Consider the following 115,343-nt stretch of genomic DNA (forward strand, 5'->3'; position numbering starts at 1 on the left):
CCGGCTGCAGACCGGCCAGGCGATCCGCGAGCAGCATGGCCATACCACCACCTGGATCCAGAACCAGCCACCCGACGCGGTGGTCTTTCCCACCTCGACCGCCGAAGTGTCCGAGATCGTGAAAACCTGCGCCGAACACAAGGTGGCGGTCATTCCCTTCGGCACCGGCACCTCGCTCGAGGGGCACGTGAACGCGCCCGCCGGTGGCATCTCGGTCGACCTGATGCAGATGAACAATATCCTCGCTGTGCATGCCGGCGATCTGGATTGCGTGGTTCAACCCGGCGTCACCCGCGAACAGCTCAACACCCATCTGCGCGATCAGGGCCTGTTCTTCCCCATCGACCCCGGTGCCAATGCCTCGCTGGGTGGCATGGCCTCGACCCGCGCCAGCGGTACCAATGCGGTGCGCTATGGCACGATGAAGGACAATGTTCTGGCGCTAGAAGTGGTGATGCCCGATGGCGAGGTGATCCGCACCGCGCAACGGGCCAAGAAGACCTCGGCCGGTTATGACCTGACCCGCCTGATGATCGGCGCCGAGGGTACGCTGGGCATCATCACCGAAATCACCCTGAAACTGCAGGGCATCCCCGAGGCGATCTCGGCAGCGCGCTGCTCCTTCCCGACGGTCGATGCCGCCTGTCAGGCGGTGATGACCACGATCCAGTTCGGCATCCCGGTGGCGCGGATGGAACTGCTGGACGTGATCGCGGTGCAGGCGGTCAACGCCTATTCCAAGCTCGACCTGCCGGAAACGCCGCTCTTGCTGCTGGAGTTCCACGGGTCCGAGGCGGGTGTCGCCGAACAGGCCGAACTCTTCGGCAGCATCGCCGAAGAAAACGAAGGCAGCGGTTTCGCCTGGACCACCTCGACCGAGGAGCGCAACCGGCTCTGGAAGGCGCGGCACGAATTCTACTGGGCTTCGCTGCAACTGCGCCCGGGCTGCTCGGCGCTGGCCACGGATGTCTGTGTTCCGATCTCGCGGCTGGCGGAATGCGTCAATGCCGCCACCGCCAAGGCCGAGGAGCTGGGCCTGTTCGCACCGCTGGTAGGCCATGTGGGCGACGGCAATTTCCACATCTCACCGCTCATCGACAAGGACGATCCGGCCGAGGTCGCCACGACCGAGGCGTTCACCGCCTGGCTGGCCGAACTTGCCATTTCCATGGATGGCACCTGCACCGGGGAACACGGGATCGGTCAGGGCAAGCGCGCCTACCTGAGCCGCGAACTGGGCCAGACCCCGCGCTACATGGCGGCGATCAAGGCCGCGCTCGATCCACTTGGCATCATGAACCCGGGAAAGATCCTCTGACGGGCGCGGGGACGCCGACAGAGATTTTTCGTCGAAAAATCTCGCCTCTGGCGAGCGTACCCTGAAAAACCTGAAGGGCGGGACCCGCGAAACCGTGCGCCATACCGAGCGAGGTCGGTTTTGCACGCTTTTGCGTCGGATGGACTTGGCTTGTGCGAAGGGGCTTCGGCATAAACCATCCCAAAGAGACTCAACCCGGAGAGCGGTCCCATGAAAACCCAAGTCAAAGCACTGGTCGTCGGCGGCGGTGCCGTTGGCACCTCGATCGCCTACCATCTGGCCAAGGCGGGCTGGAACGATGTCATGCTGATCGAGCGGGACGAGCTGACCTCCGGCTCGACCTGGCACGCGGCGGGTCTGCTGCCGCTGTTCAACATGTCCTATGCAACCACCCATATCCACCAGTACTCGGTCGATTTCTACAAGACCCTGGAAGAGGAAACCGGCCTGAATGCCGGTTTCGCCGTGGTCGGCAACCTGCGCATGGCGCAAACGCAGGATCGTATGGACGAGTATATGCTCTATGCCTCGACCGCCGAGACCTGCGGCGTGAAATACGAATGGCTGACCCCGGACCAGATCAAGGAACGCTGGCCGCTGATCGAGACCTCGGACCTCAAGGGCGCGATCTATCACACCGAGGACGGCTATATTAACCCCGCCGACGTGACCCAGGCGATGGCCAAGGGTGCACGCCAACGCGGCGTGGATATCGTGCGCAAGATGCAGGCCGATGCCTTCCACTGGAACGGCACCCACTGGGAAGTCACCTGCACCAAGATGGTGGAAAAGGGCGGCAACCTGGTGCCCTCCGACGAACAGGTTGTGATCACCGCCGAGCATGTGGTCACCGCATCGGGCAACCATGCGCAGCGCACCGCCAAGCTGCTGGGCATCAAGATGCCCGCGATCCCGGTCGAGCACACGTTCATCGTCATGGATCAGGACCCCGAGCTGGTCAAATGGCGCGAGGCGGGCAACCCGGAACACCCCGTCGTGCGCGATGCCGACAACGAATCCTATGCCCGCGAGGAACGCGGCGGCTGGATCCTGGGCATCTACGAGCACGGCGCGCCCGCGCGGTTCGAATACGGCGTGCCTGACAGTTTCCGCGCCGACCTGTTCCCGCTCGATCTGGACCGGATCGCCGATCAGTACATGGCGATGGCCGAGCGCGTGCCCTCTTGCGCCGAAAGCGGCCTCAAGGACGATTTCAACGGCCCGATCTGCTACACCCCCGATGGCAACCCGCTGGTCGGCCCGGCGCCGGGCCTGCGCAACATGTGGCTGGCCGAAGGCTTCTCCTTTGGCATCACCGCCGCGGGCGGCACCGGCTATTACCTGGCCCAGATGATGGTCGACGGCGAGGCTGAGATCGACATGGCCTCGCTCGACCCCAAGCGCTACAGTTCGAACTGGATGACCACCGAGTTCGCGGCGCGCAAGAACGAGGAATGCTATAGCCACGTCTATATCCTGCACCACCCGGATGAAGAGCGCGAGGCCTGCCGCCCGCTGCGCACCGCGCCCGCCTATGACCGGCAGAAGGCGCTTGGCGCGCAGTTCGGTTTCGTCAACGGCTGGGAACGCCCCAACTATTACGGCCCGCTCGATGCGCCCGAGAATTTCGACCATGACGCGCGCAGCTTCCGCCGTGGCGGCTGGTGGCAATATGCGGTGGAAGAGGCCAAGGCGATCCGCAACGGCGTAGGCCTGATCGACGCCACCGCCTTTACCAAGCACGTTGTCAAGGGCCCCGGCGCCACCCAGTTCCTGGATTGGTTCACCTGCAACAAGCTGCCGAAAGTGGGCCGGATCAACCTGACCTATGCGCTGACCAGCGCCGGCACCACCCGCACCGAATACACCATCGTGCGCAATGGCGAGAACAACTACTATATCGTCTCCGCCGGGGCCTGGACGGAGTATGACGCCGACTTCCTGCGCAAGGCGGCCGAGGACAAGATGGAGGAGTTCGGCTATATCGAGATCCAGGATGTCACCACCCAGTGGGGCGTCTTTGCCATCGCTGGGCCCAAATCGCGCGACGTGCTGAAAGAGGTGATCAAGGACGCCGATCCCGAAACCGCGCTGTCCAACAAGCGTTTCCCGTGGCTGTCGGCACGTCAGATCGAATTGGGCATGTGCCCCGTGAACGCGATCCGTGTGGCCTATACGGGTGAGCTGGGCTGGGAATTGCATCACCCGATCGAGATGCAGCGCTACCTGTGGGACCTGCTGCTGGCTGCCGGTGAAAAACACGGGATGAAGCTGGTTGGCGCCCGCGCCCAGAACTGGCTGCGGCAGGAGAAGAGCTATCGCGCGTTTGGCACCGAACTGGGCCGTGACGCGACCCCGCTCGAGGCCGATCTACCGCGTTTCGTGGACCTTGGCAAAGACTTCCACGGCAAGGCCGAGATGGAGGCCAAGGGCATCCGCTCGAAATGCTGCACCCTGCTGATCGACGGCCCGTCGGACGCCGATCCCTGGGGCCGTGAGGCGCTCTATACCCCCGAAGGCGCGCGCGTCGGGCGCCTGACATCGGGCGGCTATTCGGTGGCCTTCGAAAAGTCGATCGGCATGGGCTATGTGAAGCCCGAACTGGCGGTCGAAGGCACGAAGCTGAAGGTCAAGATGCTCGATCAGCTTTGGGATGCGGTCGTGACCTGCGACAGCCCCTATGACCCCAAGAACGAGACCATCCGCAAGGACGGCTGACGTCGGCCTTGAGAATGAGAGACGGCCCCGGAGCCCCGGGGCCGTTCTTGTTTCAGCCGCCCGGTTTGAAATCGGCGCTGCTGATCACGCCATCGCCGTTCTTGTCGAGCATGTCGAAGAAGGCGGCGGATTTTGCGGTGAATTCCTCGGCCGAGACCAGACCATCGCCATCTGCATCGTTGAAGGCGCGGTCCATCGCCTGATCGACCAGTGCCATCGGCCCCTTGCGGCCGCCGGCATTGGCCTCGATATCGGCGCGCCGGGTCTCGTCGAACAGGTCGTATTCGGCGGTATCCAGCGCGCCATCCTCGTTCTGATCAAACATCACGAAGATCTCGCCGCGTTTCTCGACGATCTCGGCGGCGCTGATCAGCGCGTCGCCGTCCATGTCCCAGTTTTCGATGAAATGCGCCCCGGGCGCGCCCTGGGCCAGGGCGGCGGTGCCAAGGGCACAGGCGGAAGCAAGGAGGAGAAGGCGCATCAGAGTTACTCCTGTTTGACGGCACTCACAGGTCAAACGGGCGATGCGCCCCGATCCGTCGGGCCATTTCGCCGCAGGGGGCGCTCCCGCCCGTCGGATGCGCATCAAAGATGCACCCCCTCCCGTTGGGCCGGGCGCCGCGCGGGGCGCGGCGCGGGCGCTCAGAGAGGTGCCGCCCCGCGCAGGGCCAACTGCTGCAGGATCGAGGCAAGGGCCATTGCGGCCAGCAGAATCGCGGTTTTCATCAGCGCGCTCCCAATCATGTGTTCCGGTATCACCTGAAACGGCCGGGAGGCGCTGTTCCGTCGGGTTATCCTTCGGCGGTCTCGTTCAGCTCCATGTGACCGCCACCGCGCGACAGCACCCGGCGCAGGATCGGTTCGAAGAACTCCAGCGGTTTGGTCGGGTAGTCCGGGTCAAAGGCGCATTGGTCGTACTCATGGCAGAAGTACCGCGCGTCCTCCCAATAGGGGCTGTCGCGATACTTGTCGCGCGCGTTGCGGTCGCCGCCCCAATAGTGGTTGTAGTAATAGCCCTGGAACACGCAATGATGTTGCAGGATCCAGTGACATTTCTCGCTGACATAGGGTTTCATCATCGCCGCGGCCAGTTCGCCATGATTGTAGGGCGACAGGATATCGCCCACGTCATGCACCAGCGCGGCCACCACGATCTCATCCTCGGCGCCATCGGCATGGGCGCGGGTCGCGGCCTGCAGGCAATGCTGAAAGCGGTTGATCGGATAGGGGGTCCAGGCCTCGTCCAGCGAGCGGATCGCGTCCAGTATCCGCTCGGGCAGGGCGGCGTTATAGGCCTCTTCATATTCCATCACCGCGTCCCAATCGGCCTGGGTGGCCTCTTCGAAACTGGTCCAGGTGGGTTTTTGTGATTTGTCCAGCATGCGCGCTTTCCTTGTTGCTTGTTCCAATGCTAGCGCGGCCTCACCGAACAGAAAAACGAATTGATTTGCTCAATCTGATGTAGAAACATGATCAGATGCAAATTTCCGCGCTCGAAACCTTTCTGGCTATCGCTTCTAGCGGCAGTTTTCATGCCGCCGCGCGGCACCTGAACGTGACGCAGACGACGGTCAGCGCCCGGATCAAGGCGCTGGAATCGGCCCTGGGGGCGCAGCTGTTCGAGCGGGGGCGGGGCGGTACCCGGCTGAGTGCGGCGGGGTTGCGGCTGATGCCTCATGCCGAACAGATGCTGCGCAGCTGGGATTTCGTCTCGGCCGAGATCGCCAGCGATCCCGGTGCGCGCGGTGCCTTGCGGCTGGGGGCGCAGCTGTCGCTGTGGGATGCGCTGCTGGCCGATACCGCCATCTGGCTGGAGCGTGAGCGCGGCGTGCTGCCCTTTACCCTGAACTATGACCATATGCTGGATATGGGCGATGCGGTGGCGGGTCGGCTTCTCGATCTGGCGCTGGTTCACGAACGGCCCAGCCAGCCCGGGGTCGAGGTGGTCGACCTCGCAGACGAGCGGTTGACGCTGGTGGCGGATCGCCCGCTGCGCCTGGGTCCGGACGAGATGCCGCTTTTTATCAATCTGGCCTTCTGCGCCGAATACGACCGTCAGTGGCAGCAGGTGATGCCGCCGGGCAGCCGTCAGCATATCGTTCTGGGCAATACGGCCATGGGCCTGCGCTATCTGATGCGGCGGGGCGGGGTGGGTTATTTCCCGGACGCTATGATCGCCGGCCCGCTGGCGCGGGGCCGGCTGCATGCGGTTGCGGGTGCGCCGACGATGCGGCTGGCCTGCCGCGCGATCTATTTGCGCGACAATCCGGGCTGGGCACAGATCGAGGCGGCCCTCGAAGGCGTGCGGGCGCTGCGGGACTCAGCCCGGGCCTAGCCGGTCAGATCGTCAAAGCATTCCAATGCCTTGGCCGCATACATCATCGACGGCCCGCCGCCCATCTGGATCGACATGGCCAGAACGTCGGACAATTCCGCCCGGCTGGCGCCCGCCTTGACCAGCGCCTCGACATGCAGCGAGATACAGGGCTCGCAGCGCGAGGCGATCGAGATTCCCAGTGCCACGAATTCCTTGGTCTTGAAATCCAGCGTACCGCCTTCCTTGACCGTCTTGCCCAGCGCGCCAAAGGCGCGGGCGGTGTCGGGAATGGCCCCATGCAGATTGCGCAGCCCCGCGCGGGTGGCTGCCAGCTTGTCGTTCCAGCTCATTTGAATGCCCCTACATATCTGTTCATCGGCATGTGTAGGGGCGATACGCGGAGCGGCCTTGATCTGGATCAGATGCGCGGTTTTTCGGCGATCAGAGCGAGGTTGTTGGCGGGCATTTCGACCACCTCGGCCAACTCCAGCCCGGCTTCCTGCATCCGGTCGATGATGTCGAAATCGTCCTTGTAACCGATTTCCGGGTCCTGCGCCGTCAGCGCCGCGTGGAAGCGTTCGTCGCCCTCGCTGGTCAATTCGCCCGCCCGCATGAAAGGGCCGTAGATCACCAGCCGCCCGCCCGGCGCCAGCGCTGCGGCGGCCTCGGAGATCAGGGTTGCAGCCTCCCCTTCGGAAATCAGATGGAGGAGGTTGATCAGTACCACCAGATCCTGACCCGCCCAGTCCGCGCCCCATCCGGGGCGCGTCGCGTTCAGCTCTTGCGCCGGGGCGACAGTGTCCAGGGCTTCGCAATAGGCATCGATGCTGGCGCGGCGTTGTGCGTCCACCTCGGTCGGTTGCCACTGCAGCCCGGGCAGCCGCGCGGCAAAGGCACTGACATGCTGGCCGGTGCCGCTGGCCAGTTCCAGCGCGCGGCCCTGATGCCGGGCCACCTGCGCTAGCAGGTCGCAGAGCGCGGCCATATTGCGTTCCGCCGCAGGCGCCACCATGCGTGCGCCGTCGCCCTGCGTGGCGATACTGGCAACCGAGGGCGGCGTGCGGCTCATCTGAGGCGCTCCGGCCGCAGCTGCGCCACCATCCTGGCTTCGATCTCAGGCGCGGCGCCTGTCACCAGGTCACACAGCAGTTGCGAGGCCGCAGGCGAGGTCTGGAACCCATAGCCGCCCTGACCGGCGCACCAAATGAAATCGCGCTGATCCGGGTCCGGCCCCAGCACCAGCACCCGATCGGGGGCAAAGCTGCGCAAGCCCGCCCAGTTGCTATCCATCCGGGTGACCTCCTCGGTCACCATCTCCTGATAGCGCGCCAGCCCTTCGGCCAGCACCATGTCATCGGCCCAGGCGTCCTGCGGTTCGACCGGGTCGGCATCGGCGGGGGAAATGATCAGTTTCCCCGCGTCAGGCTTGGCGTACCAACTCTCGCCGGCGCCCATCAACATCGGCCAGCCACTCAGGTCATGACCGCCCGGCGCGGGAATGCGCGCCATCGAGCGGCGGTAGGGTTGCAAACCGATCGGCGCCACCCCGGCCATCACAGCCACCTGATCGGCCCAGGCGCCCGCGGCATTGACGATGTTGCGCGCCTCGAACACCTCTCCGGCCTCGACCTGCCAGACCGCGCCGTGTGCAATGCGGCTCACCCGTTGCCGGGTCAGCACCGCGCCGCCATTGGCGCGGATCACGCGGGCGAAATCCTGCATCAGCCGGTCGGTGTCGATATCCCAGGCCTCGGCATGATAGGCGGTATAGACCACCGTTTCCGGGTTCAGGATGGGCACCATGGCGCGGGCCTCGTCCAGCGAGACCGGCGTCATCTCCATATCGACGATATCGGCCTGAAACGCCTCCGCCTGATCGGCAGCGCCCACCAGCATCAGCCCGCGCGGGGTCAGATAGCCGCCGTTGGCTGTATGGTGATACGCGGCGCTGGCCCGGTTCAGCGCGACCACCGCCGGTTTGCCATAAGCCTGCTCGAACAGCGCCGCCGAGCGGCCCGAGGCGTGGTATCCCAGCGCCTCTTCGGCCTCGAGCACCGTGACCTTGCCATGCGCCGACAGGCGGGCGCCCGCGCTCAGGCCCGCGATGCCGCCGCCGATCACCAGAAAGTCGATCATGCCTGTTCCTCGATCCTGTCCGTCGCCGGGGGCGGTGTCGGGCTGAGTGCCGTGAGCCGCGCGTAAAGCTCTGGCGGCATTTCATAGTTCATCGCCGCCAGCGAGGGCCGCAACTGTTCGGCCGAGCGGGCCGAAATGATCGGCTGCGCGCCCAGCGGGCTGGCCGCCACCCAGGCCACCGCCAGCGTCGCCGGGTCGACTCCCAACTCGGCCCCGATCCGCACCAGACCCTCGGCCGCACGTGGCATCCAGTCCAGCCCATAGCGCGCACCATAGCGGTCATCCTCGGTCAGCCGCCCTGCGCCGCCGCCGACATATTTTCCGGTCAAGAGCCCGCCGCCCAGCGGCGAATAGGCCGCCACCGCGATCCCCTGATCGGCGCACATCGGCAGGATTTCGACCTCGACCTGGCGCTTGACCAGGTTGTACATCGGCTGCAACAGGTCGATGCGCAGGTCGAACAGACCGGCCACCGCCACCGCCTTCATCACCTGCCAGGCGGCGAAATTCGACAGGCCGACATAGCGGATCTGCCCGGCATCGCGCAGCCGCGCCAGGCATTCCATCGTCTCGTTGAGGTCGGTGTCGGGATCGAACCGATGCAGATAAAGCGCATCGATCATGTCGAGCCCGAGCCGCTGGCGGCAGATATCGAACTGCGCCCGGATATTTGCTGCCCCCGCGCCCCCCAAATAGCCCACCTTGGTGGCGATCAGCAGCCGGTCGCGCTCGGCCCCGATCATACCGCCCAACAGGGTCTCGGACCTGCCGTCGGTATAGACATAAGCAGTGTCGAAATGGCTGATGCCGGCGGCGCGGCAGGCGGCGTACATGGCAGCCGATGCCGCCGCATCGGCGCGGCCGCCGAATTGCATGGTGCCAAAGGCAAAGGCGCTTGCCGGTCTACCGTCGGGGGTGGTGAGGGTCGCTGTCATGGCGCGAACCATGGCATGTGCCGAATGGGTCGAAAAGAGCGAATCCGACACACCGTCTCGTGCTTGCGCCGCAGCCCTTTGACCGCGCATAGTGATTTTGAACCACAAGCCATTTCGGGAGAGGGATTTGAGTACGAGCAACATACATCCGATGGCCTCCGAGCATCTTCCGCGCTATATCGTGGCTGCGGATGGCAGCGATTATCTGTTCACCGTCATGGCGGTGTTCACGGTAGGCCTGATCCTGCTGATCGGGGTCGGATATTTCACCCTGCATGCCCTGCCGGAACGCATGGCGCACAAGAACAATCATTCCCAGTTCCAGCTGGTGGGCATATTGGCGCTGCTGGCGCTGTTCACCCATAACAACGTGTTCTGGGTGGCCGCGGTGCTGGTAGCTGGGTTCCAGATCCCCGATCTGGCGGCCCCCTTGCGCGCCATTTCCGACGCGATACGCGGGCTTGGCAAGACCGAGGATCAGGGCAACGCGACCCCGTCCGAGCGTGCGCCGGAACCAACCCCGCATCCCGCCGCAGCGACCGAAGGGCACTGAACCATGCTGGAAACGATACTCTGCGCGCTTGTCACGCTGCTGCCCGACTACCTGTTCCGCCGATACGTCCAGGGCAAGCGGATCGGCCACGAGCTGACGCTGTTCTCGGTCTGGTACGAATTGCGCTGGGGCCTGACCAGCTGTGCCATGCTGACCCTGATGGTCATCACCACGCTGTTCTATTTCCACCCCGCGACCAATGCGGTGACCTCGTATTTCCGCACCGTGACGATCCTGCCGCAGGTGGGAGGGCGCGTCGAAGAGGTCTATGTGGAAAACAACCAACCGATCGAGGCGGGCCAGCCGATCCTGCGGCTCGAAAGCCTGTCGCAGCAGGCGGGGGTCGAGGCGGCCCATGCCGGCATCGCCCAGATCGAGGCATCGCGCAAGCTGGCGCTGACCGATCTGGCCATGGCCGACGCGGGCATCGCCCAGGCAAGGGCGGCGCTGACTCAGGCGCAAGAGGATCTGGCCCGCAACCAGACGCTCAAGGATCAGGGGTCGAGCGCGGTGCGCCTGACCGAGATCGAGCGGCTCGACAATCTGGTCAGCGAGCGCGAGGCGCTGTTGCAGGCGGCCGAGGCCGGCAAGGCGGCCGCGCAGCAGCAGATCGAGGTGCTGATCCCCGCCCAGATGGCCAGCGCCCAGGCGCAACTGGAACTGGCCAAGGCCGAACTGGGCAAGACACTGGTCGTTGCGGGGGTCGATGGCCGGATCGAACAGTTCGGACTTCAGGTTGGCGACTATGTCAGTCCGCTGTTGCGGCCTGCGGGCATACTGGTGCCGTCGCATTCGGGTCGGGGCCGGTTCCAGGCCGGGTTCAACCAGATGGCGGCGCAGGTGATCAAACCGGGCATGATCGGCGAAATCGGTTGCATGACCAAACCCTTTACCATCGTCCCGATGGTGGTGGTGGCGGTGCAGGACGTGATCCCCTCGGGGCAGATCCACCCCACCGACGTGCTGCGCGATCCGGCCAGGAACCTGATGCCGGGCAGCGTGACCGTCTACATGGAACCGCTCTACGAGGGCGGCGCGGACCTGCTGCCACCGGGCAGCGCCTGCCTCGCCAATGTTTATACCAACAATCACTACCGGCTGGCACATGACACGGATATGGGCGGTTTCGAACGCGTCTTTCTGCATGTGGTCGACACGATCGGCGTCGTACATGCCGCCGGCCTGAGATTGCGGGTGCTGTTGATGCCGGTACAGAGCCTGGTGTTCTCGGGCGGGCATTGAGTCCACGCGACAGGTGAGTGAAAGGGGCCGTTTCCGGCCCCTTTCCTATTCGGCGGCAATGGCCGACTGATCGGTGATCACCATGCTGCAGGCGCGGCAGGCGATTTCGCCGGTCTGATCGAACCAGCGGCAGCTGGCCCGGATCGGGCAGGGCGGCAGGTGATCGGCCAGCGGCACCTGCGCCTGCTCCAGATGCGACAGAACATGGTCGATCACGCCGCAGCGGCTGCCGGTCCATTGCGCACAGCCCGAGGTCGCGCAGGGGGAGGAAAAGCGCATGCGCGCCTCGGGCTTGCCATGGGCAGAGGCGGTTTCGACGAAATCGGCGTCGATGGTCATGGAACTGCGCAGATGGCGCACATGCCCGTCCGGCCCCTTGACGCCCAAGAGCTGGTTGCCCGGCGCGCAGCGCGCGCTCGGGCAGGTCCTGTCCGGGCTGGACATCGGTTTCACCCCAGGCGGGCGAGCATGCCGCCCAGCTGCTTTTCGCGCTCCAGCAGTGGGCCCAGGTCAGGATGCAGGATGATCCCGTACCATTCGCGCGGGAACTTGGTCACCCAGGGTTTCTCGAACCCGGTGCGGGCGATATGGCCCAGGACCAGCTTCTGGATGTCGCCCTGAAGCTCCATCTCGGTGCTCTTGTCCATTTCCAGATCGCCGGTATCGACAACAAATCGTGCCATGTCAGTCTCCTTGATGAAAATGCCGCCCCTGAAAATACGTGCGGGGCAGGGACAGAATACATCTGCGCGCACTCGCACCCTATGCGGGAAAACCAGACCCCATTGCACGCATGGGCGAAACTCCGCCGAAACGCTTGCGGCTGGACGACCAAGAAAATTCGTCGAATTTTCTTGGCCCGGCAGCGCGCGCCGGAATGAAAAAGGCCCCGCCGGGGCGGGGCCTTTGGTCCGATCATTCGACCTGGGATCAGTTCGGGATGTCGCCTTCGATGCCTTCGACATAGAAGTTCATGCCCGCCAGCGTGCCGTCATCGGCGGTTTCGCCCGCGGCCAGCCAGTCCGAACCGTCCTGCTTCTTCAGCGGGCCGGTGAACGCGTGATAGGATCCGTTGGCAAGCGCGTCCTTCAGCGCCAGCGCCTCGGCCTTCACATCGGCCGGAACCGCGTCCGAGATCTCGCCGATGCCCACCATGCCGGCACCGATGCCGTCCCAGGTGCTGACGCTGGTCCAGGTGCCATCCATCACCGCCTTGGTGCGGGCGATGTAATAGGGCGCCCAGTTGTCGATGATCGAGCTGACGCGCGGCATCGGGGCATATTCGCTCATGTCCGAGGCCTGGCCAAAGGTGATCACGTTACCCGCGGCCTGCGCGGCGGCCTGCGGCGCGGTCGAGTCGGTGTGCTGCAGGATCACGTCCGCACCTTGTTCTATCAGCACCTTGGCGGCGTCGGCCTCTTTCGCCGGATCGAACCAGGTATAGGCCCAGACGATCTTGAACTGCACGTCCGGGTTCACCTTGCGGGCGTGGATAAAGGCCGAGTTGATGCCCCGGATCACCTCGGGGATCGGGTACGACCCGATATAGCCCACGATGTTCGACTTGGTCATGCGCCCGGCGATGGTGCCCTGCACGGCGCGGCCTTCATAGAAACGGGCCGAATAGACCGACACGTTTTCGGCCTGCTTGTAGCCGGTGGCGTGCTCGAACTTCACCTTGGGGAATTTCTTGGCCACGTTGATCGTCGGATCCATGTAGCCGAACGAGGTGGTAAAGATCAGGTCGGCGCCTTCCAGTGCCATCTGGGTCATCACCCGCTCGGCATCCGGGCCCTCGGGTACGCTTTCGACGAACACGGTTTCGACCTTGTCGCCGAACTCCGCCTCGACGGCCTGGCGGCCCTTGTCGTGTTCATAGGTCCAGCCGCCGTCGCCGACCGGGCCGACATAGACAAAACCGACCTTGGTCTTGTCATCCGCCATGGCGCCGGTCGCCAGACCCAGCGCCATTGCGGCACTTGCGAGAAGTGAGGTGAATTTCATTTAGTGACTCCCCTTTATGGTTCGTTTGCAGTTTCGTTGTAGTTGGCCCCTCGTCAATGAGAGGCGTGGAAGCTGCGTCCAAGTGCGGCAGGCGCGCCGCTTTTGTCCGCAGAAAGGATCACAAGCACAAGGATCGTGATGAGATAGGGCGACATTGCCAGATACTCGACCGGGATGGCAACGCCCGCCGCCTGCAGGTTCAGCTGGACCACGGTAACGCCGCCAAAAAGATAGGCACCCAGCAGCGCGCGCCAGGGTTTCCAGCTGGCAAACACCACCAGTGCCAGCGCGATCCAGCCGACACCGGCGGTCATGCCCTCGGTCCACTGAGGCACCCGGATCAGGCTGATATAGGCGCCACCCAGCCCCGCGCAGGCGCCGCCGAACATGATCGCCAGGATGCGGATGCGGATCACCTTGTAGCCCAGTGCATGGGCGGCATCGTGGTTTTCGCCCACCGCGCGCAGGATCAGGCCCGCGCGGCTGTATTTCAGCACCCACCAGACCCCGGCGGTCAGCAGGATGCCAAGATAGAGGATCGGGTCATGGCTGAACAGGATCGGCCCCACCACCGGCAGATCGCTCAGCACCGGCAGGTCGAGCCGCCCCATCGCGGGCGGTTTGATCCCGACATAAGACTGGCCCATCAGCGCGCTCAGCCCAAGACCGAACAGCGTCAGCGCCAGACCGCTGGCGACCTGGTTGGCCAGCGCCACCTGGGTCATCAGTACAAAGAGCAGCGACAGGATCGCGCCCCCGATGGCGGCGGCGATGAAGCCCAGCCAGGGCGAGCCGGTCTCGACCGAGATGGCAAAGCCGCAGATGGCGCCGGTGATCATCATGCCCTCGACGCCGAGGTTCAGGACACCGGCCTTTTCCACCACCAGCTCCCCGATGGCGGCCAGCAAGAGAGGGGTTGCCGCGACCATAAGAGAGGCCACCAGCAGGACGGGATTGATTGCAGACAGGTCCATGGTTCACGCCACCTCTTTGCGAGCCGCACGGATGCGGTAATTGGTCAACAGATCCAGCGCCAGCAGGAAGAAGAGAAGCATCCCCTGGAACACCTGGATCGCGGCGGCGGGCAGGCCCAGGCTGCCCTGTGCGATCTCGCCGCCGATATAGGTCAGCGCCATCAGCCCCCCGGCCAGCAGGATGCCCACCGGATGCAGGCGGCCCAGAAAGGCCACGATGATCGCGGTAAAGCCATAGCCGACGTTGAAATCGATGCTGACCTGGCCCGAGGGGCCCGAAACCTCGAACATCCCCGCCAGCCCCGCCAGCGCGCCCGAGACGCCGAGGCAGAACAGGATCAGCCGGGCCGGTTTCACCCCAGCAAACCGCGCCGCCCGCGGCGCCTCGCCGGTCAGCCGGATGTGGAACCCGGTCATGTGCCGGTTGAGCAGCACATAGGCGAAGATCACGGCGATCAGCGCCGCCACCACGCCCCAATGCATCCCCGATCCCTCGATCAGCTCGGCATTATGCGCGCTGGCATAGGATTGCAGGTTGCGCGAGCCGGGAAAGCCGAAGCCTTCGGGGTTCTTGAGCAGGCCCAGCGACATCGAGGCCAACAGCTGTTCGGCCACATAGACCATCATCAGCGAGACCAGGATCTCGTTGGTGCCAAAGCGTACCTTGAGGAAGGCGGGCACCATGGCCCAGGCCCATCCGCCCAATGCCCCGGCAATCACCATCAGCGGAAAGACATAAAACGCCTCCATCGGGTAAAAGGCCAGCCCGACACCGGCGCCCACGATGGCGCCCATGATGTACTGCCCCTCGGCCCCGATGTTCCAGATGCCCGCGCGAAACCCCAGAGAAAGGCCAATGGCGATCAGCACCAAAGGCGCCCCTTTCACCAGCAGTTGCGGGCGGTAATAAAAGGAGTATTCGCCAAACAGCGGTTCCCAGAAAATGGTGCCGATCGCCTCGACCGGGTTCTTGCCAAGGGCCGCGAACAGCAGCCCGCCGAAAAACATGGTGGCCAGCACCGCCACCAGCGGTGTCGCCAGCGACCACGCGCGCGACGGCTGCGGCCGTTTCTCCAGAACGATCATCCGCGCGTTCCCCCCATCACGGTGTTCTTGTTGTCAGGCTGTTTCGGGTTGCGGTCAGACATGTGCCACCTCCATCCCGTGGGCGCCGCCCATCATCAGGCCGATCTCGTCCACGGTCAGCCCGGTGGTGTCGCGCGGTGCGCTCAGCCGTCCCTCGTTCAGCGCCGCGAACGTATCCGAAATCTCCATCAGCTCGTCCAGATCCTGACTGATGCAGACCACCGCCGCGCCCTTGGCCGCCAGATCCAGCAGCGCCTGCCGGATTGCCGCCGCCGCCGATGCATCCACGCCCCAGGTGGGCTGGTTCACCACCAGCACGTCAGGGTTCTGCAACACCTCGCGCCCGATGACGAATTTCTGCAGGTTGCCGCCCGAGAGCGAGCGCGCCGCGTTTTCCGGCCCCGGCGTGCGCACGTCGAATTCCTTGATGATCCGCTCGGCAAACTCGCGCGTTTCAGCCCATTTCAGGAACCCGTTGCTTTCCAGCCCCTCGCGCACCGACCCGGTGAGCAGCGCGTTTTCCGTCAGGCTCATATTCGGCGCCGCCGCATGGCCCAGCCGTTCTTCGGGCGCCGTCAAAAGACCCAACCGCCGCCGCGCCACCGGACCCAGCCGGCCCACCGGCTGGCCATCCTTCTTGACCGCGTCCGCCGCCGTCAGGATCTCGCCCGACAAGACGGCCAAGAGCTCGTCCTGCCCGTTGCCCGCAACCCCGCCGATGCCAAGAACCTCGCCCTTGCGCACCGTCATATGCACGTTCTTCAGCGAGGTGCCAAACTCGCTGGGCGAGGGCACCGACAGGCCCGAGATATCCAGCGCGATCTCGCCGAACTCGCGGCCCGACCGCTCCGGCGTCTTCAGCGCCGTGCCCACCATCATCTCGGCCATGTCGCGGGCCGAGGTCTCGGCGGGTGTGCATTCACCCACGTTCTTGCCCAGCCGCAGGATGGTCGCATGGTCGCAAAGCGTGCGGATCTCCTCCAGCTTGTGGCTGATATAGAGGATCGAGGTCCCCTCGGAGCGCAGTTTTTGCAGCGTCTGGAACAGGATCTCGACCTCTTGCGGGGTCAGCACGCTGGTCGGTTCATCCATGATCAACAGCTTGGGATCCTGCAGCAGACAGCGGATGATCTCGACCCGCTGCCGCTCGCCCGCGCTCAGGTCGCCCACCGTGCGGAACGGATCGAGCGGCAGGCCATAGGTCTCGCTCACCTCGCGGATGCGCGCGGCCAGATCGCCCATCGCGGGCGGATTCTCCATCCCCAGCGCGATGTTCTCGGCCACGTTCAGCGCATCGAACAGCGAGAAATGCTGGAACACCATGGCGATCCCATCGGCCCGCGCCGCGCGCGGCTCGGGCGGCGCATAAGGCGCGCCGCGCAGGGACATGGTGCCGCTGTCGGGCTTGACCAGCCCATAGATCATCTTGACCAGCGTCGATTTGCCCGCGCCGTTCTCGCCCAGCAGGGCATGTACCTCGCCCTCGCCAATGTCGAAACTGACGTTGTCATTGGCGACCACGCCGGGATAGGCCTTGGTCAGCCCCTTGATGCTCAGAAGTGGTGTGCTCACGCGCTCAGCTCCTTCCTTGTCGTTTCGCTATGCGCCGGGCTCAAGAGCCGGGCGGCAACGCCAATGGCGATGCTGGCGGGATGTTTGCCCAGGGCGGGATCGCCGATGGGGCAGGTGATGCGGGCGATCTGCTGCGGACCGTGGCCAAGCGCGGCCAGCCGCGACCGGAATCGCGCCCATTTGGTAGCCGAGCCAATCAGCCCCGCAAAGGCAAAATCGTGCCGCAGCAGACGGTTGCACAGTTCCAGGTCCAATTCATGCGAATAGGTCAGGATCAGGTGCTCGGCCTCTTTCGGCGCATAACCCACCAGATCGGCGGGCTGCGCCGCTGGCAGCGGCGTCACCCCGGCGGGGATGGTTTCGGGAAACCGCTCCACCCCGGTATCGACCCAGGTGATGGCGATCTCGGGCAGCGGCGACAGCACATCGACCAGCGCCCGGCCCACATGGCCCGCGCCCCAGATCCAGAGCTGCCGCGCCGGTCTTAGCACCGGCTCGACCATCCAGTCGCCGACCAGCTGTGCCTTGGGCAGCACACCCTGTCCACGCGCCTGCGCGAGCAGGCGCCTGAGCGCGAGTGGCGCGCCGGAAACCTGCAAGGTTTCCGGCCCGTTTTCCGTGCCGGAAAACGGCAGCGCTGGCCGCGCGACCACCGTGCCTTCGACCGTATCAAGCCGCGCCGCATCCCAGCTTTCCGTCAACAGCGTCACCGCTCCGCCGCAACACTGGCCCAGCTCCGGCCCCAGCGCATGCCGGCTCAGCCCCAGCCGCCCGGCGCGGGCCGCCTCTGCCGCCTGAAACTCCAGCGCGCCGCCTCCGATGGTACCGGACTGGCCGTTCTCCCAGACCAGCATCGCCGCGCCCACCTCGCGCGGGGACGATCCCCTGATCGCCGCGATCACCACCCTGGTCACTCGCCCATGCGCGGCCACCGCCGCGCGCAGCCCCTCCAGATCAAACGCCATCGCCAAGCCTCCGGATGCCTTTCCAGACCTCCTCCGCCGTCGCGGGCGCGTTCAGCGCCGGATAGGCATCGCCACAGGATGCCACGGCATCAGACAAAGCCAGCCAGGCCGAAATCCCCAGCATGAAGGGCGGCTCGCCCACGGCCTTCGACCGATAGATCGTGTCCTCGCGGTTCTGCCCGTCCCACAGCGCCACGTTGAACACCTCGGGCCGGTCCGAACAGGCCGGGATCTTGTAGGTCGAGGGCGCATGCGTCCTGAGCCGCCCGTGATCGTCCCAGACCAGCTCCTCGGTGGTCAGCCAGCCCGCGCCCTGCACGTAGCCGCCCTCGACCTGGCCGATATCCAGATCGGGGTTCAGCGAGGCGCCGGCATCATGCAGGATGTCCGCGCGCAGGATGCGGTATTCGCCGGTCAGCGTGTCCACCGCCACCTCGGTCACCGAGGCGCCATAGGCAAAGTAGTAGAACGGCCGCCCGCGCCCCTGGATGCGGTCCCACTCGATCTTGGGCGTCTTGTAGAACCCGGTCGCCGACAGGCTGATCCGCCCCTGATAGGCCAGCGCCGCCGCCTCGGCAAAGCTGTAGCGCGCCTCGCCCACCTCGACATGACCATTCCCGAACCGGACCGAGGCGACCTCCGCCTGATGCCGCTCGGCGAGATACGCCGCCATCCGGTCGCGGATGGTGTCGCAGGCGGCCTTGACCGCCATGCCGTTCAGGTCCGATCCCGACGAGGCCGCGGTGGCCGAGGTATTGGGCACCTTGGCGGTGTCGGTGGCGGTGATCTTCACCATCTCCAGCGGAATGCCGAACCGGCTTGCGGCCACCTGCGCCACCTTCTGGAACAGGCCCTGGCCCATCTCGGTGCCGCCATGATTCAAATGTACAGAGCCATCCTGATAGACATGCACCAGCGCGCCCGCCTGGTTCAGATGGGTCAGGGTAAAGGAAATCCCGAACTTCACCGGTGAAAACGCGATCCCCCGCTTGACGATCGGATTGGCCGCGTTCCACGCCGCCACCGCCGCCTTGCGCGCGGCGTAATCCGAACTGGTCAGCAGCGCTTCGGTCATCCCGTGCAGTTCGAAATCCTCGACCACCTGCCCATAGGGCGTGGTATTGGCTTCTTTCTGGTTGGAAATACTCCGGGGGATGTGGGGGGCAGCGCCCCCCACCGGCGCCGCATAGTAATTACGCTGCCTCAACTCGACCGGGTCGATCCCCAGCACATGCGCGGCATGGTCCATCACCCGCTCGATCCCGACCATCCCCTGCGGCCCGCCGAACCCGCGATAGGCGGTGGCGGATTGCGTGTTGGTCTTCAGCCGGTGGCTCTCGATCCGGGCATTGGGCAGCAGATAGGCATTGTCCGCATGCAGCATCGCCCGGTCCGCGACCGGCAGCGACAGGTCCTGCGCCCAGCCGCAGATCGCGTGATGCAAGAAGGAGACGCCCTGAATCCGCCCCTCCGCGTCGAACCCGGCGCGATAGGCGATGCGGAAGGCATGGCGCTTGCCGGTGATCACCATGTCGTCGTCGCGGTCATAGCGCATCTTGCAGGCACGCCCCGTGGCGCGCGCCGCCACGGCGCAGGCCACCGCCAGCGCGTTGCCCTGGCTCTCCTTGCCTCCGAAACCGCCGCCCATGCGGCGGGTCTCGACCCGGACGGCGTGCATCGGCACGCCAAGCGCCTCGGCCACCTTGTGCTGAATCTCGGTCGGGTGCTGGGTGGAACTGTGCACCAGCATGTCACCGCCCTCGCCGGGCAAGGCCAGCGCGGCCTGACCTTCGAGATAGAAATGTTCCTGCCCGCCCAGCTCGAATGTGCCCTCGATGACATGAGCCGCCCCGGAAATCGCCGCCTCGGCATCACCCTTTTCATAGATGCGCGGCCCGTCCTCGAACCGGCTGTTGGCCGCCAGCGCCTGTTCGATGGTCAGGATCGCGGGTTCCTCGGCATAGTCGATCCGCGCCCGCCGTACCGCCTTGCGCGCGGCCAGGTGGCTGGTCGCCACCACCACGAACAGCGGCTGACCTACGTAGTGAACGGTGCCGTCCGACAACAGCGGCTCGTCATGGGCCGAGGGCGAGACATCATTGGCAAAGGGCAGGTCATCGGCCACCATCACCCGGACCACGCCGGGTGCTTTCCGTACCGCGTCCAGATCCATCGCGGTGATCCGCCCCTTGGCAATCGTGCTCAGGCCAAAGGCCAGATGCAGCGTATCGCGCGGGGTGGGGATATCGTCGACATAGCGGGCGGTGCCGGCCACGTGCAGCGGGGCCGCGTCATGGGGCAGGGGTTTGGCGACGCTCATGCCCGTACCTCCAGCACATTGGCCAAATGGCCCTGATCCTCGGCGAAATAGCGGCTCAGCATCGCCTTGGCGGTCTCCATCCGATAGCGGGCCGAGGCGCGCATGTCCGACATCGGGGTGAAGTCCCGTTCAAACTCTGGCAGGGCCGCGTTAACAACCTGTTGCGTCCAGGGCTGGCCGATCAGCGCGGCCTCGACCGCGCTGGCACGTTTCGGGATGCCCGCCATACCGCCAAAGGCGATGCGGGCGGCGGTGACGGTGCCACCCTCGACGGTGATGTTGAAACAGCCGCAGACGGCCGAGATATCCTGATCGAAGCGCTTCGACAGCTTGTAGCATTTCAGCCGGTCGGGCTGGCGCGGGAAGCTCACCGCCTCGACAAATTCACCCGGCGCGCGGTCCTGCTTGCCGTAGTCGAGAAAGAACGCCTCGAGCGGCAGGTCGCGGCGTGTGTCACCCTTGCGCAGATGCAGGGTGGCACCCAGCGCGATCAGCGCGGGCGGGTTGTCGCCGATGGGCGAGCCATTGGCGATGTTGCCGCCGACAGTGGCGGCATTGCGCACCTGCACGCTGGCATAGCGGCGGATCATCTCGCCATAAGAGGGATGCAGGGGGGCCAGGGCGTCGCGCATCCGGTTCATGTCGACCATGGCGCCCAGGCGCACATGGGTATCGGTGATCTCGATATCTTTCAGATCGGCGCAGCCTGAGAGAAAGATCACCTTGGGCAACTCGCGCAGCTGCTTGGTCACCCAGAGGCCGACGTCGGTCGCCCCGGCGACCAGCGTGGCGTCGGGATGGGCGTCGTAAAGGGCCGCCAGTTCATTGCTTGAGGTTGGTGCGGCAGGGGGCTCTGCCCCCCGGCCTGCGGCCTCTCCCCGGAGTATTTCCGGCGATATGAAGGCACGATCGGTGGCGAGCCAGTCGGGTTTCGGCGCGTCCTCGACAGCGCGGGCGGCGCGGATGATCGGGGCGTAGCCGGTGCAGCGGCAGAGATTGCCGGCCAGCTGGGTGTCGTGATCGGTGGCGCCCTCGGCATGGCTTGCGGCCATCGACATCACAAAGCCCGGGGTGCAGAAACCGCACTGGCTGCCGTGATGGGTGACCATGGCCTGCTGCACCGGATGGGTGCCGCCCAGCCCCTCGACCGTGCGCACCGCCTTGCCGTCGAGTTGTGGCAGGAACAGGATGCAGGCGTTGAGCGCGCGGCTGCTTTCAGCATCGCTGATCATCACGGTGCAGGCACCGCAATCGCCTTCGTTGCAACCTTCCTTGGTGCCGGTCAATCCACGCGCCTCGCGCAGCCAATCGAGCAGTGTCGCGGTGGGGTCTACCCCCGCCAGCGTGACTGTCTCTCCGTTCAGAAGAAACGAGATGTCCATCCTGTGAAACCGGTCGCGTTACCCTGTTGGCCCAGGTGTGCCCGCCTTCGATGCGACGTAGAAGGGGGCCGGGCTGTTATCTGTCCTCAAGGTTAGAAACGGGAACCGCCGTCTGGCAAGAAAAACTCCATCTGCGATGCAGCAATTTTCGCCAACTTGTTTCGAAAGGGTGAGAGAATGGTCAGATTTACCCATTTGAATCATCTGTTTGCCCGAGAGACCGGGAACAGGTTTTGAAAGACCTTCATGTTTTTGCGAATAATCGCGGCGGGCTGTTTTGGGAATTGGCGGTAGTTTCCGGCCCGTCGCCCGCCCTCAAAGCAGCGAGGCCAGCCGTTGCAGGCCGATCGCGATGGCCAGCAGGCCAACCGCCACGGTAAGGGGGCGTCTGGGTAGGACCGCCGCCAGGCGACCGCCCACAAGGGCGGCCGGCACGCCACCCGCCACCAGCCCCGCGACCGGTAACAGCACCTCGTGCAGATCGCGCCCGGTGCCCCAACGGCCCAGATGGTACCCGGCCATCAGCGCCAGGAACACCGTCAGGCTGACCGCAAGCTCGGCCAGCGCCGAGGATCCGATGGCGCGGCGCGGCTCGTGCCCCGACCCGATCAGCCCGCTGGTCACCACCGGCCCCCAGCTGCCGCCGATCCCCTCGATCAGCCCGCCCGTCGCCCCCAGCACCGAGATCCGGCCAGTCGCCAGCAGGCGCGGCGCCCGTCCCGATAGCCCGCGCCACAGGATCAGCCCGCCGATCAGCAACAGGTAGCTGGCGATGATCACGGTCAGGACCGGGCGCTTCAACTCTCCCAGGATGAGCGCGCCGACAAGGCCGCCCGCCGCCCCGGACAGCGCCAGCCGCATAAACAGCGCCTTGTCGATATTGCCGTTGAGCGCATGGGACAGGCCCGCAACGATGCCGGTGGGCACCTTGGCCGCGTTGACACTGGCCGAGACCAGCGGTGGCGGCACCCCCTGCGCCAGCAGGACCGAGGCCGAGATGACGCCGAACCCCATGCCCAGGGCGCTGTCCGCAAGCTGCGCAAAGAAGCCGACAAGGGCAAAGGTGAGGAACAGGTCCAAGGGCGACTCGGGGAGTGGGGTTGAGCCTTCTCCCATCTGGCTAAGCTATGCACATAGCCCCGGCAATCGGGCTTTTCGCGGGTCGGAAAACATCCGCCGTGGCGCCTGCGAAGCGGATCGCCTATCGTCGCGCCCATGAGCAGCAATCCCCGATTCATCCACCTTCGTCTTCACACCGAATACTCCCTTCTGGAGGGGGCGGTCCGGCTAAAGAAACTGCCCGCGCTTTGCGACAAGATGGGCATGCCGGCGGTGGCGGTGACCGATACCAACAACCTGTTTGCGGCGCTGGAATTCTCGGTCGGGGCCAGCGGGGCGGGCATTCAGCCGATCATCGGCTGTCAGCTGGATCTGGCCTATGTCGCCGCGATGCCGGGCGAACGGCCCAAGCCGCCGGCGCCGCTGGTTCTGCTGGCGCAGAACGAGGCCGGGTATGAGAACCTGATGAAGCTCAACAGCTGCCTTTACGTGGACAAGGGCGGACAACTGCCACAGGTCACGCTGGAGGAACTGGAGGCGCTGGGCGACGGGCTTATCTGTCTCAGCGGCGGGCCGGACGGGCCGGTGGGACGGCTGTTGCAGGCCGGTCAGCGCCCGGCGGCCGAGGCGCTGGTGGATCGGCTGGCGGCCATCTTTGCCGATCGGTTTTATATCGAGTTGCAGCGCCATCCGGGCGAAGGTGGCGCGCCCGAGGCGGAGCGCCTGACCGAACGCGGCCATGTGGAAATGGCCTATGCCAAGGGCCTGCCGCTGGTGGCCACCAATGATGTCTATTTCCCCGAGGCCGGCATGTACGAGGCGCATGACGCGCTGATCTGTATCGCCGACGGCGCCTATGTGGACCAGGCCGAGGGCCGCCGCCGCCTGACCGCGCAGCATTACCTGAAATCGCCGCAAGAGATGGCGACCCTGTTCGCCGACCTGCCCGAGGCGATCGAGAATACGGTCGAGATCGCGCGGCGCTGTGCCTTCATGGCCTATCGGCGCGACCCGATCCTGCCGAAATTCGCCGATGACGAGGTCGTGGAACTGCGCCGTCAGGCCAACGAGGGCCTGCAGGCCCGACTGGCGGTCATCCCGCATGCGGTCAGCGCCGAGGATTACCAGAAACGGCTCGATTTCGAACTCGACATCATCGAGGGGATGGGCTTTCCCGGATACTTCCTGATCGTCGCCGACTTCATCAAATGGGCCAAGGATCATGATATTCCGGTGGGGCCGGGGCGGGGTTCGGGTGCGGGGTCGCTGGTCGCCTATGCGCTGACCATCACCGACCTTGATCCGCTGCGCTATTCGCTGCTGTTCGAACGGTTTCTCAATCCCGAACGGGTCTCGATGCCCGACTTCGACATCGACTTCTGCATGGACCGGCGCGAAGAGGTGATCCGCTACGTGCAGGAGAAATACGGCCGCGACAAGGTGGGGCAGATCATCACCTTTGGTGCGCTTTTGTCCAAGGCCGCCGTGCGCGACATCGGGCGGGTCTTGCAGATGCCCTATGGCCAGGTCGATCGTCTGTCCAAGATGATCCCGGTCGAGGGGGTCAAGCCCGTCAGTATCGAAAAGGCGCTGAAGGACGAACCGCGCCTGCGCGAAGAGGCCCGCAACGAAGAGGTGGTCGACCGGCTGCTGACCTATGGCCAGCAGGTCGAGGGGTTGCTCAGAAACGCCTCGACCCATGCCGCCGGTGTGGTGATCGGAGACCGGCCGCTGGACGCGCTGGTGCCGCTCTATCAGGATCCGCGCTCGGACATGCCGGCGACCCAGTTCAACATGAAATGGGTGGAACAGGCCGGGCTGGTCAAGTTCGACTTCCTGGGCCTGAAGACCCTGACCGTCATCCAGAACGCGATGGACCTGATCTTCAAATCGGGGCGCCCGCTGCATGTGGCCGCTGACGGGCGCCAGCTTTATGACCCCGCCGAAGGGGCCGAGAACCAGATCAACGCCATCCCGCTGGACGACGTACCGACCTACAAGCTCTACTCGGCGGCCAAGACGGTGGCGGTGTTCCAGGTGGAAAGCTCGGGCATGATGGATGCGCTCAAGCGCATGAAGCCCACTTGTATCGAGGATATCGTGGCCCTCGTGGCGCTTTATCGCCCGGGGCCGATGGAAAACATCCCGGTCTATTGCGAGGTGAAGAACGGGCTGCGCGAGATCACCTCGGTGCATCCGCTCATCGACCATATCCTCGAGGAAACGCAGGGCATCATCGTCTATCAGGAACAGGTGATGCAGATCGCGCAGGTGATGGCGGGCTACAGCCTGGGTGGCGCCGACCTGCTGCGCCGCGCCATGGGCAAGAAGATCAAGGAGGCGATGGACGCCGAGCGGCCCAAGTTCGAAACCGGCGCGGCAGAGAATGGCGTCGATGCCAAGAAGGCCTCCGAGGTGTTCGACCTGCTCGAAAAATTCGCCAACTACGGTTTCAACAAATCGCACGCCGCCGCCTATGCGGTGGTCAGCTACCAGACCGCCTGGCTGAAGGCGAACCACCCGGTGGAGTTCATGGCGGGTGTCATGAACTGCGATATCCACCTCACCGACAAGCTGGCGGTCTATTTCGAAGAGGTCCGCAAGGGGCTGGGCCTGCCCTATGTGCCGCCCTGCGTGAACCGGTCTCAGGCCACGTTCGACGTGGTTGGCGGAGAGCTTGTCTATGCGCTGGGCGCGCTCAAGAATGTGGGCGTCGAGGCGATGCGCCTGGTGGTCGAAGGCCGCCAGGGCGCTCATCCGCCGGAACCGGCGTCTTCGCGCGACGCCGCGAGGAGGCCCGACAGGGCCGAGGAGCGCCCCTTTGTGACCCTGTTCGATTTCGCCCGCCGGGTGGACCTGAAAAAGGTCGGCAAGCGCCCGCTCGAGATGATGGCGCGCGCCGGGGCCTTTGACCAGCTCGATCCCAACCGGCGTCGGGTGTTCGACAGTATCGAGGCGCTGATGGCCTATTCCGGCGCCATCTTCGAACAGAAAAGCTCCAACCAGGTCTCGCTCTTTGGCGAGGCCGGTGACGACCTGCCCGAACCGCGTCTGGCGCAGGCGCCCGACTGGCTGCCCGCCGAGCGCCTGTCAGAGGAGTTCAAGGCCATCGGCTTCTACCTCTCGGGCCATCCGCTCGACGACTATATGCCGGCGCTGAAACGCAAGGGCGTACTGACGCTGGACGAGGTCACCGAACAGGCGCGCTCCGGCCCGGTGCTGGCCAAGATGGCAGGCGTCGTCGCCGGCCGGCAGGAACGCAAATCGGCGCGCGGCAACCGCTTTGCCTTTGCCCAGATGTCCGACCCGACCGGCGCCTTCGAGGTCACGCTGTTCTCGGAGGTGCTGGAGAAAAGCCGCGAGTTCCTCGAAACCGGCTCCCACGTGGTGCTGACCGCCGAGGCGACGATGGAGGCCGATCAGCTCAAGCTCTTGGCGCGTTCGGTCGGCCCCGCCGATGCGGTGGTGGCCGAGGCCGGCGCCACCGGCCTGCGGGTGTTCATGGACAATGCCGGCGCGGTCGAGACGGTGGCCCATATCCTGGCCGAGGCGGCGCAGGCTGCGCGCAATGCGGCGCGGGGTCCGGTGCAGCTGTGCCTGATGGATCCGGGCCTGCCCGGCGAGGTCGAGATGGATCTGGGGCAGGAGTTTCCCTTGAACCCGCAGATCAAGGGCGCGCTGAAATCGCTCGACGGGGTGGTGGACGTCGAAGAGATGTGAGCGCCCTCAGACCGTGGCCCCGGCCAGCGCGGCCAGGCCACTGCGGTCCAGGCGGTCGCGAAAACCGATACAGACAAGGCCCGTCTGGTGCGGGCCTTGCGCGGGGGTGACCTCCCAGCGGCGGCCCACGGTCTGGATCAGCCACAATGCCCCTTCGATATCGCGCAGATAGCCTTTGGCGCGGATCACCCCATGGGGGCCAGTGGCCAGGTCGCGCGCCAGCCGCTCGATCGGCTGGCCACCTTCCGGGGCCAAGACCAGACTGTCAAACAGGCGGTCGGAATGGTGGGCGGGCTGGCCCGTGCCGGGGGCGGGCAGCACACCCAGCAACGCGCCGGGTGCCACCCGGCCGCGTTCAGCCGGGATGGCGATGGCGCCGGGGGCGGCCTCGGCCAGCCATTCCATCAACTCGGTTTGCACCGCATGCGCTAGCAGATCGGTCTTGTTCACCACAACGATCTCGGCATCCGAAAGCTGCCGGGTGATGGTGTCGCCGACATAATCGTCCTGTGCGCGCTGGCGCACGGTTTCGCCGTCCACCACCACCACGATCCCGTCGGATCGGATACCATCGGCCAGCAGCATGGTCGACACGATGGCACCGGGGATCGCGACGCCCGAGCTTTCCACCAGGATATGGTCGGGACGCGGCTCCATCGCCGCCAGATCGTTGAGCGCGCCGATCAGGTCGCTGCCGAAGGAACAGCAGATGCAGCCCCCCGCGATCGAGATCATGCCGTCCTCTTCGGCCTCGATCAGGTCGGCGTCGATGGGCAGGTCGCCGAATTCGTTGACCAGTACCGCCAGCCGGCGCCCCGCCGCATGGCGCAACAGGTGATTGACCAGCGTCGTCTTGCCGGCACCCAGATAGCCGCCGATGACGGTGACCGGAAGCGGCGTCATCAAAGCGCCGATGCCGGAAAGATCCGTCCGCCCTGCACCGTGCCCCAGACACCGATATCCTTGAGCGCCATCGGATCGGCCTGGGTCGGGTCACTGTCGAGCACCGCGAAATCGGCCCGCTTGCCCACCTCGATCGAGCCGACCTCGCCATCCATATGCAGGGTATAGGCGGCCCCCAGGGTGATCGCGTAAAGCGCCTCGGAAACGCTGATCCGCTCCTCTTCGCCCTGCACCCGGCCCGAGGCGGTGATCCGGTTGACCGCCGCCCAGGCGGTAAAGAGAGGCCCCAGCGGGGTGACCGGTGCATCCGAGTGAATGGCCATGGGCACGCCGGTATCCAGCGCGGTGCGGCAGGCATTCATCCGGCAGGCCCGTTCCGGTCCCACGGTCAGCCGGTAATGCTCGTCCCCCCAATAGAAATGGTGGTTGGCAAACAGGTTCACATTCATGCCCAGGCTGCGCATCTTGCGGAACTGCGCCGCGTCGGCCATCTGGCAATGCTGCAGGGTAAAGCGGTGGTCGGGGCTGGGATGCGCCTTGAGCGCGGGTTCCAGCATGTCCAGCGCCATCTGGGTGGCCTGATCGCCATTGGTATGGGTATGTACCTGCAGCCCGGCGGCCAGTGCCCTGTGATAAAGCTCGGACATCTGCTCGGGCGCGGTGTACCACAGACCGTTTGGCGCGCCGTTGTAATAACCGGGCCAGCGCAGCCGGGCGGAAAACCCCTGGATCGAACCATCGGCCACCGCCTTGATCCGCCCCAGCCGCAGGCGCTCGGTCGAGCGCGGCTTGAGCGAAACGCAATAGTCGACGATCTCTTCGGCACTCATGCCAAAGAAAACGCGCAGCGGCACGATACAGGCGGGATAGTCCTCCTCGCCGGTGACCCGCAACATCATGTCGACGCTGTCATCGGTCAGGCGGGCGGCCAGGTCGGTGCAGGTGGTCACGCCCGCCCGCACGCAGAGCTTGCCATAGTCGCGCAGGCCCCGTTCGTCGCAATCGGTCATCGCCCGGTCGAACCCCACATGGGGCCCCACCGGCGTCATCGCGTCGGGGCCGTAAAGCGGGCCAAGCGGCAGCCCGTCCTCGCCCAGCGGGATGCCGGGATGGTTCACCCCGGGTTTCATCAACCCGGCCAGTTCCAGCGCGCGGGTGTTGACGTTCATGATATGGCCCGAAGCATGCAGGATGCCGATCGGCCGGGTGGTCGAGACCTGATCCAGCTCAAGCCGGGTCACCCGGCGGTTCTCCATATAGATCGGGTCAAGCGCCCAGGCCGCCAGAGGCGTCTCGGGCCCGCTCATCTGTGCCTCGGCCTCGCGCAGCCGCGCCACCACCGCGTCTATGGATTTCAGCCCGGGCCAGACTCGGCCCTCTGGGTCCATCCGGTCGAACCACCCCACATAGACGTTGCGCCACAGTGTGCCCTCCATCGTGTGGGCATGCCCCTCGACAAAGCCGGGCATCAGAACCTTGCCGGCAAAGCGGTCATCCAGCCGGTAATCGCCCCAGCTGGCCAGTTCCTCAAGCGTGCCGATGCCCAGAATACGCCCGTCGCGCACCGCCACATGGCTGACCTCGGGACGAGAGGGCGCCATGGTGATGATTTTGCGGGCAGCATAGATGATCGTCTCGGCCATGGGGCCCTCCCTGTCTGTCGACCCAAGCTTAGGGCGCTTTCTTTCGTGGAAAAAATGGAATTAACTGGGGGCTAAGATCGGATTTTTAGGGGAAGACCATGTTGAACTTTACCCTGAAGCAGTTGCGCTATGTCGAGGCGGCGGATCGGTCTGGGTCGATCGCCAAGGCCGCCGAAGAGCTGAACATCTCGCAAAGTTCGATCACCGCCGCCATCGACGCTCTCGAAAGCGGACTGGGCTTCGACCTGTTCGTACGCACCCCGGCGCGTGGCATCCGCACCACGGCGTCGGGTCGCGACGCGCTGGGCCTGATCCGCCGGTTCATCCACCGGTCGCGCCAATTCGAAGAGGAGTTGAGCTCGCTTGGCGGGCTGACCCGGGGCACCGTGCGCATCGCCTGCTACGCCACCGCCGCGCCCTCGTTCCTGCCGCCGGTGTTGCGCGCGATCACCGAAGGCTTCCCCGATCTGTCGATCCAGCTGCTCGAAGGCAACATGGCCCGGATCATGGAGTTCCTTGACGAGGGCGAGGCCGATGTCGCCTTTACCTATTCCGAGGTGCTGAGCGAGCGCTGCGATTTCGAACCACTCTTCGATGCGCCGCCCTATGCGATGGTGCCGGTCGACGATCCGCTGGCGGGCCAGGCCAGCACCACTTTTGCGGAACTGGCCACCCGGCCGATGGTGATGCTCGACCTGCCACATACCCGCGATTATTTCGTCGGCATGTTCGAGGCGCTGGGCCTGACGCCCAACATCGCCCATTCCACCCGTTCCTCGGAAATCGTGCGGGCGCTGGTGGCGGGCGGTTTTGGCTTTTCGCTGCTCAACATCCGGCCGGTCGACTATCGCGAAAGCGAGTCGCGCTATCGCATCGTGCCGATCAGCGGCGTGCCGCACACTCCGGTTTTCGGCATCGCAACCATGGCAGGGGCCCAGCAGACCCGCATGGTACGGGCCTTTGTACAAAGCTGTATCGAGCTGAGGGATCGGGGTGTGTTCGAGGACCTTGTGGTGCGTTGCCCGCGTTAAGGTCAGCAGTCTATCCCCGGAAAAATGTGGGAATGAGGCATAATTAATCCTGTTTTTTGGTCTGAATGGGTCGGCTACGCTCGATTCCATAACAAAAGACCAACCAGGAGGACTACCCCGTGAAACATCTGTTCAAGGGCCTGATTGCCGCGACCGCCGTCGCGTCTGTTCTGGTCGGAACCACCGCAACCGCCGAGGAACCGCGCCGGGGCGGTACGCTCAAGACACAGCTTGGCAACAACCTGCGTACCCTCAATTCGGCGGTGCAATCGGGGATCGTCACCGGCTTCCCCGGTGCGCAACTCTTTGCCTCGCCGCTGCGTTATGACGACAGCTGGACGCCGCAACCCTATTTGGCCGAAAGCTGGGAGGTGTCCGCCGACGGGCTCAAGGTCACGCTCAACCTGGTCAAGAACGCGGTGTTTCACGACGGCCACCCGATCACCTCGTCCGATATCGCCTTTTCGGTCAAGGTGATCCAGGAGGCGCATCCGTTCAAATCCATGTTCGCGCCGGTCACCTCGGTCGACACGCCGGATGATCATACCGCCGTGCTCAACCTGTCCCATCCGCATCCAGGCCTGATGCTGGCCATGTCGGGACAGCTTATGTCGATCATCCCCGAGCACATCTATGGCGATGGTCAGGACTTCAAGACCCATCCCCGCAACATCGAGAATGTGGTCGGGTCCGGCCCCTTCAAGCTGGCCGAATACAAGAATGGCGAACATGTTATCCTTGAGCGGTTCGACGACTTCTTTATCGAGGGGCGCCCGTATCTGGACAAGATCGTGATGCGGATCATCACCGACAGCTCGGCCCGCGCCATCGCCTATGAGAACGGCGAGCTGGATTTCGGCGCCTTCGAAAGCGAGCCGTTGATCATCAACCGGTTGAAGAAGGTCGACCATCTGACCGTCACGCCCACCGGCTATGGCGCCATCGGCGCGCTGGACTGGCTGGCGATCAACACCACCAAGGGGCCGCTGGCCGACAAGCGGGTGCGCCAGGCGATTGCCTATGCGATCGACAAGAACTTCATCCAGAACGCGCTGATGCAGGGCACGGTGCAGGATTCCAATACCGGCATCCACCCCGACAGCCCGTTCTACAACGCCGATGTCAACGCCTATGCGCTTGACCTCGACAAGGCCAACGCCCTGCTGGACGAGGCCGGTTACCCGATGAAGGGGGACGAGCGGTTCGCGGTCACCATCGACTATGGCTGGCCCTCGGCCAAGCCGCATGTGGAATATGTGCGTGCTGCATTGAAAAAGGTGGGCATCAATGTCGAGGTCCGCGCCAGCGCCGATTTCCCGACCTGGGCCAAGCGCATGGGCACGATGGATTTCGACCTCAGCTGGGACGCCGTGTTCAACTGGGGTGACCCGTCGATCGGGGTGCATCGCACCTATCTGACCTCGAACATCGCCAAGGGCGTGTGGTCCAACACCCAAGGCTATTCCAACGCCCGGGTGGACGAGCTGTTGGACATGGCCGGCAAGGAGAACGACCCCGAGAAGCGCAAGGCGCTTTATGCCGAGTTCCAGAGCATCGTGAATGACGAGGTGCCGATCTACTTTGTCCAGACGCTGCCTTATCACACGGTCTATTCCAACAAGGTGATGAACGCGCCGGTGAACGGCATCTGGTCGACCTCGTCACCGCTCGATCAGGTCTGGCTGAAAGAGTAACGCGACCGCGACACCGACCCCGGCGGCACTGGTCCGCCGGGGCATTTCCGAACGGCGGGGTCCTCTGGTGAACTTTCTGCGCGTCACCCTGATACGTATTCTCTATGCCGCGCTTCTGCTGGTTGCGGTTCTGGTGCTGAACTTCTCGCTGATGCACGCGGCGCCGGGGGATGTGGCCGATACCATCGCCCAGGCGGCAGGCGGCATCGACGCCGAGGCGCTGGAGCAGATCCGTCGCGAGTACGGGCTGGATCAGCCGTTCCTGGTGCAGCTTGGCCGCTATATCGGCAATGTGCTGCAATTCGATCTGGGCTATTCCTATTTCTACAGTGACAAGGTCACCAACCTGATCCTCAGCCGCCTGCCGGCAACCCTGCTTCTGGTGATCTCGGCGCAACTGCTGGCGCTGGTGGTGGGGGTGGTGCTGGGCGTGTTCTCGGCCCGCAAGCCCAATGGCATCCTCAGCCATTTCGTGACCTTCCTGGCGCTGTTCGGCTATTCGGCACCGGTGTTCTGGACCGGGTTGCTGATGCTGGTGATGTTCTCGCTGATGGTGCCGCTGTTCCCGGTGGCGGGCATGCGCGATGTCACCGTCGAGGGCGGTTTCTTCGTTCAGGCGCTGGATATCGCCCATCACCTGGTCTTGCCGATGCTGACACTGGCCTCGATCTTTCTGGCGCTCTATTCGCGCCTGTCGCGTGCGGCGATGATGGAGGTGCTGGGATCGGATTATGTGCGCACCGCCAAGGCCAAGGGGCTGAGCCCGCGGCAGGTGGTCTATAAACACGCGCTGAAGAACGCGCTGTCGCCGGTGATCACGCTGGCGGGGCTGCAACTTTCGGCGGTGGTGTCGGGGGCGGTGCTGGTAGAGACCGTGTTTTCCTGGCCGGGTCTGGGCACGCTGGCCTTTCAGTCGATCCTGGCCCGCGACACGCCGCTGATCCTGGGCATCCTGTTCTTTTCGGCGCTGGTGGTGATCGTGGGTAACCTGCTGACCGATCTGGCCCTGCGCCTGGTCGATCCGCGCGTGGGGGGCAAGAGATGAGCGAACCCGTGACCCTGCCCGAAGAAGCGCCGGAACAGGCCCGCCATCCCTTTGCCGAGGCCTGGGAGATGTTCCGCCGCAACCATGCCGCGCTGGTGGCGCTGGTGCTGCTGGTGCTGATCTGCGTGCTGGCCCTGATCGGCCCGGCGCTGTATGGCCGCGACCCCTATGACATGGTCTGGGCGCCCTTCACCCGGCCCGGCGAGAACTGGGATTTCATCCTGGGCACCGATTACCTGGGCCGCGACCTGCTGGCGATGATCATCAGCGGCGCGCGGGTGTCGATCATCATCGGCCTGTCCGCCGCCTTTGTCTCGATCTTCATCGGTGTCACCGTGGGGGCGCTGGCCGGGTTCTATCGCGGCTGGGTCGAAGAGGCGCTGATGCGCTTTACCGAGTTCTTTCAGGTGCTGCCGACGCTGCTGTTCTCGATGGTGATCGTGGCGCTGTTCGGGGCCTCGCTGCCGATGATCACCTTTGCCATCGGCGTGGTCAGCTGGACCGCCGTGGCGCGCATCACCCGGGCCGAGTTCCTGCGCATCCGCGAGCTGGAATATGTCACCGCCAGCCGCGCCTCGGGGGCAAAAAACGCCAAGCTGATGTTCCGGGTGATCCTGCCAAACGCGCTGCCGCCGATCATCGTGCAATCGGCGCTGATGGTGGGATCTGCCATCCTGTTCGAGGCGGGGCTGTCCTTTCTTGGCCTGACCGATCCCAACGTGGTCAGCTGGGGCCAGATCATCGGCTCGAACCGGACCTATTTCCTGGATGCCAGCTTTACCGTCACCATTCCGGGCGTGGCGATCTTTGTCACCGTTCTGTGCATCTCGCTGGTGGGCGACGGGCTCAACGATGCGCTCAACCCGAAACTGAGGGCGCGCTGATGACCGAAGCACTGCTCAAGGTCGAAAACCTGCGGATCGAGTTGACCACCCGCGCGGGCGTGGCGCCGGTGATCGACAACCTGTCCTTTGAACTGGGGCATGGCGAGAACATCAGCTTTGTCGGCGAAAGCGGCTGCGGCAAGTCGATGACCGCGCTGGCGATCATGGGCCTCTTGCCTGAGGGGGTGGGGCGTGTCGCCTCGGGCCGCATCCTGCTTGAGGGTGAGGACCTGACCGCGGCCAGCGACAGCCGCCTGCGCGACATTCGCGGCAACGAGATCTCGATGATCTTTCAGGAGCCGATGACCTCGCTCAACCCGGTCTACACGGTGGGCGAGCAGATCGCCGAGGTGCTGCGCGCCCATCAGGGCCTGTCGGCCCGCGCTGCCCGTGACATGGCGGCCGATCTGCTGGACGCGGTGCGCATCCCCAATGCGCGGGCGCGGGCGGGGGATTACCCGTTCCAGATGTCGGGTGGGCAGCGCCAGCGGGTGATGATCGCCATGGCACTGGCCTGCCGTCCCAAGATCCTGATCGCGGACGAGCCGACCACCGCGCTGGATGTGACCGTGCAGGCGCAGATCTTCGACCTGCTGCGCGATCTGCGGCGCGATACCGGTACCTCGATCATCCTGATCACCCATGACATGGGGGCAGTGGCGGAAATGGCCGAGCGGATGATCGTCATGTATGCCGGGCGCAATGCCGAGATCGGGCCGGTGGACCAGATCATCGAGCATCCGCGCCACCCCTATACCAAGGGGCTGATTTCCTGCGTGCCCCATATCATGGCGACTTTGACCGAGGACCGCCCCGACCTGACCGAGGTGCCCGGCATCGTGCCCGGCCTGCGCGAATTCGGGCAGGATCGCTGCCTTTTTGCCTCGCGCTGCGCCTACCGGACCGAGCAATGCCTGCGCCAGCGCCCCCCGGCAATGGGGTTTGACAACGGACAGCTGGCCGATTGCTGGCATGCGGAGACGCTGTAGATGACCGACCGGCCCCTTCTCGACGTCGAAAACCTGACCGTGCGCTTTGCGGTGCGCCGTGGCGGCGTGTTTGGCCGCAAACAGTACCTTGATGCGGTCGACGGCGTCAGCTTTGCACTGGCGCGGGGCGAGACGCTGGCCATCGTGGGCGAAAGCGGCTCGGGCAAGACCACCACCGCGCTGGCGGTGGCGCGGTTGGTGGCGGCGCATTCCGGTCGAGTCGAGCTGGACGGGGCCGATATCCTGGGGCTTGAGGGCGAGGCCCTGCGTCAGGTCCGCCGCAAGGTGCAGTTCATCTTTCAGGACCCATATTCCAGCCTCAACCCGCGCCAGCGGGCCGAGGATGTGGTGCGCGAACCGCTGCAAAGCCTCACCGACATGTCGCGCGACGACCAGCAAAAGGTGATCGACGAACTGTTCGTGCAGGTCGGTTTGCGGCCCGAGCAGAAACGGCTGTTCCCTCATCAATTCTCGGGCGGACAGCGGCAACGCATCGGCATCGCCCGGGCGTTGGCCACCCGGCCCGAGCTGATCATCTGCGACGAGCCGGTTTCGGCGCTGGACGTGGCGGTACAGGCGCAGATCCTCAATCTGCTCCGGCGGCTGCAAAAGGAATTCGGGCTGACCTATCTCTTCATCAGCCACGATCTGGGCGTGGTCCAGCACATGTGCGATTCCATCGCGGTGATGTATATGGGCCGGATCGTCGAACATGGCCCCCGGCTGAGCCTGTTCAACAACCCGCTGCATCCCTATACGGCGGCGCTGCTCTCTGCGGTGCCCTCGGTCGACAAGGCGCGCCGCGCAGCGACGCGGCGCATCCTGATCCCGGGCGATCCACCCGATCCGGTGAACCTGCCGCCTGGGTGCCGGTTCGCCAATCGCTGCCCGGTGGCGCAGCCGCAATGCCGCGCCCGGGAGCCGTCGCTGCGCACGGTCTCCGGTGGCCAGCGCGTCGCCTGCCATCTGGTGGGAGAGGACGGAACTGCGCCGCTGTGACCGGGCGTACGGTCGGGGTCAGCCTGGGTCAGTAATGCGGCGGGCGTTCGTCGCCCAGGATCACGCCGCCGCTGCCCTCTTGCGATCGGTCTGCCTCGCGCTGCCACAGCATCGCGACCCGCCGGGTCAGCCGGTCGATCTCGTCCTGCTGGCGGGCTACCACATCGCTCAATTCATCCACCGTACGGGTCAGATGCGCGATCCGTTCTTCGAGATGCGTCATGGCGCTGTCCTTTCACAGTGGTGTGTCCCCTTCCCATACAGGCGCAACGTCACGCTTGCCAGCCCCGCCTCCACGGTCCGACAGTTGCGGCAGGGAGGACAGACATGAGCGTGATCATCGACAGCGCCGAGGGCGTCACCACCATCACCATCAACCGGCCAGAGGCCCGCAACGCGGTCGATCCCGACACGGCGCGCGCGCTCTATCAGGCGTTTCTGGATTTCGAGGGCGATTCCGACCAGCGCGTCGCCATTCTGACCGGGGCGGGCGGCGCCTTTTGCGCCGGCTTCGATCTGAAATCGGCCGGTTCTGGCGCGGCGGATGCCTGGATCACCTCGCTCGATCTGCCCGCGGGCTGGGACGATCCCATCAGCGACCCGCGCCCCGGCCCGATGGGCCCTTCGCGGCTGATGCTGTCGAAACCGGTGATTGCCGCGATCGAGGGTCCGGCGGTGGCGGGCGGCATGGAACTGGCCGCGTGGTGCGATCTGAGGGTGATGGCCCAGGGCGCGGTGGCGGGCGTGTTCTGCCGCCGCTGGGGCGTGCCGCTGATCGACGGCGGCACCGTGCGCCTGCCGCGCATCCTGGGGCAGGGGCGGGCCAGCGACCTGATCCTGACCGGGCGCGCCATCGCGGCGGACGAGGCGCTGGCAATGGGCTTTGCCAACCGCATCTGCCCCAAGGGGCAGGCGCTGGCCATGGCGCGGGAACTGGCACGTGAGCTCACCCGGTTTCCGCAGGCCTGCATGCTGGCCGACCACCTCTCCGCGCGCATGGCGCCCGCGGACCTGGCCGCCGCGCTCAGCCGTGAATGGCGCTCGACCGCCACATTTGCCGCCGAAGGTCGCGCCGGGGCCGCCCGCTTTGCCGCCGGCAAGGGGCGTGGCGGCGATTTTGCCGATATCTGAACGCGATCTGCGGCGGTGCTGCGCCTTGCCCCGGGCCGGGCCATGGGCTAGACCGCGCGCGGAACAACGACCGTGCGAGGACGCCCGTCATGGCCAAGCCCAAGAAAACGCCCCGCCCCAAGGCCGAGACGCCCAAGGGCTTTCGCGACTATTTCGGCGCCGAGGTGACCCAGCGCACCGAGATGCTGCGCGACATCGCCGGGGTCTATCATCGCTACGGCTTTGAGGCGCTGGAAAGCAGCGCGGTCGAGACGGTCGAGGCGCTGGGCAAGTTTCTGCCCGATGTCGATCGCCCCAATGAGGGCGTCTTTGCCTGGCAGGAATCCGAGGATGACGGCGCAGGCGACTGGATGGCGCTGCGCTATGACCTGACCGCGCCGCTTGCGCGCGTCTACGCCCAGCACCGCAACGACCTGCCGACACCTTACCGCCGCTACGCGATGGGGCCGGTCTGGCGCAACGAGAAACCCGGCCCGGGTCGATATCGCCAGTTTTATCAATGCGATGCGGATACAGTGGGCAGCGCGTCCATGGCCGCCGATGCCGAAATCTGCGCCATGCTCAGCGACACGCTGGAAACCGTCGGCATCCCGCGCGGCGACTATGTGGTGCGGGTGAACAACCGCAAGGTCCTGAATGGGGTGCTGGAGACCATGGGCCTGGCCGACGAGGGCCAGCGCGACGCCGTGCTGCGCACCATCGACAAGTTCGACAAGGTCGGTGAGGACGGTGTGCGCGAACTGCTGGGCAAAGGACGGCTCGACGCCTCGGGCGCGTTTATCGACGGCGTGGGTCTGAGCGACGATCAGGCCGGACCGGTGCTGGCTTTCCTGACCTCCAGGGGCGCGGATGCGGCCACAACCGTGGCGAACCTGCGCGCGGCGGTGGGCGCCTCGCAGATCGGGGTTCAGGGCATCGACGAGCTGGAACAGATCGGCGATCTGCTGGCCGCGGGCGGTTACGGCCCGGACCGGATCGTGATCGACCCCTCGGTCGTGCGGGGCCTGGGCTATTACACCGGGCCGGTTTACGAGGCCGAGTTGACCTTTGAAATTTTCGACGAAAAGGGCCGCAAGCGGCAGTTCGGCTCTGTCTCGGGTGGTGGGCGTTATGACGATCTGGTCAAGCGCTTCACCGGACAGGAAGTCCCGGCAACGGGTGTTTCCATCGGCGTTGACCGTCTGCTCGCCGCCCTGCGCGAGAAGGGCCGGATACGGACCGCCGAGCGCGGCCCGGTCGTGGTCACGGTGATGGATCGCGACCGCATGGCCGACTATCAGGCGATGGTGGCCGAGCTGCGCAACGCGGGCATCCGGGCCGAGGTTTATCTGGGCAACCCCAAGAATTTTGGCAACCAGCTCAAATATGCCGACAAGCGCAACTCGCCGGTTGCCGTGATCGAAGGCGGCGATGAAAGGGCCAATGGCGTGGTACAGATCAAAGACCTGATCCTGGGCGCCCAGATCGCCGCCAATGCCACGCTGGAAGAATGGAAGGAACGCCCCAGCCAATACGAGGTGGCGCGCGCCGATCTGGTGGCCAAGGTGCGCGAGATTCTGGCGGAGCAGGCGGGATGATCACCCGCGCCCGTATTCTGGAGCAGGCCGCGCGACTGCGCGCCGGTTTCGAGGCCGCAGGTGCCCAGGGGGTGGAAACGCCGATCCTGCAACCGGCCGAAACCCTTCTCGACCTTTATGGCGAGGATATCCGCGCGCGCGCCTATGTCACCTCGGACGCGCTGAGGGGCGAGCAGATGCTGCGCCCGGATTTCACCGTGCCGGTGGTGCAGAAACACATGGAACACGGCGCAGAACCCGCCCGCTATACCTATGCGGGCGAGGTGTTCCGGCGGCAAGAGCATGACCCCGACCGCGCCAATGAATATATCCAGGTGGGGTATGAGGTGTTCGACCGCACCAACCCCGCCGCCGCCGATGCCGAGGTCTTTGCCCTGATCGCCCAGGCGCTTGACGGTCTGGCGCTGCGGGCGGCCACCGGTGACATCGGCATCCTGATGGCCGCGGTCGAGGGCCTGAAAACCACCGAGCCGCGCAAGGCCGCTCTGATGCGCCATATCTGGCGTCCGCGCCGGTTCCGGGCGCTGCTTGATCGTTACGCGGGCCGTACTACGGTGCCGCCCGCGCGCGCCGCGCTGCTCGCAGAATCGGAGCCGCTCGCTGATGGCGCGCCCGAGATCGGCAAACGCAGCCGCGCCGAGGTCGAGGCCCGGATCGAGGTGCTGCGTGCGGATGCCGCCGCCGCGCCGATCTCGGATAACGAGATGGCCGGGCTGGATGCGCTGCTGTCAGTGCGCGAAACCATGCCCTATGCGCTGGAGCATCTGCGCGACATCGCGGTGGACCTGCCCCAGATCACCCCGGCGCTCGACCGGCTGGAGGCGCGCATCGCCGCTCTGCGCGCGCGCGGGATCAACGTGGACCGGCTCGATTTCGAAGCCTCCTATGGGCGGACCTCGATGGAATACTATGACGGCTTCGTCTTTGGCTTCTATGCCGAGCGGCGCCCCGATCTGCCGCCCATCGCGACCGGGGGGCGCTATGACGCGCTGACCCGGCGGCTGGGTAACGGCGCCGAGATCCCGGCGGTGGGCGGCGTGCTGCGTCCCGGCCTGATGCTGCTGCTTGCGGAGGCCGAGACATGAGCCTGAAGCTTGGGGTGCCGTCCAAGGGGCGGCTGATGGAAAAGACCTTTGCCTGGTTCGACAAGCGCGGCATCACGCTCAGCCGCACCGGGTCGGATCGCGAATATGCCGGTCGCGTCGATGGCATCGAGGGCGTGTCGCTGGTGCTGCTTTCAGCCGGGGAAATCCCGCGCGAACTGGCGGCGGGGCGCATTCATCTGGGCGTCACCGGCACCGATCTGGTGCATGAGAAACTGCCGCTCTGGGATCAGCAGCTGGAGGAACTGGCGCAGCTGGGCTTTGGCCAGGCCGACCTGATCATCGCGGTACCCGCCTGCTGGGCGGATGTGGATACGCTGGATGATCTCGACGCGGCGGCGGCGGGGTTCCGGGCGCGGCACGGGCACCGGTTGCGCATCGCCACCAAATATCACCGGCTGGTGCGCGATTTCCTGACCGATGCGGGGGTGGCCGATTACACTCTGGTCGACAGCCAGGGCGCGACCGAGGGCACCGTCAAAAACGAGACCGCCGAGGCGATCGCCGACATCACCTCGACCGGCGAGACCCTGCGCGCCAACCACCTGAAAATCCTGAGCGACGGTTTGATCCTGCGCAGTCAGGCGACGCTCTGGCGCAGCCGCACCGCGCCGCTGGAGGCCGCAGACAAGCAGGTGCTTGAGCTGTTGCTGGACCGTTTGGCGAAATAGGGGAAGGGGGCGCTGCCCCCGCCTACAAAATTCGTCGAATTTTGTAGACTCCCCCGGAGTATTTCGGGCGAAATGAAACGGTGGGGCCTCAGTGGAAATCGCGGCTGGGGAACAGGCGTTTGGCCTGCTCCCTGGGGTGCATGGCCCGGGGTTGCGGACGCGGACGGGGCGCGCTGTCGGTCTGCGGCGTGGTCTGGCCGACCGCGCTGTCCATCGGATGGCCCAGATCGGCGAGGCGGGGAGAGAGATCCTCGATCCGCTGGGCAATCAGGTGCACCACGATCCCCTCGCGTTGCAGGGTGCCGGTCACCCGCAACAGCCGCCCGCCCATCACGATGCGGCGGAACTGTTCATAGATCTTGGGCCAGACCACCACGTTGCTGACCCCGGTTTCATCCTCGAGTGTCAGAAAGATCACCCCCGAGGCGGTGCCCGGGCGCTGGCGGGTGATGACAAGGCCGCAGACGCTGACCCGGTGGGCTGCCACGCTGGCCAGCTTGTCATGCGGGGTCAGGCCGGGGATCGCGGGGCGCAGCAGCTCCATCGGGTGGGCGCGCAGGGTCAGGCGCATCGACACGTAATCCTCGACCACCTCCTCGCCCAGATGCATGGCGGGCAGGGTCACCTGCGGTTCGTGGATGATCTCGCCGTCGAGCGGATCGTTGAACAGAGGCAGCGGCGCCTGCCCCCGGATCGCCCGCACCTGCCAGAGCGCGTCGCGCCGCCCGATCCCCATATCGGCAAAGGCATCCGCCTCGGCCAGCCGTTCCAGCACCGCCGGCGTCACCCCGGCGCGCAGCCACAGCGCCTGGGGATCGGGATAGCCGTTGCCACGGGCCGCCACGATCCAGGCGGCATCCTCTTCGCGGAATCCCTTGATCTGGCGAAAGCCCAGCCGCAGGGCCAGCGCCCCGTCGGCGCGCCGTTCCAGCCGGTTGTCCCAGTCGCTGGCATTGACGCAGATCGGGCGCAGCTCAACCTGGTGGTCGCGGGCATCGCGCACGATCTGGGCCGGGGCATAAAACCCCATCGGCTGCGCGTTCAGCAGTGCGCAGGCAAAGATCGCCGGGTGATGGCATTTCAGCCAGGCCGAGACATAGGCCAGCATGGCAAAGGCCGCCGCGTGGCTTTCGGGAAAACCGTAATCGGCAAAGCCCTCGATCTGGCCGAAACAGCGTTCGGCCACCTCCTGGCTATAACCGTTGCGCCGCATGCCGGCGATGAAGGTGTCCCGATGCGCTCCGATCGTGCCCATGCGCCGGAACGAGGCAAGCGAGCGGCGCAGGTGGTCGGCCTCTTCCGCCGTATAGCCCGCGCCCACCACGGCGATTTGCAGCGCCTGTTCCTGAAACAGCGGCACGCCGAGGGTGCGCGCGGTCACCGCCGCCAATTCCGGGCCAAAGGGTTCGGCCTTTTCCAGCCCCTGACGGCGCCGGATATAGGGTTGCACCATGCCGCCCTGGATCGGGCCGGGGCGGACGATGGCGACCTCGATCACCAGATCGTAAAAGGTGCGTGGCCGCATCCGGGGCAGGAAATTCATCTGTGCGCGGCTTTCCACCTGAAACACGCCCACCGCATCGGCGGCGCAGAGCATGTCATAGGTGGCCGCGTCCTCTTGCGGCACGGTGTCGATGCTCAGATGCCGCTGCTCGTGCTCTCGCATCAGGTCAAAGGCCTTGCGGATACAGGTCAGCATGCCCAGTCCCAGCACATCGACCTTGAGGATGCCCAGCGTGTCGATATCGTCCTTGTCCCATTCGATGAGGGTGCGGTCCTCCATCGCGGCATTCTCGATCGGGGCCAGTTCGTCGAGCCGCCCGCGGGTGATGACAAAGCCGCCCACATGCTGCGACAGATGGCGGGGAAAGCCGATGATCTCGCCGATCAGGCGGATGGTCAGGGCCAGCCGCCGGTCCTCGGGGTCAAGGCCCAGCTCGCGCATCCGCTCGGGGTCGGCGCCGCCGTTGGACTGCCCCCAGATCTGGCCCGAGAGGCTGGCGGTCACGTCCTGGCTGAGGCCCATGACCTTGCCCACCTCGCGGATGGCGGCGCGCGAGCGGAAATGGATCACCGTGGCGCAGAGACCGGCGCGGTGGCGGCCGTATCTCTGGTAAATCCACTGGATCACCTCTTCGCGCCGCTCATGTTCGAAATCGACGTCGATATCCGGCGGCTCGCCCCGGTATTTCGAGATGAAGCGCTCGAAGACCATGGCGATCTGGTCGGGCGAGACATCGGTGATGCCCAGCAGATAGCACAGGATCGAGTTCGCCGCCGAGCCGCGCCCCTGGCAGAGGATGCCCTGCGAACGGGCGAACTGGACAATGTCGTGCACCGTCAGGAAATAGGCGGGAAAACCCAGTTCGGCGACCAGCTTGAGCTCCTTGGCCACCAGCTCATGCACGCGCTGGGGCGCGCCGCCTGGATAGCGGCGCACGATTCCCTCGGCGGTCAGCCGTTCCAACCGGGCCTGCGGGGTTTCGCCCTCGGCAACCTCGTCGGGATATTCATAGCTCAGCTCGCTCAGGCAGAAACTGCACCGGGCGGCGATGTCCAGCGTGCGGCGCAGCGCGGCGGGGTGGTCGCGGAACAGCCGGGCCATGTCGGCATGGCCCTTGAGGCGGCGTTCGGCATTGGGCAGGGCGCGGGTGCCGATCCGGTCGATGGTGATATGTTCGCGCATGCAGGTCAGCACATCGGCCAGCTGGCGGCGATTGGCGCGATGCATCAGCGCATCGCCCACCGCCACCATCGGGGCCGAGCTGCGCAGGGCCAGCCGGGCGCAGGCGGCCAGCCAGGCCTGATCGGACCCGTCATAGCGCGGTGCCGCGCCCAGAAACACGTGACCGGGAAAGCGGCGCTGCACTTGCTGAAGATGGGGCAGGGCCCCGTCGAGCCGCCCCTGCGGCAGCGCGATCAGGATCATGCCGGTGCAGCCCGCCAGCAGGTCGGCCAGATCGAGATGGCAATCGCCCTTTTCCGCCCGCCGTTTGCCCAGCGTCAGCAGCCGGGTCAGCCGCTGATAGGCGGCGCGGTCGCGGGGCAGGGCGATCCAGTGCAGCGGGCTGTCGCGCAGCACCAGGCGGCAGCCGGTGATCAGCCGGGGCAGGCGCGGCGCCTCGGGCCGGGCGATCGGCTGCGGATGCCCGACCTCCTGACGCGAGCAGGAATCGATCCGGTGCTGCGAGCGGATGCGGATGGCCTCGTCCGCCTCGCGCCGCAACTCCTTTAGCGCGGCATAGGCCCGCACCACCCCGGCCAGCGAGTTGCGGTCGGTGATGGCGATGGCATGCAGGCCCAGCTCGGCGGCGCGGGTGATCATCTCCTCGGGGTGCGAGGCGCCGGTGAGAAAGGTGAAATTGGTGGTGACGCAAAGCTCGGCATAGGTCATGCGAATTCCCCCTGTACGAACCAGCCCGGGTTCTGCGGCGTGTGGAACAGCCACAGCCGCCGCCCCTGCCGGGTCTCGACATGCCAATAATCGCGGACCCCGCCGCGCCAGTTCTCGTCGGGCAGCCACCATTCGGGGGCGATCCGTTCCGGCCCGGTGGCGCGCGCCGTGCTCAGCGACATGCGCCGCCAGCGGAACCGTTCGGGCGGGCGCGTGCCGGTGGCGGTGAGGGGTTCGGGCGGGAACAGCAGGATCGGGCGCGGGCGGGGCGGCGCCCAGGGTCCGCCCGGTTCCGACCAGGCCGCGGCGGCGATGGTAAAGCCGCGCTCGGGGATATGGCTGTCGACCGGCAGAAACCGCTGGATATTCTCCAGCCCGATCCGGGTGCCGATCCGGCTGATCAGGTCGTCCAGACGGTCGGCCCGGCCCGAGGAGACATGGCTGAGCTGGCGCACCGGCTGCGGCTCGACCCGGGTTGCCTCCAGCCGCATCTGGTCGATGCCATAGCCGGCGTCGACCTCGCGCACGCCGCGTTCGAACAGCGGCAGGATACGGGCGGCATCGCGCAGCGGGCGGGCCAGGCGCAGCTCGACCGTCTGCGCCTCCTGATCGACCCGGCGCAGGGTCAGGCACAGGCTGCGCGCGCCCGCCTCCTGCGCCTTGAGTCTGGCGCAAAGCTGGTCCAGCAGGCGTCCGGTGCCCGCCATCACGTCATCGAACAGGCCGATCGGCTCGGGCAGGGTCAGGCGAACCCCGTAATGGGGCGGTTCGGCCAGGGGCGAGATCTGTTCGGGCTGGCGCCCCATCGCCTGATCCAGCCGCAGCAACAGCTCGGGGCCGAAACGGCGGGTCAGCGGCGCGCGGGCGGTGCGCTCGAGCTCGCCGATCCTGCGCAGGCCCAGACGGGTCAGGCCGGTCACGGCCTCCTCGCTCAGGCGCAGGGCGGCGACGGGCAGATGTTCCAGCGCCGCCAGCGGCTGGCCGGGTTCGGTGCGCCCCTCGCCATGATGGGCCAGCGCCCAGGCCGCGCCACGCGTATCGGCCAGCCCGATTCGGGCGGCCAGACCCGCGCGCACAAGGCGCTGGCGCATGTCGGAGAGCAGCATCGCCTCGCCGCCGAACAGATGCGCCGCCCCGGTGATGTCCAGCACCAGACCGTCGCGCCCCTCGAGCCCGACCCAGGGGCAATAGCGCGTGGCCCAGCGGCGCAGCATCCGCAGGAAGCGCGCATCGCCCGCCGGATCCGCGGGCCGGGTTTGCAGGTCGGGGCAAAAGGCGCGGGCATCCGCATAGGCCATGCCGCAATGCAGCCCGGCCCGCTCCGCCCCGGTATCGAGACAATAGAGCCGGTCCGCATTGGCCTGTTTCAATGTCAGGGCAAAGGGGCCATCAACCGGGCGCGCCCGCAGGGCCCGGTCGCTTGCCAGCCGGGGAAACCAGATCGAGACGACGCGACGCCCTATTCCATCGAACATGCCAGGCCCCCAATGTTCCTGATTTGTTCTTAATAATTTCCCACCGCATCAGAGTCGAGTCCGATGGGTCGAAAACCGGGGCGCAATGCCACCGGGTTTCGGCCGCATTGCTACCCATGCCCTCGGGGATCAGGCACAATCCGGTTGTCTTGCCATCCTTGGCCGCCAGTTGCAGGCGCCTCCCGGCGGTCAGGCTCAGCGGCGCGCTCAGCTCGATCACCACCAGGGGCAGGGCGCCGTCGCGCAGGCTTTCCTCGGCCACGGCCAGGGTGTCGGTCTGGTCCCTGGTCTGGGCCAGCAGCAACCGTGCGGGGTCGAAATAATCGGCCAGTCCCAGCGGGTTGATCAGCTCGGGCCGCCAGCTTTCGCGCAGCCACAGAAGGCCGCTCACCTGCGCGGCGGCGACAGCGGCCATGGCCACGGCCAGAGGGCCACAGGCTTCGTGCACCCGACCGGGGCGCAGGGGAAAGGAGGCGTTCAGGGACGACATGGACCAAAAGTAACCGCAGGCGGGGCAGGGTTCAAATACTCTTGGCCCGGCGCCAGGGCCGGAAACGGTAAAACCGGCGCGCGGAACGCGCCGGTTTCAAGGGCAGGCGACCCAACGGGAGAGATGCCGGCCGCAGCCCCTGGTCCTAGCCGAAGACGCGGGTCAGCGCCTGATCGACCGCATCGGTGATGGCGTCGATATCCTCGGCGGTGGCGATCAGCGCCGGCGAGAAGCACAGCGTGTTGTTGCGCCCCGGGATCGAGCGGTTGGTCACCCCGATGATCACGCCCTGCGCCATGCAGTCGGCGACCACGGCCTGCGCCTGTTTCTCGCTCACCGGTTCCTTGGTCTCGCGATTTGCCACCAGCTCGGCGCCCAGGAACAGGCCCTTGCCCCGCACATCGCCGATCACGGCGTGCTTTTCCATCAGCGCGTGCAGGTTGCCCAGCATCCGCTCGCCCATGGCGGTGCAGTTGCCCAGCAGGTCCTCGTCCTCGATGATCCGCATGTTTTCCAGCGCCGCGGCGGGGCCAGCGGTGCAGCCGCCAAAGGTCGAGATATCGCGGAAGTAGTTCAGCGGATCGTCGGTGTTGTCCTTGAACAGGTCAAAGACCTCTTCGGTGGTCACCATGCAGGCGATGGCCGCATAGCCCGAGGCGACGCCCTTGGCCATGGTCACGAAGTCGGGCTTGATGCCGTATTGCTGATAGCCAAACCAGGTGCCGGTGCGGCCGATGCCACAGACGACCTCGTCGATATGCAGCAGCACATCGTATTGCTTGCAGATCTCCTGCACCCGCTCCCAATAGCCTTCGGGCGGGGTGATGACGCCGCCACCGGCGGTCACCGGCTCAAGGCACAGCGCGCCGACGGTTTCGGGGCCCTCGCGCAGGATCACCTCTTCGATCAGGTCGGCGGCGGCGCGGCCGAACTCGGCGCCCGACAGATGACCCAGCCCCAGCTCTTCCTTGCGGTATTCCATGCAATGGGGAACCTTGACGAAATCCGGCGCGAAGGGGCCGTATTGCGCGTTGCGCTCGTCCTGGCCGCCCGCCGACATCGCCGCAAGGGTCGAGCCGTGATAGTCGCGGTCGCGATAGAGGATCTTGGTCTTCTTGCCGCCGTATTTCTTGTGCGCGATCTGGCGCACCATCTTGAACGCCTTCTCGTTCGCCTCGGAACCCGAGTTGGTATAATAGACCCGGCTCATCCCCGGCATCTTGGAAATCAGCTTCTCGGCATAAAGCGCGCCGGGGATCGACCCGGCCGAGTTGGCGAAGTAGCACAGTTTCATCAACTGGTCATAAACCGCCTTGCAGATGGACTCACGACCATAGCCGACGTTGACGGTCCAGACCCCGCCCGAGACGGCGTCGAGATGCTCTTTGCCGTTCTGATCCCAGACCCGCATGCCCTTGCCTTCGACGATGATGCGGGGGTCGTTGGTCTCAAAGGGTTTGTGCTGAATCAGATGGTGCCAGATATGGGCGCGGTCGGCTTCGACCACCCGACTCAGATCGTTTTCGTTGAACGTGCCGTCCATAATGTGCCCTCTCCTGATGACTGTTAGATCGACTCCGATGTCCCAGAAAAACCGAGACGCGCGATAGAGTCCAGAGACGTCAAATTCCGGGCGTTCGATAGGGCCAGAAATTTGCGTCACATATGTCCAATTGAGTTGCCCTAGCGGCAAGCCGGGTCAAAAATCGTCTCGATAGCAATCTGAAAACTAAAGGTATTTTCAGATTTCGAGTTTTGAAATCCGCAACTTGATCTGCCCAAGACTGGGCCAGTTGTCCGAAAAATTCGTTGATCGAAAGGGGGATTTCCTTTCGGAGTAGGGACGGGCGCTCGCTTGAGAGCCCGTGAAACAGCAGAAACGGCTGAACCGTTCGTGATATTCCTCCGCCATTCCGGCGGTAGACTGGGAGAATTAGATGATGACTGCAAAAACGAAGCTTCTGGGTGCTGTGGCCGGACTGGCGCTGGCGATCGGCGCCATGCCCGCGGCGGTGGCTGCCGAGGGCGAGATCACCGTGGCCTATTTCCTCGAATGGCCGATGCCGTTCGAATATGCCAAGCAGAAGGGCACCTATGACGAGGTGCTGGGCGTCAAGGTCAACTGGGTCAGCTTCGAAAGTGGCGTGAAGATGTCGGCGGCGATGGCCTCGGGCGATGTGCACCTGTCGGTCAGCCAGGGCGTTCCGCCCTTCGTGGTTGCCACCTCGGCCGGGCAGGACCTGCAGATCCTCGATGTGGCGGTGTCTTATGCCGACAACGACAACTGCGTCGTGCGCTCGGAACTGGAGATCGACAAGGACAACGCTGGCGAGCTGGCCGGCAAGAAGGTCGCCGTGCCGCTGGGCACCGCCGCCCATTATGGCTTCCTCAAGCAGATGAACCATTTCGGCGTCGATGTGGCCAGCATGGATGTCGTCGACATGGATCCGCCCGATGGCGCCGCGGCGATTGCCCAGGGCGCGGTCGACATGTTCTGCGGCTGGGGCGGCTCGCTGCGCCGGGCACTGGAGCATGGCAACGTGCTGCTGACCGGTGACGAGAAGACCGAGCTGGGTATCCTGGTGTTCGACGTGACCTCGGGCCCGGCGGGCTGGGTCGCGGAAAACAGCGATCTGGTTGCCAAGTTCCTCAAGGTGACCGCGGATGCAAACGCCATGTGGGCGGACGAGGCAAACCGTGCCGAGATGCTGCCGCTGATCGCCAAGGACGCGGGCATGGATGAAGAGGCGACCGCCTCGACCATCGCCACCTTCAAGTTCCCGACGATCGAGCAGCAGCTGAGCGGTGGCTGGCTGGGCGGCAACGCGCAGACCTTCATGAAGGGGGTCGCCGATGTGTTCGTCGAGGCCGGCAGCATCGACAGCGCGCTGGACACCTATGAGAACGCCGTGAACACCGGGCCGCTGTCCGCGGCAGGCGGCATGTAAGCCGACCGGATGACGGGCGGCGGGGTCACCCGCCGCCTGCATTTTGCATGTTGCCGTGAACCGGCGACAAGAGACCCCTGCAAATATCTCAAACAGGAAAGGCGGGCCATGTCGGGACTGTCTATCGAAAACATATCCATGCGCTTTGACCTGCCGAACGGCAGCTCGGTGCAGGCGCTGAAAAACGTCTCTCTCCATCTCAAGGAAGGGGAGCTGATGAGCGTGCTCGGCCCGTCGGGCTGCGGCAAGACAACTCTTCTCAACATCGTCGCCGGGTTTCTGGCGCCGACCGAAGGCCATATCGCCATGAACGGCCACAAGGTGCACGGCCCCAATGCCGAACGCGGCATGGTGTTCCAGCAGGGCGCATTGTTCGAGTGGATGAATGTGCGCGACAACGTCAGCTTTGGTCCGCGCATGAAGGGACAGCGTGCGTCGCAATATGGCAGCCATGTCGACCATCTGCTGGATGTGACCGGCCTTGGCGATTTCAAGGACAAGGCGATCTACGAGCTCAGCGGTGGCATGCAGCAGCGGGTCGCGCTGGCGCGCTGCCTGGCCAATGACCCCGATGTCATCCTGATGGACGAGCCGTTGGGCGCACTGGACGCGCTGACCCGTGAAAAGATGCAAGGCCTGGTGCTGAAGCTCTGGAAAGAGACCGGCAAGACCATCATCCTGATCACCCACTCGGTCGAAGAGGCCCTGCTGCTGGGTGAACGGCTGCTGGTCATGGCGCCGCGCCCCGGACGCATCCACAAGGAATACCGCCTGCCCTATGCGGACATGGGGGTGAATGCCGACCTGCGCGAGGTCAAGAAATCCGAAGGCTATTCCCAGACGCGCGAGGAAATCCTCTCGATGATCTGGGACATGGAGGAAGAAATCATGGGACGCACGGAGGCAGCACAATGATCGGCCTGATTATCCTTGCGGTCTATGTGGCGATCTTTGTCGGGTCGTTCCTGGCCGTGCGCTTTTTCGTGCGCAAGACCACCAATGATTTTACCTCGCTCAAAACGGTGACCTTTGGCGATGAAAGCGCGGTCACCTCGAACCGGATCGCCTCGGTGGTGTCGGTTCTCACCATCTTCCTGATCTGGGGCGCGTTCACCGGGTCGAAATACGTGCCGTCCTTCCTGCACGCACCGGCGCCCTTTGTCGGTGAGACCTCGTTTGTCTACACGCTCGAGGATGCCAACGGTGCCCGCGACGATGCCACTGTTTTCGTCAAGGTGCAGGGCTTTGGCGAAAAGACCGACGATTTCGATGTCGATCCGGGGCCGGGCTTTGCCAAGAACGATGCCGTTTCGATGACCGCGTCGCGCTCGACCACCATCATCTTTGACAAGAATGATGAGACCAGTCGCAAGGAAGGCGCCAAGATCGTCGCCATCGACGGCACTCCGATTTCGATCGGCCAGTCGATCAAGACCGCCGCGGGCCAGTTCTCGCTGACCGACAAGGGCGCGATCAGCTTCCAGCCGCCCTCGGGCCTGCAGATGGAGCCGATCTGGCTGCCACCGCCCGAAGCCGTGGTCAGCCGCCTGGGCGAGATTGCGAAATCGGGCTATCGCGACAGCACCCTGTGGGAGCATCTGGGCTTCTCCCTGTTCCGTGTGATCGCCGGCTTCTTCTTTGGCGCGCTGGTCGGCATTCCGCTGGGCTATGCCATGGGGCTGAGCGACTGGTTCCGCGGCTGGTTCGACCCGATCGTCGAGTTCATGCGCCCGGTGCCGCCGCTGGCCCTGATCCCGCTGGTCATCATCTGGGCGGGGATCGGCGAGACCGGCAAGATCATCTTGTTGTTCCTCGCGGCCTTGTGGATCATGGCCATCGCCGCCCGCTCGGGTGTCTCGGGGGTCCGGATCTCGAAGGTGCATGCCGCCTATTCGCTGGGAGCCAGCAAGGCGCAGATCATGCGGTACGTGATCGTTCCGAACTCGTTGCCCGAGATCTTCACCGGTGCGCGGGTGGCGATGGGGGTCTGCTGGGGCACCGTGGTTGCCGCCGAACTGGTGGCGGCGGAAAAGGGTGCCGGGATGATGATCATGGTCGCGTCCAAGTTCCAGCTGACCGATATCGTCATCATGGGGATCATCCTGATCGGCGTGATCGGCTTTGGCATCGACATCCTGATGCGCTGGGCCGAACGGGTTCTGGTGCCCTGGAAAAGCAAGGGCTGAACTTTCCGTTGCAAGAGAAAACCGGGGCCCTGCGGGGCCCCGGTTCTTTTATTGCGGCAGACACGTGTTATTACGATCTTTCCTTGCCCGGCATGTTTGTGCCACATCTGCGCGCAAGGCACCTATCAGGGAGGACGGGACATGACCGGCAGCACTATCTATGACCAGCATCTGGACCGGACGCCGGCCAATTTCACGCCCCTCTCGCCGCTCAGCTATATCGAGCGGACCGCGGCGGTCTACCCCGACTATCCTTCCGTCGTTTATGGCGATCGTCGCTATACCTGGGCCGAAACCTATACGCGCTGCCGACGGCTGGCGAGTGCTCTGGCCGGGCGCGGCCTGGGCAAGGGCGATACCGTTTCGATCATCGCCGCCAATATCCCCGAAATGTACGAGGCGCATTTCGGCGTGCCGATGGCGGGGGCGGTGCTGAACGCGATCAACACTCGGCTGGATGCGCCCATCATCGCCTTCATCCTGTCCCATGCCGAGGCCAGGGTACTGATCGTCGACCCCGAATTTTCCGAGGTGGTGCGCGACGCCTTGGCACAGATCGACCGGCCCGACCTGTTGGTCGTGGATATCGAGGACCCAAGCTTTGCCGGCGGCGCGCCGGTGGGCACGCTGAGCTATGATGCGCTTTTGGCAGAGGGAGACCCGGATTTCGACTGGTCGCTGCCGGGGGACGAATGGGATGCCATCGCGCTCAACTATACCTCGGGCACCACGGGCAACCCCAAGGGTGTGGTCTATCACCATCGCGGCGCGGCGCTGAACGCGACCTCGAACATCCTGACCTGGGGCATGCCGCAACACGCGGTCTATCTGTGGACGCTGCCGATGTTTCACTGCAACGGCTGGTGTTTCCCCTGGACCATGGCGGCCAATGCCGGGGTATCGGTCTGCCTGCGTGCGGTGCGCGACGAGCCGATCTATCGCGCCTTCCGCGAGGAGAAGGTGACCCATTTCTGCGGCGCGCCCATCGTGCTGAACATGCTGGCCAACGCGCCCGATCACATGAAGGACTTTGACCATCAGATCAAGGTGATGACCGCAGGCGCGCCGCCGCCGGCTGCGGTGATCGAGAAGATGGAGGCGATGGGCGTCGACGTCACCCATGTCTATGGGCTGACCGAGACCTATGGCCCCTCGGTGGTCTGTGCCTGGAAAGAGGAGTGGGATGGTCGGCCCGGGGCCGAGCGCGCGGCGCTGAAGGTGCGCCAGGGGGTGCGTTATGTGGCGCTGTCGGGGCTGATGGTGGCCGATCCCGAAACGCTTGAGCCGGTGCCCGCCGATGGCGAGACGATGGGCGAGATCTTCATGCAGGGCAATATCGTCATGAAGGGCTATCTGAAGAACCCCGATGCCACCGACAGGGCGTTTCGCGGCGGCTGGTTCGCCTCGGGCGATCTGGGGGTGATGCATCCCGATGGCTATATCGCGCTCAAGGACCGGTCCAAGGATATCATTATCTCGGGGGGCGAGAACATCTCGTCGGTCGAGGTCGAGGATGTGCTCTATAAACATCCCGCAGTGATGGAGGCGGCGGTGGTGGCGCGCCCGGACGAGAAATGGGGCGAGACACCCTGCGCCTTTGTCGAGCTGAAGCCGGGGCAATCGGTGGAGGCCGCCGACCTGATCGCGCATTGCCGGGCGAACATGGCACATTTCAAGGCACCCAAGACGGTGGTGTTTGGCGAATTGCCCAAGACCTCGACCGGCAAGATACAGAAATTCCTGCTGCGCGAGCGTGCCCGCGCGCTCTGATCTGGGCGGGCACCGGAAAATTGCAAATTTTCCGGCCCGTTTTCCGTGCCGGAAAACGGCGTCGCGCGCGGTGCTGCAGGAGCGCGCTAGCGTCTGCGGTGGTGTAGGACCCGGCCCAGCGTGTTCATCAGAAGCTGCGCCGCCAGGATCGAGGTGCTGCCGCTCTGGTCGTAATCGGGCGCCACCTCGACCAGGTCGATCCCGGCGATCTCGCCACGCCGTGCCAGCCCGTCGATCAGTTCGAGCACCTCGTAATAGAGAAACCCGCCATGACTGGGCGTGCCGGTACCCGGCGCGATCGACGGGTCGAAGGCGTCGATGTCGATGGTCAGGTAATAGCGGACGCCTTCGGGGATACGCGCGAGCATCGCCGCCGTTCCCATCCGCCGTACGTGCCGCACCGACTGGATATCCGAGCCCATGGCGCGCGCCGCGTCATAGCCGTCCTTTGCGGTGGAGGAGACGTTGCGGATACCGATCTGGGTCAACCCGGTGACATGCGCCTTCTCCGCGGCGCGCCGCATCGGGTTGCCGTGGCCATAGCGCACGCCATGCCGTTCGTCGACGAAATCCAGATGCGCGTCGATCTGCACCACGTGGATCGGGTCCTGATCGTCAAAGGCGTTGATACAGGGGATGTTGATGGAATGATCACCCCCTAGCACCACCGGCAACGCCCCGGCCTGCAGGATCTTGCGGACGCCGAATTCGATATTGGCGTGGCTCTTGATCGTGTCGGTATGCACGATATCGGCATCGCCGATATCGACGATCCGCACCTTGGCGGGATCGAGATAGGTGATGTCGTCCTCGAAATCATAGGCGCCCGCATGGCCGAAGGAAAACAGGGTCGAGGCCTCGCGGATCGCACGTGGCCCCATGCGCGCGCCAGAGCGCCATTGGGCGCCGAAATCGAAGGGCGCACCCAGGATCGCGGCATCTGCGTCGATACTGTCCCAATCCTCGACATAGGGGTACTTGCCAAAGGTGCAAATGCCCACAAAGGGCAGGTTCAACCGTCCACTGTCATATCCGTGTGATGCCATGCCTGCTGCCCTCCGATCCTCGCCACATTAACGGCGCCCGGATCGTACCTGTCCAGTGGATTTCGGGCGGTGGCCGTTTTCCGGCACGGAAAACGGGCCGGAAAACATGTGTTTTCCGGCGGCTCCAGGATCAGGCGACGGGGGCGTGACGATCGGGATGCGCGGCGGAAAAGGAGGGGTGTTCGTTGCAGGCCGCCTCGACCGAAAGCAGGCGCGGCAGGTCGCTGATATCCACCTCCCAGCGGCGCGCATTGTAGATCTGGGGCATCAGGCAGATATCGGCCAGCCCGGGCGCATCGCCGCAGCAATAGGGCGATTGCTCGAACCCGGCCAGCCTCGTTTCGAAGGCTTGCAGGCCGGGGCGGATGAAATGGCGCATCCAGGCCCCCGGCATGTCCTCGGCTCCGCCACTGAGCTGGGTGGCGTGGCGGGCGACCTTCAGGTTGCAGACCGGGTGGATATCGACCGCGATCGCCTGTGCCAGCGCCTGCACCTGCGCCCGGCTTGCCGGGTCGGCGGGCACCAGCCCCAGCCCTCGGGTCTGGTCGAGATAATCGAGCATCGCCAGCGACTGGGTCAGCCGCAGGCCGTCGATGTCAAGCACCGGCACCAGCCCTTGCGGATTGCGGGCCAGATGTTCGGCTGAGCGGTGTTCGCCCTTGACCAGATCGACCGGGACAGCTGTGTAGGCGATCCCTGCGAGGTTGAGCGCAATGCGCAGCCGGTAGCTGGCGGAGGAGCGCCAATAGTCATAGAGGATCGTTTCGGTCATTGGGGCGTCTTTCCTGTCCGGGGCAGGGCGATGATAGGCGGTTGTCGTGTTGGTGTTAACCACCTTTGCGCGGGCGCGGCTCGTCAAGCCCTTGCGGGCTTTCCTCGCGTGGCTGGCCCGGCGCAAAGGCGCCGGACCAGCCCTGATCAGACGGTCTTGTTCAGCTCCTTGGCGTGCAACCAGGCGGCGTGCTGCGGCGCCTTCTTGGTGCGCGACCACTCTTCGAGCATGTCCCACTTGACCTCGTCCATGCGCTTGAGCAGCGCCTCTTCCTCCGGGTCGGGGCAGGCCAGTTCGACGCGGTGGCCATTGGGGTCGAAGAAGTAGATCGAGTGGAAGATCGAGTGATCGGTGACGCCCAGAACCTCGACGCCATTGGCCTCCAGATGCTCCTTGAACTCGATCAGCGTCTCGCGGTCCTTGACCTTGAACGCGATATGCTGGACCCAGACGGGCGTGTTCGGGTCGCGGCCCATCTCGGGCTTGGTCGGCAGTTCGAAGAAGGCCAGCACATTGCCGTTGCCTGCATCCAGGAACAGATGCATATACGGGTCCGGTTCATGGGTCGAGGGGACGTGATCCTCGGCAATCGCCAGGATGAAGTCCATGTTCAGCATCTTGCCATACCATTCGACGGTTTCCTTGGCGTCCTTGCAGCGATAGGCGACGTGGTGGATTTTCTCGATTTTCATGTTGCTCACTCCTTGAATGCGGCGGCTTTCAGCGCCTTGGACAGGACGGCGCGATCGCCGATATGGTTGGCCAGGACCAGCACGAGCCGGGCGTTGAGCGCATCGCTTTCCGCCTTGTCGAGCCCGTCATGGGCGGCCAGCAGCTCGGCATAGAAATCATCCGCGCCAGCGATGTTCGGGGTCAGTGTCAGATCGGACATGAGGCTCACTCCTTGCCGGTGGCCCGGCGGATCGCGTGCCGGAACTGGGTTTCGTCGAATGTCGCGCGGCGGGCAGCGACATGCTGGTCGGGGCGGATCAGATAGACAGCGCTGTCATTGTCGCCCAGATAGCGGCGTTTCAGCTCCATGGTCGGGTCGTCCTTGACCGAGAGCGCCAGGCGCGTGACCTCGACACCCTCTTCCTCGATGCTATCGGGGGCATCGGCGTCGATGGTCAGCAGGATGAACCTGTCGCCCAGCTTGGGCAGCAGGAACCCGTCACCCAGCGGCGCGTCGGGGCAGGGGCTGCCGGGACGGGTGCGCGCCGGGCCATCCAACAGCGCGTCGGCCGAGTTGAGCGGCGAGCCGTCATAGGTGCAGGGCACCGACAGGCGGCCCGAATTCACCAGCGGACGGGCGAATTCATACTGCTCGCTCAGGTCCAGCACCGCATCACGCAGGATACGCGACATCTCGGATTTGGGCGTGATGAAATCGGTGGAGCGCGACGAATTGAGGATATTCTCGTCGGCGCCGTGAACCCGCTCCATATCATAGCTGTCGAGCAGGCTTTCGGGTGCCTTGCCCTCCATCACCAGTTTCAGTTTCCAGATCAGGTTGTCGGTATCCTGCAGGCCCGAGTTGGCGCCGCGTGCACCGAACGGCGAAACCTGATGCGCGGCGTCGCCCGCAAACAGCACCCGGCCATGGCGGAACTTCTCCATCCGGCGGCACTGGAACGTGTAGATCGAGACCCATTCCAGCTCGAACTGCACATCCTCGCCCAGCATCGCCTTGAGCCGCGGGATCACGTTTTCGGGGCGCTTTTCACGCTCCTTGTCGATGTCCCAGCCCAGTTGCAGGTCGATGCGCCAGACATTGTCGGGCTGCTTGTGCAGCAGGGCGGATTGACCCCGGTTGAAAGGCGGGTCGAACCAGAACCAGCGCTCGGTCGGAAAACCCGCATCCATGATCACATCGGCAATCAGGAAGTTGTCCTCGAACACGCGGCCCACGAAATCGAGCCCCAGCATCGAACGTACCGGCGATCCGGCGCCATCGCAGGCGATCAGCCAGTCGGCCTCGACGGTGTACGAGCCTTCGGGCGTCTCGACCTCCAGCTTGACATGGTCGGGATGGGTGCCGATCGCCTCGACCTTGTTGCGGCCCCGGATTTCGATGGGGGCACCGGTCTCCTGCAATTCGCGGACCCGGTTCACCAGGTATTCCTCGAAATAGTACTGTTGCAGGTTGATGAAGGCGGGGCGCTGGTGGCCGCCTTCTGGCAGCAGGTTGAAGTCATAGACCTGCCGGTCGTCGAAGAAGACCTTGCCCAGGTTCCATTCGACCCCCTTGTCGACCATCGGCTGCCCGCAGCCGAGCCGGTCGAGGATCTCCAGCGGGCGCTTGGCATAGCAGACAGCTCGGCTGCCGAAACTGACCTTGTCATTATCGTCCAGCACCACGACCTCGATCCCCTGCTGGGCAAGGTCGATGGCGGCGGCCAGCCCGATGGGGCCGGCGCCGATCACGATCACCTTGTGGCGCACGGGGCTGGAGGCGTCCTGATCGGGACTGCGCGCATAGGCGTAGAGTGGGACTTCGAAGATTTTGTTCATGGGTCTCTCCTCCCAGGTCTGGGCGCACCCGGTGGGCCGAGGGCGCAAGTCTCCTGTCCTCTGCCGGGCATCCGCCAGAGGTCTTGTCTCATGGTCTCATCAGTTGACCCGGCGCGACACGATCTGGATCAATGTCGACCGGGCCGGGGGCTCATCCGCCCTGGCGGGCGTCTTCGCTGCGAAGAGACCCCGCAAGGGGTCGATGAGCGTCCCCTTCGGGTCAGCCTTGCAGGGCCTCCCACATTTCCAGGTCACGCTGCGCCGTCCAGATACGCGGCGTGTCGATGCCGCGCGCCTCGTCATAGGCGCGCGCCACGTTGAACGGCAGGCAGTGTTCGTAGATCGCGTAATCGGCAAACTTTGGGTCGCATTCGGCGCGCACCGCGTCCCAGGCCTCTTTCAGCGAGCCACCGCGTGCGGCGACGCGGGCCGCCGGGCGATAGGTGCTTTGTACAAAATCGCGGGTGTTCTCGATGGCGGCGTTTACCATCTCCTTGCCGACCAGGGCATCGCCGCGCCCTGGCGCAATCGCGTCCACATCGAACCAGGCGATATTGTCGAGCGTATTGCCCCAGTCGTTGAAATGCCCGTCGCCGCAATAGCAGGCCGAGTGATATTCGACGATGTCGCCGGTGAACATCACGTTCTGGTCGGGCACATGGATCACCGCGTCACCCGCCGTATGGGCGCGGCCCAGATGCATGATATCGACCCGGCGCTTGCCCAGATAAACGGTCATGCTGTCCGAGAATGTGGTGGTGGGCCAGGTCAGGCCCGGAATGCTCTCATGCCCTTCGAACAGGCGCGGAAAGCGCTGGAACTCGCTGTCCCAATCCTCTTGCCCGCGTTCCACCACCATCGAGCGGGCAGTGTCGGACATGATCACCTGACCGGCGCCGAATGCGCTGGCGCCCAGCACGCGCACGGCGTGGTAATGGGTCAGCACCACATGGGAAATCGGTTTGTCGGTCACCTCGCGGATACAGTCGATCACCTTTTGCGCCAGGCGCGGGGTGGCCTGCGCCTCGACCACCATGACGCTGTCATCGCCGATGATGACGCCGGAATTGGGGTCGCCCTCGGCGGTAAAGGCATAAAGCCCTTCGCCCACCTCGGTAAAGCTGATCTTCTTTTCGCTCATGTCGCCTTGCGACGCGAATGCCTTGGCCATGTGTCAGTCCCTTTCCAGGAATTCCAGCCGGTTGCCAAAGGGGTCTTCGGCAAAGAACCGGCGGCGGTTCTCGATTGTGTCGTCCCAGCGCGGGCTCTGGCCCAGGGCCTCGATCCGCGCGGCAACGGCGTCTATGTCAATGACGGCAAAGCCCGGATGGGCCTTGCGGGCGGGGGTGAAGTCCGGCTCCACCCCCAAATGCAGTTCGGCGCCGTTGAGCGCCAGCCACAGCCCGCCGCGCGCCTTCAGCGCGTCGGGCTTGGCGATCTCGGCCAGACCCAGACCCGCGCACCAAAAGGCGCGCGCCGCGTCCTCGCCCCCGGCGGGGATCGCGATCTGGATATGGTCGAGAGACAGGGTCATGCGCAGTTCAACCCCAGGCCTTGGCGGGCAGAATCTGGCCCGTGCAATCGCCAAAGCCGATGGTATAGCCGTCGCCACGCGCATTGCCGCGCAGGGTCAGCGTGTCGCCATCCTCGATGAAGCCCCGGGTCTCGCCGGTCTCCAGCGTAAAGGGCTCGCGCCCGGCCCAACTGAGTTCCATCAACGAGCCGAATTCGCCGCGTTCCGGCCCCGAGATGGTGCCCGACCCCAACAGATCGCCCGCATTCATCGCGCAGCCGCCAATGGCGTGATGGCACAGCTGCTCGGCCGCCGAATAATACATGCGGCTATAGTTGGTCCTGGCGATGACCGATGCGCGGTCGGCGCCTTCGGGCTGCATCAGAACCTCAAGCTCGATGTCATAAAGCCCGTCCCTGCTGCCCTTGAGATAGGGCAACAGTTCTTTCTCACGCGGGGGCGTGGGGGCGCGGAAGGGCTCCAGCGCGGCGGCCGTCACGATCCACGGAGAGATAGAGGTGCCGAATGCCTTGCCCTGGAACGGCCCCAGCGGCTGATACTCCCAGCCCTGGATATCGCGCGCCGACCAGTCGTTCAGCAGCACATAGCCAAAGATCATCGCATCGGCCTCGTCCACCGTGATCGGCTGGCCGAACTCGGACCCGGTGCCGACAATGGCGCCCATCTCCAGCTCGATATCGAGCCGTTTCGAGGGGCCGAATGACGGCATCTCGGCATCGGGGGCCTTGGTCTGGCCATTGGGGCGATGGATCGGCGTGCCCGACACCACGACCGAGGAGGCGCGGCCATTGTACCCGATCGGAATATGCAGCCAGTTGGCCGGCAGATCGGGCGAGCCGCGCAGGATCGCGCCCATGTTCTGGGCATGCTGACGACCGGCGTAGAAATCGGTGTACTCGCTGACCACCAGTGGCATGTGCAGCGTGGCCTCGGCCATCGGCACCAGCAGCGGTTCGACAGCCTCCTGCTCTTTCGACCCTTTGGACAGAAGCGCGGTCAGCCGTTCGCGCAGGGCGGCCCAGACGGCGGGGCCTTCCTCCATCAGGTCATTCCAATAGGGCACATCGAACAGCGGATAGTCGGTCAGCGCGACCAGTCCCTCGGCCTCGGCCGCGGCCATGTCGAGGATCATGTCGCCGATGGCCACGCCACAGCGGGGTTCATCCTCGCCGGTCGAGAAGACGCCATAGGGCAGGTTGTTCAGCGGAAACGGGTGGTTGGCGCTATTGGCCGAAGCCACCCAGGATTTCAAAAGGGGCATGTTGTCTCCAAACGGATGTCACGGGCGGGGCCGAGATTTTTCGCCGAAAAATCTGGACCCCCTCAGCCGCAGCCTATTTCTTGCCAGGGGTGCCGTCGAATTTCTTCTCCAGCGAGGTCCAGCAGTCGATGTAATCGTCCTGCAGCGGCGCCTCCTTGGCGGCGAATTCGGTCAGGTGTTGCGGGAAACGGGTTTCGAACATGAAGGACATGGTCTGGTCCAGCTTGTCGGGGCCAAGATTGGCGTTCGACGCCTTCTCGAACGCTTCCTTATCCGGCCCGTGCGGCAGCATCATGTTGTGCAGGCTCATCCCGCCGGGGACAAAGCCCTGCGGCTTGGCGTCGTACTGACCATAGATGTTGCCCATCAGCTCGGACATGATGTTCTTGTGATACCAAGGCGGGCGGAAGGTGTCTTCCATCACCATCCAGCGCTCGCGGAACAGGACAAAGTCGATATTGGCGGTGCCCGGCACGCCCGAAGGCGCGGTCAGCACGGTGAAGATCGACGGATCAGGATGGTCGAACAGGATCGCACCCACCGGGCAATAATTGCGCAGGTCGTATTTGACCGGGGCGTAATTGCCGTGCCAGGCCACCACGTCCAGCGGGCTATGGCCGATCTTGGTGGTGTGGAACTGGCCGCACCATTTCACCGTCACGGTCGAGGGCGTCTCGCGATCCTCGAACGCCGCCACCGGCGATTTGAAATCGCGCGGGTTGGCCATGCAATTGGCGCCGATCGGGCCACGGCCAGGCAGCTCGAACTTCTGGCCATAGTTTTCGCAGACAAAACCACGGCAAGGGCCTTCCAGCACCTCGACCCGGTAGACCAGGCCGCGCGGCAGGATGGCGATTTCCTTGGGTTCGACGTCGATGATGCCCAGTTCGGTCGCAAAGCGCAGCCGGCCCTCTTGCGGGACCACCAGCAGCTCGCTGTCGGCGGAGAAGAAATAGTCATCCACCATCGACTCGGTGACCAGATAGATATGGCTGGCCATGCCCACCTGGGTGTTCACGTCCCCGGCGGTGGTCATGGTGCGCATGCCAGTGAGCCAGGTCAGCCCCGCGCCCGAATGTGCCACCGGATCCCAGCGGTACTGCCCCAGGCTGATCACATCGGGGTCGATGCAGGGGGCCGACTTCCAATAGGGCAGGTCGATCTTTTCATAGCGGTGCGAATGCTTGACCGAGGGCCGAATGCGATAGCACCAGGTCCGCTCGGGGCGGGTCGCGGTAAAGGCGGTGCCGCTCAGCTGTTCGCCATAAAGGCCATAGTTGCATTTCTGCGGGCTGTTCATGCCCTGGGGCAGGGCACCGGGCAGCGCCTCGGTTTCAAAATCGTTGCCCCAGCCCGGCATATAACCTGCGGTCGTGCCGGCGGGTGTCGCGGCCTGCGTCAGCAGATGGGGGTCTGTCGGTCGGTTCATGTCGCGTGTCTCCGGTAATCTGCTTGCGGATTAATAGTTGATTTTGTAACTAACAAGCATGACAGAGACCAATTTACCCGAAAATGATGACTTTGAGTTGCGAAGTTTCCTGCCATTCCTGCTGAATCAGGCGGCTGAGCAGAGTTCGCTGGAGTTTCAGCAGGTCTACAAGAATCGCTATGGCATGCTGCGGACAGAGTGGCGGGTGCTGTTTCATCTGGGCAATTCCGGCGAGATGACGGCCAAGCAGATTGGCGATCTGGCGCTGATCCACAAGACCAAAGTCAGCCGCGCGGTCGCCAAACTGGCGCAACGGCGCTATCTTACACGGACACGTGATGAGCGCGACCGCCGGTCCGAGCGATTGTCATTGACCCCGGCGGGAGAGGCGGTTTACCGCGAGCTGCGCGGCATCGCCGAGCAATATGACGCGCGGATGGCGGCCAAGTTCACCAAGGGCGAAGTGGCGCTGTTGCGGGTCATGCTGCGGCGTTTGGCGGCGATGGAGTGACCCTCGCAACCGGCGGCGCGACTGCTTAGATAGGCCCCAAGACCGGCGCGGGCGCCGTGGGACTGGAGATGCGCATGGATGCGGCAGGACAATTTCACGCCGAGGCGGATGCCTCATCGACACAGCTGGTGTCATGGCTGCTGCAACGCGGCCTCGAAGGCGCGCGGCAGGATGAACTGCTGCACGGGTATTGCGAACGGCTGGTGGAGCTGGGGGTGCCACTGTTCCGCCTGCACGTGGCGCAAAGCGCGTTCCACCCGAAATACGGCGGGCTGGGGTTCAACTGGTTCCGCGATCAGGGCGTGTCGAGCGAGGAATACGGCTATACCGAGACCCCGAATGCGGCCTGGATCCGCAGCCCGCTCTATCACCTGCTCGACAGCGGCGAGCAGGAGTATCGGGAACGTCTGCTGGACAGCAATGCCGACAGCCGCTTTCCGCTGCTCAACGAGTTGCGCGAGCGGGGAGCGACCGACTATTTCGCCGCTGGCGTGATCCTGGAAAAGCGCGAACATTTCGAGCGTATCGACCCGACCAACACGCCCGAGGGGGTCCTGATCTCGTGGGCCAGCGACGGGCCAGACGGGTTCTCGGACACCGATCTGCGGCTGGTGCGCGAGTCGCTGCCGCAACTGGCGCTGGCGCTGAAATCGGCGGCCAACCGTCAGATGGCGGGTGACCTGCTGCAGGTCTATCTGGGGCGCGATGCGGGGCGGCGGGTGCTGTCGGGCGAAATTCAGCGCGGCTCTCTCCAGCAGATCGACGCGGTGCTGTGCTATTTCGACCTCAAGGACTTTACCGCGCTGACCGAGCGCACGCCGGGGCCCGAGCTGATCGCGATGCTGAACGACTATTTCGGCATGGCGGTGGCGATCATCCAGGGTCATGGCGGCAATATCCTGAAGTTTCTCGGCGACGGCATCCTTGCCATGTTCAACCTCGAGACGCCCGAACAGTCGGCGGCGGCGGGGCTGGATGCGGTGGTACAGATGCGACGTTGCATGGAACAGAAGAATGCCGAACGTCAGGCCCAGGGTGAGACCACCACCGGGGTCACGCTGGCCTTGCATGCGGGCGAGATCCTCTATGGCAATATCGGCGCCGAGAACCGGCTGGATTTCACCGTGATCGGACCGGCGGTCAACCTGACGGTGCGCCTGTCGGGGTTGCACCGGTCGGTGGGGCGCAACATCATCCTGTCCGAACCGGTTGCCAAGATCGCCGGCCACACCGCGCATGATCTGGTCAGCCTGGGCCGTTACATGCTGCGCGGCGTGTCCGAGCCGCAGGAACTCTATACGATCTACAAGGCGCCTGCCTGATCAGAAGTCGATCTCGACCCCGGGCAGTTGCAGCGCCTTCATCATGTCGCGCAGCTCCTGCCGGGCGGCGATGTTCGAGATGTTGAGCTGCTTGACCCCAACATCCTTGAGGTCGAGCAGTGTCAGCCCGCGCGGGAACAGTTCACGAAAGATCACGCGTTCCGAGAAACCGGGTGCGATGCGGAACCCGATGCGGCTGGCCAGCATCTCGATGGCGCGTTCCATCTTTTCCTTGTTGACCATGCGCTGGGTGCCGACGCGGTTGCGCACCACCACCCAGTCGATCGGTTTCAGCCCGGCCTGCGCCCGCAACTGCCGCGCGTTCCAGACCATTTCGGAATAGACCGAGGGGCCGAGGATCTTCTCGCCGCTGGAATCGATCCGGGCAAGCAGGTCGAAATCGACGAAACTGTCGTTCAGCGGGGTGACCAGCGTGTCGGCCAGCGAATGGGCGACCTGGCTCAACCTTGTGTGCGAGCCGGGGCAGTCGATCAGGATAAAGTCGCTGTCTGCCTCAAGCCGCGCAACGGCTGCGGACAGGCGATGGTCGAACACGTTCTCGCCCGGTTTCAGCGAGGCGGGGTCGATCTCGGGCAGGTCGTGATTGCGCGGCGAAGGCAGGTCCAGCCCCGAGGCCTTGTTGAAGGCGGTGCGGTTCTCGAAATAGCGCCCCAGGCTGCGCTGGCGCAGATCGAGGTCCAGCGTGTTGACCTTGTAGCCCAGCCGCGCCAACGCGCTGGCCACATGCATGGATACGGTGGATTTGCCCGCGCCGCCTTTTTCGTTGCCGACGACGATGATATGCGCCATTGCCTGCGTCCCCTGATCTCCGAACCTTTGCCGGTCCGGTATTGGGCCACACTATATGTTGTGTGTCAGATGAAGGGAAGCGCGGACACGATCCGCGAAGGGCGAATACGGCGTTCTGCTCGCAGAAAGCTGGAAATGCGCGCTGCGCTCGGCGCGGAAGACAGAAAACAGGGTCGGGCCCCGGTCTGAAAAACCTCCGCCAACTCATTCCGATCTGCGGATTGTTTGCGGATAGTGTCGCCATCGACCAGCCCTCACATGACCGGGTCGGTTGGCATATGGGTGGCGAACGATGTCTTGAGCGGCTTTGATGACGCGGGCGCTGTACAGGTGGTGTGGCTATGTCGCTGACAATGCCGGGCCAAGGACCTGTCGCCAGATCGTGGCCGGGCTCCAGGCAGCATGGCCAAGGGTGACCATGGTCGACAGCGACCTTGCCCATCTGCTCGCTTGGCGGTGCAAAGGGGTCAGGCCAGCCCGTCCTGGTCCAGCAGATGCCGCCCTTGGCGGTCCTCGACCTCGATCACCCAGAGGTCTGGGTCGAAACTGCGTTGCCGCGTTATGGCGGCGTCCACCTCAGTTTCGGGGCCGCTGGTCAGAACCGTCCAGGATCGCGCGCCGCTCATCAGGTCGTATTCGCGGTGATAGGCGACGGCCTTGCCGTCCAGCGTGCTGAGCTTGACCAGAACCGCGCCTGCCGTGTCGTCGCCATGGGCCATCACATAGGCGGGAATGTTCATCAGGCGCAGGCGCGCCAGATAGGCATGCACCCAGAAGTCCGCCGTCAGTCGTGCCATGCGCTGTCCTCTTGGTGGAGCGGGAGATTTTTCGTCGAAAAATCTCGGCCCGCGCCCCTCAGTTGCCGTCCTTGAAATCGAGGCCCATCTCGGAATAGCGTTCGGCCTCTTCCAGCCAGTTGGGCCGCACCTTGACCTGTAAGAACAGGTGCACCTTGCGGTCCAGGAACTCTTCCAGCTCGACCCGCGCGGCCTGTCCCACCGCCTTGACGGTTTCGCCGCGCTTGCCCAGAACGATGCCCTTGTGTCCGTCGCGCATGACATAGATCACCTGGTCGATCCGGGCCGAGCCATCCTTGCGCTCTTCCCAGTTCTCGGTCTCGACGGTCAGCTGATAGGGCAGTTCCTGGTGCAGGCGCAGGGTCAGTTTCTCGCGGGTGATCTCGGCGGCGATCATCCGCATCGGCAGGTCCGCGATCTGATCCTCGGGATAGAGCCAGGGGCTCTCGGGCAATTCGGCCGCCAGCCATTTGCGCAGGTCTTCTACCCCGTGGCCCCGTTCGGCCGAAATCATGAAGGTGCGGGCAAACTCGAAACGCGCGTTCAGTGCCTCGGACAGGCCCAGAAGCTTTTCCGCAGGCACCCGGTCGATCTTGTTGATGGCCAGTGCCACGGTGCGGCCCTTGGCGATCTCGGCCAGCCCTTCGAGGATACGCTCGACCCCTTCGGTGATGCCGCGATGTGCCTCGATCATCAGCACCACGATATCGGCGTCCGCAGCGCCGCCCCAGGCGGCGGCGACCATGGCGCGGTCGAGCCGCCGGCGCGGCTGGAACAGGCCCGGCGTGTCGACAAAGACGATCTGCGCCTCGCCTTCCATCGCAACGCCGCGAATGCGGGTGCGCGTGGTCTGAACCTTGTGGGTGACGATCGACACCTTGGCCCCGACCATGCGGTTCAACAGGGTCGATTTGCCCGCGTTGGGCTCTCCGATCAGGGCGACAAATCCGGCGCGTGTGGTCATGGGCTGGTCCTGGTTGCAAGTCGCACCCTCTACAGGGTTTTGCGCGCGCTCGCCAGAGGGCAATTGCCGCGCAGCGACCAGACGGCGCATTGCGGGCAGCAAGACCCCATGTCAGCCTGTGTCTCAGGTCCAGCCAAGCAGTCAGCCCGGCCTCTTTCCCGATCATCGCAAAGAGGTGTCGCATGTTGCGCCGAGATCTGTTGTTTGGAGGGGCCGCCCTGTTGGGGGCGGCCGGGTTGGCCCGTCTGGGATCGGCCACGGCACCACCCGAGGCGCAGGACCTGGTGATTCAGCGCGCCGCCTATCGGCTGCGGGCGCAGGACACGCTGGGCATGGTCAGCCTGTCGCCGGATGCGCCGCCGCCGGTTCTCTATGGTCGGCAGGGGCAAGAGATGCGGTTCACTGTCCGCAATACTCTGGATGACTACACCGCGATGCATTGGCACGGGCTGCGGATCGCCAATGCGATGGACGGGGTGCCCTATCTGACCCAGATGCCGATCGGCCCGGGAGAGGGGTTCGCCTATGCCTATACCCCGCCCGATGCGGGCACCTACTGGTATCACCCTCATTGCATGACGATGGAGCAGATGGCCCATGGCCTGACCGGGGTGATGGTCATCGCCGAGGCCGAGGATCCGGGGTTTGACAGCGAAGAGGTGATCAATCTGCGCGATTTCCGGCTGGATGCGGCGGATGCCTTCCTGCCTGCCTATACAGCGCGGGGCGCGGCGCGCGGCGGCACCATGGGCAATCTGCAGACCGCCAACTGGCGGCAGGGGCCGGTCTATGACCATGGCGCCGGGTCGCTGGTGCGGCTGCGGGTGGTCAATACCGACACGACGCGGATCTACAAACTCTATCTCGATGGCGGCACAGCGCGGATCATCGCCTGGGACGGGCACCCGGTCAGAGTTGTGCTGCCGGTGCCGCGCGCGGGCGCGCCGCTACTGCTGGCGCCTGGTCAAAGGGTCGATCTGGCGGTGGCGATGCCGGCGGAGGAGGGGCGGCAGATCGCCCTGATGGCCGATCTCCCCGGCCAGCCGCCCCGGTTGATGGCCGGGCTGCGGTCGGTCGGCTCTGGTTCCAGGCGCGACCTGGCCGAGCTGAAACCGCTGCCGCGCAACCCGGTGGCCCAGCCCGATCTGGAGCGGGCCGAGCTGCACGAGTTTGTCTTTGGCTGGACACCCGAAGGGGATGCCCCGAATGACGGGTTCTGCGGCACGCTGGGCTATACGTTCTGGTCGATCAATCGCACGCCCTGGGCTGGCGATGCGGCAAAGGACGTCGGGCCATTGGCGGTGCTGGAGCGCGGCAAGACCCATGTGCTGCGGCTGCGCAACGAATCGCCCAACCAACACCCGATCCACCTGCACGGGCTGGCGTTCGTGCCGATCGCGTCGAACCGGCGCAGCCTGCCGCCGCTCTGGACCGATACGATGCTGCTGTTGAAGGACGAGGTGATCGACATCGCGCTGGTGGCCGACAATCCGGGCGACTGGGCGTTCCACTGCCATGTGATCGAACATCAGAAGACCGGGCTGACAGGGTTCCTGCGGGTGACCTGAGGCAACGAAAAAGCCCGGCGCCGGGCCGGGCTTTTCAATCTGTATGAAGATGGCTCAGCCCAGCAGGCGGCGGGCGATCACCTGGGCCTGAATTTCGGCGGCCCCTTCAAAGATGTTCAGGATGCGCGCATCGCAGAGCACGCGGCTGATCTTGTATTCCAGCGCGAACCCGTTGCCGCCATGGATCTGCAAGCCGTTATCGGCCGCGGCCCAGGCCACGCGGGCGCCCAGCAGCTTGGCCATTCCGGCCTCGAGATCGCAGCGGTGGCCGTGATCCTTTTCCCAGGCGCTGAAATAGGTCAGCTGGCGCGCGATCATGATCTCGACCGCCATCATCGCCAGCTTGCTGGAGACGCGGGGAAAGGCGATCAGGGCACGGCCGAACTGCTTGCGGTCCTGCGCATATTGCATGGCGATATCCAGCGCCGATTGCGCCACGCCGATGGCGCGGGCGGCGGTCTGGATGCGGGCGCTTTCAAAGGTCTCCATCAGCTGTTTGAAGCCCTTGCCCTCTTCTCCGCCAAGCAGGTTCTCGCCCTTGACGTGGAACCCGTCAAAGCCAAGCTCGTATTCCTTCATACCGCGATAGCCCAGAACCTCGATCTCGCCGCCGGTCATGCCGGGGGTGGGGAAGGGCTCGGCATCGGTGCCGGGTGTTTTCTCGGCCAGAAACATGGAAAGGCCACGATAGTCGGTGGTGTTGGGATCGGTGCGCGCCAAGAGCGTCATCACATGGGTGCGCGCGGCATGGGTGATCCAGGTCTTGTTGCCGGTCACCTTGAAATCGCCGTTCTCGTCCTTGACCGCGCGCGTGCGCAGGCTGCCAAGGTCCGAGCCGGTGTTGGGCTCGGTAAAGACGGCAGTGGGCAGGATCTCGGCGCTGGCGATGCGCGGCAGCCAGCTGGCCTTCTGCTCGACGGTGCCGCCCGCGATGATCAACTCGGCGGCGATCTCGGAACGGGTGCCCAGCGAGCCGACGCCGATATAGCCGCGGCTGAGTTCCTCGGACACCACCACCATAGACGCTTTCGACAAGCCAAAGCCGCCGAACTCCTCGGGGATGGTCAGGCCGAACACGCCCATCTCGGCCAGTTCCTCGATCACCTCCATTGGGATCAGCTCGTCCTTGAGGTGCCACTCATGGGCAAAGGGTTCGACCTTTTCCACCGCGTAGCGGCGGAATTGGTCGCGGATCATTTCCAGCTCTTCGTCCAGACCCGAGGCGCCGTACATGGTGGCGCCAGCCTGATCCTGCATCAGCTCGACCAGACGGGTGCGGGCGGCCTGGGTGTTGCCCTTGTCGCACAGGGTCATCACCTCGGGCGCCATCAGGCCACGGGCATCGTCCTGGGTCAGGCCCAGATCCTGAAGCCGGACCACCTCGCCCTGGTTCATCTGGATGCCGCCATAGATCTGCCAGAGGTACTCGCCGAAGGCGATCTGATGGATCAGCTGTTCGATCTCGCCGAACTTGCCCTCGGCCTGCAACGCCTCGGCCCAGCGCTGCATCTGGCGCAGCGATTGTTGATAGGTGGCCAGCCAGGACAGACCATGTGCGGCGGTCTGGTTGGCGTCGATCAGGGCCCCGGACACGCGGCCGCCTTCGCTCACCATCTCGCGCACGGTTTCGCGGGCGCGCTCGAACAGTGCATCCACCGGGGCAAGCGCCGCGCCGGTCAGGCTGAGAAGGTCGGGCAAAAGAACGGTTTGCGTGGTCATCGTCATCGGGTCCTGTCCGTCATGGGCCATGAATCACATCCTCTCTTGGTCGTCCCGGTCATATCATTTTGCACATGCAGCGCAACAAAAATGCGAGGAACCAAGGGAAATGGATCGAAAATTACGCGACGACTTTGCTGCCGCAGCGGAGCGCTCAGGCGCTCCGGCCCAACAGGCGAAAGGCATAGAGCAGCGCCAGCATGCCAAAGAAAAGGCCAGAGATATCGCCGATCAGATAGGCGACCGCCTCGATCGGGTCGCTGCCAAAGGCCATGTTGGTCAGGCTGGCGATGATCAGCGAGGTCACGATCCCCACCCCCATCACGCAGATCCAGCAAGGCGCGCGGTCCCGGCTGGGAAACAGGTCCAGCCCGATGACGCGAAGCAGGTGAAAGCAGGCCGGAACCGCGCCCACGGCAATGGCGATGGCGATCAGCCGGCTGGGCAGCAGAACATCCAAACCGCCGACATAGGCAAATGCCGCGATCACCCCGGGCAAAAGGGCCGGAACCGCCCGCCAGCCCAGCAGCCAGGCGGACAGAACCCGCACCCCATGTGGTAGGAACAGCAGGCTGGCGCGGCTGGAATACTCGGGAAAGACCAGGTTCTGGAGCGGTACGACCAGTTCAAAGGTCAGCAGGATCGTGACGAAATAGGCACCTGAAACAACAGCGGTTTCAACGCCAAGCCTGCCTAAGCTTCCTTCAGCATCACCCATTTGCGGGATCAGCTCTCGGGAGAGCGCACGACGTAGCAGCCCCGGTTCATGGTGCTGCACTGTGCAAGATATCCCTTGTTGACCAGAGATTTGAGTGCCCGGAAGAAGGTTGGCCGCGACACGGTCTCTAGCAAGGCGTGTTCGATCAGGCCGACAGTGCGGATCCGCTGATCGTCGCCGGACAATTCGCTTGCCGCGTAATAGATATCGCGCTCGACGGGACTCAGATCTTGCAGGCCGAGTGTACGTTCCATGCTGTGGAGCAGTCGGCGCAGCTCCGCCAGTTTCGAAAGGGTCTGCATGTGAGTGTCGGTCCTATTATTCCTGAGCGGTTTTTTGCACAGATTTATAGCAGATCAGACGCTCTGCCAAGTTTCGGCGGGTGTCATATTGACACAAATTCGGATTTCTTTAAACTGAGACGCCTGATAGGGCTGCGATTAGAGTGAGTGGTGGCAGCCAAAAGGCTCTTTCAAGATATACGCCCGGTGCCGCAAGGCATCGGGCTTTTTTTGTGTGCTCGGTGTACGCAAGGCATGTGAAGGCCCTGTCTGGCTGGCGTGCATGATCGTCTTCTGCGGGGATGGTGGGTGATGAGAGACTCGAACTCCCGACATCTTCGGTGTAAACGAAGCGCTCTACCAACTGAGCTAATCACCCATGCCGCGCGGGTTTAGCCAAGCCGCGATGCCGGTGCAAGAGGCATTTGTCGTTCACGCCCTGTCAGCGGCCGATATCTTCGGGGGCGATGGCGACCGATTTGATGACCGCATGACAGGGCGTGCCTTCGCGCAGCTCCAGCGCAGTGGCGGACCGGCGGGTGATGCGGGCCAGCACGGTGCCGGCGCGGGTGCTGAGTGAGACCAGCGCGCCGGGTCCGTCGCCGCTGCGGATCTGGGCGACATGGCCTGACAGGATGTTGAGCGCCGAGAGCCCCTCGGGGCGCTGGCGTGACAGGATCACCTCTTGCGCGGGGATGCGCAGGCGCAGCGCGGTGCCCTCGGGATGAGAGATGCGGGGCAGGAAAAGGCGTTCACCGCCGGCCTCCAGTTCGGTCAGCCCGTCGGCGTGATGGGCAACCACCCGGGCCGTCAGGATCGCACCCGCCGCCCGGGCCCCCAGCGGGGTGACGGCAGGGTCGGCCAGCACCTCGGCGGCGCTGCCCTGTCGGATCACGCGCCCGTCCTGCAACACAACGACCGTGGTGGCCAGCCGGGCGACCTCGGCGGCGGAGTGGCTGACATAGAGGATCGGGATTTTGGTCTCGTCGCGCAGCCGTTCGAAATAGGGCAGGATCTCGCCCTTGCGGGCCTCGTCCAGGGCGGCCAGGGGCTCGTCGGCCAGGATCGCACGCGGATTGGCCAGCAGCGCCCGCCCGATGGCAACCCGCTGACGTTCGCCCCCCGACAGCGCGCCGGGGCGGCGGTCGAGCAGGGGGCCGATGCCCAGCATCTCGATCACCTGCGCGAACGAGGTCGGGCCCGAGGTTTTCGCGAACCAACGGCCATAGCCCAGGTTCTGGCGCACACTCAGATGCGGGAACAGGCGGGCATCCTGAAACACGTAGCCCATGCGCCGGCGATGGGGCGGCAGCCAGATACGGCTGGCGCTGTCCTGCAAGGTCTCGCCGCCCAGCGCGACCCGGCCCCGTTCGGGCCGCAACAGCCCGGCCACCGCATTGATCACCGTGGTCTTGCCACTGCCCGAGCGCCCGAACAGCACCGTCAGGCCGGGCGGCGCGGCAAAGGCGACGTCCAGCGTGAACCCCTGCATCGGGTGGCGCAGTTCGACCTCCAGCTTCATGTGCCCGCCACCCGTCTGGCGGCGCGCCGGGCCAGCGCCTCGGAGGCCAGCAGCGCCCCCAGCGCCAGCGCGACCGAGATCATCACCAGCCGCGCGGCGGCGCTTTCGCCGCCCGGCACTTGGAGGAAGGCGTAGATGGCTGAGGGCACCGTCTGGGTCTGGCCGGGAATGTTCGAGACAAAGGTGATCGTCGCCCCGAACTCTCCCATCGCCTTGGCAAAGCCCAGAATGGCCCCGGCGATCAGGCCCGGCAGGATCAGGGGCAGGGTGACGGTGGCAAAGACCCAAAGACGCGAGGCGCCCAGCGTGGCCGCGGCCTGTTCCAGTTTCGGATCCACCGCCTCGATCGACAGGCGGATGGCGCGCACCATCAGCGGAAAGCCCATCACCGCCGCCGCCAGCGCCGCCCCGGTCCAGTGAAAGGCCAGCGTCAGACCAACCGAGGCCAGCGCCTGGCCCAGCGTGCCGGTGGGGCCGAAACTGAGCAGCAGCAGATAGCCGGTCACCACCGGGGGCAGGATCAGCGGAAGGTGCACCAGACCGTTCAGCAGCGCCTTGCCCACGAACCGCCCGCGCGCCAGCGCATGTGCAACCAGCAGGGCCAGCGGCAGCGACAGCGCCGTCGCCCAGGCCGACACCTTGAGCGAGAGCGCCACCGCCTGCCATTCCTCGGGCCCGAGCCAGGTCATCGCTTATTCCTCCACCGGCAGGAAACCGTGCCGGAAAAGGATCGCCCGCGCCTCGGCGCTGGCCAGATGATCCAGCAGCGCGCGCGCGGCGGCGCTGTCCTGTCCGGTGACCAATGCCGCCGGATAGCGGATCGGCGGATGCGTGTCGGTGTCAAAGGTGTACAGGGGCATTACGCGGGGTTCGGCCTGAGCATCGGTGGCATAGACGATGCCATAGGGCACGGCGCCGGTCGCCACCAGCGCCAGCGCGGCGCGGGCGTTGTCGGTCTGCACCACGCGCGGTGCGAGCTGGTCCCACAAATCCAGATGAGTCAGCGCTGCCTTGCCATAGATCCCCGCCGGTACCGCCTCGACCAGGGCCATGGCGATCCGGCCGGGCCCCGCGGCCAGATCGGCGAGCGGGTGGCTGGGCGCGTGTCCTGCCGGAGCGATCAGCACCAGCCGGTTCGACACCAGATCGCGCCGGCTGGTGGGGTCGATCCGGCCCTGTTCAGCCAGCCAGTCCATCCATTCGGGATTGGCCGAGATGAAGATCTGCGCCGGGGCGCCCAGCCCGATCTGCCGCGCCAGCACCGAAGAGCCGGCAAAGGAGAGGGCCACGCTGTTCCCCGTGGTCGCCTCGAACCCGGCGGCGATGTCGTCCAGCGCGGTTTTCAGGCTGGCGGCGGCAAAGACGGTGATCTGTTCCGCGCGCGCAGGTCCCGCCAGCAGCAGGGCGCAAGCAAGGGCGCGAAAGAACAGGGAAAGGGGCAAGGACGGCTCCGGCAAGCGATATGTCTGGGCGGAAATATCGCTATGGGCGCGGGCCGGCGCAAGGGCTAACTGCCAGCCTCGTCCTTTCGTAGCAGAGCGTGCAGCTCCGCCGCATGCGGGGCGCCTGCGCTGTGGCAGGCCGCCTCGAACCGGCGATAGGCGGACAGAACCTCTTGTCCGGTCGGGGTCAGGGTGGCGCTGCCGCCCTGGGCACCGCCCCGGGCGCGGATCACCACCGGGTTACGGAACATGGCGTTCATTGTCTCGACCAGTTGCCAGGCTCGCTTGTAACTCATCCCCATGGCGCGGCCCGCCGCCGCGATCGAGCCGGTCTGTGCGATATGATCCAGCAGCGCGGCCTTGCCCGGGCCGATCATGCCGACCTCACCAAAGACCAGACGCAGTTTGTAGACGGGGGGCGGGCGCGTGTCGCTCATGGCCCGAGTCTGGCGCGTCATCCGCGCGGGTGCAAGAGAGGCCGGGCCCAAAGGAGAGGGAAAAGGGCCCGGCCAGGTGGCGGCTCAGCCGGCGAGCCGCTGGGGAGTGATCAGCAGCGCGCCGATCCGGCGCCCGGTGTCCAGCATCCGGTTGGAAAAGCCCCATTCGTTGTCATACCAGCTGACCACGCGCACCAGCCCGTCAGCGGTGACGCTGGTCTGGGCGGCGGCAAAGCACGAGGAATGGCTGTCATGGTTGAAATCGATCGAGACGAGCGGATCCTCTTCATAGGCGAGGATACCGGCCAGCGGCCCTTGGGCAGCGGTACGGATGGCGGCGTTCACAGCCTCGCGGGTGGCCGGACGCTCGGGCACGAAACTCAGATCGACCAGCGAGACATTGGGCGTGGGCACCCGGATCGCCGATCCTTCGAGCCGGCCCTTGAGATGCGGCAGCACCTCGGAAATGGCGCGCGCCGCGCCCGTCGAGGTGGGAATCATCGACACCGAGGCCGCCCGCGCGCGGTAAAGATCGCGATGGGCGGTGTCATGGGTCGGCTGGTCGCCGGTATAGGCGTGAATGGTGGTCATGTAGCCGGTCTTGATGCCAAAGGCGTGGTCCAGCACCATCGCCACCGGCGCAAGACAATTGGTGGTGCACGATGCGTTCGACACGATCACGTCATCCGCCGTCAGCGCGCCGTCGTTGACACCGAACACGACCGTGCGGTCGGCGCCCTTGCCGGGGGCAGAGATCAACACCCGTTTCGACCCGTTCTTCAGATGCCGCGCGGCCTGCTCACGCTCGGTGAAAAGACCGGTGCATTCATAGGCGATGTCGACATCGGCCCAGGGCAGGTCCTCGGGGTTGCGGATCGCGCTCAGGCGGATGCTGCTGCGGCCCACGATCATGCGGTCGCCCTCGACCAGCACCGGCGCCTGCAGGCGGCCATGCACGCTGTCATATTTCAGCAGATGCGCCAGGGTTTCGGGGCTGGCCAGATCGTTGATCGCCACCACCTCGATATCATCGGCGCCGCTTTCGACCAGCGCCCTGAGCACCCCGCGCCCAATGCGTCCAAAGCCGTTGATTGCCACTTTCAGTGTCATGCGGTCCTCCATCCATGCGCCCGGTTGGCTTAGTCGAGGATTTGTTAGCGCTAACAAAATCGAAATGCAACCGCTTTCTGACACAGGTAACGCGCCGCCCGATCCGGTCGGGCGGCGGCAGCGGTGAGGGATCGCGAAAATCGCGGCCTAGAGAAGCTCTTGCCAGCGATGGCAGGCGACCGCGTGGTCGCCCTCGACCTGCAACACGGGTTCGTGTGTCTTGCACAGATCCGTCGCATAGGGGCAGCGGGTGTGGAACTTGCACCCCAGCGGCTGGTTGGTGGGCGAGGGGATCTCACCTTCCAGCTTCTGCGCGCGGCCCCGGTCGTCGGGATCAAGCGAGGGGATCGCCGAAAACAGTGCCTTGGTATAGGGGTGGCGTGGTGCTGCGAACAGCTTGCGGGTCGGCGCGCTTTCCACGATCCGACCCAGATACATCACCGCCACATGGTCACAGCTATGGGCCACCACGCTCAGGTCGTGGCTGATGAACATATAGGTCAGGCCCAGCTCGGACTGGAGGTTTTTCAGCAGGTTCAGGATATCGGCCTGGATCGACACATCCAGCGCCGCGACGGATTCGTCTGCAACCACGAAACGCGGCCCCGATACCAGCGCGCGCGCGATCGAGATCCGCTGCCGCTGCCCGCCCGAAAACGCATGCGGGAAGCGGCGCAGATGTTCCAGGTTCAACCGGCATTTCGCCGCGATCTCGCGCACGCGGGTGTCGGTCTCCTCGCGCGAGTTGGTCAGCCCCATCACCTCAAGCGGTTCGGCGATGATGTCGCGCACCGTCATGCGCGGGCTGAGCGCGGCATAAGGGTCCTGAAAGATCAGTTGCGCGCGTTTGCGGTAATCCTTCAACTCGGCGCCGGACAGGGTGGCGAGGTCATAGCGCACCTCGCCATCGTCATAGCTTGCATGGCCGCCGGTGATCGGCACCGCGTTGAGCAGCGCCCGGCCCAGCGTGGTCTTGCCCGAGCCGCTTTCGCCCACCACGCCAAAAAACGACCCGCGCGGGATACCGATGGAAATCCCGTCCACCGCCTTGAGCGTCTTCTTGTTGAAGAGACGCCCGCCGACGGGAAAGCCCACCGTCAAGTCGCGGGTCTCGATCAGCAGTTCCTCGGTCATGCGGCGGTGTCCTGATGGCAGAGATGGCAGGCGGTGCGGTGGTCCGGGCCGGTATCGGCCCAGCCGGGCACTGCCGTGCGGCAGATATCGCCGATGATCCGGGTGCAGCGGGTATGGAACACGCAGCCCTCGGGCCGTTCCAGCGGCGAGGGGATGTCGCCCGGCACCGGCATCAAGGGTTTGTCCAGATCGTCCAGTTGCGGCAGCGCGTCGATCAGGCCCCGTGTATAGGGGTGGCGCGGGTTTCGGATCACCTCGCGCACCGGGCCCTGTTCGACCATGCGGCCCAGATACATCACCGCCACCTTGTCGGCGGTCTGCGCCACCACGCCCAGGTCATGGGTGATAAAGATGATGCCCATGCCGAACTCGGCCACCAGATCCTTCATCAGGTCGATCACCTGCGCCTGGATGGTCACATCCAGCGCCGTGGTCGGTTCATCCGCGATCAGGAGCTTGGGCCGTGTCGACAGTGCCATGGCGATCATCGCGCGCTGGCGCATGCCGCCGGACAGTTCGAAAGCGTATTGGTTGAACCGGCTGGCCGCATCCGAGATGCCGACCCGGTCGAGCATCTCGATCGACAGATCGCGCGCGCCGCGTTTGCTCAGATCGGTATGGATCAGCAGCTGTTCGACCATCTGGCTGCCGATGGTCATCGCGGGCGCGAAACTGGCCATCGGTTCCTGAAAGATCATGCTGACAGCGCCGCCGCGCACGATCTCCATGTCGCGCGGGCGTTTCAGCGACATCACATCCACCGGCCCGCTGTCCAGATGCAGGGTGATCCGGGTGGCGGGGTCATAGACGGCATTGGCCGCATTCAGCTTCATCAGCGCCTTGGCGGTCACCGACTTGCCCGAGCCGCTTTCGCCGACCAGCCCCATCACCTCGCCCGGAGCGAGCGAGAACGACACATCCTCGACCGCGGTGATCAGCCCCTCGTCGGTGCGGAATTGCAGCGTCAGGTTCTCGACGTCGATCAGGCTCATTTACGGCTCTCCGAATAGGGATCGGCCGCGTCGCGCAGCCCGTCGCCGACAAAGACAAAGGCCATGACCAGCGCGATGAAGAACAGGACCGGGATGAAATACCACTGATAGTTCAGCAGCACGTCGGCCTTGGTCACGTTCTGCAACATCACGCCCAGGCTGTTAACCGGGTCCTTGAGCCCCAGCCCGATGAAGCTGAGCGCGGTTTCGCTGAGCACGACATAGGGAAACGAGATTACCAGATCGACGATGATGTAACTGGTGAAACTGGGCAGCAGGTGGCGGCGGATGACGTGGCTGGGCGAGGCACCGCAAAGTTGCGCGGCCAGCACGTATTCCTGATTGCGCTCGGTCAGCAGGTGCGTGCGCACCCGCCGCGCCAGCGTCGGCCAGCCGACCAGCCCCAGGATCAGGGTAATGACAAAGAACCGCGTCTCGGCCGACCATTCCGGCGGGATAAAGGCGGCGATGGCCATGAAAAGCGGGATGGATGGAATCGTTCGCACCGCGTCCGTCACCATCTGGATCACGCTGTCGATCATGCCGCCGTAATAGCCCGCGATCCCGCCGATGGCGAGCGCCAGCACAAATGAGATCAGAACCCCTAGCGTTCCGACCTGAAGCGAGGTCCAGACCGCGTGCAGGGTGCGGCTGAAGATATCCTTGCCCGCGCTGTCGGTGCCGAACAGGTGGACATAGCCCTGATCCATGCCGAACAGGTGGATGTTGCCGGGGATGAAGCCAAACAGCTTGTAACTGTCGCCCTGCACGAAGAACTGCACATAGCGCCGTTCATCCTCGTTCACCTTTTCCACCCAACGGAAATTGGTGGCAAGCGAGCGTTCGCGGGTGACCGTGTGCAGGAAGGGGCGCAGGGAACAGCCGTTCTTGTCGCAGAACTTCGGAATTTGCGGCGCGCCGTTCAGGTAATCCTTGTCCCGCCCCGCAACCGTCGGGTCATAGGGCGACAGGAAGGGGGCAAAGAGGCCCGACAGGATCAGCACCACCAGCACGGTGGCCGCCACCATGGCAGCGCGCTGTTTCTTGAACCTTGCCCAGATCAACTGCCGCTGCGAGGCGGTGAAATAGGCTTCCTTGGCGGTCTGGCTTGGGGCTGTCATCGGATCACCTCAGGATGCTCTTGCGCACGCGCGGGTCGATCACCGCCAGCAGAATGTCGGTGGCAAAGTTCAACGTCACGATCGAGGCGGTCAGAAGGAAAATGATGGCGCCCGCCAGTTGCTGGTCGTTCGAGCGCGCCAGGGCTTCGAGCAGCAGCGATCCGGCCTCGGTCAGGGTCAGGATCAGCGCCACGATGGGCAGTTCGTTGAAGATACGGTTCAGGTCAAAGCCCAACGAATTGACGATCGGCCCCAGCGCGTGCCGCGCCGGATAGCGCCACAGCAGGCGACGGCCATAGAGCCCGCGCGCGGCAGCGGCGGTGACATAGAGCTTGCCGATCTCGTCCGACATCAGCGCGCGCACGGTTTGCAGGGCAAAAGCAGTGGCCGACCAGCCCAGGATAAACACAGGCAGCCAGGCGTGTTTCAGCAGGTCCAGCACCCGGTCGACCGACCAGGGCGCCTCCTTGTATTCGGGCGAGAACAGGCCCGTCAGTGTCTCGCCGAAATAGACGGTCGAGATCAGCATCACCATCAGCGCCAGCAGGAAGTTGGGCATCGCCAGACCCAGATAGCTGACCACACGCAGCGAGTTGTTCAGGTAAGGATTGCGCGAGGCGGCCGAGATGATGCCGACCGGAATGGCGATCATATAGGCCAACAACAGCGCGCCCAGACAGATCCAGAGCGAGATCCAGAACTTGTCGCCCAAGAGTTGCGCGATATCGACGCGCAGGATGCAGCTATCGCCGAAATCGCCCCGGAATGCTCCGGCCAGCCAGCTTGTCCATCGGGTCAGGAAGGGTTGATCCAGTCCCAGCCGGGCGCGCTCGGCCGCGATATCGGCCAGCGTGATGGCGGATCCTTGGGTGTTCTTGTAGGCCAGATAGCGCTCGGCACAGTCGCCGGGCACCAGCTCCATCAGCGAAAAGACGATCAGCGACACGATCACCAGCGTGACCAATGCCATGACCGCCCGCGTGGCGGCAAATCGCGCGAAATGAAGCATTGAGACCTCGTCGAGGAGAAAGGGAAACGGGCAGCCGGGCCGCCCGTTTCCGGAGTGGTCTTATTCGCTCAGCCACCACTGGGCGGGGCGATAGGGATAGGTCCGGTAGAACTCGTAGGACTGCGTCTTGAACTCGGGGAAGTTCTTGAGCTTGTTCGAGTGATAGACCGGGGCCGGGGCGTTGATGGTGCCGATGAACAGGACCTGGCCGGTCATGATCTCGACCATCTTCTGCGCGGCGGCAATCGAGGTTTCGGTGCCCGGAGCGCTCGACTGATAGGTGTCCAGCTCACTCTTCAGCTCGGCGACCCAAGCGGGCGGTTCCACCCCGGCAGAACCGTTCGAGCTGATCCACTCGGCCCAGAGCATGCCGGTGCGCACGTCGAAATAGCCGTCAAACGGCGGCACCCAGATTTCACCGTCACCCAGGATCGAACCGGCGGGCTGGCCCTTGCCCCACATCATCACGTCAAGCGTATTGGACGATTGCGACGAGCGGTATTCGTCCGAGGTGACCTCTTTGATGGTGGTGGTGACACCCACATCGGTCCAGTTCTGCGCGATCAGTTCCACCAGCTGCGAGGAACTGGCCTGGGTCGAGAACTGCCAGTCCAGTACGAACGGGTCGCCATTGGGCAGGTCGCGGTCGCCGTCACCGTCCTTATCGACCAGACCGACCTCGTCCAGCAGCGCGCGGGCGCGGTCGGGGTCGAACGCGATCTCGTGGCTTTCCCACTTGGCGTCGATGAAATCGGGGCGCGGCGAAAAGCCGATGTACTGGTTCGGCGTGCCCAGACCAAAGGCGACGACCTCGTTCAGCTGATCGCGGTCGATGGCCACCGACATGGCGGCGCGGAAGCGGACGTCGTTGAAGATCGCGCGCTTGCCCAGATCCTCGGAGGTGACGTTGAAGGTCAGCGTCGCGCTGGCGATACCCGGTTTCACGTCGATCGTGTAGTTGCCCTTTTCCTGGCCTTCCAGCAGGACCGGCGCCTGGGTCAGGTTGACCGCCTGCGACTTGTAATCCACCTCACCGTTCAGCAGTTTCAGCGTGCGGACTTCCTCGTCACCCACATATGTCTCGTCCATGTTCGAGATATAGGGCAGCTGGTTGCCGGCGGTATCCACCTGGAAGAAATAGGGGTTGGCGACATAGTGCCGGCCCTCGGTGGTTTCCTTCACCAGGATATGGCTTTCCAGCGTCGGCATGGTGTCCTTGGGCAGCCCGGCCAGCTTGTCGCCCGCAGTCAGCATCGGCGAGGGCGTGTCCATCCAGTCCGAGTTGCCGTAATAGGCCTTGATCAGATCATAGCCGTTTTCATAGCCCAGGGCCTGTGCATTGGCATCGGCATTGGCATCCAGCGCCGGGTGGAACTGGCCAAAGAAATGCTTGGGCTGGAACGGCTGCACATAGGTGAACGAGAAGGTCTCGATCAGGCCCGGCTTGGGCGCCTCCAGGGTAAAGCGCACGGTGGTGTCATCGACCGCCTCGACCTTCATCGGCTTGCCACCGGCCAGGGCGTAATCCTTGGGCTCGGCCATGACATTGGTGTCCATCATCAGGTTGTCATACCAGAACACCACGTCGGCGGCGGTAAAGGGCGCGCCGTCCGACCATTTGTGACCGGCGCGCAGATGCACCGTCAGCTGGGTGAAATCCTCGTTCCATTCCCAGGATTTGGCGACGTTGGGCACCACGGTCTGCAGGTCGTCCGAATAGCGGAACAGGTTCACATGGCGCACCGAGAGGAAATCCGAGGTGCCGGACTCGGTGGCGTTCGACAGCGCGTCGAACTGGCCGCCATACTGGCCAATCCCGTCATAGGGGGCGACAACCAGCGGTTCGGACGGCAGGCGCTCGGCCAGGGGCGGCAGCGCCGGGTTGCCCTTGATGCGGGCGTTCAGGTCGCCGATCGCCGGGTTCTCGGCGAAATCCATCGTGCAGCCAGCGGCCGACTGGAACTCCGCCAGATCATACTGCTGCGGAAAGGTGCCGGCGGCAACGCCCATCGGGTCGGCAACGGTCACGGCGGGACAGGCGGCAAGCGCGGCACCGGGCAGGGCCAGGGCGGCGACGCCACTGAGAAGTATACGTTTCATGAGACCTCCGTCGGAAAGGAAAGCGTTTTGCGGTTTGTGTTTGAGTGCCCCACGTCTTGGGGCGGTGGTGTCCGGGTCGTGATACGGCCCGATTTTGCTGCGAGATGGGTTGCAACCCCGCAGCGGTCGAGAGCGTCCTGCAACGCATCGGGCGGCGCAGCGTCGGTCACCAGATCGGTGATCGCTTCGAGCGGCGCGGCGATACAGGGAGCAATGGCAGAGAACTTGCGGTAATCGGCGGCCACGATCACCCGCGTGGCATTGCCCAGCAGCGCGCGGGTCAACTCGGCCTCGCGCGGGTTGGCGGCCAGCACGCCCAGTTCGGGCGACATCGCATCGGCCCCGATCACCAGCACGTCATAGGCGAACCGGCGGGCAAAATCCTCGGTGGCGCGGCCGAAACACCCCCGTTCCGAGCGCGACACCTCGCCCCCGGCCAGAAACACCCGGCTGCCATTGTGATCGGCCAGCGAGGCGACGGTCGAGATCGAATTGGTGACGATGGTTAGGTCGCGCCGTTCGCGCAGCTGTTCGGCGACATAGGTGGTGGTCGAACCCACATTGATGAACAGGGTCATGCCGTCGCGGATCAGTTCCAGCACGCCCTTGGCAATGCGGGTCTTTTCCTTGGGCTGCTGCTCCAGCGCGCCGGAATACATCGGCGCATCCTGCGAGCCGCGCAGATAGGTGCCGCCATGCACCCGTTCGACCTTACCCTGCTTGGCCAGGGTCTTGACCAGGCGGCGGACGGTCTCTTCGGACACATCCATCACCTGCGCAATCTGCGCGTTACGGGCTGAACCGCCTAGGCGGGCCAGAACGTCGAGAAGCTCGTGGCCCCGATGGGGGACTTTGGGGTCTGCATCGGACATGAAGAAAGAAACACACAAATGCCGTCATTAATCCACAAAAAACAAACCCGTGTAACAGGCGTATGACTTTTCGGCGTTTTTTATGTTACCACTGCTGTTTTTCTGTGGAGAACATGTAAGGGCGGGCGCAGCCAGTGTCGCAAATGGCTGGGAATCGGTCGCGGTTGGGGACGAGCACCCGCAGGACCGGGCAAATGCTGCGAGGAACTTTCAACAGATTCTCGACAAGGGGCACCCATGGCCAGACGCATTTCCGAACCGGCGCGCGAGATCGACATCATACATGAAACCGATGTGCTGGTTGTGGGCTCGGGGCCGGGCGGGCTGCCTGCCGCGCTGGCGGCGGCGCGGGCGGGGGCCGAGGTTACGCTGGTCGAACGGTTCGGCTGTTTCGGCGGCAACCTGACCGTGGTCGGGGTCGAGGGGATGCATTGGTATCGCCATGAACAGACCATCGAATCGAACGGCATCGCCCGCGAATTCGAAGAAAAGGCCAAGGAAATGGGCGCCGCCGTGCCGGAAAGCCAGTCACTGAGCCACGAGATCGACAGCGAGGGGTTCAAGCTGGTCGCCGACCGGATGGTGCTGGACGAGCCCAATATCCGTCCCATGCTGCACCGCTTTTTTGTGGCACCCCTGATGGAGGGCGACACCATCATCGGCATCGTCACCGAATCGAAATCGGGGCGCGAGGCGATCCTGGCCAGGCGGGTGATCGACGCCACCGGCGATGCCGACGTGGTGACCCGGGCAGGGGCACCCGTTTACAAGACGCCTGCTGAACAGATGATGGCGGCCTCGGTCATGTTTCACCTTGCCGGGGTGGACAAGCAGCGTTTCATGGATGGGATCAAGGCCGATCCCCAGACCTACAGGGACTGGGGCGGTGGCGGCGAATGGAATATCGAGACCTCGGGGAAAGAGGACGACATGTTCTCGCCCTTCCTCAAGAAGCCGTTCCAGCAGGCGATCCGCGACGGGCTGATCCCGCCGCATCTGAACACCATCGCAGGCACCTGGGGCGCGGTGCATGACACCGGCGAACTCACCTACATGAACCTCATCCATCTCGATGGCTGCGACGGTACCGACCCCGACAGCCTGACCACTTACGAGATCGAGGGCCGCCGCCAGACCATGCTGGCCATCGAGGCGCTGCGCCGCTACACGCCCGGATGCGAGAATATCCGGCTGCGCAACTTCGGCATGTCGATCGGTATCCGCGATACGCGCAAGGTCGATTGCCTCTACAACATGACCGAAACGGACGTGCGCGAGCAGGGCCGGTTCGAGGATTCCATCGGCATCTTCCCCGAGTTCATCGACGGCTATGGCATCCTGATCCTGCCCACCACCGGGCGCTATTTCCAGATGCCCTATCGCAATCTGCTGCCCCGCGGTGTGAAAAACCTGCTGGTCGCGGGGCGTATCACCGGCGGCGACCGGATCAGCCATGCCGCCACCCGCAACATGGCCTGCTGCGCGGTGACGGGGCAGGGGGCGGGCATCGCGGCGGCGCTGTCGGTGAAATCGAACCGCCCGCTGGACGAGATCGACCCGCTGCTGATCCAGAAAGAGCTGGAGCGTCAGGGCGGGCGGCACCACTGAACGAAAAAGGCCCCGCCGAATGGCGGGGCCTTTTTTGCTCGTCAGGCCAATCAGCCGATGGCGACGGCCTTCACGTCCTCGTCGATATAGGGGACATATTGTTCGAAATTGTCGGCGAACATCTGCACCAGCTTGGCCGCCTGCTTGTCAAAGGCGCCCTGGTCGTCCCAGGTGCGGCGCGGGTCCAGCAGAACCTCGGCCACGCCCGGCACCGACACCGGCACGTCAAAGCCGAAATTGCCGTCCTTGCGGAACTCGGCATTGTTGAGCGAGCCGTTCAGCGCGGCGGTCAGCAGGGCGCGGGTGGCCTTGATCGGCATCCGGCTGCCAACGCCGTAGGCGCCGCCGGTCCAGCCGGTATTGACCAGCCAGCAGGTCGCGCCGTGACGGGCGATCTTGTCACGCAGCAGGTTGCCATAGACCTCGGGACGGCGCGGCATGAAGGGGGCGCCGAAGCAGGTCGAAAAGGTCGGCTGCGGCTCGGTCACGCCGCGCTCGGTTCCCGCCACCTTCGAGGTGAAGCCCGACAGGAAGTGATACATCGCCTGCGCCGGGGTCAGCCGCGCGATCGGCGGCAGCACGCCAAAGGCATCACAGGTCAGCATGATGATGTTCTTGGGATGCCCGCCCAGTGCCGAGACGGAGGCGTTCGAGATGTATTCCAGCGGATAGGCGCAACGCATGTTGGCCGTCAGGCTGTCATCGTCGAAATCCAGTTCCTTGGTCTCTTCGTCAAACACCATGTTCTCGATCACGGTCGCGAACTTGGTGGTGGTGGCGTAGATTTCCGGCTCGGCCTCGGGGTTGAGGTTGATGGTCTTGGCATAGCAGCCGCCTTCGAAGTTGAAGGTGCCGCGATCCGACCAGCCATGTTCGTCATCGCCGATCAGCACGCGCGCCGGGTCGGCCGACAGCGTGGTCTTGCCGGTGCCGCTAAGGCCAAAGAACACGGCGGTGTCGACCGGGTTGCCGACCGCGTGGTTGGCCGAGCAGTGCATCGGCATCACGCCTTTTTCCGGCAGCATGTAGTTCAGCAGGGTGAACACCGACTTCTTGTTCTCGCCCGCATACTCGGTGCCGCCGATCAGGATCAGCTTGCGGTCGAAATTCATCGCGATCACGGTCTCGCTGCGGCAGCCGTGCTTGGCCGGGTCGGCCTGGAAGCTGGGGCAGTTGATGACGGTGAAATCGGCCACGAACTCGTTCAGATCCTCGCGCGCGGGACGGCGCAGCAGGTGACGGATGAACAGGTTGTGCCAGGCCAGTTCGGTGACCATGCGCACGTTGATCGAATAGGCCGGGTCGGCGCCGCCGACCAGATCCTGCACGAAATAGTCCTTGCCCTTCATATGGGCCAGCATGTCGTCATAAAGCGCGTCGAACCCTTCGGGGGTCATTGCGGCGTTGTTGTCCCACCAGATGCTGTCGGCAACGCTGGCGGTCTTGACCACATGCTTGTCCTTGGGCGAGCGGCCGGTGAACTTGCCGGTGGTGACAAGGAAAGCCCCGCCATTGCCCAGCGTTCCCTCGCCCCGCTTCAACGCCGCTTCGATCAGCGCCGGTTCCATGAAGTTGTAATAGACATTGCCCAGACCCTCGATGCCCTGATCCTCGAGGCGGAATTGCGGGTTAACCCGTCCAGATGTCATGCGTTTTTTCTCCGTGTGTCGGCGCGCGAACCGCAGTGGCAGTGCTGGCGCCCTTGGGGCTTGGATCCGGCAAATCGGCCGGTGAGCGGGGTCTTAACATGACGCTTTGGGACATGAACAGGACGCTTTGGCGCAGTTAGCGCAACCAAGGCATAGTTTAGCGCAACCAAGAATTTCCCGCCATTTCTTCGACGGCAAATTCAGGCTGCGTTAGGATTTTTTTGCACCAATTGTCCCCAGGGACGACGCGATTCGCAGTTTCGGATTGATTCGCTACGTCAAAAGAGCGATGAATGAGGAAAAAATAAGGCAGAAGCGAGCAGTATAGGGGCACTCAATAATGTCAAAGATTGCTTTGGTTGATGATGACAGGAACATCCTGACATCTGTTTCGATGACTCTCGAGGCCGAGGGATTCGAAGTCGAAACCTATAACGATGGTCAAGCCGCCCTTGACGCGTTCAACAAGAAATTGCCGGACATGGCGGTGCTGGACATCAAGATGCCCCGTATGGACGGCATGGACCTGTTGCAGCGGTTGCGGCAGAAAACCCAGATGCCGGTCATCTTTCTGACGTCGAAGGATGATGAGATCGACGAGGTTCTTGGCCTGCGCATGGGGGCCGATGACTATGTCAAGAAGCCGTTCTCGCAGCGCCTTCTGGTCGAGCGGATCCGGGCTTTGCTGCGACGGCAGGAGGCGGTGGCGGGCGATGCGGCCGGCACCACCACGGGCGAGACCAAGGTGATGGAGCGCGGCCATCTGCGGATGGATCCGCTGCGCCATGCGGTCAGCTGGAAAGGGGTGGACGTGTCGCTGACCGTCACCGAATTCCTGCTGTTGCAGGCGCTGGCCCAACGACCCGGCTTCGTCAAGAGCCGCGACCAGCTGATGGATGTGGCCTATGACGATCAGGTCTATGTCGACGACCGCACCATCGACAGCCACATCAAACGTTTGCGCAAGAAGATGCGCAGCGCCGATCCGGATTTTGCGGCGATTGAGACGCTCTACGGGATCGGTTACAGATATAACGAAGAATAACCGCCCGGGATCGGGCGCCTCGAGGGGGAGCGCGTGCGCGACACCGGAACCTCAGAAAGCAACCGCAGCGGAGACGTTGTGCTGGGCGACGACTGGGTCGCCCCGCACAGTACCGTGTCCAAGGAGTTGCGTGTAAAACGGGCGCGGCGCAGCCTGTTCTCGCTGCGTGGCTCGCCGCTGACGCGCAAGATCATCACCTTCAACCTGATCGCCCTGATCATCCTGGTTGCGGGCATTCTCTATCTCAATGACGCCCGCAACGGGCTGGTCGTGCAGCGTGCCGGCGCGCTGGTCGGCGAGACCCAGCTGGTCGCCGATGTTTTCGAGGCGCAGATCACCGGCAGCGCGCCGGTCAATCTGGCCACCGGCGACGGGGTTGATGTGGACGCCACGCTCGAGGATCTCAGCCTGCGCCGGGGCGTCGAGGTGTTTGTATTCGATACCGCGCGCAACATGGTCGGCCAGACCAAGGGCACGCATGTCAATCCGCGCCTTCAGGCCCTGTTCGAGGACAAGACCGGCAGCACGATCATCACCGACGCGCTCAGCGGGTTGTGGCGCGCCGTTTCCTCCATCTTTGCCAACGCCCCCAAAAGCTCGGCGCCGGCTCTGGAACAACAGATCGCCTCGCTCCTGCCCGAAGCCCTGGCAGGAGAGACCCGCGTCGAAACGGTGCTGAACACCGCCGGTGGTACCGTGATCGCGGCGGCGACCCCGATCCTTCAGGCCGGAACCCCGATCGGGGCGGTGGCAATGGCCAGCCCCGCCGGAGAGATCGACGCGCTCGCCCGCCGCGACCGCGAGCGGGTGTTGCAGATGTTCGTGGTGGCGCTGCTGGTATCGGTCGGGTTGAGCCTGGTTCTGGCCTCGACCATCGCCAATCCGTTGGCCGATCTGGCCGAGGCGGCCGAACTAGGCCGCGACCGCAATTCGCGGCGCATGAACCCCGGTCGTATCCGCATCCCCGACCTGTCCGCCCGTCCCGACGAGATCGGCCGGCTCAGCCGGGCGCTGCGCGGCATGGTCTCGGCGCTCTACAATCGGATCGAGGGCAACGAACAATTTGCGGCCGATGTGGCGCATGAGATCAAGAACCCGCTTGCCAGCCTGCAATCGGCGGTGGGCACCCTGCGCATGGTCCGGCGCGAGGATCAGCGCGACAAGCTGCTTTCGGTCATCGAACATGACGTGCGCCGGCTTGACCGTCTGGTCAGCGACATCTCCAATGCCTCGCGGCTGGATGCCGAGTTGGTCAAGGAAGAGGAGCAATCTTTCAACCTGTTGACCATGCTGGACAATCTCAACCAGTATCTGGGTGAAGATGCCCGCTCCAAGGGGATCGACTATATCACCGACATGCCGCCTGACCCGATCATGATACAGGGGCTCGAAGCGCGGCTGGCGCAGGTTTTCGTCAATCTGATCACCAATGCGATTTCCTTCTGCGAGGATGGTGATGCAATCCGGGTCTGGACCCGCCGCCGCGCCAACCGGGTGCTGATCGTGGTCGAGGATACCGGCCCGGGCATCCCGGACGAGGCGCTGGCGAAGATTTTCAAACGCTTCTACTCCCAGCGCCCCGAAGAGCATTTTGGCAACAATTCCGGCCTTGGACTTGCGATTTCGAAACAGATCGTCGAGGCGCATGGCGGTGTGATCTGGGCTGAGAACATCCGCCCGACCGAAGCCGATGTCACCTCGGATCCGCTGGGCGCGCGCTTTGTCGTGGGCCTGCCGATCTAAGCCGGTGGGACCCGCCGCACTCCAGGACCTGAAAGAGAGGGATTGCGTCACGGTCCATGCCAGCTGCGCGGCGGTTGCCGGACAGGGGCTGTTGATCACCGGTGCCTCGGGCAGCGGCAAGTCGGCACTGGCACTCGAGATGATGGCGCTGGGTGCGCGTCTGGTCGCGGATGACCGGGTGATCTTGCGCGCGGCCCCGCATGGCATAGTTGCCGACGCTCCCGACACGATCCGGGGCATGATCGAGGCCCGGGGGCTGGGTCTTTTGCGGGCCGAGCCGGCTGGCCCTGTTGTCCTGTCTCATGTGCTGGACCTGGATCGCTCTGAACCGAACCGCTTGCCGGAATTTCGGGAAATATTGCTTCTGAGACATTCGGTTCCCTTGCTTTTCCGGCCCGATACCCCCCATCTAGCAGCGTCGTTGATCCAACTTCTAAAGGCGGGGCGCGTGGCCCCAATGCGTTAATCCGATGGGTGAGATTTCTCAGATCGTATTTGTGACAGGGCCGTCGGGCGCCGGACGGTCAACGGCGATCAACGTTTTAGAGGATCTCGGCTTCGAGGCGATCGACAACCTGCCGATGGGCCTGTTGATGCGTTTGCTCGACGGACCGGCCTTGCGTCGCCCGCTCGCTCTTGGTCTTGACGCGCGAAACCGGGATTTCTCGACCGAGGGTTTCCTTGATCTGTCCAAGCGTCTGGCCTCGCTCGAGGGATTTCAGGTGACCACCCTCTATCTGGATTGCAGCGCCGACATACTCCTGCGTCGTTTTTCCGAGACCCGGCGGCGCCACCCGATGTCACCGGGGTCAAGCCCGCTTGAGGGGGTCGAACACGAACTCGAGCTGTTGCGCCCGATCCGCGAGGCCGCTGATACGCTGATCGACACCACTGCCCTGAACGTGCACCAGCTGCGCAGAGAAGTCGAAAGATGGTTCGCGCCCTCGGGCGGCAGCATGCTGGCCATCTCGGTCGAGAGTTTTTCTTACAAGCGTGGCTTGCCGCGCGGGCTGGACATGGTGTTCGACTGCCGCTTTCTGGCCAATCCGCATTGGCAACCCGATCTGCGCGCCGCGGATGGGCGCGATCCCGCGGTGGCCGCGTATGTGCATGCCGACCCGCAATATCTGCCGTTCTTCACGCGGGTCACCGACCTGCTGCAATCCCTGTTGCCGGCCTTTCGCAGCGAGGGAAAGGCGCATCTGAGCGTCGGTTTCGGATGTACCGGAGGGCAACACCGATCGGTCGCATTGACCGAAGCGGTGGCAAAGGCCCTTGCAGAGGCGGGCGGGCAGGTGTCAATTAGGCATCGCGAAATGGAACGGCGCAAGCCGGATGCGAGGCCGGATTGATCGGAATAGTGATCGTTGCACATGGGGGGCTGGCCCGGGAATATCTGGCCGCTGTCGAACATGTGGTCGGGCATCAGCCGGGTCTGGTCGCGATCGCGATCGAGGCCGATCATGATCGGGCCGAAAAGCAGCAGGAAATCCTCGCCGCCGCCAATGCGGTCGATACCGGCGACGGTGTCGTCGTGGTGACCGATCTGTTCGGTGGCTCGCCTTCGAACCTTAGCCTGCGGGCCTGCGCGCCAGCGGACCGGCGCATCCTTTACGGTGCCAACCTGCCGATGCTGATCAAGCTGGCAAAAAGCCGGCACTTGCCGGTGGGGGACGCGGTGCGCGCGGCGATCGAGGCGGGCCGCAAATACATCAACACCCAGAACGTGACTTTGGATTGATCCTGGACGGAACCGAATGGCGCAACGTACATTGAAGATCATCAACGAAAAGGGCCTGCATGCCCGGGCCTCGGCCAAGCTGGTCGAGGTTGTCGAAGGGTTCGACGCAACCGCCGAGGTGTCCCGCGACGGCTTGTCCGCCTCGGGTGACAGCATCATGGGGCTTTTGATGTTGGCAGCCGCGCGCGGAACCACTATTGACGTCGAGACCTCCGGCCCGGATGCGGATGCCCTGGCGGATGCGCTCGAGGCACTGGTGAACGACAAGTTCGGCGAGGGTTTCTGACCCTGTCGTGCACGACCTGAAGAACGGAACAAGACCAAGTGGTGGAAACCGCGCAGAACAGCAAGACAGGATCGGCGGCGCACCCGTCCACCCCGCCGGGCGAGATCTACGACCGCCGGACCCTGACCTATGCCAATTCCTTTGACGACCGCTGGACCTCGACCTGGATCCGGGCAATCGAATGGATGACGGGCAAGCTGACCATCCTGCGCATGGTCAACCGCTTCGAGAAGACCAACGATCAGTATCGCGGTCAGAAATTCTGGGGTGGCGCGCTCAAGACCATGGGGATCGACCTGCTGACGCCGGCCGAACAGATCGCCCGAATTCCCAAGGAAGGGCCGGTCGTGGTGGTTGCCAATCACCCGCATGGCATGGTCGATGGCATGATCCTGGCCGAGCTGATCGGCCGGGTCCGGCAGGATTACCGCATTCTCACCCGCTCGGTGCTGACCGGGCTGGACGAGGCGGCGACCAGTTTCATGATCCCGGTGCCGTTCCCGCATGACCCCGAGGCCCAACGCAAGATGGTCGAGATGCGGGCCAACGCGATGGCTCACCTCAAGGCTGGCGGTGTGGTGGCGCTGTTTCCCTCCGGCGTGGTGATGTCCTCGGACAGCTGGTGGGGGCCGCCCATCGAGCGGGAATGGAACGTGTTCACCGCCCAGATGATCCGCCGGTCCGGTGCCCGGGTGGTGCCGATCTATTTCCCGGGCCGCAACTCGCGCGCCTATCAGATAGCCTGTCAGGTCTCGCCGATCCTGCGTCAGGGCCTGCTGCTGCATGAAATTGTCCGCTCCTGCAAGAAACCGCAGGCACCGGTGATCGGTGCGCCGATCCCGGAAGAGGATATGGAGATGCTGGGCCGCGACCCGCGCGGCTTCATGGCCTGGCTGCGCCAGCACACGCTGTCGCTTGGCGGCTAGGCCCCCCGTTTCTTCGCTTTGCCTCAAATACTCCGTGGGAGTCGCCCGGAACGGGCGGCGGGGCAAACGCCCCCTTTGACCGTCCCCGGCCTCAACGGGTCGGAACCGGCACCTCGCCGCGGTAGTCGTAAAAGCCGCGCTGGGTCTTGCGACCCAGCCAGCCGGCCTCGACATATTTGGTCAAGAGCGGGCAGGGCCGGTACTTGGTATCCGCCAGCCCGTCATGCAACACATTCATGATCGCCAGGCAGGTATCGAGCCCGATGAAATCGGCCAGTTCCAGCGGGCCCATCGGGTGGTTGGCGCCCAGCTTCATCGACTCGTCGATGGAGCGTACATTGCCGACCCCTTCGTACAGCGTATAGACCGCCTCGTTGATCATCGGCATCAGGATGCGGTTGACGATGAAGGCGGGGAAATCCTCGGCGCTGGCGGCGGTCTTGCCCAGCTTGTCGACCACCGCCTTGCAGGCGGCAAAGGTCGCCTCGTCGGTGGCGATGCCCCGGATCAATTCCACCAGCTGCATCACCGGCACCGGGTTCATGAAATGGAACCCCATGAAACGCTCGGGCCGGTCGGTCCGGCTGGCCAGCCGGGTGATCGAGATCGACGAGGTGTTCGAGGTCAGGATGGTATGGGGCAGCAGATGCGGCTGCAGATCTTCAAAGATCGCCTGTTTCACCGCCTCGCGTTCGGTGGCGGCTTCGATCACCAGATCGGTCTGGCCCAGATCGGCCAGCGCCAGCGTGGTCGAGATCCGCGCCATTGCCGCTTCCATATCCGCCTCGCTGATCTTGCCGCGCCCGGCCTGACGGGCCAGGTTGCCGCGCACGGTCGACAACGCCGCGTCCAGCGCCTGCTGGCTGATATCGGTGAGCAGCACGTCATATCCTGCCAGCGCCATCACATGGGCGATCCCGTTGCCCATCTGGCCCGCGCCGATCACTCCGACCTTTTGAATTTCCATCGCCGTATCTGCCCTTCGCATGAGGTTGCCGCGACCTTATCGGCAGGGTGGGGGCGGCGGCAAGAGGGGCTGGCCCGGACAATTCGCTTCAAATCCGCGCATTAGCCGAATCGCAACGCTTGCGGCGGCAAAGTGACCATTGGGTGAAAAATCGAAATGGTGGGAGCCATGAGTTATGAATTGCCGGGCGCGGGGGCGCCCGAGGCCGCGACCTGTCGCTATGGCCTGTCAAAGCTGCGCTTTCGGGGTCCGGTTCGGGAGTTGAACGCGCCTTATGTGGCCTGTATCGGCAGCACCGAGACATTCGGGCGCTTCGTGCCCGATCCCTATCCGGCGTTGCTGGAACAGCGCCTTGGGGAGGCCTGTGTCAACCTTGGCAGTATCAACAGCGGGCTCGACGCCATTCTGCTTGACCCGGAACTGGCGCGTCTGGCCCAGGCGGCGGAGTTCTGCGTGCTGCAGGTTCCCGGGGCGCAGAACCTGTCGAACCGGCTCTACCGGGTACATCCACGCCGCAATGACCGGTTCCTCGAAGCCTCGCCCATGCTGGCGGCGCTGTATGACGAGGTGGATTTTACCGAGTTCCATTTCAACAAGCACCTGCTGGGACGTCTGTACGAGATTTCGGCAGAGCGGTTCACCGTTGTCCGCGCAGAGTTGCAGCAGGCCTGGCAGGCGCGGATGCGCAGTGCCGTCGACGTGCTGGGCAGCCGGGTGGTCCTGCTCTGGCTGCGCTATCGTCACCAGCGCCCCGACGATCCGGCCGAGGCGCTGGGCCCCGAGCCGCTGATGGTGACGCCCAAGATGGTGGCCGGCCTGGCATCAAGGGTGCGCGCCACGGTCGAGGTGCCGGTACAGATGGCGGGTCAGTCCGACGAGTTGGGAGATATGATCTTCGGCATGTTGCAGGAACCGGCGGCCGAACATTCCATCGGGCCGGTGATGCACCAGGTGATCGCCGACCGCCTGTATCGCGCGCTTCAGGACATCGACACGTAAAAGGCCCGCCAACGGGCGGGCCTTGCGAGATTTTTCGTCGAAAAATCTTGTCCCCGGCCTCAGCCGAGCTTTTCGGTCAATTCCGGAACCGCCTGGAACAGGTCGGCGACCAGTCCGAAATCGGCGACCTGGAAGATCGGTGCCTCTTCGTCCTTGTTGATCGCGACGATGATCTTGGAGTCCTTCATGCCGGCCAGGTGCTGGATCGCACCCGAGATACCCACCGCGACATAGAGGTTGGGCGCCACGACCTTGCCGGTCTGGCCAACCTGCCAGTCGTTGGGGGCGTAGCCCGAGTCGACCGCCGCACGCGAGGCGCCAACCGCGGCGCCCAGCTTGTCGGCCAGGGCCTCGATCAGCTTGAAGTCCGCTTCCGAGCCCACGCCACGGCCGCCCGACACCACGATACCTGCCGAGGTCAGCTCGGGACGGTCAGAGGCAGCCACCTTGTCCTCGACCCATTCGCTGAGGCCGGGATTGTCGCCGACCGAGATGGTTTCGACCGGGGCCGCGCCACCTTCGCCAGCGGCGTCAAAGGTCGAGGTGCGGAAGGTGATGACCTTCTTGGCGTCCTTCGACTTGACGGTCTGCACCGCGTTGCCGGCATAGATCGGGCGCTCGAAGGTCGAGCCGTCGACCACACCCGACACATCCGACAGCACCATCACGTCCAGCAGCGCGGCCACGCGCGGCATCACGTTCTTGGCGTCGGTGGTCGCGGGGGCAACGATATGCTCGTAGCCATCGGCGAGGCCGACGATCAGCGCGGCGGTCGCTTCGGCCAGGCGATGACCCAGCGAGGCATCCTCGGCGACCAGCACCTTGGAGACGCCGTCGATCTTGGCGGCGGCTTCACCGGCTGCGGCGGCGGATGCACCAGCGGCCAGCACGGTCACGTCACCCAGGGCCTTGGCGGCGCTCACCGCCTTGGCGGTTGCGTCCAGCGCCAGTTCGCCACCGGTCACTTCGGCAAGGAGAAGAACAGCCATTACACAGCCCCCGCTTCTTTGAGTTTCGCGACCAGCTCGTCGACCGAGCCCACCACGATGCCAGCGGCACGTGCCGGCGGCTCTTCGGTCTTGACGATTTCCAGGCGCGGGCTGACATCGACGCCGTAATCGGCAGCGGTCTTTTCATCCAGCGGCTTCTTCTTCGCCTTCATGATGTTGGGCAGCGAGGCATAACGCGGCTCGTTCAGGCGCAGGTCGACGGTGATGATGGCGGGCATCTTCACCTTGATGGTCTGCAGGCCGCCGTCCACCTCGCGGGTGACCAGCGCGTGATCGCCCTCGACATTCAGTTCCGAGGCAAAGGTGCCCTGGCTCCAGCCCAGCAGCGCGGACAGCATCTGGCCGGTGGCGTTCATGTCGTTGTCGATGGCCTGCTTGCCGGCCAGAACGATGCCCGGCTGTTCTTCCTCGACGATCTTGGCCAGGATCTTGGCAACCGCCAGCGGCTCGATGTCCTGATGCACATCATCGGCGGCAACCACCAGGATGGCGCGGTCGGCGCCCATCGCCAGCGCGGTGCGCAGGGTTTCCTGCGCCTGCTTGACGCCGATCGAGACCACGACGATCTCTTCGGCCTTGCCGGCTTCCTTCAGGCGGATGGCCTCTTCGACGGCAATCTCGTCAAAGGGGTTCATCGACATCTTCACATTGGCGAGATCGACACCCGATCCGTCCGCTTTCACACGAACCTTCACGTTGTAGTCGATCACGCGCTTGACGGGTACAAGGACCTTCATCTTTGCGTTTTCTCCTTCAAAAACGGCAAGCCGCCATGCGACTCCCAATGCTCTCGCCGCGTTTGATAGCGACTTGGCGCGTGCCGGGACAGGGCAAAATCGTCACGTCATGTGCAATCGACGTCGCGTTTTCGCCAATTCTCGCGCCGCGAGGGAAATTTTGTTACTCTGTCGGCAGGATGGCGCCGGGAGGGAGAGATGGAACGGGTCGACGGGTTCGGAGGCTTCTTTTTCAGGGCAAAAGACCCCAAAGCGCTGGCGGAGTGGTACCAGCAGCATCTGGGGATCGACCCGGCGCCGGGGGATTATTCCGGGCGCTGCTGGCAGCAGAGCGCGGGTGCGACAATTTTTGCACCCTTTGCCCAGGATAGCGCGTATTTCGGGGATCCCGGAAAAGGGTTCATGCTGAATTTCCGGGTGCGCGATCTGGAGGCGATGATCGCGCAGCTGCGCGCAGCAGGGATCGAGGTTCAGCCGGACCCGGGCTCGCCCTATCCCAATGGCAGCTTCGCCAGGCTGACCGACCCGGAAGGCAACCCGATAGAGTTGTGGCAACCGGCCTGAGCCGGGCGGGGCCAAAAAATTGCAAATTTTTTGGGGAAAATTCTTTCTCAAGAATTTTCTCGCCATCCCGAGGGACGCGAACAGGTTTCGAAGCTTTGGGTCGGCTCAGCGGTTCGCGCGTCCCGTCGCCGGGCCGTCCACTGGACGCCCCACCGCTTCGCTATGCTCAGCGGTTCGCTCCGGGAATCCACAAGACGTCGTCCTTGCCGCCGTTGTTGGCGGTGCGGGCGGCGACGAAGAACCAATCGCTCAGCCGGTTCAGATAGGTGATGGCCTGCGGGTTCACTGTCTCGCCCTCGGCCAATTCCACAGCCAGCCGCTCGGCGCGCCGGGCCACGGTGCGGCAGACATGCAGATGCGCCGCCAGCGCAGAGCCGCCGGGCAGGATGAAGCTACGCAGCGGGTCGAGGTCGGAATTCATCGCGTCGATCTCCTGTTCGAGCCGGGCGACCTGGGCCGCGATCATGCGCAGCGGCGGATATTCCGCCTCGGCATCCTTCTCCATCTCGGGGCGGCACAGATCGGCGCCGAGGTCGAACAGGTCGTTCTGAATTCGCGACAACGCGGCGTCCATGTCTCCATCCGCCTCCAGCCGGGCCACTCCGACAAAGGCATTCAGCTCGTCCGTGGTGCCATAGGTCGCCACACGGTCGGAATATTTCGCGACCCGGGCCCCGTTGCCCAATGCGGTCTGCCCCTTGTCGCCGGTGCGGGTGTAGATCTTGTTCAGGACAACCATGGCTTAGCTCCCCTGACCGCGCAGATAGACATAGAGCAGGATCAGCAGCACCGCGATGAACTGGAACAGGAGCCGAAGCCGCATCATCTTGTTGCCGTATTTCGCGTTGAAGGTCCCGCCCTTGGCGAAACCGCCAAGCCCGATCATCAGCACGATGACGACAGCGCCCATCGCCATAAACATCACGATCATCAACAGATCCATGCAGAGCCTCGCTTTCCCAATCCCTGTGTCGCGCCTGATCTAGCGGCCTGGCCACCAAAAGCGAACCGGTTTTTGCGGTCAGATACGGCCAAGCACCCGGTCGCTCAGTCGTGTGGGCAGGATTCGGCGCAGGATTCCGGCGATATAGGTCGGCGTGGTGACATAGTAGCGCGGCCTGGGGCGACGCGCCTCTAGCGCATGGATCAGCTTGGCGGTCACCGCCGAAGGTGGCAGTTCGAACCGGTCCGGCCCGCGATCCTCGTAAAGCCGCTTGAGCAGCCCGCCTTCGTATTTTGCGCGCAGGGCAGAACCTTGCCAGTCGATATGGCGCTCGAAATGCGGGATCGCCTTTTCGCGCAGTTTCGAGGTGATCGGGCCGGGTTCGATCAGCACCACGTGGATGCCGGTATCGGCCAGTTCCAGGCGCAGCGTGTCGCTCAACCCCTCCAGCGCGTATTTGGTGGCCACGTAGGCGCCACGCCAGGGAAAGGCGACCAGACCCAGAACCGACGAACATTGCACGATGCGGCCGTGGCCCTGGGCGCGCATCACCGGGATCACCCGTCGGGTCAGCTCGTGCCAGCCAAAGAAATTGGTCTCGAAAATGGCCCGCAACGCCTCGGTGGGCACATCCTCGACCGCACCGGGCATGCCAAAGGCGCCGTTGTTGAACAGCGCGTCCAGGGTGCCGCCGGTGGCGTCCAGCACTTCGGCCAGCCCCGAGGCGATCGACTCGGCATCGTCATAGTCGATGCGCGGGCTGTCGAAGCCCATGGCGCGCAGCCGGTCGCAATCGCGCTGCTGGCGGCAGGCGGCGAACACATGCCAGCCCTGCGCCCGCAGGCCATGGGCCGCCGCAAGTCCGATGCCCGACGAACAGCCGGTGATGAGGATTGTCTTTGCCATGAATTTGTCCAGCGCCGCCCCGGTTGGAGCCTATTGCTAGGGCGCCCGAGCGGGCTGGGCAATGGGTCGAACGTCTCAGTTCGACTTTTTGCTGACCAGCGACGCGGCGATCCAGCCGATCTGTTGCTCGGGCAGCACCCGCAGGCGCAGCCAGCCGGTGCCCGAATCGTCCAGCACCTCGACCTTGTGGCCCAGGGTGAGACGGCTGATGACGGGATAGAGCGTGCCGGGTCCGTCCCGCATGTTGACGCGCGATCCGGTGATCTCGCGCAGGTCGGGCGCCGGGCGGTCATAGGTGAAGGTCTGGGGCTCGGCTGCCGGCTCGGGTTCTCCGGGCTCGACCCCCAGTGCCAGAATCCCGCCTTCGAGCGAGGCGAGGGTCAGAGTCCCGCCCTGGGCGGCATCGTCGTCGAACAGGGTCAGCCCCTTGTTCAGGCTGGCGCGGGCGCGGGCCAGGCGCTCCAGCTGTTCTTGCGAGGTCAGTGCCGCCTTTTCGACCGGTGTCGGGCCGGGCGTATAGGGGGTCAGCGACACTTTTGCGACCAGCTTTGCGGGTTCGACCTGGACCAGCGGTTCGGGCTTGGCGGCAGGCTGTGCCGCGACGCGCTCGGGCTTGGCCGGACGCAGGCCGCGCGGTTCGAAATCGGCGCCGCCGCTGAGTTCCCAGAAGGCAAAGCCGAGAACGGCGAAAGAGATGATGACAAAGCGCATGGTGCGCCTCCCGTGAACACACGAAATGAAAATAGACTGAGTGAAACCGGCCGCAGACTGGCCGATCAAATTTTAACATATCCTGCGCAGGGAGTCCAAAAATGGGGTAAAAACAGTTTGTTTTCCCCGAACTTATTATCGCCCGGAAAGTTGTCCCCAGCAAATTCGCCGCCTGTCGCTTTACCAGAAACGACAGAGCGCGTATCACATCATCTATGAGCGATACGATCGACGACCCCAACATGAAGCAAGACGGCGGCGGGCATCAGGTGTCCGAACCGCTGCGGCGCGCCATTGGCGAGCGATATCTGACCTATGCGCTGAGCACGATCATGCACCGGGCATTGCCCGATGCGCGCGATGGGCTGAAGCCGGTGCACCGCCGGATTCTCTATGCGATGCGCGAATTGCGACTCAGTTCCTCGGGCGGGTTCCGCAAGTCGGCCAAGATCTCGGGCGATGTGATGGGCAACTATCACCCGCATGGCGACGCGGCGATCTATGACGCGATGGCGCGTCTGGCGCAGGATTTCAACGTCCGTTACCCGCTGGTCGACGGGCAGGGGAATTTCGGCAATATCGACGGCGACAACCCGGCCGCCAGCCGATACACCGAAGCGCGGATGACCATCGTCGCCGAGGCGCTGCTGGATGGTCTGAACGAAGATGCGGTCGATTTTCGCGACAACTATGATGGCACGCTCACCGAGCCGGTGGTGCTGCCCGCGCAGTTTCCGAACCTGCTCGCCAATGGCAGCAGCGGCATCGCGGTTGGCATGGCCACCAACATCCCGCCCCATAACATTGCCGAGCTGTGCGACGCCTGCCTGCATCTGATCAAGACGCCCGATGCGCGCGACGACACTCTGCTGAACTATGTGCCCGGTCCCGATTTCCCCACCGGCGGCATCATCGTCGAGCCGCCCGAAAGCATCGCCCAGGCCTATCGCACCGGGCGGGGCTCTTTCCGGCTGCGCTGCAAATACGAGGTCGAGGATCTGGGCCGGGGCCAGTGGCAGATCGTGGTCACCGAGATCCCCTATCAGGTTCAGAAATCGAAGCTGATCGAAAAGCTGGCCGAGGTTATCCAGACCAAGAAGGTGCCGATCCTTGCCGATGTGCGCGACGAAAGCGCCGATGACATCCGCCTGATCCTTGAGCCGCGCACCAAGAATGTCGATCCCGAGGTGCTGATGGGCATGCTCTATCGCAACTCGGATCTCGAGGTGCGGTTCAGCCTGAACATGAACGTGCTGATCGACGGGGTCACGCCCAAGGTCTGTTCGATGAAAGAGGTGCTGCGCGCCTTCCTCGATCACCGGCAAGAGGTGCTGTTGCGCCGCTCGCGCCACCGGCTGGGCAAGATCGACCACCGGCTCGAAGTGCTCGAAGGTTTCATCATCGCCTTCCTCAACCTGGACCGGGTGATCGACATCATCCGCTATGACGAGGACCCCAAGGCGGCGCTGATGCGCGAGGAATGGGGCATCGACCACCCCCGCGCGCTGAACGAGGCGGATTATGTCTCGCCCGCTCCGGGCGAGGGCGAGCTGAGCGAGGTGCAGGCCGAGGCGATCCTCAACATGCGCCTGCGCAGCCTGCGCCGGCTTGAGGAAATGGAACTGATCCGCGAACGCGACGCCCTGATGGCCGAACGCGCCGAGATCGAGGATCTGCTGGCCGATCCCGCCCTGCAATGGGCGCGCATTTCGGACCAGTTGAAAGAGACGAAAAAGACCTTTGGCAAGGATTTCCCCGGTGGTGCGCGGCGCACCCGTTTTGCCGAGGCGGGCGAGGTCGAAGAGGTGCCGCTCGAGGCGATGATCGAGCGCGAGCCGATCACCGTGGTCTGCTCGCAGATGGGCTGGGTCCGCGCCATGACCGGCCATATCGACCTGACCCGCGAGTTGAAGTTCAAGGACGGCGACGGGCCGCGCTTCATCTTCCACGCGGAAACCACCGACAAGCTGCTGGTCTTTGCCTCGAACGGGCGGTTCTACACCATCGGCGCCGCCAATCTGCCCGGCGGGCGCGGCATGGGCGAACCGCTGCGCCTGATGGTCGATCTGCCCAACGAGGCCGAGATCGTCGATATCCTGATCCACCAGCCCGAGCGCAAGCTGCTGGTCGCCTCGACCGCGGGCAATGGCTTTGTGGTGCCCGAGACCGAGGTGGTCGCGCAGACCCGCACCGGCAAACAGGTGCTGAACGTGCGCGATGACGAACGGGCGCTGATCTGCGTGCCTGTCGCCGGCGATCATGTGGCGGTGGTGTCGCAGAACGGCAAGTTCCTGGTCTTCCCGCTGGACGAGATGCCCGAAATGGGCCGCGGCAAGGGCGTGCGCCTGCAGAAGTACAACATGGCGCGCGGCAAGCAGGGGGCGCTGGAACTCGATGGCGGGCTGAGCGATGTGACGACATTCACCTGGGCCGAGGGGCTGAAATGGTCGATGGGCGGCGACAAGACCCGCCACGAGACCGACCTGAGCCAGTGGCTGGCCAAGCGCGCCAGCGTCGGCAAGCGCCCGCCCTATGGCTTCCCGCGCAGCTACAAGTTCAAGTGACACTTCCGCCGCGCTTTGCCATTTCCTGCCGATGCGGCTTGGCACGGGCCGCATCCGTAGGCTACATCCGCTGCAACCCAACGCTTGCCGAGATGCGATCATGATCCGAGTTCTTTCCCTGCTGACCGGGCTTGCCCTGCTGGCCGCCTGCACCGCCGCGACGCCCGACGAGCCACTGGAGGATCTGGGCGCCTTCAAGCTGGGACATAATGTGGTGGTGGCGTCCAAGGCGCAAAAAGGCCCGATCTCGCGCGATGCGACCGCCGAGGAATGGGAAACCGCGCTCAAGGCGGCGGTGGGCGAACGCTTCTCGCGGTATCAGGGTGACCAGTTCTATCACCTGGGCATCAGTGTCGAAGGGTACATGCTGGCGCCGCCGGGCGTGCCGGTGATCTACAGCCCGAAATCGGCGCTGATCATCAATGTCACTGTCTGGGATGATGCCGGGCAGAGCAAGCTGAACCCCGAGGTGGAACAATTCACCGTGTTCGAGGCGACCACCGGCGAATCCTGGCTGATGGGGTCGGGCAATGCCCGCACCAGGGAAGAGCAGTTGATGGGTCTCTCGCGCAATGCCGTTGGCGAGATCGAGGACTGGCTGGTCGAGCAGCACAAGGAAAATGGCTGGTTCGCTCCGCGCCCGGATGCGGAAGCCACGACCGGAACGCCGGTGAAACCGGCGCAGGGCTGACATTCGGTCAGGATTGGCTTGATTTTCTCCTGTGAACCAAATATCCCGCGCGCGCAGTAGGAAACCGGGACGAAGGGTCCCCCAAACCGCAAAAGGGCGCCTGAGGAATGGCAAAGGAAAAGTTTGAGCGTAGTAAACCGCACGTCAACATCGGTACGATTGGCCACGTTGACCACGGCAAGACGACGCTGACCGCAGCGATCACCAAGTATTTCGGCGATTTCAAGGCGTATGACCAGATCGACGGCGCGCCGGAAGAGAAAGCGCGCGGGATCACCATCTCGACCGCCCACGTGGAATACGAGACCGACTCGCGTCACTACGCTCACGTCGACTGCCCCGGCCACGCCGACTATGTGAAGAACATGATCACCGGCGCGGCGCAGATGGACGGCGCGATCCTGGTTGTGAACGCCGCTGACGGCCCGATGCCGCAGACCCGCGAGCACATCCTGCTGGGCCGTCAGGTCGGCATTCCCTTCATGGTTGTCTACATGAACAAGGTCGACCAGGTGGATGACGAGGAACTGCTGGAACTGGTGGAGATGGAAATCCGCGAGCTGCTGTCCTCGTACGATTATCCGGGCGATGACATTCCGATCATTCGGGGTTCGGCGCTGCACGCGATGAACGGCACCGAGCCGTCGATGGGCGAAGAATCGATCCGCGCGCTGATGGCGGCGGTCGACGAGTACATCCCGACCCCGGCGCGTGCGGTCGACCAGCCCTTCCTGATGCCGATCGAAGACGTGTTCTCGATCTCGGGCCGTGGCACCGTGGTGACCGGGCGTGTGGAACGTGGCGTGATCAACGTTGGCGACTCGATCGAGATCGTCGGCATTCGCGACACCAAGACCACCACCTGCACCGGTGTGGAAATGTTCCGCAAGCTGCTGGACCGCGGTGAAGCCGGCGACAACATCGGCGCGCTGCTGCGTGGTATCGATCGTGAAGGCGTCGAGCGCGGCCAGGTGCTGTGCAAGCCCGGTTCGGTGACCCCGCACACCAAGTTCGAAGCCGAAGCCTATATCCTGACCAAGGAAGAGGGCGGCCGTCACACCCCGTTCTTCGCGAACTACCGTCCGCAGTTCTACTTCCGGACCACCGACGTGACCGGCACCGTGACGCTGGCCGAAGGCACCGAGATGGTGATGCCGGGTGACAACGTTGGCTTCACCGTCGAGCTGATCGCCCCGATCGCGATGGAAGACGGCCTGCGTTTCGCCATCCGCGAAGGCGGCCGCACCGTCGGCGCCGGCGTTGTGTCGAAGATCATCGAGTAATCGGTGATCCCCAGACGCACCGTCAGGGATGTGTCGAAGATCATCGAGTAATCGGTGACCCCGAGACGCACCTGGTTGCTCCAGGAGATTTTCCTCCGGAAAATCTGCCAGGTGCGACAAAGGTGACGAATAGAAAAGGCCGCTCCCCCGGAGCGGCCTTTTTTCATGTCCACAAACGAGCCAGCACACGAGATTATTCGACGAATAATCTCGGACCGCCGCCGAACCAGTTCATTTCCCCGTCCAGGGCGTGCGGCCGACCATCAGATCCGCCTCTGCCGTGATCTCGTTCATATGCCGTTCCAGGCTCTGGCGCAGGGCCTCAAACTCCTCTTCCGAGGCCTTGCGCGGCACGGGATCGGTCCATTCCCGACACAGGAAAACGCCGTCGTTGCGCCAGGGGCGTGGTAACAGCAGACGGTCCCAACTGCCCATCTCGCGCCCGTGTCGCACCGAATAGGTAATCCCGAACACCCGCTTGCCCGAGCTGCGCGCCCAGACCAGCGGCACGGTCGAGGATACCCGCTCCGGCCCGCGCGGGCCATCGGCGGCGATGCCGATCGAGATACCGTCCTTCATCTTGCCCAGCACCTCGCGCGACAGCGCCACATGGCGCTTGTGGCTGGACATGGCGATTGTATCCATGCCGAAGAGTTGCTGCACCCGGCCCACCATGCTGCCGGCCCGCGCGGCCGAGGTGATCGAGCAGATCCGCCCCTTGTCGAGCGGAAAGAAATAGGGCGATTGCGCCAACCGCTGATGCCAGAGCACCACGATCACCGGCTCTCCGGCTGCCGCCAGTTGGTCCAGTTCCTCATACCCGATGCGCTGCCAGCTGGTGTTGCGGTGCACCAGGCGAATATAGGATGCGATCCGCCGGGCGACCCAGTTCAGCACCGCTTCGCTGTCGGCGATCTTCTTGCGCAGGCTCATGGCGCCTCCTTCGGTTCGGACCGGAACCGTCATACCCGACAGGCGCCGCTGTGCAACGTCTTTCCGGGCTCTCTTTTTGCGCTCGCGCGGTGAAAAGGGGCTTGAGTCCGTCGCGGTCGTGGCATATCTCCATCGCCACGATAGGGGTATAGCTCAGTTGGTAGAGCGACGGTCTCCAAAACCGTAGGTCGCGGGTTCGAACCCTGCTGCCCCTGCCACTTCCCGACATCACCATCAAACTATGCTCTACCGTCTAGTCGCCGCGCTGTTGCCTGTGCGAGCCTGGCACATGTCACGAGCAGTGGCCCACCGCGCAGGCGCCGCCTTGCAAGGGACGGCGGCAATCTTTTGCGCGTGGCCACCGCCTTTTGCGAAACATCGCTGAGACGGTTTCAAAGCCCAGAAAAACGAAATAAAGTGAAAGCCAAGTGAGTGACACTTGCCACGCACGGATCTATAACGGCCAGGACAGGAGGCGCGAGTCATGGATGCGGAAGCACGGCAACACGAGATTTTGCAGAAGCTGCGCCAGCAGGAGCGAGTCGGTGTCGATGAACTGACCCTCGATTTCGGGGTCAGCAGCCAGACGGTGCGCGCCGATCTGCGCGATCTGCACGATCGCGGGCTGCTCAAGCGGACCCATGGCGGGGCAGTGCGGGTCGAAACGGTGTCGAACCGCGAATATGGCGCTCGCCGCCAGCTGCATCGCGGGCAAAAGGCGGCAATGGGGGCGCTTGCGGCCTCTCTGATCCCCGATGACAGCTCGGTCACCCTGAATATCGGGACATCTACGGAACAGGTTGCCCGCGCCCTGTCGGGTCATCGCGGCCTGACCGTGTTGTCCAACAACATCAACATCATCAACTTGCTGATCGGCACCCCGTCCAAGGAACTGGTGCTGGTGGGCGGCGCGGTCCGGCAAAGCGATGGCGCCATCGTGGGCGAGGACGCGGTCGAGTTCATCTCGCGCTACAAGGTCGATTTCGCGGTGATCGGCGCCTCGGCGATGGATGCCGACGGCGCGATCCTGGATTTCGACGCACGCGAGGTTTCGGTGGCCCGCGCCATCCTGCGCAATGCGCGCAGCCGTATTCTGGTTTGTGACGGGTCCAAGTTCGACATCGCCGCCCCGGTGCGGATCTGCGATCTGGCAGAGCTTGACTATGTGGTGACCGACCGCGCGCCGCCGGCCGAGTTTCTGCGGCGCGCCGAACAGACCGAAACCGAAATCCTCATCGCGGAGCAGACCGATGACTGAGACCGATACCCGGGTCTATGACCTTTTTGTCATTGGCGGCGGCATCAATGGCTGCGGCATCGCACGCGATGCGGCGGGGCGGGGGCTGTCGGTGGCGTTGGCCGAGATGAAGGATCTGGCCTGGGCCACCTCCTCGGCCTCGACCAAGCTGTTTCATGGCGGGCTGCGCTATCTGGAGTATTTCGAGTTCCGTCTGGTGCGCGAGGCGCTGATCGAGCGCGAGATGCTGTTGCGCGCGATGCCGCATATCAGCTGGCCGATGCGCTTTGTGCTGCCCTATCACCCCGACATGCGGTTCGAGAATGACACGCCCACCTCGCGGCTGTTGTCGACGGTGATGCCCTGGATGAAGGGCCGCCGCCCGGCCTGGCTGATCCGGCTGGGGCTGTTCATGTATGACCATCTGGGCGGGCGCAAGATCCTGCCTGGCACCCGCACGCTGGACCTGAGCAGCGACCCGGCAGGAGCGCCCTTGCAGGAGCGGTTTCGCAAGGCCTATGAATATTCCGACTGCTGGGTCGAAGATGCCCGGCTGGTGGTGCTGAACGCGCGGGATGCGGCGGCGCGCGGGGCGCGGATCATGACGCGGACCAAGGTTGTTTCGGCCACGCGCGGCGCCGATCACTGGACCGTCACGCTCGAGGATACGGTGACGGGAGACACCCGCACGCTGTGCGCCCGGGTGCTGGTGAACGCCGGTGGCCCCTGGGTCGGAGAGCTGATCCATGGCGCGCTGCGGCTCAACTCGTCGGAACAGGTGCGGCTGGTGCGGGGCAGCCATATCGTGACCCGGCGGCTGTTCGATCATGACCGCTGTTACTTCTTTCAGGGCACCGATGGGCGGATCATATTCGCGATCCCCTACGAGGGCGAGTTCACCCTGATCGGCACCACCGATCAGGAGCATCACGATCCGGACGCGCACCCAACCTGCACCGAGGGTGAACGGGACTATCTGCTGCGGTTCGCCTCGGAGTATTTCAAGCGACAGCTGACGCCCGAGGATGTGGTCTGGACCTATTCGGGGGTGCGCCCGCTCTATGATGACGGGGCCAGTTCGGCAACGGCGGCCACGCGCGATTATGTGCTCAAGGTCGATCGAAACGGCGGAGCGCCGGTGCTCAACGTTTTTGGCGGCAAGATCACCACCTATCGGCGTCTGGCGGAATCGGCGCTGGACAAGATCGCGCCGTTCTTTCCGGGCCTTGCCGGAAAATGGACGGCGGGCGTTGCCCTGCCCGGGGGCGATTTTCCCGTCGATGGGGTAGCGGCGCTGACCGAGGGGTTGATGCGGCAATACCCGTTCCTTACGCAGGCCTGGGCCGCGCGGCTGGTGCGGGCCTATGGGACCGAGGCGGCGGCGATGCTGGGCGAGGCCGGCAATGCCGAGGCGCTGGGCGAGGATTTCGGTGCCACCATCACCGCGCACGAGCTGGATTGGGCGATGTCCAGGGAATGGGTGCGCAGCGCCGAAGACTTCCTGTGGCGCCGCACCAAGCTGGGCTTGCGGCTGACACCCGACCAGGTGGCGCGGATCGAGGCCTATATCTCGGCGCGCGGCTGACCCTGGCCGGTGCTAGCTGCGCAGGGTGGCGGGGACCCGGGTCGAGATCGACACGCCGCGAATGAACTCCTCGCATTCCTCCGGCGCGGTGATCGGCAGCATATGGCCGCGCCCGGGCAACAGCTCGCAGCGCAGGCCGAATTTCTTCATCGGGACACCGTGCTGGGTGGGCAGCAGCACTGCGTCCTCGGCCCCGAACAGGATCGCGCCGGGCACTTCCAGGTCGCGATAGCGCTGCGCCTGGGCGGCGATGCTGGCATCGGCGCCCACCACGTCCTCGGACGCAGTGACAAAGGCCTGCGGCCTGAGCCCCAGCGCGCCGCCCGCGCGGTCCAGGAAATCCTCGGGGAAATCCTCGGGCGCGAAGACCTCTCTCAGGGTTTGCTGCGCCGTCCAGTTGGCCAGTGGCACCGCGATGGTACGCCCGATCAGGCGGCGCAGCCGGGCATTGCGAATCTCGAGCGGGCGAAACACGGCAGGCGCCCCGGCCATGTGATGGGTCAGCGGGCAGATCAGCGCCAGCCCGGCCACCTTGCGCGGACGTTCCAGCGCCATGGCCAGTGCGATCGCCCCGCCCAGCGAATGGCCCACCAGCACGGGATCCTTGATCCCCTTGGTGTCGAGGAACTCTGCGATCATCCGGGCCTGTTCCGGCAGCTTGGCCAGCGCGGCGCCATCGCGGGTGGAATAGCCGCAGCCGGGCCGGTCCAGTGCGATGACGTGATGATCCTGGGAAAGCCGGTCAACCAGCGCATAGGTGAAATGCTGCAACTGCCCGGCCAGCCCGTGGATCAGCACCAGCGTCTGCCTGGCCGGATCGCCCGCCTCGACATAATGGATGGCGCCACCACTCACCGGCTGTATCTGACCCATTTGCGGTACCAATGTCGCGGCGCGCCGGGCCAGCATCCGGGTTCTGATCCAGCCAAGGATCAGAACCAGCAGGACTAGGGCAAGCGGGGCAAGGGCAAGGATCAAGGCAAGCGACATCGGGGCAGGGAACTCTCGGGAGGCGTCTGGTGCGCGAGCCTAGTCAGTGTCGTCCCCGGTTGCCAGCCGTTGCGTTGAAAAATCCGCCCTGCGCCGCAGGTTCATTCGGCTTCGTTCAGCGCGGGCAGGGGCGGCAGCGGCAGGGCGTCGAGCAGGGCAAAGACCTGCTCGCGGCAGGCGGGTCCCATCCAGCCCCGGGGCTGGAAGGCAGCGGGCAGGTCGGGATGGCGCAAGGCCACCCGGCGCCAGCGATGCACCAGCAGCGTGCGCAGGGTTGCCACCTGAAACGGGGTCAGCAGCCCGGGCACGCCCGCCGCGCGCAATTCGGCGCAATCCTGATGCAGGCTCTGACAGGCGGTCCCCAGATCCTCGGGGAAGAGGCGGGTTTGCAGCCAGCCGGGAATGGCGCGGGCGCTCACCTCGAACCCGGCCAGATCGTCGCAATCCCCGGGTACCGGCCCGGATCCCAGCGCCACCGTGCGCCCGATCCCGATATAGGTGTCGGTCAGCAGCAGGTCGTTGAGCGTGTTGAGGCTGCTGCCATCCTCGGCGATCAGGATATGCCAGGCCTCGGGCAATTCGGGTGTGCGGGTATAGATGCGGGGGGTCACGCGGTCCGATTGGGTGCGGCCATATTCGGACAGGTAATGGACCGAACTGCGCCCCTCGCGGCTGCTTTCGATCCATCCATCCTTGCGCAGCCGGTGCAGCGCGACGCGCATCGCCTCGGGTTTGATGCCCATCGGCTGGGTAATGCGGGTCAGCGCGCTGCCCGAAATCCGGTCGCCCTTGCGCCGGGCCAGATCCCCCAGCAGCGAGACGATGATCGACCAGACCCGCTGGTTCTGCGGGTCGGCAAGCCGGGTGACGGCGGTGTCGAACCAGGGGGTGTGTCGTGTCATACGAACAGTCTAAGCCGCCCCGAGATAAAAGAGAATCGCTTTCTGGCCCCCGGCAGCCATGGTCGGGGGCCAGTGCGTTCAATAGGCGTTCATGGTCAGCAGCTCGTATTCCGCGACCATCTCGTCATCCTGATTGGTCAGCGTCACATGCCAGCGCACTTCGCCATAGTCCTCGGTCCGGCGGGTCTTTTTCTTGACCGTCAGGCGCACCTTGATGCTGTCCCCGGCCGACACCGGTTTCATGAAGCGCAGACCGTCCAGCCCGGTATTGGCCAGCACAGGCCCTTCGTTCGGCTCGACGAACAGACCGGCGGCAAAGCTGAGCAACAGATAGCCATGCGCCACCCGGCCCGGGAAGAACGGGTTCCGCTTGGCGGCGGCGTCATCCATATGGGCATAGAAGGTGTCGCCGGTGAAATGGGCGAAATGTTCGATATCGTCCATGGTGACGGTGCGCGCGGCGGTGTTCAGCGTCTCGCCAATCGACAGCTCGTTATAGCGGCGGGTAAAGGGATGCGCGGGGCCTGCGACCTCGTTCGCGCCCGGCACCCATTTGCCGCCGATCCGCGCCAGCATCTCGGGCGAGCCCTGCACGGCGGTGCGCTGCATGTAATGTTTCACGCCACGCACGCCGCCCATTTCCTCGCCCCCGCCGGCGCGGCCGGGGCCGCCATGCACCATATGGGGCAGAGGCGAGCCGTGACCGGTCGATTCCTTCATCGAGTCGCGGTTGTTGATGTAGATGCGCCCGTGAAAGGCGCCTGCGCCCATCACCACATCGCGTGCCACATCGGCGTCATGGGTGATCAGCGAGGTCACCAGCGAGCCGCCGCCGCGATTGGCCAGCGTCACCGCGTGATCCACGTCGCGATAGCCCATGACGGTCGAGACCGGGCCGAATGCCTCGGTATCGTGCACGCGCTGGGCGCGGTCGGGATCGGCGCAATGGAACAGCATCGGCGGCACGAATGCGCCGTTGGCCAGATCGCCGGACAGGCCGGGGTCCATGGTGAACACCTGTTCGGCCTCTTGCCCGATGATCGCGGCCTTGGCCAGCACATCGGCCTTTTGCCCGCCCGAGACCAGCGCGCCCATGCGGGTCGCCTCGTCACGCGGGTCGCCGATCACGGTCTTGGACAGGCGCGCGCTCAGCGCCTCGATCACCGCCTCGACACGCGGCTGCGGCGCGATGATGCGGCGGATCGCGGTGCATTTCTGCCCCGCCTTGGTGGTCATCTCGCGCGCGACCTCCTTGATGAACAGGTCGAACTCGGGCGTGCCGGGTTCCGCGTCGGGGCCAAGGATCGAGGCGTTCAGGCTGTCCTGTTCGGCGACGAAACGCACCGAGTTTTGCAGGATCACCGGGTTCGAGCGCAGTTTCAGCGCGGTATCGGCGGAGCCGGTGAAGCTGACCACATCCTGACAGTCCAGATGATCCAGCATGTCGCCAAGGCCGCCCGACACCAGTTGCAGGGCGCCCGCGGGCAGAATCTCGGCCTCCAGCATGATGCGCACGGCCAGTTCGGTGACATAGCAGCTGTTGGTGGCGGGTTTGACGATAGAGGGGACACCAGCCAACAGGGTGGGGGCCAGCTTCTCCAGCATACCCCAGACCGGGAAGTTGAAGGCGTTGATATGCACCGCGACCCCTTGCAGCGGGGTGCACACATGCTGGCCCAGGAAGGTGCCATTTCGGCTCAGCTGTTCCACCTCGCCGTCCAGATAGATCTGGCCGTCCGGCATCTCGCGCCGGCCCTTGGAGGCGAAGACGAACATGGTGCCGATGCCGCCGTCGATGTCGATCAGGTGGTCCGACTGGGTGGCGCCGGTGTCGAAACTGGCGGCGTACAGCTCGGCCTTGCGGGCGTTCAGCGCCTGACCCAGCGCCTTGATCATGCGGGCGCGGTCATGGAACCCCAGCTTGCGCAGGGCGGGGCCGCCGGTGTTGCGGGCATGATCAAGCATCGCCAGCACGTCGAGCGCGTCATTGCCCGCGCTGGCGATCGGCGCACCGGTGATGGCCGAGGCGATGGTGCGGGCGCCCGCACCGGGCGCGACCCATTGGCCGGCGGCAAAGCTGGAAATCTGTTGAAGGGCCATGGCAGTCTCCTGTTCCTGTCGCCCGCCAGTCTAGCCGGTTCAGGGCGCGAATTGTGAGGGATGGTATTCGCGACCGAACGGTCGGTCAATAAAATTCCAACATATTGACGTACACAAACGAAAACCGCCGGACCTTTCGGCCCGGCGGATCAGGGGTCAGTGGCCCATCGCGCCCATCTGCTGCGGCAGGTAGAGCACCACCACCGGCACCAGTACGATCAGCGCCAGCCGGAAGATGTCGGCGATCCAGAACGGCGTCACCCCGCGAAAGATCGTGCCGGTCGAGACATCGCCAACCACGCCCTTGAGGATGAAAACATTGAGGCCCACGGGTGGGGTGATCAGGCTGATCTCGGTGACCACCACGACCACGATGCCGAACCAGATCGGATCATATCCCAGCGAGGTGACCAGCGGAAAGAAGATCGGCACGGTGAGCAGCAGCATCGACAGCGATTCAAACACGCAGCCCAGGATGATGTAGATGCCGAGGATCATCAGGATCACCACAAACGGCGCCACATCATAGGCGGTGACCATGGCGATCAGCGCCTCGGGTAGGCCGGCAAGGTTGATGAAGTTGGAAAACACCTGCGCCCCGATCAGCACCGAAAACAGGGATGCGGCGGTAAAGCTGGTCTCTTTCAGCACCTCGAAGGTGGACCCAACCGTCAACCCACCCCGGAAAAGCGCGATCAGAAAGGCGCCTGCCGCGCCCATGCCTGCCGCCTCGGTCGGCGAGAAGGTCAGATTCAGAGGGTGAAAGTCGAAAGCGCCATACAGCCCGCCGATCACCAGGAAGAACAGCAACAGCACCGCCCAGACCGAACCCAGTGCACGCACCCGCTCGCCCCAGCCCGCACGTTCACCCGCGGGGCCCGCTTCGGGATTGCGCCACACGGTCCAGCGCACGGCAAAGAGATAGAACAGGATGCCCAGGATACCGGGAATGATCCCCGCCATGAACAGCTTGCCGATCGAGGTTTCGGTCAACAACCCGTAGATCACCAGGATGACCGAAGGCGGGATCAGGATGCCCAGCGTGCCGCCCGCCGCGATGGACGCGGTCGACAGCTCGTCGGTATAGCCGTAGCGGCGCATTTCCGGCATCGCGACCTTGGACATGGTGGCCGCCGTGGCCAGCGACGAGCCGCAGATGGCCGAGAAGCCACCACAGGCGGCAACCGTTGCCATGGCGATGCCACCCCGGAAATGGCCCAGGAATGCGTTCGACACCGCATAAAGCTCGCGCGCCATGCCGCCCTTGTTGACGAAAAGCCCCATCAGGATAAACAGCGGCACCACGCTGAGGCCGTAATCCTGCGCGGTATCCATCACCTGACGGCCCACCATGGACATCGCGGCCTTGAGCCCGCGTTCATCCAGGATCGAGCCGCCCCGCTCGTAGGCAAAGCCCAGCGTGCCGACCAGACCCATGGCAAAGACGATGGGCAGGCGCAGCAGCACCAGCACCAGGACAAGTGCAAAACCGATCAGTGCGGCAGTCATTTCAGGGCCTCCGAAAGCAGGCGGGGAGCGAAGAGATGCAAGAGGCCGGTGATGACCAGCGCCACCGCGCTGATGCCCACGGAAATGGCGATGAACCAGCCCACGATATAGGTCGGGATCGCCAGATATTCGGTCACGTCGCCATAGTCGCGCGAGCGTTCGGCCAGGATCCAGACGCGGCTCATCGGCCAGTACAGCATGATACCGCTGACCAGATGAATCAGCCCGTCACGGATACGGTCCAGCCGCAGGCGATGAAACAGACCATCGGTCAGGTCGACGGCGATCTGGCCGTTGTTGACCGAGATGATGGGAAGGACCGAGAACACCAGCACCGCCATCAGGATGCGGGTCAGTTCGGTCGCGGCCTCGATGGGCGCATTCAGGACGGATCTGAGGATCACGTCGCAGAAGGTCATCACCATCAGGATGAAGAGGGCAAGGCAGGCCACCAACACAGGCGCAAAGCTGGCGTGGCGGGCAAGCCGGATCAGGGACGTCATGGGCTCCTCCGGCGGGCTGGCTGGGGCGGCGATAACCGCCGCCCCGCTGAAATGGCTCAGTTGGCGGCCATTTCCGATTTGATCAGGTCATAGGCGGCCTGGGCGTCGATCCCGGCGGCGGCGACCTCGGCAATCACCTTTTCGCGCACATCGGCGGCGATGGCGGCGAACTTCTCAAGATCGGCGGCCGAGGCTGCGTTGATCGCGTTGCCTTCGGTGGCCTCGGTCTCGGTCCGGCCGATGGCGTCGATCTCGTCCCAGATCTTGCCGATCTCGCGGCTCAGCGGCTCGCCGAACACCTTATCCTCCAGCGCCTGCTGGATGTCCTCGGGCAGGTCGGCAAAGCTGTCTTCGTTCATGATGAAGGCGAAGGAGCCGCGATAGAGGCCGCCGGGCATCTCATAGACGTTCTGGGCAACCTCGGTCAGCTTGAAGCCCTTGCGCGATTCAAACGGCATCACCACGCCATCGGCGGCCTTGGAGGCGAGCGTTTCATAGACCTTGGGGGCGGGAACCTGGATGCCGGTGGCGCCCAGGGCAGTGCCCACATCGCCGCCGACACCGCCGGGGATGCGCACCTTGAGGCCCGCGATCTGCGCCATGTCGGTGACCGGCGCGGTCGAGTGCAGCTGCGCCGGGCCATGGGTGTGCAGGGCGATCAGCTTGACGCCGCGATGCTCGTCGGCCTTGCTCAGATACTGGTCATAGGCGCGCCAATAGGCGACCGAAGCGGCCTCGGCAGAACCCTCATAGCCCGGCAGTTCGATCAGCTTGGTGGTGACAAAGCGACCCGGCTGGTAGCCGTGGAAGATGATCGACAGATCGGCGGCGCCGTCCTGGATCAGGTCCATCTGAGCGGGGGGCGGGGCGATGCCCAGCTTCAGCTCGGCGGTGACCTGACCGTCGGTGGCCTCTTCGACCATCTCGACGAACTTGGGCCACATCATCGCGTTGATGCCGTGGGTCGGCGGCGCCCAGCTGGAGATGGTCAGCGTGTAATCCGCCGCCATCGCGATGGTTCCGCTGACGGCCATCGCCGCCGAGGCCAGAAGGGTGCTGAGTTTGGTCAGTTTCATGGGTTTTACTCCTCCCTGAAAACGTGAGTCGAGAATGCGTTAATGGTCCTTTTTGTAACCATCAACGGCGGTTAAATTTCTGCTGATGGGTCTCCCCTTGGCGCCAGAACCCACGAGTCGGGGCTTTCGCTGGCGACCAATTCCATGATTTCCATGGATTTTTCCCAACCTTGCGATTGGGCCAGATGCATCGGCCCGCCCCGGTGACGCGGAAAGCCGTAGCCGTGCAGTTGCACCATATCGACATCCTCGGCGCGCTCGGCGATGCCTTCGGAAACGATTCGCGCGCCTTCGTTGGCCAGCACCGCCAGCAGGCGCTGGGCGATCTCTTCGGCGCTGAAAGGGCGCCGGGTGATGCCCCGTTTGGCCGAATAGTCGACGATCAGCGTCTCGACCTCGGGGTCGCGTTCCGGGGAACGCGATCCTTCGGCATAGCGGTACCAGCCCTTGCCGCTGCGCTGGCCCAGACGGTCCATCTCGCAGAGCATATCGGCGATGCGCTCATAGCGTTCGGCGGGGTCGCGGGTGGCCGCTTGCCGCTTGCGGTTGGCCCAGGCGATTTGCAGCCCGGTCAGGTCCTGCAACTCGAATGGCCCCATCGGCAGCCCCTGCGCCCGCATCGCGGCGTCCACCTCATGCGGCAGGGCACCGTCGGCCAGCAGGTATTCCGCCTCGCGCCGATAGGCGGCCAGCATCCGGTTGCCGATGAACCCGTCACAGATGCCTGACAGGACCGAAATCTTGCGCAGCCGCTTGCCGAGCGCAAAGCCGGTGGCCAGCACCTCGGGCGCGGTATCGGGGGTTTTGACGATTTCGAGCAGCTTCATCACATGCGCCGGACTGAAGAAATGCAGGCCCAAGCAGCGGGCGGGGTTCGCGATACCGGCAAAGACCAGTTGCGGATCGAGGTAGGAGGTATTGGTCGCCAGAATGGCGTCGGGGCGCATCACGGCGGCCAGATCAGCAAAGACTATGCGCTTGACGTCGAGATCCTCGAACACCGCCTCGATGGCCAGATCGGCATCGGAGGCATCGGCATAGGTGTCGGTGGTGGCGAGCCGGGCCAGCATGTCGGCCTGGGCGTCGGGGCTGATCTTGCCGCGCTTGACGCCCGCTGCGACCAGCCCGGCAACCCGCTCCTGCGCCGCCTGAGCCGCCGCCGCATCGCGCTCGATGACGGTGACACTCAGCCCGCCGCCAAGACAGGCCATGGCGACCCCGGCGCCCATCAGCCCGCCGCCGACAATGGCAACGCGGGTCAGCTCGCGTGGGGTGACTCCGGCGATGGCGTCGGGCCGGGCGACGAGACGCTCGGCAAAGAAGGCATAGCGCAGGGCGCGGCTTTCGTCGGACTGGCGCAGGCCCAGATGCAGGGCGCGTTCGCGCGGCTGGCCCTGGTCAAAGGGCAAGGCGGCCCATTGCAGCGCGTCGAGATTGTGCAGCGGCGCGGCACGGCCCTTGGCCGCCTTGGACAGGGCGCGCTTGGCCTCAGCCAACGCCTCGCTGTTCAGCGCCTGCACCTGCCGCAGACGGGTCTTTTCCGGGCGTGGCGGCAGACCCTTGGCAAAGCCCTGTGCGGCAGCCCGCAAATCGCCCTCGGCAACCTGGTCGAGCCCCCCCAGCGCCAGCATCTGCGCGGCATCCAGCATCTTGCCCGAACAGGCCATGTCGATGGCCGCCATCATGCCGATCAGGCGCGGCGCGCGTTGGGTGCCGCCCGCGCCGGGGATCAGGCCCACATTGACCTCGGGCAGGCCGAATTTGGTGCCCGGCGCGGCGATGCGCCAGGCGCAGGCCAGCGCGATCTCAAACCCACCGCCCAGAACCGTGCCATGCATCGCCGCAACAAAGGGCGTTTCGCTGTCTTCGATCATCTGCACCACGTCGGGCAGATGCGGTTCCTCGGCGGGGCGGTCGAATTCGGTCATGTCGCCACCGGCGACAAAGGTGCGGCCGGCGCAGGTCAGGATCGCGACGCGGGCGCCCTGCACCTCGGCCACCGCACGGGCCAACCCGGCACGCACCGGCGTCGAGGTCGCGTTGACCGGCGGGCTGTCGATCTCGACCCAGGCGATATCGCCGTCGCGCCTTACCGTAACCACCTGGTTTTCGCCCATCTGCCCGCCTCCACCGGTCGAGAATCAATTGCGAAGAATTTATTGACCAACCGTTCGGTTTATGCAAGATGGTTGTTGAAACATTCGCAAAGCGGGGCGGAGATGAGCGATACGATTCTTGCGCAAGATCATGGCAACTGGGTGGAAATCACGCTGAATCGCCCGGATCGGCTGAACAGCTTCACCGACGAGATGCATCTGGCCCTGCGCGCCGCGCTGGAAGGCGCGCGCGACAATGGCGCCCGCGCGGTGCTGCTCACCGGCGCCGGGCGCGGGTTCTGCGCGGGTCAGGATCTGGGCGACCGCGATCCGTCGAAAATGGACGGCCCGCCCGATCTGGGCTATACCGTGCGCACCTTCTATGCGCCTTTGGTGCGGCTGATCCGCTCGCTCGATTTCCCGGTGATCTGCGCCGTCAACGGCGTGGCCGCAGGCGCGGGGGTCAATATAGCGCTGGCCTGCGACATCGTGCTGGCGGGCGAAAGCGCCAAGTTCATCCAGTCTTTTGCCAAGGTGGGGCTGATCCCCGATACCGGCGGCTCGTGGCACCTGCCGCGCCTGTTGGGCGAGGCGCGCGCCAAGGGGCTGGCGCTGACCGCACAACCCCTGCCTGCGAAACAGGCCGAAGACTGGGGCCTGATCTGGAAGGCGCTGCCTGACGACCAGTTGATGACCGAGGCCCGCGCCATGGCCGAGCAGTTCGCCAATGGTCCGACGCTGGGCTTTGGCCTGACCAAGCGCTGCATTCAGGCGGCCTGTGTCGACACGCTCGAAGATCATCTTGAACTCGAGGCCGATGCCA

The 115,343-nt window shown here is 64.6% G+C and carries 104 protein-coding genes and 2 tRNA genes (2 of these 106 running past the window's edge); 40 read left to right on the top strand and 66 right to left on the bottom strand.

Annotated features, from left to right (window positions below):
• Both SPO_RS03210 and SPO_RS03215 read left to right on the top strand, forming a co-directional pair.
• Positions 1-1,318: the 3' portion of an FAD-binding oxidoreductase gene (locus SPO_RS03210; RefSeq protein WP_011046385.1), read on the top strand. The gene continues 80 nt to the left of window position 1, outside the view; 1,318 of the gene's 1,398 nt are visible here — the last part of the coding sequence; its start codon lies beyond the left edge, outside the window; it ends in the stop codon at positions 1,316-1,318.
• 210 nt (positions 1,319-1,528) lie between these two features.
• Positions 1,529-4,036, top strand: a complete 2,508-nt coding sequence (locus tag SPO_RS03215; protein WP_011046386.1) for a GcvT family protein — start codon at positions 1,529-1,531, stop codon at positions 4,034-4,036.
• Positions 4,037-4,088: 52 nt separating this feature from the next.
• Here the strand turns inward: SPO_RS03215 and SPO_RS03220 are convergent, their stop codons facing one another.
• Positions 4,089-4,517 (bottom strand): calcium-binding protein, encoded by a 429-nt coding sequence (locus tag SPO_RS03220; RefSeq protein WP_044027885.1) that lies wholly within the window; start codon positions 4,515-4,517, stop codon positions 4,089-4,091.
• A 310-nt stretch (positions 4,518-4,827) separates the two neighbouring features.
• Positions 4,828-5,418: an HD domain-containing protein gene (locus SPO_RS03225; protein ID WP_044027887.1), complete on the bottom strand. Its 591-nt coding sequence runs from the start codon at positions 5,416-5,418 to the stop codon at positions 4,828-4,830.
• Between the two features lie 95 nt (positions 5,419-5,513).
• On the opposite strand from SPO_RS03225, the gene SPO_RS03230 reads away from it, so the two are divergent.
• Positions 5,514-6,371: a LysR family transcriptional regulator gene (locus SPO_RS03230; RefSeq protein ID WP_011046390.1), complete on the top strand. Its 858-nt coding sequence runs from the start codon at positions 5,514-5,516 to the stop codon at positions 6,369-6,371.
• Here the strand turns inward: SPO_RS03230 and SPO_RS03235 are convergent.
• The 4 genes from SPO_RS03235 to SPO_RS03250 form a co-directional block, all read right to left on the bottom strand.
• Positions 6,368-6,703 (bottom strand): carboxymuconolactone decarboxylase family protein, encoded by a 336-nt coding sequence (locus SPO_RS03235; protein ID WP_011046391.1) that lies wholly within the window; start codon positions 6,701-6,703, stop codon positions 6,368-6,370. The genes SPO_RS03230 and SPO_RS03235 overlap by 4 nt on opposite strands.
• A gap of 68 nt (positions 6,704-6,771) precedes the next feature.
• Positions 6,772-7,422 carry a DUF938 domain-containing protein gene (locus SPO_RS03240; protein ID WP_011046392.1) on the bottom strand — a complete coding sequence of 217 codons (651 nt, stop codon included), beginning with the start codon at positions 7,420-7,422 and terminating at the stop codon, positions 6,772-6,774.
• Entirely contained in the window at positions 7,419-8,489 is a 1,071-nt protein-coding gene (locus SPO_RS03245; protein WP_011046393.1) for an NAD(P)/FAD-dependent oxidoreductase, read from the bottom strand. Before SPO_RS03245 ends, SPO_RS03240 begins: the two co-directional genes overlap by 4 nt.
• Entirely contained in the window at positions 8,486-9,424 is a 939-nt protein-coding gene (locus tag SPO_RS03250) for an aldo/keto reductase (RefSeq protein ID WP_011046394.1), read from the bottom strand. Before SPO_RS03250 ends, SPO_RS03245 begins: the two co-directional genes overlap by 4 nt.
• Positions 9,425-9,575: 151 nt before the next feature.
• On the opposite strand from SPO_RS03250, the gene SPO_RS03255 reads away from it, so the two are divergent.
• Both SPO_RS03255 and SPO_RS03260 read left to right on the top strand, forming a co-directional pair.
• Positions 9,576-9,977 (top strand): hypothetical protein, encoded by a 402-nt coding sequence (locus SPO_RS03255; protein ID WP_044027888.1) that lies wholly within the window; start codon positions 9,576-9,578, stop codon positions 9,975-9,977.
• A gap of 3 nt (positions 9,978-9,980) precedes the next feature.
• A complete protein-coding gene (locus tag SPO_RS03260; RefSeq protein ID WP_011046396.1) occupies positions 9,981-11,219 on the top strand; it encodes an HlyD family secretion protein in 1,239 nt (412 codons plus the stop codon).
• Positions 11,220-11,264: 45 nt separating this feature from the next.
• Here SPO_RS03260 and SPO_RS22115 read toward each other — a convergent pair whose 3' ends face one another.
• The 10 genes from SPO_RS22115 to SPO_RS03310 form a co-directional block, all read right to left on the bottom strand.
• Positions 11,265-11,663, bottom strand: coding sequence for a hypothetical protein (locus SPO_RS22115; protein ID WP_051420309.1), 399 nt, complete (start codon positions 11,661-11,663; stop codon positions 11,265-11,267).
• 5 nt (positions 11,664-11,668) lie between these two features.
• A complete protein-coding gene (locus SPO_RS03270; RefSeq protein ID WP_044027890.1) occupies positions 11,669-11,902 on the bottom strand; it encodes a hypothetical protein in 234 nt (77 codons plus the stop codon).
• A 247-nt stretch (positions 11,903-12,149) separates the two neighbouring features.
• Positions 12,150-13,223 (bottom strand): BMP family ABC transporter substrate-binding protein, encoded by a 1,074-nt coding sequence (locus tag SPO_RS03275; RefSeq protein ID WP_011046399.1) that lies wholly within the window; start codon positions 13,221-13,223, stop codon positions 12,150-12,152.
• Between the two features lie 53 nt (positions 13,224-13,276).
• On the bottom strand, positions 13,277-14,197 hold the full coding sequence (locus SPO_RS03280; protein ID WP_011046400.1) for an ABC transporter permease: 921 nt from the start codon (positions 14,195-14,197) through the stop codon (positions 13,277-13,279).
• Positions 14,198-14,200: 3 nt separating this feature from the next.
• Positions 14,201-15,283, bottom strand: a complete 1,083-nt coding sequence (locus tag SPO_RS03285) for an ABC transporter permease (RefSeq protein ID WP_011046401.1) — start codon at positions 15,281-15,283, stop codon at positions 14,201-14,203.
• A 54-nt stretch (positions 15,284-15,337) separates the two neighbouring features.
• Positions 15,338-16,855 (bottom strand): ABC transporter ATP-binding protein, encoded by a 1,518-nt coding sequence (locus tag SPO_RS03290; protein WP_011046402.1) that lies wholly within the window; start codon positions 16,853-16,855, stop codon positions 15,338-15,340.
• The gene (xdhC, locus tag SPO_RS03295; protein WP_011046403.1) at positions 16,852-17,820 is read right to left on the bottom strand and encodes a xanthine dehydrogenase accessory protein XdhC; all 969 of its coding nucleotides are present in this window, start codon (positions 17,818-17,820) and stop codon (positions 16,852-16,854) included. The genes SPO_RS03290 and xdhC overlap by 4 nt, the downstream gene beginning before the upstream one ends.
• Positions 17,810-20,140, bottom strand: coding sequence for a xanthine dehydrogenase molybdopterin binding subunit (xdhB, locus tag SPO_RS03300; protein ID WP_011046404.1), 2,331 nt, complete (start codon positions 20,138-20,140; stop codon positions 17,810-17,812). The genes xdhC and xdhB overlap by 11 nt, the downstream gene beginning before the upstream one ends.
• Positions 20,137-21,522, bottom strand: a complete 1,386-nt coding sequence (gene xdhA / locus SPO_RS03305; RefSeq protein ID WP_011046405.1) for a xanthine dehydrogenase small subunit — start codon at positions 21,520-21,522, stop codon at positions 20,137-20,139. Before xdhA ends, xdhB begins: the two co-directional genes overlap by 4 nt.
• A gap of 315 nt (positions 21,523-21,837) precedes the next feature.
• Complete coding sequence (locus SPO_RS03310) at positions 21,838-22,602, bottom strand: sulfite exporter TauE/SafE family protein (RefSeq protein ID WP_011046406.1); 765 nt, start codon at positions 22,600-22,602, stop codon at positions 21,838-21,840.
• Between the two features lie 135 nt (positions 22,603-22,737).
• Here SPO_RS03310 and dnaE point away from each other — a divergent pair, with 135 nt between their 5' ends.
• A complete protein-coding gene (gene dnaE, locus SPO_RS03315; protein ID WP_011046407.1) occupies positions 22,738-26,301 on the top strand; it encodes a DNA polymerase III subunit alpha in 3,564 nt (1,187 codons plus the stop codon).
• A 6-nt stretch (positions 26,302-26,307) separates the two neighbouring features.
• On the opposite strand, the gene SPO_RS22120 is transcribed toward dnaE, so the two are convergent.
• Together SPO_RS22120 and SPO_RS03325 are read right to left on the bottom strand one after the other, a co-directional pair.
• On the bottom strand, positions 26,308-27,204 hold the full coding sequence (locus SPO_RS22120; protein ID WP_011046408.1) for a CobW family GTP-binding protein: 897 nt from the start codon (positions 27,202-27,204) through the stop codon (positions 26,308-26,310).
• Entirely contained in the window at positions 27,204-28,847 is a 1,644-nt protein-coding gene (locus SPO_RS03325) for an amidohydrolase (protein WP_011046409.1), read from the bottom strand. Before SPO_RS03325 ends, SPO_RS22120 begins: the two co-directional genes overlap by 1 nt.
• Positions 28,848-28,945: 98 nt before the next feature.
• On the opposite strand from SPO_RS03325, the gene SPO_RS03330 reads away from it, so the two are divergent.
• From SPO_RS03330 to SPO_RS03355, 6 genes are all read left to right on the top strand, one after another.
• Entirely contained in the window at positions 28,946-29,878 is a 933-nt protein-coding gene (locus tag SPO_RS03330) for a LysR family transcriptional regulator (RefSeq protein WP_011046410.1), read from the top strand.
• Positions 29,879-29,997: 119 nt separating this feature from the next.
• Entirely contained in the window at positions 29,998-31,572 is a 1,575-nt protein-coding gene (locus SPO_RS03335; protein WP_011046411.1) for an ABC transporter substrate-binding protein, read from the top strand.
• 67 nt (positions 31,573-31,639) lie between these two features.
• On the top strand, positions 31,640-32,617 hold the full coding sequence (locus SPO_RS03340; protein ID WP_011046412.1) for an ABC transporter permease: 978 nt from the start codon (positions 31,640-31,642) through the stop codon (positions 32,615-32,617).
• Positions 32,614-33,501: an ABC transporter permease gene (locus SPO_RS03345; RefSeq protein WP_011046413.1), complete on the top strand. Its 888-nt coding sequence runs from the start codon at positions 32,614-32,616 to the stop codon at positions 33,499-33,501. Before SPO_RS03340 ends, SPO_RS03345 begins: the two co-directional genes overlap by 4 nt.
• Positions 33,501-34,490 carry an ABC transporter ATP-binding protein gene (locus SPO_RS03350; protein ID WP_051420310.1) on the top strand — a complete coding sequence of 330 codons (990 nt, stop codon included), beginning with the start codon at positions 33,501-33,503 and terminating at the stop codon, positions 34,488-34,490. The genes SPO_RS03345 and SPO_RS03350 overlap by 1 nt, the downstream gene beginning before the upstream one ends.
• A complete protein-coding gene (locus SPO_RS03355) occupies positions 34,491-35,489 on the top strand; it encodes an ABC transporter ATP-binding protein (RefSeq protein WP_011046415.1) in 999 nt (332 codons plus the stop codon).
• Between the two features lie 28 nt (positions 35,490-35,517).
• Here SPO_RS03355 and SPO_RS03360 read toward each other — a convergent pair whose 3' ends face one another.
• The gene (locus SPO_RS03360) at positions 35,518-35,712 is read right to left on the bottom strand and encodes a SlyX family protein (RefSeq protein WP_011046416.1); all 195 of its coding nucleotides are present in this window, start codon (positions 35,710-35,712) and stop codon (positions 35,518-35,520) included.
• A 104-nt stretch (positions 35,713-35,816) separates the two neighbouring features.
• Between SPO_RS03360 and SPO_RS03365 the strand changes: the two genes are divergently transcribed.
• The 4 genes from SPO_RS03365 to hisG all read left to right on the top strand — a co-directional run bounded on the left by SPO_RS03365 (position 35,817) and on the right by hisG (position 39,971).
• Complete coding sequence (locus SPO_RS03365; protein ID WP_011046417.1) at positions 35,817-36,620, top strand: crotonase/enoyl-CoA hydratase family protein; 804 nt, start codon at positions 35,817-35,819, stop codon at positions 36,618-36,620.
• An 89-nt stretch (positions 36,621-36,709) separates the two neighbouring features.
• Positions 36,710-38,197: a histidine--tRNA ligase gene (hisS, locus tag SPO_RS03370; protein ID WP_011046418.1), complete on the top strand. Its 1,488-nt coding sequence runs from the start codon at positions 36,710-36,712 to the stop codon at positions 38,195-38,197.
• Positions 38,194-39,282 (top strand): ATP phosphoribosyltransferase regulatory subunit, encoded by a 1,089-nt coding sequence (locus SPO_RS03375; RefSeq protein ID WP_011046419.1) that lies wholly within the window; start codon positions 38,194-38,196, stop codon positions 39,280-39,282. Before hisS ends, SPO_RS03375 begins: the two co-directional genes overlap by 4 nt.
• A complete protein-coding gene (hisG, locus tag SPO_RS03380) occupies positions 39,279-39,971 on the top strand; it encodes an ATP phosphoribosyltransferase (protein ID WP_011046420.1) in 693 nt (230 codons plus the stop codon). Before SPO_RS03375 ends, hisG begins: the two co-directional genes overlap by 4 nt.
• A gap of 88 nt (positions 39,972-40,059) precedes the next feature.
• On the opposite strand, the gene SPO_RS03385 is transcribed toward hisG, so the two are convergent.
• The 4 genes from SPO_RS03385 to SPO_RS03400 form a co-directional block, all read right to left on the bottom strand.
• Positions 40,060-43,365: an error-prone DNA polymerase gene (locus SPO_RS03385; RefSeq protein WP_011046421.1), complete on the bottom strand. Its 3,306-nt coding sequence runs from the start codon at positions 43,363-43,365 to the stop codon at positions 40,060-40,062.
• Positions 43,362-44,840, bottom strand: coding sequence for a Y-family DNA polymerase (locus SPO_RS03390; protein WP_044027893.1), 1,479 nt, complete (start codon positions 44,838-44,840; stop codon positions 43,362-43,364). The genes SPO_RS03385 and SPO_RS03390 overlap by 4 nt, the downstream gene beginning before the upstream one ends.
• Positions 44,755-45,330, bottom strand: a complete 576-nt coding sequence (locus tag SPO_RS03395; protein WP_011046423.1) for an ImuA family protein — start codon at positions 45,328-45,330, stop codon at positions 44,755-44,757. Before SPO_RS03395 ends, SPO_RS03390 begins: the two co-directional genes overlap by 86 nt.
• Before the next feature lie 145 nt (positions 45,331-45,475).
• Positions 45,476-46,873, bottom strand: coding sequence for an aspartate aminotransferase family protein (locus SPO_RS03400; RefSeq protein ID WP_011046424.1), 1,398 nt, complete (start codon positions 46,871-46,873; stop codon positions 45,476-45,478).
• A gap of 397 nt (positions 46,874-47,270) precedes the next feature.
• Here SPO_RS03400 and SPO_RS03405 point away from each other — a divergent pair, with 397 nt between their 5' ends.
• The 4 genes from SPO_RS03405 to SPO_RS03420 all read left to right on the top strand — a co-directional run bounded on the left by SPO_RS03405 (position 47,271) and on the right by SPO_RS03420 (position 52,234).
• Entirely contained in the window at positions 47,271-48,278 is a 1,008-nt protein-coding gene (locus tag SPO_RS03405; protein WP_144083951.1) for a taurine ABC transporter substrate-binding protein, read from the top strand.
• 108 nt (positions 48,279-48,386) lie between these two features.
• Positions 48,387-49,193: an ABC transporter ATP-binding protein gene (locus SPO_RS03410; protein WP_011046426.1), complete on the top strand. Its 807-nt coding sequence runs from the start codon at positions 48,387-48,389 to the stop codon at positions 49,191-49,193.
• Between the two features lie 5 nt (positions 49,194-49,198).
• Entirely contained in the window at positions 49,199-50,464 is a 1,266-nt protein-coding gene (locus SPO_RS03415) for an ABC transporter permease (RefSeq protein WP_044028991.1), read from the top strand.
• Positions 50,465-50,605: 141 nt separating this feature from the next.
• Entirely contained in the window at positions 50,606-52,234 is a 1,629-nt protein-coding gene (locus SPO_RS03420; protein ID WP_011046428.1) for an acyl-CoA synthetase, read from the top strand.
• 86 nt (positions 52,235-52,320) lie between these two features.
• Here the strand turns inward: SPO_RS03420 and speB are convergent, their stop codons facing one another.
• From speB to hmgA, 9 genes are all read right to left on the bottom strand, one after another.
• Positions 52,321-53,280, bottom strand: coding sequence for an agmatinase (gene speB / locus SPO_RS03425; RefSeq protein ID WP_011046429.1), 960 nt, complete (start codon positions 53,278-53,280; stop codon positions 52,321-52,323).
• A 130-nt stretch (positions 53,281-53,410) separates the two neighbouring features.
• On the bottom strand, positions 53,411-54,052 hold the full coding sequence (gene maiA / locus SPO_RS03430; RefSeq protein WP_011046430.1) for a maleylacetoacetate isomerase: 642 nt from the start codon (positions 54,050-54,052) through the stop codon (positions 53,411-53,413).
• Positions 54,053-54,198: 146 nt separating this feature from the next.
• The gene (locus tag SPO_RS03435) at positions 54,199-54,744 is read right to left on the bottom strand and encodes a VOC family protein (RefSeq protein ID WP_011046431.1); all 546 of its coding nucleotides are present in this window, start codon (positions 54,742-54,744) and stop codon (positions 54,199-54,201) included.
• A gap of 5 nt (positions 54,745-54,749) precedes the next feature.
• Positions 54,750-54,944 carry a DUF2783 domain-containing protein gene (locus SPO_RS03440; RefSeq protein ID WP_011046432.1) on the bottom strand — a complete coding sequence of 65 codons (195 nt, stop codon included), beginning with the start codon at positions 54,942-54,944 and terminating at the stop codon, positions 54,750-54,752.
• Positions 54,945-54,949: 5 nt separating this feature from the next.
• A complete protein-coding gene (locus SPO_RS03445) occupies positions 54,950-56,563 on the bottom strand; it encodes an FAD-dependent oxidoreductase (protein ID WP_030003180.1) in 1,614 nt (537 codons plus the stop codon).
• Positions 56,564-56,783: 220 nt separating this feature from the next.
• Positions 56,784-57,734 carry an MBL fold metallo-hydrolase gene (locus tag SPO_RS03450; RefSeq protein WP_011046434.1) on the bottom strand — a complete coding sequence of 317 codons (951 nt, stop codon included), beginning with the start codon at positions 57,732-57,734 and terminating at the stop codon, positions 56,784-56,786.
• 3 nt (positions 57,735-57,737) lie between these two features.
• Positions 57,738-58,097 carry a VOC family protein gene (locus SPO_RS03455; RefSeq protein WP_011046435.1) on the bottom strand — a complete coding sequence of 120 codons (360 nt, stop codon included), beginning with the start codon at positions 58,095-58,097 and terminating at the stop codon, positions 57,738-57,740.
• Positions 58,098-58,104: 7 nt separating this feature from the next.
• Positions 58,105-59,358, bottom strand: coding sequence for a fumarylacetoacetase (gene fahA, locus SPO_RS03460; protein WP_011046436.1), 1,254 nt, complete (start codon positions 59,356-59,358; stop codon positions 58,105-58,107).
• Positions 59,359-59,431: 73 nt separating this feature from the next.
• Entirely contained in the window at positions 59,432-60,787 is a 1,356-nt protein-coding gene (hmgA, locus tag SPO_RS03465; protein ID WP_011046437.1) for a homogentisate 1,2-dioxygenase, read from the bottom strand.
• Between the two features lie 58 nt (positions 60,788-60,845).
• Between hmgA and SPO_RS03470 the strand changes: the two genes are divergently transcribed.
• Positions 60,846-61,298 (top strand): MarR family winged helix-turn-helix transcriptional regulator, encoded by a 453-nt coding sequence (locus SPO_RS03470; protein ID WP_011046438.1) that lies wholly within the window; start codon positions 60,846-60,848, stop codon positions 61,296-61,298.
• A gap of 74 nt (positions 61,299-61,372) precedes the next feature.
• Positions 61,373-62,620 (top strand): adenylate/guanylate cyclase domain-containing protein, encoded by a 1,248-nt coding sequence (locus SPO_RS03475; RefSeq protein ID WP_011046439.1) that lies wholly within the window; start codon positions 61,373-61,375, stop codon positions 62,618-62,620.
• Here the strand turns inward: SPO_RS03475 and SPO_RS03480 are convergent, their stop codons facing one another.
• From SPO_RS03480 to era, 3 genes are all read right to left on the bottom strand, one after another.
• Positions 62,621-63,430: a division plane positioning ATPase MipZ gene (locus SPO_RS03480; protein WP_011046440.1), complete on the bottom strand. Its 810-nt coding sequence runs from the start codon at positions 63,428-63,430 to the stop codon at positions 62,621-62,623. It abuts the gene before it with no gap.
• A 467-nt stretch (positions 63,431-63,897) separates the two neighbouring features.
• Positions 63,898-64,227, bottom strand: coding sequence for a DUF1491 family protein (locus SPO_RS03485; RefSeq protein WP_011046441.1), 330 nt, complete (start codon positions 64,225-64,227; stop codon positions 63,898-63,900).
• Positions 64,228-64,285: 58 nt separating this feature from the next.
• A complete protein-coding gene (gene era / locus SPO_RS03490) occupies positions 64,286-65,191 on the bottom strand; it encodes a GTPase Era (RefSeq protein WP_011046442.1) in 906 nt (301 codons plus the stop codon).
• A 182-nt stretch (positions 65,192-65,373) separates the two neighbouring features.
• On the opposite strand from era, the gene SPO_RS03495 reads away from it, so the two are divergent.
• Entirely contained in the window at positions 65,374-66,759 is a 1,386-nt protein-coding gene (locus SPO_RS03495) for a multicopper oxidase family protein (protein WP_011046443.1), read from the top strand.
• 54 nt (positions 66,760-66,813) lie between these two features.
• Here the strand turns inward: SPO_RS03495 and SPO_RS03500 are convergent, their stop codons facing one another.
• From SPO_RS03500 to SPO_RS03570, 15 genes are all read right to left on the bottom strand, one after another.
• On the bottom strand, positions 66,814-68,508 hold the full coding sequence (locus tag SPO_RS03500) for an acyl-CoA dehydrogenase family protein (RefSeq protein ID WP_011046444.1): 1,695 nt from the start codon (positions 68,506-68,508) through the stop codon (positions 66,814-66,816).
• A gap of 124 nt (positions 68,509-68,632) precedes the next feature.
• Positions 68,633-69,196 carry a hypothetical protein gene (locus SPO_RS03505; protein WP_011046445.1) on the bottom strand — a complete coding sequence of 188 codons (564 nt, stop codon included), beginning with the start codon at positions 69,194-69,196 and terminating at the stop codon, positions 68,633-68,635.
• A gap of 8 nt (positions 69,197-69,204) precedes the next feature.
• Positions 69,205-69,498 (bottom strand): hypothetical protein, encoded by a 294-nt coding sequence (locus tag SPO_RS03510; RefSeq protein ID WP_011046446.1) that lies wholly within the window; start codon positions 69,496-69,498, stop codon positions 69,205-69,207.
• Between the two features lie 282 nt (positions 69,499-69,780).
• Positions 69,781-69,856: transfer RNA gene (locus tag SPO_RS03515), tRNA-Val, on the bottom strand.
• Between the two features lie 63 nt (positions 69,857-69,919).
• Positions 69,920-70,999 (bottom strand): molybdenum ABC transporter ATP-binding protein, encoded by a 1,080-nt coding sequence (gene modC, locus SPO_RS03520; protein WP_011046447.1) that lies wholly within the window; start codon positions 70,997-70,999, stop codon positions 69,920-69,922.
• Positions 70,996-71,688: a molybdate ABC transporter permease subunit gene (modB, locus tag SPO_RS03525; RefSeq protein ID WP_011046448.1), complete on the bottom strand. Its 693-nt coding sequence runs from the start codon at positions 71,686-71,688 to the stop codon at positions 70,996-70,998. The genes modC and modB overlap by 4 nt, the downstream gene beginning before the upstream one ends.
• A gap of 3 nt (positions 71,689-71,691) precedes the next feature.
• The gene (modA, locus tag SPO_RS03530; RefSeq protein ID WP_011046449.1) at positions 71,692-72,456 is read right to left on the bottom strand and encodes a molybdate ABC transporter substrate-binding protein; all 765 of its coding nucleotides are present in this window, start codon (positions 72,454-72,456) and stop codon (positions 71,692-71,694) included.
• 50 nt (positions 72,457-72,506) lie between these two features.
• Positions 72,507-72,878, bottom strand: coding sequence for a winged helix-turn-helix domain-containing protein (locus SPO_RS03535; RefSeq protein WP_044027897.1), 372 nt, complete (start codon positions 72,876-72,878; stop codon positions 72,507-72,509).
• Between the two features lie 84 nt (positions 72,879-72,962).
• A complete protein-coding gene (gene gap / locus SPO_RS03540; RefSeq protein ID WP_011046451.1) occupies positions 72,963-73,988 on the bottom strand; it encodes a type I glyceraldehyde-3-phosphate dehydrogenase in 1,026 nt (341 codons plus the stop codon).
• 147 nt (positions 73,989-74,135) lie between these two features.
• Positions 74,136-75,122 (bottom strand): ABC transporter ATP-binding protein, encoded by a 987-nt coding sequence (locus SPO_RS03545; RefSeq protein WP_011046452.1) that lies wholly within the window; start codon positions 75,120-75,122, stop codon positions 74,136-74,138.
• Positions 75,119-76,114 (bottom strand): ABC transporter ATP-binding protein, encoded by a 996-nt coding sequence (locus SPO_RS03550; protein WP_011046453.1) that lies wholly within the window; start codon positions 76,112-76,114, stop codon positions 75,119-75,121. The genes SPO_RS03545 and SPO_RS03550 overlap by 4 nt, the downstream gene beginning before the upstream one ends.
• Positions 76,111-77,235: an ABC transporter permease gene (locus SPO_RS03555; protein WP_011046454.1), complete on the bottom strand. Its 1,125-nt coding sequence runs from the start codon at positions 77,233-77,235 to the stop codon at positions 76,111-76,113. The genes SPO_RS03550 and SPO_RS03555 overlap by 4 nt, the downstream gene beginning before the upstream one ends.
• 4 nt (positions 77,236-77,239) lie before the next feature.
• A complete protein-coding gene (locus SPO_RS03560; RefSeq protein ID WP_011046455.1) occupies positions 77,240-78,244 on the bottom strand; it encodes an ABC transporter permease in 1,005 nt (334 codons plus the stop codon).
• A gap of 60 nt (positions 78,245-78,304) precedes the next feature.
• A complete protein-coding gene (locus SPO_RS03565) occupies positions 78,305-80,344 on the bottom strand; it encodes an ABC transporter substrate-binding protein (RefSeq protein WP_011046456.1) in 2,040 nt (679 codons plus the stop codon).
• The gene (locus SPO_RS03570; protein WP_011046457.1) at positions 80,341-81,216 is read right to left on the bottom strand and encodes a DeoR/GlpR family DNA-binding transcription regulator; all 876 of its coding nucleotides are present in this window, start codon (positions 81,214-81,216) and stop codon (positions 80,341-80,343) included. Before SPO_RS03570 ends, SPO_RS03565 begins: the two co-directional genes overlap by 4 nt.
• Before the next feature lie 237 nt (positions 81,217-81,453).
• On the opposite strand from SPO_RS03570, the gene SPO_RS03575 reads away from it, so the two are divergent.
• Positions 81,454-82,824: an FAD-dependent oxidoreductase gene (locus SPO_RS03575; protein WP_011046458.1), complete on the top strand. Its 1,371-nt coding sequence runs from the start codon at positions 81,454-81,456 to the stop codon at positions 82,822-82,824.
• A gap of 50 nt (positions 82,825-82,874) precedes the next feature.
• Here SPO_RS03575 and SPO_RS03580 read toward each other — a convergent pair whose 3' ends face one another.
• Entirely contained in the window at positions 82,875-84,473 is a 1,599-nt protein-coding gene (locus SPO_RS03580; RefSeq protein WP_011046459.1) for a phosphoenolpyruvate carboxykinase, read from the bottom strand.
• Between the two features lie 340 nt (positions 84,474-84,813).
• Here SPO_RS03580 and SPO_RS03585 point away from each other — a divergent pair, with 340 nt between their 5' ends.
• From SPO_RS03585 to SPO_RS03615, 7 genes are all read left to right on the top strand, one after another.
• Complete coding sequence (locus tag SPO_RS03585) at positions 84,814-85,518, top strand: response regulator transcription factor (protein WP_011046460.1); 705 nt, start codon at positions 84,814-84,816, stop codon at positions 85,516-85,518.
• A 33-nt stretch (positions 85,519-85,551) separates the two neighbouring features.
• Positions 85,552-87,261 carry a sensor histidine kinase gene (locus tag SPO_RS03590; protein WP_011046461.1) on the top strand — a complete coding sequence of 570 codons (1,710 nt, stop codon included), beginning with the start codon at positions 85,552-85,554 and terminating at the stop codon, positions 87,259-87,261.
• Between the two features lie 91 nt (positions 87,262-87,352).
• Positions 87,353-87,727, top strand: coding sequence for an HPr kinase/phosphorylase (locus tag SPO_RS03595; RefSeq protein WP_230981766.1), 375 nt, complete (start codon positions 87,353-87,355; stop codon positions 87,725-87,727).
• A gap of 4 nt (positions 87,728-87,731) precedes the next feature.
• Positions 87,732-88,613, top strand: a complete 882-nt coding sequence (gene rapZ / locus SPO_RS03600) for an RNase adapter RapZ (protein ID WP_011046463.1) — start codon at positions 87,732-87,734, stop codon at positions 88,611-88,613.
• Complete coding sequence (locus tag SPO_RS03605; protein ID WP_011046464.1) at positions 88,610-89,002, top strand: PTS sugar transporter subunit IIA; 393 nt, start codon at positions 88,610-88,612, stop codon at positions 89,000-89,002. The genes rapZ and SPO_RS03605 overlap by 4 nt, the downstream gene beginning before the upstream one ends.
• Positions 89,003-89,018: 16 nt before the next feature.
• On the top strand, positions 89,019-89,288 hold the full coding sequence (locus tag SPO_RS03610; RefSeq protein WP_011046465.1) for an HPr family phosphocarrier protein: 270 nt from the start codon (positions 89,019-89,021) through the stop codon (positions 89,286-89,288).
• 38 nt (positions 89,289-89,326) lie between these two features.
• Positions 89,327-90,214 (top strand): lysophospholipid acyltransferase family protein, encoded by an 888-nt coding sequence (locus SPO_RS03615; protein WP_011046466.1) that lies wholly within the window; start codon positions 89,327-89,329, stop codon positions 90,212-90,214.
• Positions 90,215-90,305: 91 nt separating this feature from the next.
• Here the strand turns inward: SPO_RS03615 and SPO_RS03620 are convergent, their stop codons facing one another.
• Positions 90,306-91,181 carry a 3-hydroxybutyryl-CoA dehydrogenase gene (locus SPO_RS03620; RefSeq protein WP_011046467.1) on the bottom strand — a complete coding sequence of 292 codons (876 nt, stop codon included), beginning with the start codon at positions 91,179-91,181 and terminating at the stop codon, positions 90,306-90,308.
• 168 nt (positions 91,182-91,349) lie between these two features.
• Between SPO_RS03620 and SPO_RS03625 the strand changes: the two genes are divergently transcribed.
• Positions 91,350-92,180: a DUF6473 family protein gene (locus tag SPO_RS03625; protein ID WP_044027899.1), complete on the top strand. Its 831-nt coding sequence runs from the start codon at positions 91,350-91,352 to the stop codon at positions 92,178-92,180.
• Between the two features lie 59 nt (positions 92,181-92,239).
• On the opposite strand, the gene SPO_RS03630 is transcribed toward SPO_RS03625, so the two are convergent.
• Together SPO_RS03630 and SPO_RS03635 are read right to left on the bottom strand one after the other, a co-directional pair.
• On the bottom strand, positions 92,240-93,169 hold the full coding sequence (locus tag SPO_RS03630) for an electron transfer flavoprotein subunit alpha/FixB family protein (protein ID WP_011046469.1): 930 nt from the start codon (positions 93,167-93,169) through the stop codon (positions 92,240-92,242).
• A complete protein-coding gene (locus SPO_RS03635) occupies positions 93,169-93,927 on the bottom strand; it encodes an electron transfer flavoprotein subunit beta/FixA family protein (protein WP_011046470.1) in 759 nt (252 codons plus the stop codon). Before SPO_RS03635 ends, SPO_RS03630 begins: the two co-directional genes overlap by 1 nt.
• A gap of 198 nt (positions 93,928-94,125) precedes the next feature.
• Here SPO_RS03635 and SPO_RS03640 point away from each other — a divergent pair, with 198 nt between their 5' ends.
• Positions 94,126-94,491, top strand: a complete 366-nt coding sequence (locus SPO_RS03640; RefSeq protein ID WP_011046471.1) for a VOC family protein — start codon at positions 94,126-94,128, stop codon at positions 94,489-94,491.
• 166 nt (positions 94,492-94,657) lie between these two features.
• Here the strand turns inward: SPO_RS03640 and SPO_RS03645 are convergent, their stop codons facing one another.
• The 4 genes from SPO_RS03645 to SPO_RS03660 form a co-directional block, all read right to left on the bottom strand.
• Entirely contained in the window at positions 94,658-95,230 is a 573-nt protein-coding gene (locus SPO_RS03645; RefSeq protein ID WP_011046472.1) for a cob(I)yrinic acid a,c-diamide adenosyltransferase, read from the bottom strand.
• Between the two features lie 3 nt (positions 95,231-95,233).
• Positions 95,234-95,434, bottom strand: a complete 201-nt coding sequence (locus SPO_RS03650) for a twin transmembrane helix small protein (protein ID WP_011046473.1) — start codon at positions 95,432-95,434, stop codon at positions 95,234-95,236.
• A gap of 78 nt (positions 95,435-95,512) precedes the next feature.
• Positions 95,513-96,340, bottom strand: a complete 828-nt coding sequence (locus tag SPO_RS03655; protein WP_011046474.1) for an SDR family NAD(P)-dependent oxidoreductase — start codon at positions 96,338-96,340, stop codon at positions 95,513-95,515.
• 75 nt (positions 96,341-96,415) lie between these two features.
• Positions 96,416-97,051: an SH3 domain-containing protein gene (locus SPO_RS03660; protein WP_030003182.1), complete on the bottom strand. Its 636-nt coding sequence runs from the start codon at positions 97,049-97,051 to the stop codon at positions 96,416-96,418.
• Positions 97,052-97,266: 215 nt separating this feature from the next.
• On the opposite strand from SPO_RS03660, the gene SPO_RS03665 reads away from it, so the two are divergent.
• The 3 genes from SPO_RS03665 (at position 97,267) to tuf (ending at position 101,589) form a co-directional block, all read left to right on the top strand.
• Positions 97,267-99,615, top strand: a complete 2,349-nt coding sequence (locus SPO_RS03665) for a DNA topoisomerase IV subunit A (protein WP_011046476.1) — start codon at positions 97,267-97,269, stop codon at positions 99,613-99,615.
• A 100-nt stretch (positions 99,616-99,715) separates the two neighbouring features.
• Positions 99,716-100,306: a hypothetical protein gene (locus SPO_RS03670; protein ID WP_044027900.1), complete on the top strand. Its 591-nt coding sequence runs from the start codon at positions 99,716-99,718 to the stop codon at positions 100,304-100,306.
• 107 nt (positions 100,307-100,413) lie between these two features.
• Positions 100,414-101,589, top strand: coding sequence for an elongation factor Tu (tuf, locus tag SPO_RS03675; RefSeq protein ID WP_011046478.1), 1,176 nt, complete (start codon positions 100,414-100,416; stop codon positions 101,587-101,589).
• Between the two features lie 231 nt (positions 101,590-101,820).
• Here tuf and SPO_RS03680 read toward each other — a convergent pair whose 3' ends face one another.
• Positions 101,821-102,522 (bottom strand): lysophospholipid acyltransferase family protein, encoded by a 702-nt coding sequence (locus SPO_RS03680; RefSeq protein WP_011046479.1) that lies wholly within the window; start codon positions 102,520-102,522, stop codon positions 101,821-101,823.
• A 142-nt stretch (positions 102,523-102,664) separates the two neighbouring features.
• On the opposite strand from SPO_RS03680, the gene SPO_RS03685 reads away from it, so the two are divergent.
• From SPO_RS03685 to glpD, 3 genes are all read left to right on the top strand, one after another.
• A tRNA-Trp gene (locus tag SPO_RS03685) sits at positions 102,665-102,740 on the top strand.
• A 266-nt stretch (positions 102,741-103,006) separates the two neighbouring features.
• The gene (locus SPO_RS03690; RefSeq protein WP_011046480.1) at positions 103,007-103,780 is read left to right on the top strand and encodes a DeoR/GlpR family DNA-binding transcription regulator; all 774 of its coding nucleotides are present in this window, start codon (positions 103,007-103,009) and stop codon (positions 103,778-103,780) included.
• Positions 103,773-105,344 carry a glycerol-3-phosphate dehydrogenase gene (glpD, locus tag SPO_RS03695; RefSeq protein WP_011046481.1) on the top strand — a complete coding sequence of 524 codons (1,572 nt, stop codon included), beginning with the start codon at positions 103,773-103,775 and terminating at the stop codon, positions 105,342-105,344. The genes SPO_RS03690 and glpD overlap by 8 nt, the downstream gene beginning before the upstream one ends.
• Positions 105,345-105,356: 12 nt before the next feature.
• Here the strand turns inward: glpD and SPO_RS03700 are convergent, their stop codons facing one another.
• The 7 genes from SPO_RS03700 to SPO_RS03730 all read right to left on the bottom strand — a co-directional run bounded on the left by SPO_RS03700 (position 105,357) and on the right by SPO_RS03730 (position 114,541).
• Entirely contained in the window at positions 105,357-106,334 is a 978-nt protein-coding gene (locus tag SPO_RS03700; RefSeq protein WP_011046482.1) for an alpha/beta fold hydrolase, read from the bottom strand.
• 101 nt (positions 106,335-106,435) lie between these two features.
• Entirely contained in the window at positions 106,436-107,236 is an 801-nt protein-coding gene (locus tag SPO_RS03705) for a PaaX family transcriptional regulator C-terminal domain-containing protein (RefSeq protein WP_011046483.1), read from the bottom strand.
• 78 nt (positions 107,237-107,314) lie between these two features.
• Positions 107,315-109,336, bottom strand: coding sequence for a phenylacetic acid degradation bifunctional protein PaaZ (paaZ, locus tag SPO_RS03710; RefSeq protein WP_011046484.1), 2,022 nt, complete (start codon positions 109,334-109,336; stop codon positions 107,315-107,317).
• A gap of 156 nt (positions 109,337-109,492) precedes the next feature.
• Entirely contained in the window at positions 109,493-110,845 is a 1,353-nt protein-coding gene (locus SPO_RS03715) for a TRAP transporter large permease (protein ID WP_011046485.1), read from the bottom strand.
• The gene (locus SPO_RS03720; protein ID WP_011046486.1) at positions 110,842-111,348 is read right to left on the bottom strand and encodes a TRAP transporter small permease; all 507 of its coding nucleotides are present in this window, start codon (positions 111,346-111,348) and stop codon (positions 110,842-110,844) included. Before SPO_RS03720 ends, SPO_RS03715 begins: the two co-directional genes overlap by 4 nt.
• Positions 111,349-111,404: 56 nt before the next feature.
• Positions 111,405-112,424: a TRAP transporter substrate-binding protein gene (locus SPO_RS03725; RefSeq protein ID WP_011046487.1), complete on the bottom strand. Its 1,020-nt coding sequence runs from the start codon at positions 112,422-112,424 to the stop codon at positions 111,405-111,407.
• A gap of 71 nt (positions 112,425-112,495) precedes the next feature.
• Complete coding sequence (locus tag SPO_RS03730; RefSeq protein WP_011046488.1) at positions 112,496-114,541, bottom strand: FAD-dependent oxidoreductase; 2,046 nt, start codon at positions 114,539-114,541, stop codon at positions 112,496-112,498.
• Between the two features lie 102 nt (positions 114,542-114,643).
• On the opposite strand from SPO_RS03730, the gene paaG reads away from it, so the two are divergent.
• Positions 114,644-115,343: the 5' portion of a 2-(1,2-epoxy-1,2-dihydrophenyl)acetyl-CoA isomerase PaaG gene (gene paaG / locus SPO_RS03735; RefSeq protein WP_011046489.1), read on the top strand. 86 nt of this gene lie beyond the right edge of the window; the window shows 700 of its 786 coding nt (coding positions 1-700); the start codon lies at positions 114,644-114,646; its stop codon lies off the right edge, out of view.

This window comes from Ruegeria pomeroyi DSS-3, assembly GCF_000011965.2.
GTDB lineage: Bacteria > Pseudomonadota > Alphaproteobacteria > Rhodobacterales > Rhodobacteraceae > Ruegeria_B > Ruegeria_B pomeroyi.

Coding starts and splice junctions, on each gene's coding strand:
- SPO_RS03215 (WP_011046386.1), top strand. CDS start 1,529: ATGAAAACCCAAGTCAAAGCACTGGTCGTCGGCGGCGGTGCCGTTGGC.
- SPO_RS03220 (WP_044027885.1), bottom strand. CDS start 4,517: ATGCGCCTTCTCCTCCTTGCTTCCGCCTGTGCCCTTGGCACCGCCGCC.
- SPO_RS03225 (WP_044027887.1), bottom strand. CDS start 5,418: ATGCTGGACAAATCACAAAAACCCACCTGGACCAGTTTCGAAGAGGCC.
- SPO_RS03230 (WP_011046390.1), top strand. CDS start 5,514: ATGCAAATTTCCGCGCTCGAAACCTTTCTGGCTATCGCTTCTAGCGGC.
- SPO_RS03235 (WP_011046391.1), bottom strand. CDS start 6,703: ATGAGCTGGAACGACAAGCTGGCAGCCACCCGCGCGGGGCTGCGCAAT.
- SPO_RS03240 (WP_011046392.1), bottom strand. CDS start 7,422: ATGAGCCGCACGCCGCCCTCGGTTGCCAGTATCGCCACGCAGGGCGAC.
- SPO_RS03245 (WP_011046393.1), bottom strand. CDS start 8,489: ATGATCGACTTTCTGGTGATCGGCGGCGGCATCGCGGGCCTGAGCGCG.
- SPO_RS03250 (WP_011046394.1), bottom strand. CDS start 9,424: ATGACAGCGACCCTCACCACCCCCGACGGTAGACCGGCAAGCGCCTTT.
- SPO_RS03255 (WP_044027888.1), top strand. CDS start 9,576: ATGGCCTCCGAGCATCTTCCGCGCTATATCGTGGCTGCGGATGGCAGC.
- SPO_RS03260 (WP_011046396.1), top strand. CDS start 9,981: ATGCTGGAAACGATACTCTGCGCGCTTGTCACGCTGCTGCCCGACTAC.
- SPO_RS22115 (WP_051420309.1), bottom strand. CDS start 11,663: ATGTCCAGCCCGGACAGGACCTGCCCGAGCGCGCGCTGCGCGCCGGGC.
- SPO_RS03270 (WP_044027890.1), bottom strand. CDS start 11,902: ATGGCACGATTTGTTGTCGATACCGGCGATCTGGAAATGGACAAGAGC.
- SPO_RS03275 (WP_011046399.1), bottom strand. CDS start 13,223: ATGAAATTCACCTCACTTCTCGCAAGTGCCGCAATGGCGCTGGGTCTG.
- SPO_RS03280 (WP_011046400.1), bottom strand. CDS start 14,197: ATGGACCTGTCTGCAATCAATCCCGTCCTGCTGGTGGCCTCTCTTATG.
- SPO_RS03285 (WP_011046401.1), bottom strand. CDS start 15,283: ATGATCGTTCTGGAGAAACGGCCGCAGCCGTCGCGCGCGTGGTCGCTG.
- xdhC (WP_011046403.1), bottom strand. CDS start 17,820: ATGGCGTTTGATCTGGAGGGGCTGCGCGCGGCGGTGGCCGCGCATGGG.
- xdhB (WP_011046404.1), bottom strand. CDS start 20,140: ATGAGCGTCGCCAAACCCCTGCCCCATGACGCGGCCCCGCTGCACGTG.
- xdhA (WP_011046405.1), bottom strand. CDS start 21,522: ATGGACATCTCGTTTCTTCTGAACGGAGAGACAGTCACGCTGGCGGGG.
- dnaE (WP_011046407.1), top strand. CDS start 22,738: ATGAGCAGCAATCCCCGATTCATCCACCTTCGTCTTCACACCGAATAC.
- SPO_RS22120 (WP_011046408.1), bottom strand. CDS start 27,204: ATGACGCCGCTTCCGGTCACCGTCATCGGCGGCTATCTGGGTGCCGGC.
- SPO_RS03325 (WP_011046409.1), bottom strand. CDS start 28,847: ATGGCCGAGACGATCATCTATGCTGCCCGCAAAATCATCACCATGGCG.
- SPO_RS03330 (WP_011046410.1), top strand. CDS start 28,946: ATGTTGAACTTTACCCTGAAGCAGTTGCGCTATGTCGAGGCGGCGGAT.
- SPO_RS03345 (WP_011046413.1), top strand. CDS start 32,614: ATGAGCGAACCCGTGACCCTGCCCGAAGAAGCGCCGGAACAGGCCCGC.
- SPO_RS03350 (WP_051420310.1), top strand. CDS start 33,501: ATGACCGAAGCACTGCTCAAGGTCGAAAACCTGCGGATCGAGTTGACC.
- SPO_RS03355 (WP_011046415.1), top strand. CDS start 34,491: ATGACCGACCGGCCCCTTCTCGACGTCGAAAACCTGACCGTGCGCTTT.
- SPO_RS03360 (WP_011046416.1), bottom strand. CDS start 35,712: ATGACGCATCTCGAAGAACGGATCGCGCATCTGACCCGTACGGTGGAT.
- SPO_RS03365 (WP_011046417.1), top strand. CDS start 35,817: ATGAGCGTGATCATCGACAGCGCCGAGGGCGTCACCACCATCACCATC.
- hisS (WP_011046418.1), top strand. CDS start 36,710: ATGGCCAAGCCCAAGAAAACGCCCCGCCCCAAGGCCGAGACGCCCAAG.
- SPO_RS03375 (WP_011046419.1), top strand. CDS start 38,194: ATGATCACCCGCGCCCGTATTCTGGAGCAGGCCGCGCGACTGCGCGCC.
- hisG (WP_011046420.1), top strand. CDS start 39,279: ATGAGCCTGAAGCTTGGGGTGCCGTCCAAGGGGCGGCTGATGGAAAAG.
- SPO_RS03385 (WP_011046421.1), bottom strand. CDS start 43,365: ATGACCTATGCCGAGCTTTGCGTCACCACCAATTTCACCTTTCTCACC.
- SPO_RS03390 (WP_044027893.1), bottom strand. CDS start 44,840: ATGTTCGATGGAATAGGGCGTCGCGTCGTCTCGATCTGGTTTCCCCGG.
- SPO_RS03395 (WP_011046423.1), bottom strand. CDS start 45,330: ATGTCGTCCCTGAACGCCTCCTTTCCCCTGCGCCCCGGTCGGGTGCAC.
- SPO_RS03400 (WP_011046424.1), bottom strand. CDS start 46,873: ATGGACGGCACGTTCAACGAAAACGATCTGAGTCGGGTGGTCGAAGCC.
- SPO_RS03405 (WP_144083951.1), top strand. CDS start 47,271: ATGACTGCAAAAACGAAGCTTCTGGGTGCTGTGGCCGGACTGGCGCTG.
- SPO_RS03410 (WP_011046426.1), top strand. CDS start 48,387: ATGTCGGGACTGTCTATCGAAAACATATCCATGCGCTTTGACCTGCCG.
- SPO_RS03420 (WP_011046428.1), top strand. CDS start 50,606: ATGACCGGCAGCACTATCTATGACCAGCATCTGGACCGGACGCCGGCC.
- speB (WP_011046429.1), bottom strand. CDS start 53,280: ATGGCATCACACGGATATGACAGTGGACGGTTGAACCTGCCCTTTGTG.
- maiA (WP_011046430.1), bottom strand. CDS start 54,052: ATGACCGAAACGATCCTCTATGACTATTGGCGCTCCTCCGCCAGCTAC.
- SPO_RS03435 (WP_011046431.1), bottom strand. CDS start 54,744: ATGAAAATCGAGAAAATCCACCACGTCGCCTATCGCTGCAAGGACGCC.
- SPO_RS03440 (WP_011046432.1), bottom strand. CDS start 54,944: ATGTCCGATCTGACACTGACCCCGAACATCGCTGGCGCGGATGATTTC.
- SPO_RS03445 (WP_030003180.1), bottom strand. CDS start 56,563: ATGAACAAAATCTTCGAAGTCCCACTCTACGCCTATGCGCGCAGTCCC.
- SPO_RS03450 (WP_011046434.1), bottom strand. CDS start 57,734: ATGGCCAAGGCATTCGCGTCGCAAGGCGACATGAGCGAAAAGAAGATC.
- SPO_RS03455 (WP_011046435.1), bottom strand. CDS start 58,097: ATGACCCTGTCTCTCGACCATATCCAGATCGCGATCCCCGCCGGGGGC.
- fahA (WP_011046436.1), bottom strand. CDS start 59,358: ATGCCCCTTTTGAAATCCTGGGTGGCTTCGGCCAATAGCGCCAACCAC.
- hmgA (WP_011046437.1), bottom strand. CDS start 60,787: ATGAACCGACCGACAGACCCCCATCTGCTGACGCAGGCCGCGACACCC.
- SPO_RS03470 (WP_011046438.1), top strand. CDS start 60,846: ATGACAGAGACCAATTTACCCGAAAATGATGACTTTGAGTTGCGAAGT.
- SPO_RS03475 (WP_011046439.1), top strand. CDS start 61,373: ATGGATGCGGCAGGACAATTTCACGCCGAGGCGGATGCCTCATCGACA.
- SPO_RS03480 (WP_011046440.1), bottom strand. CDS start 63,430: ATGGCGCATATCATCGTCGTCGGCAACGAAAAAGGCGGCGCGGGCAAA.
- SPO_RS03485 (WP_011046441.1), bottom strand. CDS start 64,227: ATGGCACGACTGACGGCGGACTTCTGGGTGCATGCCTATCTGGCGCGC.
- era (WP_011046442.1), bottom strand. CDS start 65,191: ATGACCACACGCGCCGGATTTGTCGCCCTGATCGGAGAGCCCAACGCG.
- SPO_RS03495 (WP_011046443.1), top strand. CDS start 65,374: ATGTTGCGCCGAGATCTGTTGTTTGGAGGGGCCGCCCTGTTGGGGGCG.
- SPO_RS03500 (WP_011046444.1), bottom strand. CDS start 68,508: ATGGCCCATGACGGACAGGACCCGATGACGATGACCACGCAAACCGTT.
- SPO_RS03505 (WP_011046445.1), bottom strand. CDS start 69,196: ATGGGTGATGCTGAAGGAAGCTTAGGCAGGCTTGGCGTTGAAACCGCT.
- SPO_RS03510 (WP_011046446.1), bottom strand. CDS start 69,498: ATGCAGACCCTTTCGAAACTGGCGGAGCTGCGCCGACTGCTCCACAGC.
- modC (WP_011046447.1), bottom strand. CDS start 70,999: ATGAAGCTGGAGGTCGAACTGCGCCACCCGATGCAGGGGTTCACGCTG.
- modB (WP_011046448.1), bottom strand. CDS start 71,688: ATGACCTGGCTCGGGCCCGAGGAATGGCAGGCGGTGGCGCTCTCGCTC.
- SPO_RS03535 (WP_044027897.1), bottom strand. CDS start 72,878: ATGAGCGACACGCGCCCGCCCCCCGTCTACAAACTGCGTCTGGTCTTT.
- gap (WP_011046451.1), bottom strand. CDS start 73,988: ATGACACTGAAAGTGGCAATCAACGGCTTTGGACGCATTGGGCGCGGG.
- SPO_RS03545 (WP_011046452.1), bottom strand. CDS start 75,122: ATGACCGAGGAACTGCTGATCGAGACCCGCGACTTGACGGTGGGCTTT.
- SPO_RS03550 (WP_011046453.1), bottom strand. CDS start 76,114: ATGAGCCTGATCGACGTCGAGAACCTGACGCTGCAATTCCGCACCGAC.
- SPO_RS03555 (WP_011046454.1), bottom strand. CDS start 77,235: ATGACAGCCCCAAGCCAGACCGCCAAGGAAGCCTATTTCACCGCCTCG.
- SPO_RS03560 (WP_011046455.1), bottom strand. CDS start 78,244: ATGCTTCATTTCGCGCGATTTGCCGCCACGCGGGCGGTCATGGCATTG.
- SPO_RS03565 (WP_011046456.1), bottom strand. CDS start 80,344: ATGAAACGTATACTTCTCAGTGGCGTCGCCGCCCTGGCCCTGCCCGGT.
- SPO_RS03570 (WP_011046457.1), bottom strand. CDS start 81,216: ATGTCCGATGCAGACCCCAAAGTCCCCCATCGGGGCCACGAGCTTCTC.
- SPO_RS03575 (WP_011046458.1), top strand. CDS start 81,454: ATGGCCAGACGCATTTCCGAACCGGCGCGCGAGATCGACATCATACAT.
- SPO_RS03580 (WP_011046459.1), bottom strand. CDS start 84,473: ATGACATCTGGACGGGTTAACCCGCAATTCCGCCTCGAGGATCAGGGC.
- SPO_RS03585 (WP_011046460.1), top strand. CDS start 84,814: ATGTCAAAGATTGCTTTGGTTGATGATGACAGGAACATCCTGACATCT.
- rapZ (WP_011046463.1), top strand. CDS start 87,732: ATGGGTGAGATTTCTCAGATCGTATTTGTGACAGGGCCGTCGGGCGCC.
- SPO_RS03610 (WP_011046465.1), top strand. CDS start 89,019: ATGGCGCAACGTACATTGAAGATCATCAACGAAAAGGGCCTGCATGCC.
- SPO_RS03620 (WP_011046467.1), bottom strand. CDS start 91,181: ATGGAAATTCAAAAGGTCGGAGTGATCGGCGCGGGCCAGATGGGCAAC.
- SPO_RS03625 (WP_044027899.1), top strand. CDS start 91,350: ATGAGTTATGAATTGCCGGGCGCGGGGGCGCCCGAGGCCGCGACCTGT.
- SPO_RS03630 (WP_011046469.1), bottom strand. CDS start 93,169: ATGGCTGTTCTTCTCCTTGCCGAAGTGACCGGTGGCGAACTGGCGCTG.
- SPO_RS03635 (WP_011046470.1), bottom strand. CDS start 93,927: ATGAAGGTCCTTGTACCCGTCAAGCGCGTGATCGACTACAACGTGAAG.
- SPO_RS03640 (WP_011046471.1), top strand. CDS start 94,126: ATGGAACGGGTCGACGGGTTCGGAGGCTTCTTTTTCAGGGCAAAAGAC.
- SPO_RS03645 (WP_011046472.1), bottom strand. CDS start 95,230: ATGGTTGTCCTGAACAAGATCTACACCCGCACCGGCGACAAGGGGCAG.
- SPO_RS03650 (WP_011046473.1), bottom strand. CDS start 95,434: ATGGATCTGTTGATGATCGTGATGTTTATGGCGATGGGCGCTGTCGTC.
- SPO_RS03655 (WP_011046474.1), bottom strand. CDS start 96,340: ATGGCAAAGACAATCCTCATCACCGGCTGTTCGTCGGGCATCGGACTT.
- SPO_RS03660 (WP_030003182.1), bottom strand. CDS start 97,051: ATGCGCTTTGTCATCATCTCTTTCGCCGTTCTCGGCTTTGCCTTCTGG.
- SPO_RS03665 (WP_011046476.1), top strand. CDS start 97,267: ATGAGCGATACGATCGACGACCCCAACATGAAGCAAGACGGCGGCGGG.
- SPO_RS03670 (WP_044027900.1), top strand. CDS start 99,716: ATGATCCGAGTTCTTTCCCTGCTGACCGGGCTTGCCCTGCTGGCCGCC.
- tuf (WP_011046478.1), top strand. CDS start 100,414: ATGGCAAAGGAAAAGTTTGAGCGTAGTAAACCGCACGTCAACATCGGT.
- SPO_RS03680 (WP_011046479.1), bottom strand. CDS start 102,522: ATGAGCCTGCGCAAGAAGATCGCCGACAGCGAAGCGGTGCTGAACTGG.
- SPO_RS03690 (WP_011046480.1), top strand. CDS start 103,007: ATGGATGCGGAAGCACGGCAACACGAGATTTTGCAGAAGCTGCGCCAG.
- glpD (WP_011046481.1), top strand. CDS start 103,773: ATGACTGAGACCGATACCCGGGTCTATGACCTTTTTGTCATTGGCGGC.
- SPO_RS03700 (WP_011046482.1), bottom strand. CDS start 106,334: ATGTCGCTTGCCTTGATCCTTGCCCTTGCCCCGCTTGCCCTAGTCCTG.
- SPO_RS03705 (WP_011046483.1), bottom strand. CDS start 107,236: ATGACACGACACACCCCCTGGTTCGACACCGCCGTCACCCGGCTTGCC.
- paaZ (WP_011046484.1), bottom strand. CDS start 109,336: ATGGCCCTTCAACAGATTTCCAGCTTTGCCGCCGGCCAATGGGTCGCG.
- SPO_RS03715 (WP_011046485.1), bottom strand. CDS start 110,845: ATGACTGCCGCACTGATCGGTTTTGCACTTGTCCTGGTGCTGGTGCTG.
- SPO_RS03720 (WP_011046486.1), bottom strand. CDS start 111,348: ATGACGTCCCTGATCCGGCTTGCCCGCCACGCCAGCTTTGCGCCTGTG.
- SPO_RS03725 (WP_011046487.1), bottom strand. CDS start 112,424: ATGAAACTGACCAAACTCAGCACCCTTCTGGCCTCGGCGGCGATGGCC.
- SPO_RS03730 (WP_011046488.1), bottom strand. CDS start 114,541: ATGGGCGAAAACCAGGTGGTTACGGTAAGGCGCGACGGCGATATCGCC.